Raw genomic sequence first — 114,249 nt, 5'->3', positions numbered from 1 at the left:
TTCTTCCAGTACGTTTTCGCCGATGATCCCAAGATCAACGACGCCATCCATCACCAGGCCCGGGATATCGTCATCACGCACGCGCAGAATATCAATTGGCATATTCTCAGCCAGGGCAATCAGGCGCTGAGTGTGCAGGTTGATTTTAATCCCGCAGCGAGCCAGCAATTCGCGTGAATCATCACTAAGACGGCCGGATTTTTGCATAGCTATGCGTAAACGTGAGTTATCTAACATTATTTATTCCTCGTTAACCTGTTTTAACCTGTCTGAATTCAGTCCAAAAAAAAGCCCCCGGAAGAAGATCTTCCGGGGGCTTTCTCTTGCGTTCATGCACCACTGGAAGATCCAAACGTCTTCCAGCACACATCGCCTGAAAGACTAGTCAGGATGATGGTGATGATGATGGTGTTTAAATTGAACGCGTGTCATAAATTTTCTCGATGAATGCTTATTCATTTGATGCCTTTTAACCTAAACCACTTGCACCGCAGAATGCAAGGGCTTTTTTTGATCATTAATTCATTTCATATTGATGCTATGAATTGTGTGTTCTGCGGGGCTGGCGTAGCCTTAATACAGATGTAAGAGAGTCAGGAGAAATCACATGAAAAAGGTCGCAATTGTCGGTTTAGGGTGGCTAGGGATGCCACTGGCAATGTCATTAGCAGCGAAAGGCTGGCAAGTGACCGGGAGTAAAACCACTGCAGATGGGGTCGAAGCGGCGCGGATGTGCGGTATCGATGGTATCGAACTGCGTCTGGAACCAGAGCTAGTGTGTGACGCTGACGATCTGGATGTGTTAATGGGCGTTGATGCACTGGTGATAACGCTCCCGGCAAGACGCAGCGGCCCCGGTGAATCATTCTACTTACAGGCGGTGCAGGAGATTGTTGATAGTGCGCTTGCGCACCATGTTCCGCGCATTATTTTTACCAGCTCGACATCGGTGTACGGTGATGTCGATGGCACCGTGAAAGAGAACACTGTGCGCCACCCTGTCACCGCCAGTGGCCGGGTACTGAAAGAGCTGGAAGACTGGCTGCATAATCTGCCCGGTACTCAGGTGGATATTCTGCGTCTGGCGGGGCTGGTAGGGCCCGGGCGTCACCCAGGACGTTTCTTTGCCGGAAAATCGGCTCCTGACGGGCAACATGGCGTCAATCTTGTGCATCTTGAGGATGTGATCGGCGCAATTGAGCTGTTGTTACAGGCTCCTAAGGGTGGGCACATCTATAATATATGTGCACCCTCTCATCCTTCGCGACGCACATTTTATCCGCTGATGGCGCGCCAGCTGGGCCTGGCTCCACCTGTTTTTGGAGATGCGCAGGGTGAAAGTAAAGGTAAAGTCATTGATGGCAATCGTATTTGTCATGAACTGGGATTTGAGTATCAGTATCCCGATCCGCTGGTGATGCCCATGGAATAACACCATCAGCGGGGGTGGTCGCACGCCGCGTGGGGGCGAACATGAAACCGTTGCTGGATGTTCTTATTATTCTGGATGCGCTGGAAAAAGAGGGGAGCTTCGCGGCTGCATCGGCGAAGCTCTACAAAACGCCTTCAGCGCTGAGTTACACCGTGCATAAACTGGAAAGCGATCTGAATATCCAGCTTCTTGATCGCTCCGGGCATCGTGCGCGTTTTACCCGTACCGGCCAGATGCTGCTGGAAAAGGGTCGTGAAGTCCTGCACACGGTACGTGAACTGGAAAAACAAGCCATTAAGCTTCACCAGGGCTGGGAAAATGAGCTGGTGATAGGCGTCGATGATACCTTTCCTTTTTCTCTTCTGACGCCGCTTATCGAAGCGTTTTATCAGCGCCACAGCGTGACACGGTTAATCTTTATTAATGGCGTACTGGGTGGCTCCTGGGATGCGTTAACGCAGGGGAGAGCGGATATCATTGTTGGTGCATTGCATGAACCGCCTCAACTGAGCGATTTCGGTTTTGCGCGGCTGGGTATTCTGGAACAAGTATTTGCCGTTGCGCCACATCACCCGTTAGCGCAAGAGCCTGAGCCGATTAATCGTCGTACTCTCAGAGGATTTAGGGCTATTGTGGTGGGAGACAGCTCGCACCCTGAATATATGACACCCTCGCAGCAGCTAGATTGCCAGGAAGCGATTACGGTATTCGATTTTAAAACCAAGCTTGAGCTGCAAATAAGCGGGCTCGGATGCGGTTACCTTCCTCGTTATTTGGCGCAACGATATATTGAAAGCGGCGCGCTGGTTGAGAAGCAGGTCGTCGCACAAAGTAATAATGAATCTGTGTGGGTTGGCTGGAATGAACAAACAGCCGGGCTTGCAAGCGCCTGGTGGCGAGCCGAAATTTTAGCAAATAGTGCTATCGCTGCGGTTTACACTCCGCCTGATGTTGATAAATCAACCGGTTAGTGAAAAGAAATTATTGTTGTGCTTCTCAATCTATTGCCTTTTGTGTCAGGAATAGGGCAAAATGCCGCCGCTGCAAACAAATGAATAATCGACGATATAAAAGGCGTCGGTTATTTTTTTTTGCATGTATGAAACGAAACTAAAAACCAAGAGGCCGGGCTTCGTACCGGATAGATATTTACTAAAATCCGACAGTTGTTGTCGCTGAGGAATACAGAAAATGGGGCAATTTTTCGCTTACGTGGCGGTTATCACCGTAAAGGAGATTAACCATGTCGCTTAACGCAACTCCAAAAACCTCTCGCGTGGAATTACGTAAGACACTTACGTTGATTCCGGTTGTTATGATGGGCCTTGCCTATATGCAACCAATGACGCTGTTCGATACATTCGGTATCGTATCAGGCCTTACTGACGGTCACGTTGCAACGGCGTACGCCTTTGCGCTGGTCGCCATTCTCTTTACAGCGCTGAGCTACGGTAAACTGGTTCGTCGTTTCCCGTCCGCTGGCTCTGCCTACACCTATGCTCAGAAATCCATTAGCCCGGCGGTTGGCTTTATGGTGGGCTGGTCATCCCTGCTGGACTATTTGTTCATGCCGATGATCAACATTCTGCTGGCAAAAATTTACTTTGAAGCGCTGGTGCCTTCCGTACCATCGTGGATCTTCGTTGTTGCGCTGGTGGCCTTTATGACCATCTCTAACCTGCGCAGCATCAAGACCGTGGCGAACTTCAACACCCTGATTGTTATCCTGCAAATGGGTATTGTTTCTGTCATTGTTGGCCTGATCATCTACGGTGTGTCCCACGGTGAAGGCGCAGGTACGCTGGCGAGCACGCGTCCGTTCTGGTCTGAAGGTGCGCACGTTGTGCCGATGATTACTGGTGCGACTATCCTGTGCTTCTCGTTCCTGGGCTTCGACGGTATCTCTTCTCTGTCTGAAGAGACGAAAGATGCCGAGCGTGTGATCCCTCGCGCCATCTTCCTGACTGCGCTGATTGGCGGCATCATCTTCATTGGTGCTTCTTACTTCCTGCAACTGTACTTCCCGGATATCTCTCGCTTTAAAGATCCGGATGCGTCACAGCCTGAAATCATGCTGTACGTTGCAGGCAAGACCTTCCAGTGGGGCGTGCTGATCTTCTCAAGCGTAACCGTTCTGGCATCCGGTATGGCGGCGCACGCAGGTGTTTCTCGTCTGATGTACGTGATGGGTCGTGACGGTGTGTTCCCAACCCGTTTCTTCGGCTACGTTCATCCGAAATGGCGTACTCCGGCGTGGAACGTGCTGCTGGTTGGTGCCATCGCTCTGCTGGCCATCAACTTTGACCTGGTAACCGCAACGGCGCTGATTAACTTCGGTGCGCTGGTGGCATTTACCTTCGTGAACCTCTCCGTGATCTCTCAGTTCTGGATCCGTGAGAAGCGTAACAAAACGCTGAAAGACCACTTCAACTACCTGTTCCTGCCGGTATGTGGTGCGCTGACCGTTGGCGCGCTGTGGATTAACCTGGAAGAAAGTTCAATGGTTCTGGGTCTGATCTGGGGCGGTATTGGTCTGATTTATCTGGCTTGCGTAACCAAGAGTTTCCGCAACCCGGTTCCTCAGTACGAAGACGTTGCATAACGACTTGCCAGCAAATCCTTAAGCCCACGTCAGTGGGCAAAAAAAAGCCGGAGACATCGCCTCCGGCTTTTTTATACCTGTAACTCAGACTATCTCTTGTGCGTACTGGAACAGGGCTTTTAATAGCGCCTGCTTTTCGGCATCGCCTTCGTACTGGTTATATAACGACTCAAGCTCCTGGGCGTATTGCTGAAGGTACTCTGGTGTAAAGACGTTACGGCGATGCTGGAGCCAGCGTTCTTGCTCCACCTCATCCAGCGTACCGGGATAGTTACGTGCCCGGTAATTAAACATCAGCTTCTCAATGCGCTTGTCGGCGAAGGTGATATCCAGCGCCGGTAAGTTACGCGGTTCGGTATTCAGGACGATATTCATGGCGGTGCGGTCGGCATCACTGAAAAAGCCGTTATACAGTTGCGCATCGACATTATCAGATGCCACAAACGGCTCTGCTTCAGCAAAAATGGCGACTACTTTTTCACGCACCTCTGGGTTTTCACGCAGCACTTTGAGGTTATCCAGGCAGCGCTGGCGATTGATTCCGAGGCGCTCAGCATCTTCCGGGCGCAACGTGTTGGCCTGCGCCAGTACCGGACATTTGTTGATATGCACCAGTTTGACCGGAACCGCGGGCAGGTCGCCCAGTTCATTTTTTGGGGTATACAGTCGCTCGCGCAGTGTATCGCTGTCGAGCTCCAGTAGCGGCGAAATGTCACCGGCCAGATCGACCATAATCACGGCATTGCGATTGTCAGGGTGCCAGGCCAGTGGGGCAATCCAGCTGGTATTCCCGCGCCAGGCACCAAACATCCCGGAAATATGTACCAGCGGTTTCATCTGCGGGACATCAATCAGCGTGGTGAGCTTGTGCTTGCTGCGATGGCTTAACAGATACTCAAACAGGCGCGGCTGTGCAGCCTTCACCAGTTTTGCCATGGCGATAGTGGCGTAAACATCCGCCATCGCATCGTGGGCATTACTGTGTTCTATACCATTGGCGCGGGTGAGGTGTTCCAGTCTGAAGCTCGGCAAGCCATCGTCGTTTTCCGGCCAGTTGATACCCTCCGGGCGCAGCGCATAGCAGGCGCGCATGATGTCGAGCAAATCCCAGCGTGAATTACGGTTCTGCCAGCTCCAGGCGTACGGATCGTAAAAATTACGGTAGAAGATGTTGCGCGTCACTTCATCATCAAAACGGATGTTGTTGTAACCCACCACACAGGTATTCGGGACGGTAAACAGAGCGTGGATACGGCGAGCGAAGTCAGCCTCGTTAACCCCTTTATCTCGAGCTTCCTGCGGCGTAATGCCGGTCACCATGACAGCACCTGGCTGCGGCAGGTAGTCATCAGCGGGCTTGCAGTAAAAGACTTCCGGCTCGCCAATGATATTGAAATCCTCATCGGTACGGATGGCGGCAAACTGGGATGGCCTGTCCAGCGCCGGGTGGGTACCAAAGGTTTCGTAATCGTGGAATAAAAATGTTGGGCGCGCGGCAGAGTCAGACACCAGTAATACCATCCTGTTAAAAATTGACGTCACTATGGTAAACGATCGTGATGTACAGACCGAATAAAAAGCGCCCTCAGGCGTGAAATTTGCGAGATGGCTTCAGGTAAAACATGTTGTCTGTCACATTTTTTTGCAATTAAGGCAGGTAACGACATCAGAAGTCCCGTAAAAAGGTCAACGATTTTTAATGACCTGAGGATATACCGTTGAAACGCCGTCTGTTTATTGCTGTTTCTTTACTCGCTTCGAGTATCTCATCTGCGCTGGCTGCCGAACCGCTTGATTTTTCACCGCAGCCACCCGCTATCCAGGCAGGATCCTGGGTACTGATGGATTACACCACTGGTCAAATTTTAACGGCGGGCAACGAACATCAGCAACGCAATCCGGCGAGCCTGACAAAGCTGATGACGGGATATGTTGTCGATCGTGCCATTGATGGTCACCGCATTTCCCCGGACGATATCGTCACCGTGGGTCGCGATGCGTGGGCGAAAGGGAACCCGGTGTTTGATGGTTCATCCCTGATGTTCCTGAAACCTGGCGATCGGGTGTCCGTCCGTGACCTGAGCAGAGGCCTGATTGTCGATTCCGGTAACGACGCCTGTGTGGCACTGGCAGACCATGTGGCGGGCGGCCAGCCGCAGTTCGTCAACATGATGAACGACTACGTGCAAAAGCTGAATCTGCGCGATACGCACTTCGAAACGGTTCATGGCCTGGATGCGCCGGGGCAGCACAGCTCCGCCTATGACCTGGCAGTTCTGTCCCGGGCAATCATTCACGGCGAGCCTGATTTTTACCATATGTATAGCGAAAAGAGCCTGACCTGGAATGGGATCACCCAGCAGAACCGTAACGGCCTGCTGTGGGATAAAACCATGAACGTGGACGGGCTGAAAACAGGACATACATCCGGGGCAGGCTTTAACCTGATTGCCTCTGCCGTAGACGGTCAGCGCCGCTTAATTGCGGTGGTGATGGGGGCTGATAGTCCGAAAGGCCGTGAAGATCAGGCACGTAAGTTGCTGCACTGGGGGCAACAGAATTTCGATACGGTGCAGATCCTGCATAAGGGTAAAAAAGTGGGCACAGAGCGTATCTGGTACGGTGATAAAGAGCAGGTAACGCTCGGTACGGATCAGGATTTCTGGCTGGCACTGCCAAAAGCGGAAGTACCAAACATCAAAGCGAAATATGTGCTGGATAAAAAAGAGCTGGAAGCGCCGATAGCTGCGCATCAGCGAGTAGGGGAAATTCAGCTCTATGACCGGGATAAGGTTGTGGCGCACTGGCCGCTGGTAACGCTGGAAGGTATTGATAAAGGTGGCTTATTCTCACGTCTCGGCGACTATCTGCACCACAAAATCTAACCGCGTAAGTTAACCGCTTTCAGCAGACTGGCAGGGATGCGAGTCTGCTCACATAATAAACACTCCTCATTTGTTGTTCATAGAAAATCTGATTTATAGTGTATAAATATACAGTAATAAACGGAGGCAGCATGGACTACAGCATCAGGCAGCAACAGAAACGTAAAATCGCAGGCTTTCACCTGGTCGGGCCGTGGGAAAAAACGGTAAAACAGGGCTTTGAACAACTGGTCATGTGGGTTGACGGGCGTCAGATTCAGCCGCTGGAATGGGTTGCTGTTTACTACGATAACCCGGATGTAGTACCGGCAGAAAAACTGCGCTGTGACACGGCGGTAACGGTGCCGGAAGATTTTGTCATTCCCGAGAACAGTGAAGGGGTGATGATGACCGAAATTGCTGCTGGCGACTACGCTGTCGCCACTGCCAGGGTCGAGAATTTTGATTTTGCGACGCCCTGGTATCAATTCTTCAACTCTCTTTTGCAGGACCACCACTATCAGTGTGCCCCTAAACCCTGTTTTGAACGCTACCTGAACGATGGCAATGCAGACGGCTACTGGGACATTGAAATGTACGTCGCCGTTGAGCACAAAGCGGGTTAATCCTGGTAAAAGCAGGGTTTTTCAGCCGGGTGTGATCCGCCCGGCTGAAAACACAGTACAATTGTGGTTTGCCGAGCTGCTGGAGAGCGGGTGTGCGTCCCGACAAATCATTAACGCCGTTTGAAATTCGGTTGTACCAACACTATCGCGTTGTGCATGGCTGCCGCATAGCGCTGGCCTTTGTACTGACTTTTGTACTGGTACGCTTGCTGAATGTCCCGGAAGGAACGTGGCCGCTGATCACGCTGGTGGTCATCATGGGACCAATCTCGTTCTGGGGAAATGTCGTCCCACGGGCTTTTGAGCGTATCGGTGGCACTGTTTTAGGCTCTGCACTGGGGCTCATTGCCCTGAAACTGGAACTCATCTCGTTTCCGGTCATGCTGGCGTGGTGCGCCGGCGCTATGTTCCTTTGCGGCTGGCTGGCACTTGGGAAAAAACCGTATCAGGCACTGCTGATTGGTATCACGCTTGCGGTAGTGGTGGGTGCGCCTGCAGGTGATATGACAACCGCTCTCTGGCGAAGCGGGGATGTTATTCTCGGCTCACTGCTGGCGATGCTGTTCACCGGGATTTGGCCACAGCGTGCTTTCCTTCACTGGCGTATCCAGATGGCAAACTACGTGATGGCTTTTAACCGGGTGTATCAGACCGGTTTTTCCCCTAACCTGGTTGAGCGCCCGCGCCTTGAAAAGCATCTGCAAAAAATCCTCAATGAGGTGGTCAAGATGCGGGGGCTGATTAACCCGGCCAGCAAAGAAACCCACATCCAGAAATCCGTATTCGAAGCGATTCAGACGGTCAGTCGTAATCTTGTCTGTATGCTTGAATTGCAAATCAACGCACACTGGGCTTCTCGCCCCAGCCATCTGCTGATGCTTAACGCACACACGTTGAAAGAGACGCAGCAGATGACGCAACAGACGCTGTTAACCATTGCTCACGCGCTCTATGAAGGGAATCCGCAGCCTATTCTGGCAAACAGCGAACGTCTGAATGAAATCGTTGCCGAGCTGAAGCAACTTATTCACGAACGCCAGAGCGACAATGTGGCTGAAACACCGATCCACGGCTACGTGTGGCTGAGCATGGAGCTGGCACGCCAGCTGGAACTTTTGTCGCATCTGATCTGCCGGGCACTGCGCAAATAAAAAGCAGCTATCGCCTTATGTGACGCCTGCTGCTTCGATTCAGCAGCAATTGGGGTTATGATAGCGTTAAACGATATACTCATTGTCATTCGCGACCGCTGTCAGTAAGGTTACTGTTACAACGGTTGCTTTAACGAATCCGAATCTCACATTATCAGGGGTGTAAAAATGGAAACTACCAAGCCTTCGTTCCAGGATGTTCTGGAATTCGTCCGCCTGTTCCGCCGCAAAAACAAATTACAGCGTGAAATCCAGGACGTTGAGAAGAAGATCCGTGACAACCAGAAACGTGTTCTGCTGCTGGATAACCTGAGCGACTACATCAAGCCAGGTATGAGCGTTGAAGCTATTCAGGGCATTATCGCCAGCATGAAGAGCGACTATGAAGACCGCGTTGATGACTACATCATCAAAAATGCTGAGCTGTCCAAAGAACGCCGCGACATCTCCAAAAAGCTGAAAGTGATGGGCGAAATCAAGAACGGTGAAGCTAAAAGCGAGTAATCGTGGCTGAACGTGAAAAAGGCTCTCTGGTGACAGAGAGCCTTTTTTGTTTTAAATCGCAGCGCGCGGCTGTAATTGATAAATCCACGCCGTAACGTGCTGGCCTTCAAGCGTGGTAACACTGACTTCTACCCGGTCGTAACCCTCTTCAAACTCGTCCAGCATCGCCCAGTGTGTTTCAAGGTTGTCGGAGACAAACAGATAACCGTCAACGCGCGTGCAGTGTTCATCCAGAACAATCCCCGGGAAATCGGCCGCCGCACCCCATCCGCGCGCGTAAAAGGTGCCTTTCACGTAACCCGATAGCCATTCGCCACCGATGTTTTCCAGAATATGCGCGTTTGAGTGGCCTGGTTGCAGCGTGCCGTAGACAAACAAAGGGTTCATGCTTCATCACCATTGAACAAGAGAATTGCTTAACATAAGGGGGAACATCAGGGGCTGCAATCGCTTCGATGGTGCCTGGTGCAGAAAAGCAAAAAGCCTGCTTTAAAAGCAGGCTTTTCAGAATGTGGCTCCTCTGACTGGACTCGAACCAGTGACATACGGATTAACAGTCCGCCGTTCTACCGACTGAACTACAGAGGAATCGTTGTGGAGGCTTATCTTAGCGGCGAAAAAAGTTTTGTCAAACCTGATCTTAGGTAAAAATGTTCAATTGCTGAATCTGTCGTCAGTTTGTTGTAATTCCAAACATATTTTTATGGAAAATACTTTGCAGGATGAGCATTTCTCCATCATCATTTGAAATGGAGTTTCAACTTTCTCGCTAAGGTCCATTTTGAACGTCACCGCCCCCATACGCCAGGCGATTATGCGCACGCCCTGGTACGCAAAACGTAAAAGTTATCGTGTTCTCTTCTGGCGTGAAATCACTCCTCTTGCTGTACCCATTTTTCTGGAGAATACCTGTGTCCTGCTGATGGGGGTGTTAAGCACCTTCCTGGTGAGCTGGCTTGGTAAAGAGGCAATGGCCGGCGTAGGTCTGGCAGACAGTTTTAACATGGTGGTGATGTCTTTCTTTGCCGCGATTGATCTGGGGACAACGGTTGTCGTTGCGTTCAGTCTGGGGAAACTGGATCCCAAACGCGCTCGCGAGGCAGCCAGACAGTCGCTGATGATCATGACCCTTTTCTCCGTCATTCTGGCGGCGGTGATCCACTATTTCGGCAAGGAGATCATCGATGTTGTGGCAGGAGAGGCAACGGAAGAAGTCAAAGCGCTGGCGCTGACCTATCTGGAAATGACGGTATTGAGTTATCCGGCGGCGGCGATAGCACTTATTGGTAGCGGGGCGTTACGCGGGGCTGGGAATACCAAAATTCCGCTGCTGATTAATGGCGGCATGAACATCCTGAATATCATCATCAGCAGTATTCTGATTTACGGTGTGTTCTCATGGAACGGGCTGGGTTTTGCCGGGGCAGGGCTTGGGCTGACCATTTCGCGTTATATCGGCGCGGCGGCTATTATTGGGGTACTGATGACCGGTATGACGCCGTCACTCCGCCTCTCGCTGAAAAGCTATTTCCGACCGCTCAATTTCGCCATTATCTGGGAAGTCATGGGGATTGGTATCCCGGCCAGTATCGAATCGGTGTTGTTTAACGGCGGTAAGTTGCTCACGCAGATGTTCGTGGCAGGAATGGGGACCGATGTTATCGCGGGGAATTTTATTGCCTTCTCTATCGCCTCACTCATCAACCTGCCAGGTAATGCCCTCGGCTCTGCTTCGACAATTATCACTGGCAAAAGACTTGGAAAAGGGCAGGTAGGGCAGGCTGAACGCCAGTTGCGCCACGTTTTTTGGCTCTCAACCATCGGGCTGACCGCAATTGCGTGGGGTAGCGCGCCTTTTGCCGGGCTGATGGCATCGTTCTACACCCATGAAGAAGATGTTAAAGAGGTCGTTAAGATCCTGATTTGGCTCAACGCCGCATTTATGCCGATCTGGGCTGCCTCCTGGGTGCTTCCTGCCGGGCTGAAAGGTGCGCGCGACGCCCGCTTTGCCATGTGGGTATCGATGCTGGGCATGTGGGGGTGTCGCGTGGTGGCGGGGTATACGCTGGGGATTATGCTGGGAATGGGCGTGGTCGGTGTCTGGCTGGGGATGTTCCTCGACTGGGCTGTGCGCGGAGTTCTGTTCTACTGGAGAATGGTGAGCGGGCGCTGGCTATGGAAATATCCCCGCCAAAAAACCGAAATTGTCGATACCGAATCCAAAGAATGCCTGCCAAATGCACGAAGTGGAGAATAATTCGGCAAACGATCAGAAATCTGCATTCTGCCTTTGACATCATCGGGGAGCATCGATAATATGCGCCCCGTTCACACGATTCCTCTGTAGTTCAGTCGGTAGAACGGCGGACTGTTAATCCGTATGTCACTGGTTCGAGTCCAGTCAGAGGAGCCAAATTCTGAAAAGCCTGCTTTTAAAGCAGGCTTTTTGCTTTTCTGCACCAGCGAAATGTTTTCACCCTCACTGTAACTACCGCGTTCACCCATCGACGCGATTGAATCCCCCCCAGGTACTGCAAAATCCTCGAAGATCAGAGCGTTACGGCTCCAGCATCATTCCCTACTTAAACCCAGTAGTCGTCGCGCTATCGGGTTTCCCCCTCCCGCTTACCCCTCTTATGCATTCCACTACTAAATAGTATGATTACAATCAATAAATATTAGCTATCATTAGCAGCTTATTGATCGATACAAGCTATTAATTGCATTTCGTGTGACATTCATCACAAAACAGGGTTGCTCAACGTTTATTATTCACTACATAGCAAAAGCAATAGCTCAGTTACGAAAAAATAATCTCATCGGACGGTAACGTTTTTACTTTTTCAACCTCAGGAGGTAATTGTTTTGCCATGGAAAGACCCATCAACAAATGCGTTCTTTAGCTGGATTTACATAATATTATTCGGTGCGTGGGGAGGTCTTGTTAGATATATCCTTGATGTTAAGTCTGGTCAGTCTGGACGAAGTTTATTTACGGCATTAGCACAAATTATTGTTTCAGGTTTTACCGGTGTACTTTCTGGATTGATGTCACAAAGCCTTGGTTCGGTATTTCATACTTCACTTGCGGTTAGTGGCATATCAGGTGCAATGGGCGTTGTTGCCCTTAATTATTACTGGAAAAAAATCTCTGGAGATGACAATGATGAACCATGAATTCAGTAAAACTACTGAAAAAAATCTTAAAGGCGTACATAAAGACCTTTCTGATGTAATGAGAAAAGCATTGAAATCATCACCTGTTGATTTTGGTATTTCAGAAGGGTTAAGAAACCAAAAACGGCAGCTTGAACTATTGGCAGCAGGGAAATCATTAACGTCAAATAGCAGGCATTTAACGGGGCATGCTGTTGATATATTTGCAGTTATAAATGGTACGGCCTCATGGGAGTTTAAACATTACCAAACAATTGCCACAGCAGTGTTTCAGGCTGCGAAGGAGTTGGATGTTGATATTGAATGGGGTGGTAACTGGACGGAAATAAAGGATGGTGTTCATTTTCAGCTCTCACGGAAAATGTATCCATAATAGCATCTGAAAGTTTCTCGCAGATCTTTTATACAGATAATACGGTACACCTGCATTTGCAGGATGATTAGCCACGTCGCTGTTTACACAGCTATTTTGTAAGAGGAGTATTACAATACACGTCCATTTTTAATTACTGCTGAAAGTAGTAGGTAAACTATTGCCTATACAAGCAATTACTGTACATATCTAATCAAATAATAATATATGGATATTATTATGTTCTATATGTATGGGTGTTTAATAAAAATCGTATTTTAAATCTTAAATCCAAAAGGAATAAAATCATGACAATTACTTATGTTAAAACTGAACTTGCACCGGCTGACAACCAACTTGCTGCTTATCTTTATTTTACTTCAGATACACCAGTTAGCTACTCTTACACTGTAGCAAAACGGACAACCAGTTCGACTAGCGTAGATTTCACCTATTCCTCGGAGCTGATTTATGGTGTTTCTCAAACCATAAAAATTCCTGTCATTGGTCTTTATGCACAATATGCAAACGACGTTCAGGTTGTGTTTAAGGACGAAACTGGGGCTGAAGTTTTCAATCAACCATTCTCTGTTAGCACGGTGGATCAGGTTTATGATAAATCTGTAATCTTCCATCTCGATATTGAACAAACTGATCCTGCGCTGTTTACATCTGTTTGGGGAAATAGTTGGTTGATGCAATCGACTGGCCGAGGTTACGATCAAAATGGTGACCTGCGTTTTAACTTCTTATCAGTGTATCATCTCCAGCCGCTGAGAATTCACAATGGTTACATCTATACTGGTAGCGATGAAGATATGTCGTGGTATGGTCGTCGCTTTTTCAAAATTGACATTCTCGGTAATGTTATCTTTGAATTCGACATGCGTGATTCAGATGGCAATCACTATTCAAATACTCACGATTTAGTCTGGGACTCAGCTGGCGATATTTATATGTTCGGTAACGATAGTCCTAATCGTATAACCAACACGATGGGGCAAGATTCTCTGGTTCTTAAATTTAACGATCAGACCGGGAAAATGATTTGGGCAAAAAATTACACCAGTGAGTATAGCGGTACTCAAATTTTGAATAACAGTACTCCTAATGATATTCATTTAAACTCACTTTCATGGATTGCAAGTAGCCCAAATAATGATGAAGCAGTTATTGTTCATTCCCGTTCAACGAGTACGACGTTTGGCGTATCTATCGTTGATGGTAGTATCTTGTGGGCGATCGATACCGGGAATTTCAACCCTCAATTCCCGGTGAATCCAGATACTATTCAGATTGATAATTCCGGTATTACTCACTATGAAAATGGTGCTCACACTGTGTGCATTACAAATAATAGTGCATTTGCAGAATATATCGACTCTACCGTGGGGAAATTTGTTTTATCTGTCTTTGATAATAGATCATGTCTTGATGCAGATGGAAATCCTGTTGTACGCCCGATGAATGACGATGCAACAACGGATGCCTATTCAACACCTCCTGCTCGTATTCTGTTCTATGCTGTTGACTTAGCAGCGAAAACGGCTGTGGAAATTCAAGCGCCTATCGAACTGCCAACCACACCTATCGTCCAGTGGACTGATTTTATGGGGGGAGTGTTTGACCATGATGATTACTTTGTTATTTTTACCAACCATGCCCGTTCATTCTTTATCTCTGATGTGAACGGTAACATGATTGCCACCATCTACGATGTAATTTCTCTTCCTGATGGCGCGCCGCAATTCCCAGCAGAGGGCTATCGTGCAAGATTATTTAACGAAACAGAGCTATCTGATCTAATCACTACGGCATCAATTACTGTAAACTAAAGAAACGGTTTATGTATAAAGAACAAGTGCGATTGATCATCCGTTTTAATAAATAATTGATCACATTGCATATATTAAAAGGGTTCATGTATTTGCATGAACCCTTGACGATACAGGCCAGGTGTTTAGTGCCTGTCTCAGCAAGACGATAAGATCACGGGAAAAATGCAACATGGCCTCATAATTCTCGGTTTTCATTTTCCTTCATAATCTTACAGTTGTAGTCTTGCGCCAGGGAACATAGTATTTGTGTTACGCGCCCTGCGGATAATTTAGCGCTATGGATAAAATCCGTTTGTTTATATAGCCATTGGATATAGTGCCTACTGGCTGCTAAAGAGAGTGTTTTAGCGTTATTGCTATCCCCATTCGTTAATGAGCAAACCATCTTACGGTTTTTTCCCTGTACCCAAAGCGACCACTGACTTTGCCACCAGCCATGCCGCGTTTTACCCTGAAAATGCCAGGGCATATTCGTATCACTGTCGCTTATATCCTCCTCTATATACCAAAGTTCAGCTTGTCGTTGGCGGAACAGTTTTGCCCAAACAGTAATAACTGCTCCCCGAAGAAAACATTCGTGAGAAATAAGATGTGTCTTTATCTCAGGAAAGAGGATGTTCAGTACCCGAAAATGCCCATGAGCAGCGATAACCGGACGCAGAATAGCACCTTTTGCAATGCGTTTGAGTACAGCACTTCCGTACTGAATTTCATCGAACTGACTGCGATGTAGAAATTGCATCTCGCGCATATCAACGTGTTTTACGATATCACAGTGATCCAAATCAGGCTCAATATTCCCTCGGCAGAGATAACGTAGGGCCGCCCCGGCGGAATGCTGAGTGAAATTAGTGGAAATATGAATAATATTACCTTGAATAGCATCGAAACTTAGCAGGACATACAGTTTTTGATCTGCTCTCCTCCCCTGGAACGGCACAATTAAAGATACCGTTTCAATCCGTTCTGGTGATGTTATTTCTCTTAGTAATTGCCGTTTCGGTGTCCAGACTTTTTTGCAGGTGCGGCACTGAACGCGCTGTGTTCCTTGCGGATTATAACCATAGCGAATAGTTTCTTTGCCATAACATACAGGACAAAAATAGCCACTTTCAGAAGCATAGGCACTTAAGTGAGCTGACAACCATTCATTAAATTGATGTGCTTCAAATAGAGGAGGATAACTACCACATGCCCGACAGTGCAATGCCGGATAACCCAGTCGATAGTCCGGCCAACGGTAATCTTCAGATGTCGCTAACCCTAAATTGCGACACCCAAACGTCTTGCAGCTATTAATTGTAAATAAAGTCGACATAAGCCACCAACGATTTCAAGAGGTCGGTGATTTTGAACTATAACGTCGATTTGATTGTGTGAACAGACGCACATATCAATGTCTTTCAGAACGTAAAATACCCGAAATTAATGTGAATGAAGGTAAAAATTATGAAATTAAAAGTGATTGCTACGGGTATTTTGTTGACATTACCATTCTGGGCCTGTGCCAAGGATGTCACTATTATTTATACCAATGATCTCCATGCCCATGTGGAACCTTATAAAGTGCCATGGATTGCTGACGGTAAACGTGACATCGGTGGCTGGGCAAATATCACCACGCTGGTAAAAAAGGAAAAAAGCAAAAACGAAGCTACATGGTTTTTTGATGCAGGTGACTATTTTACCGGCCCTTATATCAGCAGTTTAACGAAGGGCAAGGCGATCATTGATATTATGAATACCATGCCGTTTGATGCAGTCACAATGGGCAATCATGAATTTGATGATGGCTGGGATAATACGTTGCTCCAGCTTAGCCAGGCGAAATTCCCCATTGTACAGGGCAATATTTTTTATCAGAACAGCGATAAAGCGTTTTGGGATAAGCCATATACCATTATTGAGAAAGAGGGGGTAAAAATTGGCGTTATAGGCTTGCACGGCGTGTTTGCCTTTGATGATACCGTTTCCGCTACAACGCGCGAAGGTATTGAAGCACGGGATGAGATTAAATGGTTACAGCGTTATATCGATGAACTTAAGGACAAAGTGGATTTGACCGTATTGCTGGTCCACGAAGGCACACCTGCCCGTCAGTCCAGTATAGGAAGCACAGATGTGCGTCGTGCGCTGGATAAGGATATTCAGACGGCAAGCCAGGTGAAAGGTCTGGATATTCTGATTACCGGACATGCGCATGTCGGTACGCCGGAACCGATTAAAGTAGGTAATACGCTAATCCTCTCGACCGACAGCGGTGGTATCGATGTAGGGAAACTGGTACTGGACTACAAAGAGAAGCCACATAGCTTTACGGTGAAAAATTTCGAGCTTAAAACCATATATGCTGATGAGTGGAAGCCGGATCCGCAAACGAAGCAGGTGATTGACCGCTGGAATAAGAAACTTGATGAAGTGGTAGGACAAACGGTGGCGCAGTCGCCGGTTGAATTAACACGTGCATATGGTGAATCAGCTTCACTGGGCAATCTTGCTGCGGACGCTTTGCTGGCCGCTGCGGGTAAAACTACACAGTTGGCTTTAACCAACTCTGGCGGTATCCGCAGTGAGATCCCGTCTGGTGCGATTACGATGGGGGGGGTCATTAGTACATTCCCATTCCCTAACGAGCTGGTCACTATGGATCTTACCGGTAAACAATTACGTAGTCTGATGGAGCATGGTGCAAGTTTAAGTAACGGGGTGCTGCAGGTCTCAAAAGGCGTGGAAATGAAGTACGACAGTAGTAAGCCTGTTGGACAACGAGTTCTGGAACTTACACTTAATGGCAAAGCGATTGAGGATGCGACGGTTTATCACATTGCTACCCAAAACTTCCTTGCTGATGGTGGCGACGGCTTCACCACGTTTACCGAGGGTAAAGCACGTAATACAAACGGTGGGTATTACGTTTACAACGCAGTGATCGATTACTTTAAAGCAGGTAACACCATTACCGATGAACAACTTACCGGTATGCGCGTTGCTGATGTGAAAAAATAAGTTTTCCTGCCGCAATAGTTTCCGAGTGGTGTCATCAGTTGATGAATAATCGGCTTTATTGACTATTTCTTGCCTTTAAAGCCGATATGGAGGCGTTACTGTAAAACAATGAAAACATGCAAATATCTGCATGAGATCTTGACTGAAATATAATAATTATTCATAAAGTTGAAAGGGTTTTATTATGAAGAGAAGAACTAAGCTTAGTTTGATTGCATTGTGTTTGTCTGCAACATTAACAGCATCAGTTAGCGCAAAGGATGTGACGATCTATTACACCAACGATTTACATGCTCATGTATCTCCAGGGAAAGTTCCCGTCGTCGACAAAGAACGTTTGGTCGGTGGTTTTGCGAACATAGCAACCATCGTTAATGATGCAAAGAAAAAAAGTAAAGATGTATTTTTCTTTGATGCGGGAGATTATTTTACCGGGCCTTATATAAGCACCTTAACCAAAGGTGAAGCAATTATTGACATAATGAATGCAATGCCCTTTGATGCGGTGTCAGTGGGGAATCATGAATTTGACCATGGCGTTGATAATATGGTTAAACAGTTATCAAAAGCGGATTTCCCTATTTTACTGGGTAATGTATTTTATGCCAAAAGTGACAAGCCCGTATGGAATAACCCCTGGACGATTGTCGAAAAAGATGGCGTTAAAATTGGCGTAATTGGTATACATCAGAAATTTGCATTTTATGACACAGTTGCCGCTAAGGCTTACGCTGGCGCAGAGACCCGTGATGAAGTACCTTACATTCAAAAAGGGCTTGATGCGTTAAAAGGCAAGGTTGATATCATCGTATTGCTTATCCATGAAGGTACGCCAGCGCGCCAGTCAAGTTATGGAAATAAAGACGTAGCCAGGATGTTGCAAGCCGATATCGATACCGCAAAGAAATTTAAGGGCATTGATGTGTTAATCACCGGTCATGCTCATGTGGGTACACCTGAGCCAATAAAAGTGAATGACACGCTCATCGTTTCAACGGATGCGTATGGTACCGATATTGGTAAACTTGTATTGAATCTAAACCCGCAGACTAAAAAAATTGATGGCTATAGCGGTAAACTAATCACTATATTTGCAGACGAATATAAACCGGACCCAAAAGTTCAAGCCAGGATTGATGAGTGGAATGCTAAACTGAAAAGTATCACTGACCAAATCATTGGGTCGACAACGACAGCATTCACGCGTTCTTATGGTGAATCGTCACCTGTTGGTAATTTAGTTATTGATGCCATGATGGCCAAAGCGCCAGACGCCGTCGTGGGTTTACAAAACAGCGGAGGGTTGCGTGCTGATTTACCACAAGGGGAGTTAAGTTATGGTGATGTAATTACTACCTTCCCATTTAATAACGAACTTATTGAAATGGATCTCACCGGAAAGGATCTCGTCAATTTAATGGTCCACGCAACTAATCTTACCAATGGAGTTTTGCAAGTCTCAAAAAACGTTCATGTTGAATATGACAGTAAAAAACCGTTGGGTGAGCGAATCATTAAATTCACTATTGATAATCAAGCAGTAGATCTAACCAAAACATATCGGGTTGCTACACATTCATTTTGCGCGACGGGTGGGGATGGATTTGACGCGTTCTTAAAAGGAACGAATATTAAAACGATCAACAGTACAACTTCTGCTGAGTCAATCATGGATTATGTCAAGACTCATAATCCATTGAAACCCGATCTTGAGATGAGAGTGGTCGACGTAAGTATGGCTAAATAGACTCAATAATATACTTCCCATAAATGAATAAATTTTATTAACATACCTCTGTGGAAGGAATCTCTACTTATGCAAAAAATAACAAATATATTATCAGGTGTATTTATGCTGTTACCCACGGCAGCATTGGCAGACTCTGTAAGTAATGAATATTTATCAGACTGGTGGCATCAAAGCATTAATGTGGTTGGAAGCAACTCAACTCGCTTTGGGCCACTAAAAAGAGCAGATTTATATCCAGAGTATCGTGCCTGGGCTCATGTGGATTGGTTTGATTTCTACGGTTACGCAGACTTACCTAAGTTTTTTGGTATAGGCAATGATAATGATATCGGTATTTGGGACAATGGTTCTCCATTTTTTGCAGAGATAGAGCCGCGTTTTAGCATCGACAAGTTAACAGGACTCGATCTAAGCTTCGGTCCATTTAAAGAATGGTATTTTGCCCACAACTATATCTATGATGCAGGTTCCAACGCAGGGCAGCGACAGAGTACCTGGTATATGGGGCTAGGAACAGATATTGATACGGGGCTACCGATGACGTTATCTGCAAACATCTATGCCAAATATCAAGGGAACAATTACAATGCTGCCAACGAAAATGAGTGGGATGGATATCGCTTCAAGGTAAAGTATGTCATACCTCTTACAACAATATTTGGTGGCAAACTAAGTTATGTCGGTTTTACCAATTTTGATTTTGGTTCAGACCTAAAAGATGAATCAGGCGGAGAGCAACAATTTTACTCGCGTACAAATAGTTCGATAGTGTCCACCAACGTGCTCAGCCTGGTTTATCCTCACTGGAACTACGGTGCAACCCTTCGTTATTTCTATCATGGCGGGCAATTTGATGAAGGTAGTAAAGCATTTAACAGCGATGGAAATATCACCACTATAGATTCAACAGGGTGGGCATACTATTTAACTGTCGGTTACGCTTTTTAATATAACTGCCGGGTAAGGCGAAGCCGCCACCCGGCATCAAAACAACAGCACCCTACCGGGTAACGCGAATCGGCGCCGTCGCCTCAAACAGCCACGGCCGTGCATCGCTGTCTACCCGCGGCGATAACACATCGCGAACCTGCTGGTGGTACTCGTCCAGCCACTGTTTTTCCTGCTCGTTCAACAAATGCAGCTCAACCTGGCTCAAATCAATCGGGATCAAGGTCAGAGAGGCAAATTTACAGAAGCCCGGGCGGCTCTCGACAATTTCCACCTGGTTTTCAATACGAATACCGTGGCTGTCAGCCAGATAGTAACCAGGTTCAATGGTCATGATATTTCCTGCCACCAGCGGCCACGGGTTAACCTTCTTCGCTAAACGATGCGGGTTCTCGTGGATAAGCAGCTGATGGCCCACCCCGTGTCCGGTACCGTGATCGTAATCCAGACCCATTTCCCACAGCGGGCGACGCGCAAATGCATCCAACTGGTGCCCCTGAGTCCCGGACGGGAATTGCAGCGTAATCAGCGATAAAAAGCCTTTCAGCACGGCGGTGTAGTGCAAACGCTGCTGTGGTTCAACTTTGCCCCATGCCAGCGTGCGCGTAGCGTCCGTGGTGCCGTTGCGGTACTGACCGCCGGAGTCATTCAGGTAAAAATGGTCATGACCAATAGGCTTGTTGCTGGTTTCACTTGAGTGGTAATGGCACATCGCCGCATTGCTGGACGAAGCAGAAATAGTGGCAAAACTCTGTTCGATAAAACCTGGCTGACGCTCGCGGAACACCAACTGCTGTGCCTGAACATCCAGTTCCGTCAGCGGTTTGCCCGCGGCAACGCGTTGTGGCACTTCGCGTGACAGCCAGGCCAGGAAATTCACCCACGCCGCGCCATCCTGGTGATGGCAGTCACGGTATCCGGCAAGCTCAGTTGGGTTTTTTCCGGCCTTCATCAGAGTGATTGGGTCAGTCTGCCAGACAATTTCCCCCTGTGGCTCAATGGCAAAACGCAATGCCACAGGTGCAGAATCGGCGTCGACCAGAACGCGTTTACCCTGAGAAATCTGCTGACAACGCCCGATAAAAGCATCCTGCGGTGAAAGCGTGAAAGCCTCTTTTACCGCGTCGGGGAGTTCGCTCAGCTTATTGTCGTTAACAAACCACTCAACGGCACCGTCACGGTTGAGCAGGGCAAATGAGAGGGGAACCGGGCTGGTCGGAATATCAGAACCGCGCACGTTCAGTAGCCAGGCGATGTTGTCCGGCAGCGTAATGGCCAGATAATCCGCATTTTTCTCAGCGAGGATCTTCGCAACACGCTGGCGTTTATCGGCGCTACTCTCGCCGCTTACCGCATCCGGCATCTCGCGGATAAGCCCCGCAGGTGCCGCAGGGCGGCCTGCCCATAGCGTATCGAACGGAGAAGTCTTCAGCGGCACCAGCTCGCACGGCGTGGCTGACAGCTGCTGATAGTCTGAATTAGTCATCAACAGCGCCTCAAAACCAATGCGCGTCCCTTCCTTACTGTTTTGCGCCAGCCATTGTGCCAGCGGCTCGTTGTGCAGATGGTGGATCTCAACGTCGTCCAGATTGACCTGAACGCGCGCCTGGACCTGATAGCGGCCATCAACGAACAGTAGCGCTTTGTCTTTCAGTACCAGCGCCAGCCCGGCGGAGCCGTCAAAGCCTGTCAGCCAGGCCAGTTTTTCGTCGTACGGCGCGCAGTACTCGCTTTGCCAGGCATCGGCACGTGGGACGATCATCCCGTCGAGATGGTTTTCTTCCAGCCACTGACGCAGTGCAGCGAGCGATGATGTGGTGTGCATTGTTTTTCCTTTTTGTTATTAGCGGAACGGCGGCTCGTTGAAGGTACGCAATTTGCGGGAGTGCAGTTTATCGCCTTCCGCACGCAGTAAATCGATGGCGCGAATGCCGATTTGCAGGTGTTCGGAAATCGCGCCTTCATAGAAACGATTTGCCTGGCCGGGAAGTTTGATTTCCCCGTGTAGCGGTTTATCAGACACACACAGCAGCGTGCCGTAAGGAACGCGGAACCGGTAACCCTGTGCGGCGATGGTGGCGCTTTCCATATCGATAGCCACCGCGCGGCTTAAGTTGAAACGCAGCGCAGAGGCAGAGTAGCGCAGCTCCCAGTTGCGGTCATCGGTGGTGACAACCGTGCCGGTACGCAGGCGTTGTTTAACTTCTTCGCCCGGCATTCCGCTGACCTCTTTGGTGGCGTCGTACAGCGCGCGCTGGACTTCGGCAATGCTTGGGATCGGGATATCGGGCGGCAGTACCGCATCCAGCACGTGATCGTCACGCAGATAGGCATGAGCCAGTACGTAATCGCCAATCAACTGGCTTTCACGCAATCCCCCGCAGTGGCCAATCATCAGCCAGACGTCCGGGCGCAGCACCGCCAGATGGTCACAGATGGTTTTGGCGTTAGAGGGGCCAACGCCGATGTTGATCAGCGTGATCCCCTGGCCGTCAGCGGTGATCAGGTGCCAGGCAGGCATCTGGTGCTTTTTCCATGCCAGGTCGGAAATGGCCTGCTCGGGGGCTTCGGTTTCGGCCGTGATCCAAATTCCCCCCGCGCAGGAGAGCGCGATATACGGGCTATCCGGGTCAAGGATTTGGCTGCAACCCCAGCGGACAAACTCATCTACATAGCGGGTGTAGTTGGTAAACAGCACGAAAGGCTGGAAATGCTCCGCTGGCGTGCCGGTGTAGTGGCGCAGGCGGGCCAGTGAGAAATCCACGCGACGGGCATCAAAATGCGAAAGTGGGGAATACTCAGCCGGGTGATAAATACCATCCGCGGTTTCATCGCCAATCTGCGACAACTCTGTGGTCGGGAAGTGACGCGTCAGCCCCGCACTCATTGAACGGTCAAGAGTCAGCGCAGAGCCGTCAATCACATAGGGATACGGGATTTCATGACGAGAGGGTTCAACACTGATGTGCGCACCGTAATCCTGGAACAGCAGCGTGAGCTGTTCTTCAAGGTAAGGGTGGAACAGGGCAGGGCGGGTGACGGTAGTGGTGTAGCAGCCTGAGTGCGTAAAGCGCGCATAGGCACGGGTTTTTGGCGTGTTGGTGGCGCTTCCGTCCCAGGTGACGGAGAGTGCTGGATAAACAAAAAGGCCATTGCTTCTGGCCTTATCGTCGGGAAGTTTTCCGTTTTCAATGTACTCACTAATGGCGCTGCGCAACGCGTTAACAGACTGTTCGTACAGCGCATCGAGTTTTTCCAGTGCCTGAGCCGGGGTCAGGCTGGAGCCCTTATTATTCATCTCTGTCTCCTTGTTCCACAGGTGTGCGGCTACACCCGATAGTATGTCACAGGAGTGTGAAACAAAAGTCGGTATTCAGGGATATGACAAAAGGCTGCCGCAACAGCCCTGACACGTAAAACAGCGGCGGAAGCAACGGCTTCCGCCTGGGGATCAAGGGTGAGAGGTTTCTTTCATCAACAGGGCTGTTGCCGCCGAAACCAGGCAGCCACCCAGCAGATAAATTGCCACGCTGTGCCAGTTACCCCCGGAAAAGGTGACCAGCGCGGCAGCAATAAACGGGGTAAACCCACCGCCCACCACGCTCGCAACCTGATACCCTACGCCAGCACCGCTATAGCGATAACTCGCGCCGAACAGTTCGGTAAACATGGGCTGCTGCACGCACACCACCATGTCATGCGCGATATTTGCCAGCATGATGGCAAAAAAGACGATCCAGAAGACTGACTGCGCTTCCAGTGCCATAAAGAATGGCCAGGCGCTAAGCGTGCCAATCAGCGCGCCAGTGATATAGACGCGGCGGCGGCCAAACCGGTCGGCCAGCCAGGCAAAGCAGGGGATAGTCAGACAGCTTATGCCACCCACCAGCAGCCCGATATTCAGGAACAGCTCGCGCGGTAACCCCAGATTCTGCGTCGAATAATTAAGGGCGAAGGCGGTGACGATATACATGGTCAGCAGCTCGCACAGACGCAGGGCAATAATTTTCAGAAAAGCGCCAGGGTGCTGGGCAAGTGCTTCCATCACGGGCAGTCGTTTTTTAACCACTGGTTTTTCCTGCTGCTGCTTCTCAAATTCCGCAGATTCCTCCATGCCGTTACGCACCCACAGTGCCGCTATCACCAGAACGATGCTGAAGATAAAGGGAATACGCCATCCCCAGCTCTGGAACTGCTCGTCGGTAGTCAGTTGGCTAATCAGCGATACCAGCCCGGTTGAGAGCAGCAGGCCAACGCCATACCCCACCTGCACACCGCTGCTGTAAAACGCTTTCTTATTCTTAGGCGCACTTTCCACAGACAACAGCGCAGCACCCCCCCATTCACCGCCAACGGCGAAACCCTGAATCGCACGCAGGATGACCAGCAGAACGGGTGCCCACCAGCCAATAGAGGCAAATGACGGCAGGATACCGATAAGCGCGGTGGCACCGCCCATCATCCACACGGTGAGCATCAGCATCCGCTTGCGCCCGAGACGATCGCCAAAGTGGCCGAAGATCACGCCGCCGAGAGGGCGGAACAGAAATCCCACGCCGAACGTGGCAAACGCGGCCAGTGTGCCCATCGCAGGGCTAATCTGGGGGAAGAATTCACGGTTAAATACCAGGGCGGCAGTGATGCCATAGAGCAGAAAATCATACCAGTCGACGACGGCCCCTGCGAAGCTACCGAGAGCGGCGCGGCGGGCACGATTGAGCGAAGGTGTCTCCTCATTAGGGCGTGCGGAGGTGAGGGTGGAGTCCATAGTTGTCCTGTCTGTACTGATTTTTAATTATTGGTATAAGAAAAGGTTACTCACATTGCATCCGTCATATTGGCGGAACATATGAGACTACCGCGACAGGGGGCATGAGGAAACTGATTTTATTTCCTGATGAAGAGAAAACAGCTAACCTGCAGGGATGAGGTTCGTCGGAGGACGGGGCTCATCCCTGCCAAATAGCGTGGCAATACATTGTTTTGAGTTAACTTAGAAGATCATAAATATCTGCATAAAGTTTACCCAGAATGTAGTTTTTATATTTTGAACGATCAAACCTAAGGATTGTCTGTTCGTTTGTAAATATGATGGGTAGTATCATTTCCTTTTTCAGATCGTTATACAGTATTTTGCTGGCAGCAAATTCTATAGCTTCCTGCATAACCATGTCATAACGTTCTTCAATCATAAAAGTGTCAAGAGAGTTCCTGGTTTTTTCGCAAGGAATAACTTCTGAGGCTCTGATCTTTAAGCCAGTTATCCTGCCAAGTTCTATTCTTTTTTGAAGCAAAGTGGGGTTCGTTGTTGAGAACGAAAAACGAATGTTTTCCTGATCGAAAAGGGGATTTAAATGCGGTATTGTATTAAAATCTATGATATTTTTAAGACTGGAATTACAGGTTGAACATGAAGGGATAAGATTATTTAATGCCAGTGCCAGATGAGGATAACGGGCTTTATCATAGAAATGATCCAGCGTAGGTCGAAAACCCCTTCCTTTCGGAATAGGTTGCAAAGTAAAGGCAAAAGCCTGGTTACAATACGGACAAGTTCTGATTTGCGATTTTTTACAAAGATCATAGGCGTCCCAACTTTTTTTCTTCTTGCAGAAATCATCATAGTTAAAAAGAATTTTCAGAGGTTCAATCAACAATGGTTCTGCCAGTTTGCCTAAATTCTGCACTTCTTTATCAAATTCATTATTACAATCCAGTAAATCTTGTGCGGAGCAAGAGATGAGTTTGCTTTTAATACGCAACAAAAAATCAGATGCGGCAAAAGGAAATTTTTGGTGTGTATCCTGGTTAACAATAAAACCATGAATTAATTCCTCTAAAAAAATAGAGTGTTTTTCGCGTGCGTCATTCCAATTATTTGCGATTGATAGGATCATGATACTCTCCTTTTTGAGGCAAAAAACGTTCCATTTCTTCTCTTAAAAGTCGGTTGTCAATGTTATTAATAATATACAAATCATTCGCGTCCGCTTCCTTTTTAGTACTTATTTTAATCCACGTTTCATTGATTTTACTTGTAGCAAATTCGCCTATGGTATTTGCCAGGAAACTATCATGAATAAGCTGAGGTATAGGGGCGGCAAAGCCATTTATGACTTCATTAGATATCTTTTCATCAGACCGATGAAGGCGACATATAAATTCTTTTGGAATATCTGTTGCAAGTAATGGAGAGTGGGTTGAAATAATGAGTTGCAATACGTTAAGATGTAATCGTCGTTTTGCAGAGCCTAAGATTTTATTTAATTTGTAAATATATTTGCGTTGCCATTCGAGGTGTAAAAATGCATCTCCCTCGTCGATAAGAATAAGGATTTCTCTCCATCCTCTTTTATGTTGTTCTTCAATGGCATCCATAATTAATCCCAAATGCGCAATCATGGACATTTGCCCGCTGCTCATTTGAGAAAATTGAATTTTAAAATAATCTGAGATAATGCTATTATTCACTCGCTCCGCATTCTTGATGTTATATAAATCAATTTCAGCAGAAATATTTCGTGTCAGGTAGATGTCAGTTTCACTTTCATTAAAGAACTCATGTATTGAGTCAATATGTTCAATAAAAACTCTCATTTCTTTAGATAAAGAGTTGCGCTTAGAGTTCATAATTGTAAGACCGAAAACATGCTTAAGAATGATATCTAATTTCTCAGCGTTAAGTCTTTTATTTAATCGAGCACGATGTAAAACAATTAATACAGCAAGTATTTTATTAGTTGAGTATCTTTTGATGAGAACGGATAATAAGGTATCAGCGTATTCAGTCTTGAGTTGTAATGATTTTTTTAATGTGTTACCAGCAGATTGATAATCATTGTTGCCTGTGTTTAACGCATCCTCAGTGATATGGTAAATTTTGATATCGTCAGCGTTAAAGATTTCTTTCCAGTCATCTGTTAACCATTTCATACCTATAGTTATTATATCAATAAGCAATGGTCTTATATCAATGTTTATTTTGGCAACAAGTTTCGGCGTAATACCCAGTTCTTGTGCAATATGGTACCATTCATTCAGTTTCATCAAAGGCAGTTCTTTTGTCGATTTAGGGGATGCATCGATAATGCGTCCATTCCTGTCCGATCTGAAATGCAATCGATAAGGGACCGGGGAATAATAAATGACTCCCCAAACTCTAGTATCATGATCGCTAACGGGATGACCATGCATGTATATCTGACAAGCTCCATGGTAAACACCTACATGCGAGGATCGTAGTTCATTAATTATTTGTTCTAGAAAGCGAGTCTTGCCCGAACCATTATTTCCAATGAGTAGTGAAATGGAGTCAATATCGAAAATATTTACGGCATTTGGTTGTAATGAACGTAAGCAAATGCTTTGATAGTCATTACTTATAGAAGTGATCATTATTGTATCTTTTTCTTGCTGTTGTAATGGGTGTTGATGAGTGTAAAACAATGATGACTAAAATTAAACGCTAAAATAAAGGGGGGGGAATAAGATATTCGATCTTGTTCACCGCATGGGATGACAGTTATTTTATAAGAACCGGGGAATCTGGCATTAAGATGAATAAAAAAGACTATACTTATCTGATACGTGGAACGACTGAGGAAGGGATTATGCGTCGTGTAAGTTTGTTTGGTTGTATTGCTGCTTTAATGGTCAGTCAGAGTGCGCTGGCGTTAAGTTACCCGTTGCCCCCAGAAGGAAGCCGGCTGGTGGGGAGCACGCAGGTTATTACCGTTCCACATGGCAGTACCTTGCCGCTTGAAGCGTTTGCTGCGCAATACGATCAGGGGCTCAGCAATATGCTGGAGGCCAACCCGGGCGCGGATCCGTTTTTACCCAGAGCAGGTTCACAACTTATTATTCCCCAGCAGCTGATCCTGCCAGATACGGTACGGGAAGGAATTGTGGTGAATGTGGCGGAGATGCGTCTGTACTACTACCCGCAAGGCGGTAACACCGTTGAGGTGCTGCCTATTGGGATTGGCCAGGCCGGACGTGAAACACCGCGTAACTGGGTGACATCCGTGCAACGTAAACAGGTGGGGCCGACCTGGTCGCCGACACCGAATACGCGCCGGGCCTATGCTCAGGAAGGCAAAACCCTGCCAGCCTTTGTGCCCGCAGGCCCTGATAATCCGATGGGGCTGTATGCCATTTATATTGGCAGAATGTATGCAATACATGGCACGAATGCCAATTTTGGTATCGGGCTGCGCGTGAGCCAGGGCTGCATTCGTCTGCGCAACAATGATATCAAATACCTGTTCGACCAGGTTTCGGTCGGGACGCGCGTTCAGATAATCGATCAGCCGGTCAAAATGACCACCGAGCCGGATGGCAGTCGCTGGCTGGAAGTGCACGAGCCGTTGTCGCGTAATCGTGCGGAATTTGAATCAACAAATAAAGTGCCGCTGCCTATTTCCTCTGCCATGCGTGCAGAGCTTAACAATGAGGGGGCTGCCAGCGTGCTGGAACGTCGCTCCGGGATGCCGGTGAAGATTGGACCCTGACGTTGCGGATAGCTCCTGTAGGCCGGGAAAGGTGAAGCCGCCACCCGGCAGTTTTACAGAACGCAGAAAAGCAAAAAGCCTGCTTTAAAAGCAGGCTTTTCAAATTTGGCTCCTCTGACTGGACTCGAACCAGTGACATACGGATTAACAGTCCGCCGTTCTACCGACTGAACTACAGAGGAATCGTGTGAACGGGGCGCATATTATCGATGTCAGTTACCCTTGTCAAAGGGTGGATCACCACCTTTTGATCGTTTGCTGACAAAATCAGCAAAGTGGTGTTTTTGACAACGGATTGCACCATTACAGTGCAAACATACCCCTTATGGGGCAGATCCTAAACCGCTGTTTCGGTAATAAAACTGACACTGACGATTAGATTTCCTTATTTTCAGGCGTTTAGCAGACATATCAGACCTCTTATAAAAACTGGCATTCATATTGCAAAAACCTCTTCAACAATTAGAGCCAGTACCGGCACTGCATTATCGAACAGGGGGCAAAATGAACTTAAGACGACTGAAATACTTCGTAAAAATCGTCGATATCGGCAGCCTGACCCAGGCCGCGGAAGTGTTGCATATCGCGCAGCCTGCGCTGAGTCAGCAGGTGGCCACTCTGGAAGGTGAGATGGATCAGCAACTGTTGATCCGTACAAAGCGTGGCGTGACGCCAACCGAAGCCGGCAAGATCCTTTATACCCACGCACGTACGATTCTGCGCCAGTGTGAACAAGCACAACTGGCTGTGAATAACGTGGGCCAGACGCTTAGCGGACATGTCTCTATTGGGCTGGCGCCAGGCACTGCCGCTTCTTCTATTACCATGCCGCTGTTGCAGGCAGTACGCTCCGAATTACCTGACGTGCTGGTTTATCTGCACGAAAACAGTGGTTCGGTGCTGAATGAAAAACTTCTGGGCGGGCAGCTGGATATGGCTGTGCTGTATGACCGCTCCCCGGTTGCCGGTATCACCAGCCAGCCGCTGCTGAAAGAAGATCTGTACCTGGTGGGAACCCGTGATTGCCCGGGGCAGAGCATTGACCTGACCGCCGTCGCGGAGATGAATCTCTTCCTGCCGCGTGATTACAGCGCCGTGCGTGTCCGTGTGGATGAAGCGTTTTCTCTGCGCCGTCTGACGGCAAAAATCATCGGTGAAATCGACTCAATCTCCACGCTGACGGCTGCCATTGCCAGTGGAATGGGGGTTACCGTGTTGCCAGAATCAGCGGCTCGCTCACTGTGCAGCGCAGCGAATGGCTGGATGGCGCGGATCACGACACCATCCATGAGCTTACCGCTGTCGCTGAATATGTCCGCGCGGGGCTCTTTGTCGCCGCAGGCACAGGCAGTAAAAGAGATCCTGATGTCTCTGGTGAGCAAACCGTCGCTGGAAAACCGCGAGCTGCAACTCGTAAGCTGATATTCCATAAAAGCATAAGATGCTGGTTTTTATTATTTGTTCTGCGGGTCAGCTAACTCTAACAATAGAGCTATGTCAGATGCGCCGGAGTGAATCGTGAATTTCCAGCAACTTAAAATTATCCGTGAGGCAGCGCGGCGGGATTACAACCTGACCGAAGTTGCCAACATGCTTTATACCTCTCAGTCCGGCGTAAGCCGCCATATCCGCGAGCTGGAAGAGGAGCTTGGGATTGAGATCTTTATTCGTCGTGGTAAGCGTCTGCTTGGCATGACGGAGCCCGGTAAAGCGTTACTGACCATCGCTGAGCGTATTCTCAACGAGGCCAGTAACGTTCGCCGCCTGGCCGATCTCTTCACCAACGACGCTTCCGGTGTGCTGACCATTGCCACTACCCACACCCAGGCACGTTACAGTTTGCCGCCGGTGATTAAAGCGTTTCGCGAACTTTTCCCTGATGTGCGTCTGGAGCTTATCCAGGGTACGCCTCAGGAAATTGAGGTATTGCTGCAAAACGGCGGGGCAGATATCGGGATTGCGAGTGAGCGTCTGAGTAACGATCCGCTGCTGGTGGCCTTCCCGTGGTTCCGCTGGTATCACAGCCTGCTGCTGCCGGTTGACCATCCGCTTAATCAGGTTTCGCCGCTGACTCTCGAAGAGATCGGCAAATGGCCGCTTATTACCTATCGACAAGGGATTACCGGGCGTTCACGTATTGATGAGGCGTTTAACCGCAAAGGGCTGACGCCCGACGTGGTGCTGAGTGCGCAGGACTCCGACGTGATTAAAACCTATGTTGAGCTGGGATTGGGGATCGGTCTTGTGGCGGAGCAGTCCGGCGGCGAGCGCGAGGTGGGAAATCTTGTTCGCCTCGATACCCGGCATCTGTTCGATGCCAACACCGTCTGGCTCGGCCTGAAACGCGGGCAGCTACAGCGAAACTATGTGTGGCGGTTTATCGAGCTATGCAATGCGGGGCTGTCGGTGGATGAGATCAAACGCCAGGTGATGGAGCCAGAAGAAGTGGCGATTGATTATCAGATTTAGCCAGATTAGGGTTCACCAGGCCGGGTAAGGTGAAGCCGCCACCCGGCAGTTTTACGGAACGCAGAAAAGCAAAAAGCCTGCTTTAAAAGCAGGCTTTTCAAATTTGGCTCCTCTGACTGGACTCGAACCAGTGACATACGGATTAACAGTCCGCCGTTCTACCGACTGAACTACAGAGGAATCGTGTGAACGAGGCGCATGTTAATGGCCTCGCTAATTTGTGTCAACACTAAAATTAACATGCTGATTCAAATGATTAATTAAGCTTCAAAATGTTGTTTTAGTGTACTTGAGTGGATGAATTGCCACCATACTCGCCATTTTTACGTAAACGCTGTAACGGATCTTGCTGGTAAAAATGGCAAAAGCGCTGCCACAGGGCCGGGAAACGCGGTGCAAAAAGCTCGGGGGCGCTGAAAAAATACTCCGACAGCACGGCAAAACACTCCGCAGGATCGGTAGCTGCATAGGCATCGATGCTGGCGGTACTCTCACCAACCAGATCAATTTCATCCTGAATATTATCCATCGCCGCGTGCAGGTCGTGTTCCCATCCCGCCACTTCGCGTAAGGGGATCAGCGGTACGCCGCTAGCCCGGTCGCCGTTGCGGGTATCAAGCTTATGCGCCACTTCATGAACAATAAGGTTAAACCCGGATGCATCAAAAGAGTCCTGGATATCCAGCCAGTTGAGGATAATTGGCCCTTGCTGCCAGCTTTGCCCCGACTGCACGACACGCTGGTTATGCACCAGCCCGATATCATCCTGCCATTCGTCATCAACAACAAACGGCGCCGGGTAAATCAGCACCTCGTGGAATCCATCGAGCCACTCGATGCCGAGTTCCAGAACCGGTAAGCAGAAGAGCAGGGCGATACGCGAACTTTTCAGCGCATCCAGTTCAAATCCCTGAAGTGCAACCAGGCGTTTTTGCTGCAAGAAACGATCGGCAAGCTGAACCAGTCTTGCCTGGTCGTCCGGCGGGAGATTAGCCAGTAGAGGGATAGCCAGCGCTTCATCCCAGGGCAGCGCCGTATTTCGACCTGCTTCATTCGATTTCCAGGGCCACTTAATCATCGCTTTGCTCGCAAACTCGTTACTTGAACAAAATTGGAAGGTCAGGTCTGTTAACATGCCAAACAATCCGGCATGGTGGCAACCACCAAAACAGGGTTGCCAGAGCGTCTGAACGGATTTGTGTTGATAACCAGAGTAGAGGTTACGCTACCGGAAGGATAAATTCCCCTCTCTTTGCCAGTGTTGCTTCAAACTTATCAGCCTGATCCTGTCTCACGTTACGATGCCTTTTTTATCATGTCATCTGCTGGTTAGCACCCAATTTTATCCCTTTGAGTTCACACAATTAGCAACAAGCGAAGGTGGCCTTTTATATGAAAGCGATGGGAATAAAAAAGCCTGCGGGAGCAGGCTTTTGAATAGTGCAGTCTGTTTTACCAGGTTACGCGATGGTGCTTAACGTTGTGCACAACCCGCGCACTGTTTGTTCTGGATCTGCTGGAAGAAGTCATTACCTTTGTCATCCACCAGAATGAACGCCGGGAAGTTTTCCACTTCGATTTTCCAGATAGCTTCCATGCCCAGTTCCGGGTACGCCACGCATTCCAGGCTCTTAATGCTGTTTTGCGCCAGTACCGCTGCCGGGCCGCCGATGCTGCCGAGGTAGAAGCCACCGTGTTTGTGGCAGGCATCGGTCACCTGCTGGCTGCGGTTACCTTTTGCCAGCATGATCATGCTCGCGCCATGAGATTGCAGTAAATCCACGTACGAGTCCATACGGCCTGCGGTGGTTGGGCCTAACGAGCCGGAGGCATAGCCTTCAGGTGTTTTCGCCGGGCCAGCATAGTAGATCGGATGATCTTTTACGTATTGCGGCAGTTCTTCGCCGTTGTCGAGCAACTCTTTCAGTTTGGCGTGGGCGATATCGCGCGCCACGATGATGGTACCGTTCAAAGACAAGCGTGTAGACACTGGATGAGCAGAAAGCTGCGCCAGGATCTCGGTCATTGGCTTATCCAGGTTAATGCTGACCACGGCACCTTCACCCTGCTGGCGCAGTGCGTCAGGAATGTACTGGCCTGGGTTATGTTCCAGTTTTTCAATCCAGATACCGTCGCGGTTGATTTTCGCTTTGATGTTACGGTCTGCGGAGCAAGAGACGCCCATGCCAATTGGGCAAGAAGCACCGTGACGCGGCAGGCGGATCACGCGGATATCGTGGGCGAAGTACTTGCCGCCAAACTGCGCGCCAAGCCCCAGGTTTTGCGCTTCCTGCAACAGTTCCTGTTCGAGCTGAACATCGCGGAACGCCTGGCCGTGTTCGTTGCCTTCAGTTGGCAAACCATCGTAGTAACGGGTAGACGCCAGCTTCACGGTTTTCAGGGTGCTTTCAGCAGAGGTCCCGCCGATAACGAAGGCAATATGGTAAGGAGGACAGGCCGCTGTACCCAGGGTACGCATCTTCTCGACCAGGTAATTTTTCAGTTTCGCCGGGGTGATCAGTGCTTTGGTTTCCTGGTACAGATAGGTTTTGTTGGCTGAACCGCCGCCTTTTGCCATGCACAGGAATTTGTACTCGTCGCCATCAACGCTATAAAGATCGATCTGCGCTGGCAGGTTGGTACCGGTATTCACCTCTTTATACATATCCAGCGCAGCATTCTGTGAATAACGCAGGTTGTCTTCAATATAGGTGTTATACACGCCCTGGCTGAGTGCGCCCTCATCGCCGCCGCCGGTCCAGACTCGCTGGCCTTTTTTACCCATAATGATTGCTGTGCCGGTGTCCTGGCAGGTTGGCAATACGCCTTTGGCGGCGATCTCTGAGTTACGCAGGAATTGCAGCGCGACGTACTTATCGTTTTCGCTCGCTTGCGGATCGTTCAGGATAGCGGCTACCTGCTTCTGGTGAGACGGGCGCAGCATAAAGGCGGCATCGTGGAAGGCCTGCTGTGTGAGCAGAGTCAGGGCTTCAGGCTCAACTTTGAGGATTTCCTTTCCATCGAACTCACTAACAGAAACGTGCTCTTTGGTCAGCAGATAGTATTCGGTATCGTCGTGCGCGAGAGGGAAGGGGTTCTGGTAGTAAAAGGGTTTGTTTGACATAACTTGCTCCACAAAAATTAAACCGCCGGAGGATTGGTCCGGCGGTCAGAAATCAGAACATCATGGACATCCACGGATAACCAATCAGCAGCAGGGCTGCCAGGAAGATGGCACCGAAGATAGTGCCCAGGCGCCAGTAGTCTTTGGTTGGCAGGTAACCACTACCGTAATAAATCGGGCTTGGGCCAGTACCGTATGGGGTGATGATCCCCATGATACCCAGCGACGTCACCATCAGCAGGACAAACACTTCCATATTCATGCCCGGAATGGTGGAGGCGATGGTCAGCATCGCTGGCAACAGAGCCGTGGTGTGCGCGGTGGTGCTGGCAAACAGGTAGTGCAGCAGATAGAACGCCAGCAGCAGAACGATAGTTGCAACACCCGGAGAGATGCCGCTCATCAGCAGGCCACCTTCTTTACCCAGCCAGCTGATAAAGCCGGTTGAGGAAAGACCATCGGCCAGTGCGACCAGGGTGGCAAACCAGACGAAGGTGTTCCATGCGGCTTTGTTACCGGTGATGTCGTTCCATTCCAGTACGCCAGTCCACAGCATCAGACCCACGATTAACAGGGCAGCCATTGCCGGTTCGATCCACGCAGCAGCGAAGATCCACATCAGCAGCGCACAGCACACGAACACCAACAGCAGGATTTCATTACGGGACAGTTTGCCCAGTTTTTCCAGTTCACGGCTTGCCCACAGCGGCACTTCGTCGTTCACTTTGACTTCTGGTGGGTAGAACCAGTAGGCCAGCAGTGGCATCACCATAATCAACAGCACGCCCAGCGGCAGGAAGGCGATGAACCAGGTACCCCAGGAGATGTTAATCCCTACGGTGCTTTTCACCAGCGCCAGCGCCAGCAGGTTAGGCGCCAGAGCAGAAAGGAACATAGAACTGGTGATACAGGCCGCAGTGATCGCCACCCACATCAGGTACGAACCGATTTTACGCGCGCTTGGGTCATTAGGTTTTGAACCATACAGCGGCGGCAGGTTAGCGATGATAGGGTAGATTGTCCCGCCGCTACGTGCGGTGTTGGATGGCGTAAACGGTGCCAGCAGCAAGTCCGCGAAGGTGATGGCGTAACCGAGCGTCAGGCTGCGACGGCCCAGATACTTCACCAGAATCAGCGCCAGACGGCGACCGAAGCGGGTTTTGTCATAACCTGCTGCAAACATGAAAGCACCGAAAATCAGCCAGACGGTCGAGTTACCGAAACCGCCCACCGCCCATTTAAAGGAGGCACCCGCCAGTTTGAATTTAGGGTCGGCCAGTTGTTCAGGGCTAAAAAGCACCCACTGGCTGCACAGGGCAATAGCCACGACACCCGTCAGGCCGATAACGGCGCCTGGCAGGGGTTCGAAGATTAACCCCACGATCACGCCCACAAAGATAGCGAAGTAGTGCCATGCATAAGGAGGCAACCCTTCAGGAACGGGAACAAACAGAAGCAGCACGGCAACGATAATTGGCAGAGCCATCATCAGCAGACGTTTTGCGTTTCCGTCTGTTGCCTTACTCGCCACCGGGGGCGTTACAGCAGTTTTTGTATTCATAATTTCACGTCTTAAGTTGTCAAAAATTCGGTTTATGCAGAAATGACAAATTCGCTTTCTTTAGTTTCTTTGCTTTTTTTAGTTATTAAAGGTGCGTTTTTGTAATTTCATTAATAACGACTTAACGCATTTCTGGATGCGTTAAATTAAAAAATGATGATGTTTATATATTGCGCCTTTGGATGCCAGATCTGTTGATCGCGATCAATAAAATAGAATCACAGGAGTGTTTTTAATCTTTCACAAATAACCCTATAGAGCTATGTGGATATTATTGGTTTTATTATTTAAATTGTTTCTTTTTGATAACATTCGGGATGGGTTATTTTGGTTATTTCATTGTTTTTGCTGGGTTTTGTGTGCGTTACTCAAGTGCTGATTGGTAAGTGAAAGGTTAACGGTTTTTAAATTATTGTGAATAAAGTAATTTATATTACTAACACCAATGTGTTATTAATGTTACCGAAGGGATTAAATAGTTTTATAACTAACGTAATAGCTTTAGAAACTAAAAAAATCATTATATTAATATCATGACATCGGCATAAAAAATCGAAATAAAACTGATCCCGATAACGAATTCTTAAATTTTAAAGTTTGGAGTTTCTATTATGAGTACTAACGAACGCATCCTTAGCCCTTTCACTCTGCCAAACGGTACTGAACTTAAAAACCGCTTATTAATGGCTCCGATGACAACCTGTACTGGCTATTACGATGGTACGGTAACCAGCGAGTTGGTGGAGTACTATCGGGCACGCTCCGGCAGCATCGGTACCATCATTGTTGAATGCTGCTTTATCGACGATCTTGGGCTTGCCTTCCCGGGCGCTATCGGTATCGATAACGACGAAAAAATCGCCGGCCTGGCAAAAATCGCCGAGGCGATCAAATCCAAAGGTTCTAAAGCGCTTCTTCAGATTTACCACGGCGGCCGTATGGTCGACCCAAAACTGATCGGCGGGCGTACACCGGTTGGGCCGAGCGCAGTTGCCGCGCCGCGCGAGGGCGCCGCAACCCCGGTTGCCCTGACCACCGAAGAAGTGGAAGGCATGATCGGCAAGTTTGGTGAAGGCGTACGTCGTGCGATTCAGGCGGGTTTTGATGGCGTCGAAATCCATGGCGCAAATACCTACCTGATCCAGCAGTTTTACTCCCCGAACTCTAACCAACGCACTGACGAGTGGGGTGGCAGCCGCGATAACCGCGCGAAGTTCCCACTGGCCGTACTGGAGATAACCCATAAAATGGTACGCCAGTACGCGGATGACGCGTTCATTATTGGCTACCGTTTCTCGCCTGAAGAGATGGAAGTCCCTGGCATCCGTTTTGATGACACCATGTACCTGCTGGAAAAACTGGCGGCGCGTGGCGTGGATTATCTGCATTTCTCCGTGGGGGCAACGCTGCGCCCGTCAATTGTCGACACGCAAGACCCAACCCCACTTATCGAAAAATACTGCGCGATGCGTTCCGACACGCTGGCACAAATCCCGGTCATGGGCGTGGGCGGTGTGGTGAACGCCGCTGATGCTAATAACGCCATAGACAAGGGTTACGATCTGATTGCCGTTGGTCGTGCGACCATCGCGTATCCTGACTGGACCGACCGTATTGCTGCCGGCGAAACCCTTGAGCTGTTTATGGACAGCACTCAACGCGAAGCGCTGAGCATCCCGGAACCGCTGTGGCGCTTCTCGCTGGTGGAAGCGATGATCCGCGATATGAGCATGGGCGAATCAAAATTCAAACCGGGCATGTTCGCTGAAAAAGTGCAGGACGATGTAAACGAGTTGGTGATTAACGTCAGCCTCGAAACGGACCGTATTGCGGATATCGAACTGGCGTTCGGCCCGAGCCAGGACGTGGAGTTTGTAACCAGTTTTGAAGAGATCCGCTCCCGTATTCTGGATGCCAACACCCCGCATGTGGATGCCATCACTGGTGCCACCAGCCAGAGCGAAGCGGTGAAAAAAGCTGTTTCCAAAGCAATGCTCAAATCCAGCAAAGCACTTGCAGCGGAAGAAGGTGCCGATCCAAACGAAACCAAATCTGTTGATGTGGTGGTTATCGGCAGTGGTGGCGCAGGCCTGGCGGCGGCGATTCAGGCGCATGATGAAGGTGCGAGTGTACTGATTGTCGAAAAAATGCCAACCATCGGCGGTAACACCATTAAAGCGTCTGCCGGGATGAACGCAGCGGAAACCCGCTTCCAGCGTGTGAAAGGCATTCAGGACAGCAAAGAGCTGTTCTACCAGGAAAGCCTTAAAGGCGGCGGCAACAAGAACAACCCGGAACTGCTGCGTCGCTTTGTGGAAAACGCGCCAGAGGCGATCGAATGGCTGGCAACCCGCGGCATCATGCTCAACGACATCACCACGACCGGTGGGATGAGCATTGACCGTACTCACCGTCCGAAAGATGGCTCTGCGGTGGGCGGGTATCTGATTAGCGGCCTGGTACGTAACGTCACCAAACGCAACATCGATGTGATGCTGGATACGTCTGTCAGCGATATTATCTTCGAAAACGGCGAAGTGACCGGTGTACGCCTGACAACCGAGGATAACGAAACCGTCACCGTGGCCACCAAAAGCGTAATTGTCGCCACCGGCGGCTTCAGCGCCAACAGCCAGATGGTCGTGAAATACCGTCCGGATCTGGAAGGTTTCGTGACCACTAACCATAAAGGTGCAACAGGTGGCGGTATCGCGCTGCTGGAGCGTATCGGCGCTGGTACTGTTGATATGGGCGAAATTCAGATCCACCCGACCGTTGAGCAGAAAACCTCTTACCTGATTTCCGAATCCATCCGTGGTGGCGGTGCAATTCTGGTGAACCAGCAGGGGAACCGCTTCTTCAATGAAATGGAGACGCGCGATAAAGTCTCTGCCCAGATTATTGCCCTGCCTGAAAAATACGCTTACATCGTCTTTGATGAGCATGTCCGTGCGAAAAACAAAGCTGCTGATGAGTATATCGCCAAAGGTTTCGTCACCAGTGCCAGCTCACCAAAAGCCCTGGCTGAAACCTTAGGAATGGATTATCACGCTTTCCTGGCAACGCTCGAACGCTATAACGGCTTTGTTGAAAAACAGCACGATGATGACTTCGGCCGTACCACCGCACTGCGTGCGCCAATCAACGAAGGGCCATTCCATGCCATTCAGATTGCGCCGGGCGTACACCATACGATGGGTGGCGTAACCATCAACACCGAAACCTGTGTGCTGGACAACGACTACCAGGTTATCCCGGGGGCATTCGCCGCAGGTGAAGTGGTTGGCGGTATCCACGGTGGTAACCGTATTGGGGGGAACGCAGTGGCAGATATCATTATTTTTGGTACGCTTGCCGGACATCAGGCAGCGATGCGTTCGAAAATGTAATGGCCTCATGCCCGGTAGCACTGTGCTTACCGGGCATAAACGTACAAATGGCACCTGACCCGTAGGCCGGATACGCGTTGCGCATCCGGCATGTCAACCAAGGAGCCCTGTCCATGCCGTCTGCCAATCGTGTCTACAGTTATTCCGCCGTGCTGATGGGTTCGCCCATCCTTCTGAAACTTTTTTCCCACGACGAGGCGCTTGCCTCCCGCGTTTTCCGTTTAATCAAACAGTATGAAGATTTGCTCACCGTAAACCGCGCGCAATCTCAGGTGATGGATATCAACCATGCGGCCGGGCGTCACCCGGTTTCCGTCAGCCAGCCTGTATTTGAACTTATTCGCTGCGCAAAAGCCGCCAGCCTGTACCCGGGAAGTGCCTTTAATCTGGCGATCGGCCCGCTGGTGAAACGCTGGAAAATTGGTTTTAAGGGCGACACCGTACCGCCAGCTGACGACATTGCTTCACTGCTTTCGATTACCCGGCCCGAAGATGTCCTGCTTGATGAGGCAAACAGTAGCGTATGGCTGGCCAAAGCGGGAATGGAAATTGACCTCGGTGCCATCGCCAAAGGGTATATCGCCGACAGGGTGCGCGATTACCTGCGTAAAGAGGGCGCAGACCTGGGGCTGATTAACCTGGGCGGCAACATCCAGACGCTGGGATCGCCGGAAGGCGGCTGGAACGTGGGGCTGAAAAAACCGTTTGCCGCGGATGAACTGATTGGCTCGATGGACGTCGAGAATATGTCCGTTGTGACTTCCGGAACGTATGAGCGTTACTTTGAGCAAGACGGTAAACGTTATCACCATATTCTTGACCCGCGCACCGGTTATCCGCTGGATAATGAGCTGGACAGCGTGACGATTGTTTCAAAGAACTCTATCGACGGCGATATCTGGACTACGCTGATGTTTGGCATGGGGGTTGAGAAGGGCTGCGTGGCGTTGCGGGCGCGGCCTGACATTGAAGCCATCTTCGTCACGAAAGCGAAAGAGGTGGTTTTCTCATCAACACACCTCTTCCGCTTTACGTTGCTGGATAACGGTTATCGCGTTACTGGCAGTACTGTCTGAGCAGGCCAATCTGTTCCGGCTGGAGCCGGTAGCGATACACCGGACGCCCCGTTGCGCCGTAGTGAATGCTGGTGAACAGAATGGTGATTTGCGCCAGCCAGATGAGGTATTTGCGGCACGACACCCGCGAAATATTCACTGCGTTTGCCAGGTCGTCGGTTGAAAACTCCATATCCGGGTGGCCGTCGATCCACTGACAAATGGTGCGCAACGTCTGTGGAGTTAAACCTTTCGGCAGACGCTTGCTGTCTGCCAGCTCTGGCGCACCGCCATGCAGAAGCCTGTCGACATCCGCCTGTTCATAATACTGGTGCGATCCCATCAGGCTGTGTTTCGCCTTCCAGCCGTTCAGCGCCTCTTCAAAACGCGGGAACTGGAACGGTTTAATCAGGTAATCCACCACGCCGTAATGCATGGATGTCTGGATCGTCACCGCATCGGATGCTGAAGAGATCATGATGACGTCAATCTGGCGACCAGATGCGCGAATGACAGGCAGGAGATCCAGCCCGTTATCCTGCTGCATGTAGACGTCCAGCAGCACCAGATCGATAGGCTGAGCCGGATTATTAATATACGCCTCGGCCTGGTTGAGCGTGGAGGCGACGCCGCAGCAGCTAAATCCCTCAACGCGGTTAACATACAGACGGTTGAGGTCGGCTACCATGGCATCATCATCGACAATTAATACATTTATCACGCGATATTCCTCTCGCTATCCCAGGGGATCTGAACAAAAAATTGGGTAAAAACGCCAGGTTCCGACTCGACGGTGATGTCTCCGCCGAGGTTGTGGATCTGCTGGCGAGCAAGGAACAGCCCAACACCACGGTTTTCACCTTTCGTTGAGTAGCCTTTATTAAAAATATCTTCCAGCCGCTCGGGGTCAATTCCGGGGCCGTCATCGCTAACTTCACAGCTGAGCCAGCCATTCTGGTAGTGCAATAGCAGGCTAATTTCGCCTTCGCGCTGGCCCGTCATCGCATCCAGTGCATTTTCAATCAAATTACCGAGCACGGTAATGAGCACCGCGACCTGTTCTTCGTTGGTGCAATCCGGGAGCTGACACTCATCGGCCAGGGTCAGGGTAAAACCGGCCTCCTTGGCGCGATTAATTTTGCCCAGCAAAAAGCCCGCGATCACCGGGGACTTAATCTTGCCCTGAATTGCGCCGATGTCGGTCTGGTAATTTTGCGCGGTCTGGATAATGTACTCTTCCAGTTTGTCGTAACGCTTCATGTGCAGCAAACCCAGGATAACATGCAGCTTATTCATAAACTCGTGGGTATGGGAACGCAGGGCATCGACGTAGTTGACCATGCCGTCAATGCGTTGCATCAACTGGCTGATTTCAGTCTTATCACGGAAAGTGCTGATGGCCCCAATCACCTGATTCTGGCTCTTAACAGGCACCATGTTACAGAGCAGCAAACGGCCGTTGCAGCTGATCTCCTGATCCTGACGGGCAACCCCGGTTTTTGACACCTCTCTCAGGCTTGCCAGCAGAGGGGAGTGGGGTGGTTCACCCGCGTTTTCAGCGGATTGACCCGATGGCAGCAGCAAAATCTGCCGGGCTGCGTGGTTTATCATCGTGACCCGTCCGTGAATGTCGACGGCGACAACTCCTTCACGCAAGGACTGTAACATCGCCTGACGTTGCTCAAACAGCGCGGAGATTTCATAAGGCTCCAGACCAAACAGAATACGCTTCAGGACGCGGACCAGGCCCCAGATCCCAAGAGAGCTCATCAGGATACTGAACAGGATGGTCCAGAGGGCATTTTGCCGCCCGCGCGTGATTTGCTCTTCAACTTTATTGAGTGAAATCCCCACCACGACAACGCCAATTTGTTCGTGCTGCGCATCATAGATGGGGGTAAACACACGCAGCGCCTCTGCGAGTACGCCCCGATTGACGGAGACATTCTCTTTTCCCTCCAGCGCCGGGGTCAGGTCATCCCCGATAAAATGTAGCCCTAAGAGCGCTTCGTTCGGGTGAGAGTACCGAATCCCCCGCATGTCGGTCACGACCGTGAACAGCAGATCGTTGCGCTGCGTGATGGCCTGCGCAATGGGCTGAATGATATCGGCCTGCGGCGGTTGCATCAGCCCGCGCTTGACCTCCGGGCTGTCGGCCAGCGTTCTGGCAATCCCCAGGGCGGTATCTTTAACATCATCGCGCGTTGCCCTGGTGATTTGCACAGAATAGAGCGCGAACACGACCAGCAGGACCGATCCGATAATGGCGCAGACCATCAGGGTGACCAGCGTGTTCAGCTTCATGGGGCGCTTGCGCGTCAGGGGAAAAGGCTGCAAATCGCTCATCAACACTCCGCGATGAATAAGAAAGGGCTAATTATCGCCGATGACGGGCGTTTCTTAAAGCTATGTAAAACTTGCCTTTGCTCCTCTTTTCGTGAACCTCCTCGCATGTCATCTATATAAAACCCTTTATAGTGTGTGTGAACTCATAATAAGGAGGCTGTTTATGAGCACTATGCTTACCGGTTCAGTCAAGGAAAGACGGCATTCCAGCACGATCAACATTGATAGATTATCCACGCTGGACATGCTGCAGGTCATTCACCAGGAAGACGCAAACATCTCCTCTGCCATTACCCCATTTTTAAACACCATTGCCCGCGTGGTTGATAACGCTGCGGCAACCCTGAGCCATGGCGGCCGCCTGGTGATTGTGGGGGCGGGGCCTTCCGGGCGGATAGCAGAACAGGCGGCGAAAGAGTATGCACCAGGCAAGCATCCCGTTATTGCCCTTACGGCGGGTGACGGCGCTGGAAATTATGAACGGGGTGTGGCCGAACTCCAGGCAATCAAATTTGGCGAGCACGATATGATGTTGGCCCTGACCGTCAGCGGCAAAACGCCGTGGGTGTGGGGAGCAATGCGACACGCCTGGTCGTTGGGGTCGCCGCTGGCGGTCGTCACCAGCGATGCGCAAAGTGAAGCGGCACAGCTGGCGAGCATGGTGATCGCACCTGAGCTGGGCGCTGATGTGGTAGCGGGTTTTAGCAACACTAAAGCCGGGATCGCCCAGAAAATGATCCTTAATATGGTGACCACCGGTCTGGCGGTTCGTAGCGGGCGCGTTTACAGCAATCTGCGGGTTGATCTTGAAGCCAGCAGTACCAAATGGACAGAACGGCAAATTGCAATCGTGATGGAAGCGGGCGGCTGTACCCGGGCGGTAGCGAAAGCCGCGCTGGAAAGCTGCAATCACAACTGTAAAACCGCCGTGCTGATGGTGCTGACCGGTCTGGATGCGTGGAATGCCCATGAACTGCTTTCACAGAATAATGGATTTATTCGGGTGGCCTTGCAGGAAGCGCCTTAATCACTTAAGCGTGAGACAAAAAAGCCCGCAAGAAGCGGGCTTTGGTGTTTTTGGGGGATTAGAACTGGTAGGTCATGCCAATACCAACGATGTCATCGGTAGAAATATCGTATGCATCATACAAAGCTTCATCCTGATCCAGCATGTTGATTTTATAATCAACATAGGTGGAGAAGTTTTTGTTGAAGCTATAGGTCATGCCCAGGTCGATATAGTTAACCAAGTCCTTATTGAATCCCTTACCGTCCAGATCTTTACCTTTTGAGTAAACCCATGCCAAAGAAGGACGCAGTCCGAAGTCGAACTGGTATTGTGCGACTGCTTCAAAGTTCTGAGTCTGGTTGGCGATACCAAAGTTACCGATTGGCGTCATGTTGCTGGTTTCAGCATACATCATTGCCAGATAGATGCTGTTAGCATCGTATTTCGCACCAACGGTCCAGGCTTCTGCCTTTTCACCGCCAGCATAACCGACGCTTTCTGAGCTTTTGCCATATGCAACTTGCTCATTAGTACGGTCAGAAGAGGAGTATGCTGCACCGAGGCTCAGGCCAGACAGATCACCAGAGAAGTCATAAGACGTGGAGATACCGAAGCCGTCACCGTTCTGGAAACGTACATCGTCATGACCGTTTTTGGTGCCTTCCTGATCTTCTGTTTGATCCTGACCTTCGTTAGCGCCTTGATACTGTAACGCGAAGTTCAGGCCATCAACCAGGCCGAAGAAATCAGAGTTACGGTAAGTTGCCAGACCGTTAGCACGGCCATTCATAAAGTTGTCAGTCCAGGTGTAAGAATCGCCACCGAATACTGGAAGCATATCCGTCCAGGCTTCAACGTCATAGACAACGCCGTAATTACGACCGTAATCAAATGAACCGTATTCACCATACTTCAGGCCAGCATATGCCAGTCGGTTGAATGATTTATCACCGGCGCCCTCAGTGTCATTTGCGTAGGTCTTATATTCCCACTGACCGTAACCAACCAGATCGTTAGTGATCTGGGTTTCGCCTTTGAAACCAATCTGCACGTAGGTTTCATCACCATCGTCGCCAGGGTTATCAGAGAAGGTATGACGTGCATCGACTTTACCGTACAAATCAACTTTATTACCGTTTTTGTTGTAAATTTCAGCCGCATTTGCTGCGCCTGCGATTAACATTGCGGGTACAAGAATTGCCAGAACTTTTCTTTTCATTATATATTCCCTATAAATATAGATTCTATGAATATACGTAATCACCCTCCGTAATTACAGCGTCGATACTATTCTATGTGATGTGAAATTCGTTCAAAAATAAATGTAATTAAATGATTGTTTTTATTTCAATATATTTCTATTTATCTCTTTATTTTTCAAATCTATGAGTGCTGGAAAAGTATTTTCATGAGTTATGCTTATATTTTCATGGTGTTATGTGTTGACTGTGAGTTGCGGTTATTGATTTTATAAATGAGTCAGAACGAATTTTGGTCTTTGGTATTTGTATTTTGTATGTATTTATTCGAGGTTTTAAAACACGTCCATTAAATATCTCATTGAAATAAATGGCTATAAAAAATAGGTGATGGAAGAAAAACGTTTTCTGCTGTAATTGTATTTTACGCAAACGATTTAAATGAAGGGGAATCGGAATTAGTGCCTTCACCATGCAAAGTGGCAAGCGCGGTGTGGGAAATTTGTCTGAGATCAACTTAACGCAAACTGAGGTGCAGAAAGTGCCACCAGGGCCAGCATTCAGCGAAAAAATGTGATAAAAATCACAAAAACGAATGTGCGATGTGAAACCGGTAACGTAGAGACCGTGAAACTGGGGTTGAGAATGGAACAAAAAATCGATCGTAGCCTGGGAGGCAAACTGGCCCTGTGGGTGTTCTATGCATTTTGTGGATATTTCATGTGGGCCATGATCCGCTATGTGTGGGTTGTCAGTAAAATTCCTGCCGTGTCGTGTGCCGTTGTGGAGGGTGATTTAGGGTCAACCAACGGTAAATGGCTTGGCGCATTTCTGGGGTTTTTAGTTCTGGGCGCTGTTGGCCTGATTCTGGGTGGGATTGCCTGGTACACGCGTCCCCGTGCCGACAGGCCGTGATAGCCGTACGGAAAGTTGCTATTGTAGCCGTTTTGGCGACAGGACAAGATTATGGAACTTGCACAGTGGCAACGCCGCTTCGAAAGCTGGCTGGAGCAACATCATTCTACCGATGATACCGCACATGATATCTCGCACTTTCGCCGGGTCTGGCTGACGGCGCAAAAGATGATGGCGAACGAGGCCGTCGATCCGCTGGTGGTGCTCACCTCATGCTATTTCCATGACATTGTCAGCCTGCCAAAAAATCACCCTGAACGCAGCCAGTCTTCAGCGCTTGCGGCACGCAAGGCGCGCCAGATCCTGGCGGACGATTTCCCTGATTTTCCGCCAGAACGCTACAGCGCCGTCGAACATGCGATAGAAGCGCACAGCTTTAGCGCCGGGATCGCGCCTCGCACTCAGGAGGCGAAAATTGTCCAGGATGCTGACAGGCTTGAAGCACTTGGCGCCATTGGTCTGGCGCGTGTTTTTGCCGTATCGGGGGCATTAGGCGTGCCATTGTTTGATGCTAATGATCCCTTTGCCGATTCACGTACGTTGAATGACAAAGCCTTTGCACTGGATCATTTCCAGACCAAATTGCTGCGTCTGCCCGAAACCATGCAAACGGAAATCGGGCGCGACATGGCACGTCACAATGCCGATTACCTGATTCAGTTTATGGCGAAACTGAGCGCCGAATTACAGGGCGACTGCCTGGGTGTCGACAGCCAGGTGCAGAGCCGCTTCCGTCGCAGTTTGCAGGCCTGAACTGTGGTAATCTGTTTCCAGTCTTTATTGTCCGGTTAAAAGAATGCAGGAAAATCGATCAGTGACTGAACCCGCGCCAGCGCAGGCGGCGAAATCTACGGTAGCTGTGCAGGCATTACTGCGTCAGTTGCTGGATATCTATGATGCAAAAAGCCTGGCCAACCAGCTGGAGGCTTACGGTGAAAGCCACTGGAGCCCGGCAATACTGAAAAGACTGCTGACCAGCGAGCGGGCGGGGCATCGTCTGAGCGACGGCGAATATCGCTATTTGCAAAATTTGCTTCCGCGCCCTCCGGCTGCACACCCGAACTATGCTTTCCGTTTTATCGATCTCTTTGCCGGTATCGGCGGTATCCGGCACGGTTTTGAAGCCATTGGCGGCCAGTGCGTGTTTACCAGCGAATGGAACAAACATGCCGTGCGCACCTATAAAGCGAACTGGTATTGCGATCCTGCCAGCCACCAGTTTAATGCCGATATCCGCGAAGCGACCCTGAGCCATAAAGACGGTGTAACCGATAATGACGCTGCTGAGCATATACGCCAGACCATCCCGGAACATGATGTGCTGCTGGCGGGCTTCCCGTGCCAGCCGTTTTCGTTAGCCGGGGTGTCGAAGAAAAATGCGTTAGGACGCGCCCACGGCTTTGCCTGCGACACCCAGGGGACGCTGTTTTTTGATGTGGCCCGTATTATTGATGCCCGCCGTCCGGCCATTTTTGTGCTGGAAAACGTGAAGAATTTAAAGAGCCACGATGGCGGGAAAACCTTCCGTATCATCATGCAAACGCTCGATGACCTTGGTTACGATGTGGCGGATTCACAGGATATGGGAGCCGACGATCCGAAAATTATCGATGGCAAACATTTCCTGCCGCAACATCGTGAGCGCATTGTGCTGGTGGGATTCCGTCGCGACCTTAATCTGAAGGGGGATTTCACCCTGCGGGATATCCCGTCTTTGTATCCGGCGCGTCGTCTAACCGTTGCTGAACTGCTGGAACCTGCTGTGGACGCGAAGTTCATCCTGACGCCAGTGCTGTGGAAGTACCTCTATCGCTATGCCAAAAAGCACCAGGCCAAAGGTAATGGCTTCGGTTTCGGTATGGTTAACCCGAAAGAGCCGGGCAGTGTGACCCGTACTTTATCGGCCCGCTATTACAAAGATGGCGCAGAGATCCTCATCGACCGTGGATGGGATAAAGCGCTGGGTGAGAAGGATTTTGACGACCCGCAGAACCAGCTTCACCGGCCGCGCCGTTTAACTCCGCGCGAGTGTGCCCGGCTGATGGGTTTTGAAACACCGCAAGGGTATAACTTCCGTATTCCGGTGTCCGACACCCAGGCGTATCGTCAGTTTGGTAACTCGGTGGTGGTTCCGGCGTTTGCTGCGGTAGCAAAATTGCTGGCATCACGCATCAGACAGGCCGTTGCGCTTCGCGAGAGTGAGACCGTCAATGACGGATGTGCACAATAAGGCCACCCGCAGCAAAAATATGCGTGCTATCGGCACGCGTGATACCGCAATTGAAAAACGGCTGGCAGTGTTGCTGGCTCAGGCAGGGTTTGATTTTCGGGTTCAGGATGCCGCGCTTCCGGGGCGTCCTGATTTCGTTATCGATCTCTACCAGTGCATCATCTTCACCCACGGTTGTTTCTGGCATCACCACAACTGCTATCTGTTTAAAGTGCCTGCTACCCGCACCGATTTCTGGCTGGACAAAATTGGCAAAAATGTGGCGCGCGACACTCGCGATATCGGGATGCTTATTTCGCAAGAATGGCGGGTGCTGGTGGTGTGGGAATGCGCATTACGCGGCAAAATGAAGCTGGATGACGCAGGGCTTATCGAGCGTCTGGAAGAGTGGATCTGCGGCGGCGGTCAGGCCGCGCAGATAGACACTCAGGGCATTCACCCTTTTACAGTTTATCCGCCTCACAAGGCGTCACCACAGGTTTAGCGGGCAGCAAATACTTGCCTAATGTCACCAGCACAACCGCCATAATAATCACCCCTAACGCCAGCCATTCAACTGGCGACAGTGTCTCGCCAGCGAATCCTGTTCCCAGCAACACGGCCACTACCGGGTTGACGTAGGCATAGCTGGTTGCCACGGCTGGCGAAACATTACGGATCAGGAACATATATGCGTTGATGGCGATGATGGAGCCAAACAGAGCCAGATACCCTACGGCCAGGAAACCTGATAAATCCGGCATTGCTGTCAGTTTTTCACCTGAAATCATGGAGGCGATAAACAGCACAATACCTGCTGCGAGCATCTCAATCGCGCCAGCCATCATGCCGGACGGCAATTCGATGCGGGAGCCGTAAACGGAACCGAACGCCCAGCTCATAGAGCCAATCAGAATAAGAATTGCCCCCCACGGATTTCCGCTCAGATTGCCGCCGCTGTTAAGCAGAATAATCCCCGCAAGCCCGATACCAATTCCCATCCATTCCAGTTTACGGGTCCGGATACCGAAAAGACGACTAAAGCACAGCGTAAACAGCGGCACAGTGGCCACGACCACCGCAGCGATGCCGGATGGCACATTCTGGTGTTCTGCCACGGTTACAAAGCCATTACCCACGGCCAGCAACAGCACGCCAATCAGGGCCGCATTTAACATCGGGCGCAGAGGCGGGAGTTTATGCCCACGCAGCAATAAAAAGGCCGTCAGCAGCACGCCCGCCGAGAGAAAACGCGTACCCGCCATCATCAGGGGTGGCCAGCTTTCCACGCCGATACGAATGACAAAATAGGTGGAACCCCAGATGATATACAGTGAAAAAAGCGCTCCAAGGAGCGGTAACAGGTGCCGGAAACGCATAGTCCCTCACGACGAAATAAAAAGGTCGCTGATAGTAAACGTGAAAACTATCTCGCTGGCGAGCCCTTTAATTGTGTAGTTGATGTGAATTTTTTGTTGACTTGAGGTGCCTGTTCCAGGGTTTTGGCTTTTGCTCCATACTATTCACTTAATTACCAAAAAAAGAAGGATAGAGATTTTGGCAGGAAGTAGCTTGTTAACATTGCTGGACGATATTGCCACCTTGCTGGATGACATTTCGGTCATGGGAAAACTGGCGGCAAAAAAGACCGCCGGCGTCCTGGGGGATGATTTATCGCTGAATGCCCAGCAGGTGACCGGGGTGCGGGCAAACCGTGAATTGCCGGTTGTCTGGGGCGTGGCAAAGGGATCGTTTATTAACAAAGTGATCCTGGTGCCGCTGGCGCTGCTGATCAGTGCATTTATTCCGTGGGCCATCACGCCGCTGCTGATGGTGGGGGGCGCGTTTCTCTGCTTTGAGGGCGTGGAAAAAGTCCTGCATTCATTTGCGTCCCGAAAAGAAAATGAGACGCCACAGGCGCGCCAGCAACGTCTGGAGGCGCTTGCCGCTCAGGACCCGATGGCTTTCGAGCGCGATAAGATCAAAGGCGCCATTCGTACTGACTTTATTCTGTCGGCGGAAATCGTGGCGATTACGCTTGGGATTGTCTCTGAATCGCCGCTGCTTAATCAGGTGTTGATCCTCTCTGGTATCGCGATTCTGGTGACTGTGGGGGTGTATGGTCTGGTGGGGATTATCGTCAAACTGGACGATATGGGTTACTGGCTGGCCGAGAAGTCGAGCGTTATTGCGCAGACAGTTGGTAAAGGGTTACTGGTGCTGGCGCCGTGGCTGATGAAAGTCTTGTCGGTTGTGGGCACCCTGGCGATGTTCCTTGTGGGGGGCGGGATTGTGGTACACGGCATTGCGCCACTTCACCATGCGATTGAACATTTTGCCTCGGCTCAGGGGGCCATTGCGACGGCGGTTGTGCCAACCCTGTTAAACCTGGTACTGGGATTTATCATCGGTGGCGTAGTGGTCGCGGTGGTAAAACTGGTCGAAAAGATGCGTGGAACGTCGCACTAATTGTTACCTTCTCAGGGATGCAAAAAGGCCATTCGTCGTCTAAATTGAAACAGTTTCACCCTGATACAGGAGGCAGGTATGGTCTTTTTGGTCAGTGATGAAGTTAAGCCCAAGAATGGCGGTCCACGCATGATTGTCACCGGATATTCCAGCGGAATGGTGGAGTGTCGGTGGCATGATGGTTACGGCATCAAGCGGGAGGCTTTTCGTGAGGACGAGCTATTGCCTGGTGAAGGCCGGCAAAAGCGCGACAAGGCTTAATCACGTAACGCCCGGCCTCGCCGGGCGTTTTTACAGATAAGCAGGTTAATCGTACTGCATGTTTCTGCGCCAGGGTTGGGGCGGAGGCTGTAGGGTGGCAATCAGGGAGTGTGTGTGCAGCGCGATACCTATGTGGTGAAACGAACTTTTCTGCAATGGCTGCACAAACGCAGTAATCCCCGCTTGATTGTTAATCTCTGTTTTCTGGTGGTGTTAGTCTTTTCCACCCTCCTGACCTGGCGTGAAGTGGTGGTGCTTGAGGGGGCGTATGTCTCCAGCCAACACAACCACCTGGAAACGGTCGCCACGGCGCTGGACAGACAATTGCAGTTCAGCGTGGATAAACTGCTTTTTTTCCGCCACGGTATGCGTGATGCGCTCCAGCTCCCACTGGCTTTCGGCGTATTACATGAAGCCGTTCAGCGTTTCGAAGACCTGCGTAACATCCCTTCCTGGCAGCTCGCCGTTGATAAAGACCGCACGCTACCGATAAATGGCGTGTCGGATGCGTTTGTAGAGAAAACCACGCTCCTGAATCGCGATGACGATCTGTTGAATAACGAACTCTCTGCTGCGCTTGAAGTAGGGTATTTGCTGCGTCTTGGCTCCTCGTCGACGCGTCAGGAAGAGCGGGTTGTGTACGTTTCTCGTGCCGGGTTTTATCTCTCAACGGACACCGTCTCCCACACGGAAGATATCGTTCCTCGCTATTATCAACTGGTGACGCAGCCGTGGTTTGCTCAGCAATCTGAGCGTGCGAATCGCGCACGCGCGGTGCGTTGGTTTATCTCCCCATCGTCCTCCTGGACCGGTGGTGAGCAGGCAATTACCGCCAGCGTACCCATCTATTTCGACCATTACTGGTACGGCGTTGTGGCGATGGATTTTTCCTTCTCCGCCATGAAGCGTCTTCTGAAAGATGCGACGTCCGATCAAACGGAAGGGGAGTACCAGCTTTACGATACCCGGCTCAATCTGATTGCCACTTCAACGCCCACCGCGGGCAACATTAACCATTTTGACGAACGTGAACTGGCGCAGATAGCCTATGATATCGAAAGCGATACTGAGGGCGGGATCCGCCTGGGCAGTCGCTTTGTGAGCTGGGAACGGCTGGATCACTTTGATGGCGTTGTTTTGCGCGTTCATACGCTGCATGACGGTGTACGGGGTGATTTTGGCAGTATCAGCATTGTTCTTGCGTTGCTGTGGGCGCTCTTTACCGCCATGCTGCTGATCTCCTGGCTGGTGATCCGTCGGATGGTCAGTAACATGTATGCGCTTCAGCACACCTTGCAATGGCAGGCGTGGCATGACCCGTTGACTCGTCTGAATAATCGCGGTGCACTCTTCGAACGCGCAAAAATACTGGCGAAGAGCTGTTCTCAGCAGTCGCTGCCATTCTCGGTTATCCAGATCGATCTCGATCACTTCAAAAGCATTAATGACCGCTTCGGCCATCAGGCCGGGGACCGGGTGTTATCACATTCGGCGGGGCTGATTGCCAGTGCGCTTCGTACCAACGATGTCGCCGGGCGCGTGGGTGGAGAGGAGTTCTGTGTGGTACTGCCGGGTATTGCCCTCGAAGAGGCGGCAGAGATAGCAGAGCGCATCCGGTCACGTATCAACAGCAAAGAGATCCTGGTGAAAAAAAGCACCACTGTGCGCGTCAGCGCATCACTTGGCGTGAGCTGTGCGCAGGAAAAGGGCAACTACGACTTCGAGCAACTTCAGTCTATAGCGGATGCCCGGTTGTATCTGGCAAAACAAGGTGGGCGTAATCAGGTAGTGTGGGACGATCAGGATAAGAAGTGATCCAGCCCTTCGTGCCAGCCAGCAGGGCCGGGGAGTCTGGTGTGATACACCCGCGCGGGATTATCATCTTTAAGCTGTACACCCTGGCGGTTGATCCCTTTGACTATCACGGCGAAATCAACGCTGTCCAGAAGCGGGGCATCATTGGGACCATCACCCAGGCCCAGAGTGGTGGGTGTTATCCCTTCAAGCACGCGGTATTGTTCAATTAACCAGATTACCGCCCGATCTTTCCCTTCACGCGCATCCAGTATGTGCCAGAAGCGGGCACCCTGAACAAACTTCAGCCCCCGACGGGCGAGATCATCTTCAAAGCGTGCCATCTGTTCATCGCTGTCACGCCAGATAAGCGTAACGGAAGCTTCATGTCGGCGCGCCAGCGTTGCGCGGGCGCGGTTAAGGCCCGTCCAGTCGCTGATGACGCGCTCGTCAACGTCGTCAAAGGTGGTGAATTTGTAGCCCTCTTGCTGGCGGAGTTGTTCGATAAAGTGGCGAATGTTGCTGTGCGAAATGCCTTTTATCAGCCGGGGTGCCGCTGGGTGTGCTTCCCAGCGTACATCCAACTGTATCACCGCGCCGTTTTCAGCAATGAACGGTAATCCTTCAAGACCCAGATCCTGCTGGATAGCAATAACCTCCGCTGCCGTTTTACTGCTACAGAGAATGACCGGGATCTGATAGTCCTGGAGCCTGTCCAGCCAGGGCATCGCGGGTTGCCAGTCGTAGGTATGGATATCCAGCAGCGTACCGTCGAGGTCAGTAAAAACCAGCAGGGTGTCCTGTAGTGAAGGCATAACAACTCCTATATAGAATTAGCTATTTTTTAAGAATATTCCTAAAAAAGAGCCACGCGTCGAATGGTTTTGTTATGGAACCGATACCGTTAAACCCGCTGACGTCGCATGTTGGTACACATAACTCAAACGAACATTGTTACTAAGTAATATTTATATAGAGAATATTTGCTTGTCATACAAAATTGTTGGGGATAGTGTGGATGGCACATCAGATTTCCTGGTGTAACGAATTTTCAAGTGCTTCTTGCATAAGCAAGTTTCATCCCGGTCATCCCCATGACCGGGATTTTTTTCGCGTTAACGGTTTATTTCCGTCACGCTAAAGTCGTGAATATCAAGCTCAAAGGCTTCGGCGAGCTCGCGATAGGTATGGTAATCCCGCCCGTTTACCATGACTCGCGTAGGGTCGTCTTCCCTCCGGCGAACTTCACTCTCACTAATTTCATTAATGGCGGCGAGCAGGGCATCGACATTCACATCGATATCGCTCTTCTCATTTCCGGTCTTCATTACTTACACCTCCTTCAACCCGTCCACTCTTAAGTATAGACCGCACACAAAAACGCCATTCGCGCCAGGCGCCGATGTGAGTTTTTGAGATTTGTTCTACACTGGCTCAAAACCACAGGAGGAATGTATGAAGGTCAACGATCGGGTAACTGTCAAAACGGACGGTGGGCCGCGCCGCCCAGGCGTCGTGCTGGCAATAGAAGAGTTCAATGAAGGCATCATGTACCTGGTGTCGCTGGAAGACTACCCGCTCGGTATCTGGTTCTTTAACGAACTGGGGCACCCGGATGGGATTTTTGTGGAAACGGTGGAATAATCGCGGGTCGGGCAGCACTCTGCGTGCCCGGCATCTGGCTAAATACATGCAAAAATCTCTGGCCAGGCCAGAGATCAAAGGTAGAGTACGAAAGATAAAAAGCGGGTTAGCGCATGTTAACGAAAATCCCGTTCGTCACATTATCGGTCAGGCGGACGACGTGGTAGATCACTTGCTTATTATGCGTTTTAATTTTCCTTTTAATATTTCCTTTATGTGACGATACCGTTTTGGCTTTGATATTCATTTGGTCAGAAATCTGAATTGTCCCTTGTCCTGCCATCCACATTTTCAACATACTTGATTCAGTTCTGCTTAATGATAGGGTCGGTAAGTTAACCGCTCCTACATTCTTAACTTCTTTATTCAAGTAATCGCCCAGAATGTCATCCAGCGACTCTGGTTTAATCGACTTAGAACTGATCAATAAATTGTTACGGACTAACAAATATTCATCGAAATGGATATTTGCGATCGCCATAAAAACAATAAACAGAGTTTTAGGATGCTGATTAATGATTTGCTTTATTTGCTGACTGTTGGCTGGATCGTGAATGAAACAGTCCTCATTAATAAACACCACGCCTGGCTTGAGTTCGTCACAAGCGGCTGCAAGTTCGTCAACGGTGTGTGCATCGTTGATGTCCCTCTTTCTTACCCCTCTGCTTGCCAGGTACCCGGTTAACCCTAGCCGGGTGTAACTGCATAAATCCATAATGATCGTTGACATGGCATACCCTCACTCAATGCGTAACGATAATTCACCATCTGCCTGAGAGCTCATAAACAGCCATACGGGATGGAAAAACATAATAAACCTGTGAGCATGACAAAGACTTTCAGGCGGACTCACTATCCCGTAAAGTTACGTATAATTTGCCAGGAATCATCTTAAAGTAAAGTAAATATTAAGTATTGTGAGTTGCTTAGAAACAATTAAACCGCGTCAGATATATCCTGGAAGATGTTTTACGGGTTTTATTTTAGGAATATCCTCAGAAAGACAATGTAAACATTGCGGGTTATTATTTACGTGGCAGTTCACTGACAATATCTGCTAACAGGTTGAATATCTCGCTGAATAAATGTTCACAGAACGGAGCGATAAGTGGCATGAGTAATGACATTAATAAAAGGCCGACCATCAGCGTCACCGGGAAGCCAATGACAAATACCGATAACTGTGGTGCCATTCTGTTCAGTAAACCTAATGCAAGGTTAACGGTGAGCAGCAACGTAATGATCGGCAGCGCCAGCATCAGCCCGTTCAGGAAAATAAGCCCGGCGGCACGCGTCAGCGCCAGGAACGCATTACTGTTGACCGGCGACTCGCCAATCGGCAGCGTGTGGAAGGTATCCACCAGCATCGAGATCAACCACAGGTGTCCGTTGAACGACAGGAACAACAGCATTGCCAGCAGGTCGATGATACGGGCCAGTACCGGCATGTTCAGGTGACTACCCGGGTCAACAAAGGTCGCGAAGGATAAGCCCATTTGCAGACCGATCAGCTCGCCCGCGGTACGAATCGCCGCAAAGGCAAGCTGCATGGTAAAGCCAACGGCCACACCAATCATCACCTGCTGCATGGCAACCCACAGCGCATTTGCCGACACAATCGGGATATTCACTGGCGGCAGCGAAGGGGCCACAATGATGGTAATGATGATGCCCAGCCCAACTTTGACCCGTTTGGGGACAGACTTTTCGCTAAGAATGGGGGCAGTTGAGATAAGCGCCATGATGCGGAGCATTGGCCAGAAGTAGACTCCCAGCCACTGAACCCACTGATCGCTTGTGATGTGCAGCATCGTTATCTCAGCCGATAATGTACGGCAGATTGGTAAACAAGTTACGCATGTAGTCCAGGAGCAAGTTCAGCATCCACGGCCCGGCAATGATCATCGCCACGAAGACCGCGATAATTTTCGGAATGAACGACAGCGTCATTTCGTTAATCTGGGTAGCGGCCTGCAAAATACTGATGATAAGACCCGTCACCAGCGAAACAAGCAGCAGTGGAGCGGCAACGGCAATCGCGACTTTCATCGCCTCCGTGCCCATCATCATGACCGATTCTGGCGTCATTGCGCGTACCTTAACTGTAGAAACTCTGTGCCAGCGAGCTGACCAGCAATTGCCAGCCATCAACCAGCACAAAAAGCATGATCTTAAAGGGCAGGGCAATGGTTGCCGGCGGCACCATCATCATACCGAGCGCCATCAGCACGCTCGCGATCACCAGGTCGATAATCAGGAACGGAATAAAGATGGTAAAACCAATCTGGAAAGCGGTTTTTAGTTCGCTGGTAACATAAGCGGGCAACAGAATGCGCATCGGCACTGCTTCCGGCCCCTGCAAATCGCCGGTGTTCGCCAGGCGTGCAAATAAGGCCAGATCCGCTTCACGGGTCTGACGCAGCATAAATTCACGCAGTGGTTGCGCGCCTTTCTCAAGCGCATCCTGCATTGAAATCTTGTCTTCGCTGAAGGGCTGATAGGCGTCGGTATAAATCTTGTCGATAACCGGCGACATAATGAAAAAGGTTAAAAACAGGGCTAAGCCCAGCAGTACCTGGTTAGGTGGTGCGGATGGCGTACCCAGCGCATTTCGCAGCAGACCAAAGACGATAATGATGCGGGTAAAGCTGGTCATCATCAGCAGGATTGCCGGGATAAAAGTCAGCGAGGTAATGAACACCAACGTCTGAACGGGAAGCGACCAGCTTTGACCACCGCCAGCGAGCGGGGTGGAGACAAGACCAGGTAGTTGCGCGTAAACGGAAGGCGCAAACAGGGCGATGCCCGCAAGCGTAAGGGATAACAAACGGCGCATCAGGATCTCCCGGAACGCTTAAGCAAACTCTTCATGACGGACTGAAAATCCGCTGGGGTTTCTGCATTCGCTTCGGCCGTATCCGGCGCAGGCGGCAGTTTATGTAATACATTGATGTTTGTCGCGGTAACGCCCAGCACCAGCCGCGCGTCTTCAACATCGACAATGACCACGCGTTCGCGTGGCCCAAGCGTGGTGCTGGCGCTGACCTTAATGCCTCGCCCGGCGGCGGTTTTACCCGCCAGACCAAAGCGTTTAGCAATCCAGGCGACGATAAGAATAAAGGCAATAACACCAAACAGCGCGCCGCTCACCTGGAGCAAGGGCGAACCGGGTACGGCTGAAGGCTGCGATACTGTTGCCTCGGTTTTCATTCTTAACGGCTCAGACGACGCATACGTTCAGACGGGGTGATGATGTCAGTGATACGCACGCCGTATTTATCGGCCACCACCACAACTTCACCCTGGGCAATCAGATAGCCGTTGATCAGAATATCCAGCGGCTCACCGGCCAGACCATCCAGCGCCACAACGGAACCCTGCGTCAGGCGCAGCAGCTCTTTAATGGTCATGCGGGTGCGGCCCAGTTCAACGGTCAGCTTGACCGGGATATCCATAATCAGGTCGATATCCTGCAATGTGCCGCTGACATCACCGCCACCTAACTGCTGGAATACCGCATCCGCCGCACTTTTACTTGGGGTGGATTGTTGCTCGTTTAACGCGTCAGCCCACAGATCGTCCAGTGCTCCGCTGTTTTCATCGGACGGATTGTTCATGTCACTCATTTGGGCTGTTCCTCATTCAGCGAATTCAATATCGGGTTGATCAAGTGCTCAACGCGTAATGCATACTGGCCGTTTACCGTGCCGTACTGGCTTGTCAGCACAGGCACGCCATCGACATGGGCAATAATGCGGTCGGGTTTTTCTATCGGCAGAACGTCGCCGGGTTGTAATTTCAGGATCTGGGATAACCGCAGCGGGATATCGGCAAAACTCGCGATCAGCTCAAGCTGAGAGTGTTGAACCTGGCGCACCAGGTTTTCACGCCAGTTCTGATCTTCATTACGTGAGTTCTCAAGCGGCGGGTTCACCAGCAGCTCGCGCAGCGGTTCAATCATGCTGAACGGCAGGCAAATGTTAAATTCACCGGTCAGGTTGCCGATCTCGACATGGAACGGCGTGTTCACGACGATATCGTTCGGCGATGTGGTGATATTGGTAAATTTCACCTGCATCTCGGAACGGACGTACTCCACATCCAGCGGGTTAATCGCTTTCCACGCGTCGCTATAGGACTCCAGCGCCAGCTTCAGCATCCGGTTGATAACGCGCTGCTCGGTGTGGGTAAACTCACGCCCCTCAACTTTCGTCGGGAAACGACCATCGCCACCAAACAGGTTATCAACCGCAATGAATACCAGGCTTGGCGAGAACACAACCAACCCGGTGCCGCGCAGCGGTTTCAGATGAATAAGGTTAAGGTTGGTTGGCACCGGCAGGTTGCGGGCAAACTCATGATACGGCTGAATGCGGATCGCACCGACGGTGATATCCGGGCTACGACGCAGCAGGTTAAACAGCCCCATACGGAACTGACGCGCAAAACGTTCGTTGATGATCTCCAGCGCCTGAAGACGCTCGCGCACCACGCGACGCTGGGTATTCGGGTCATAGGGACGAATATTGTCATCGCCACTCAGACCCGGTTGCGGATCATCGCTCTTATCGCTGTCGCCGTTAAGCAACGCATCGATTTCTGCCTGAGAAAGAATACTGTCGCCCATGTCGTTACCGCAGAATGAAGGCTGTATACAGAACGTCAGTGACTTCCTGCTTGGGTTGACCATTTACCAGCGGTGTAGCCAGCGTTTGTTTAATGGCATCGACCAGCTTCTGCTTACCGTCATCGGTGGCAAGCGTGGAAGCATCCTGACGAGAGAACAGCAGAAGAAGACGGCTACGCACTTCAGGAAGGTAATCGTTCAGACGAGAACGGGTGGCTTCGTCTTTCAGGCGCAGCGTGATGCCAACATAAAGCACACGATCCGCATCACCCAGGTTAACGGTGAAGGTATCCAGTGGGAAGAATACCGGGGCCGGTGGTGGTGGTGGTTCGGCTTTGGCCGTAGCAGAGGAAGGTTCCTGCTGCATACGCCAGTAACTATAGCCCGCGGTAGCGCAGGCGGCGAGCGTGATCAACACCAGCAGCGGGATCCAGATGGAACGCTTACTTTTTTTGGTGATAGCGGAGTCAGTCATCTGATACGAGCTTCCTGTTTCGGTACAGCTTAATAAGGTGATTATCCCGTGTCCGCCTTATCTCAAAGCGTGGAAAAGACGGGGATAATCACGCTACCTCTGGCGTTTAGGCGAAGATGTCTACAGCACTGTTTCCACGCGCGGCGGATTGCAGTGTGGCAGGGGCTGGCAGTAACTCGTCGCTCTCTTCATTAAAGCCGCCTTGCTGGCCGGAACGCGAGGCCTGCTGTTGCTGCTGTGATGAAGACTGCTGCTGGCCTGAGAAGCTCTCGCTGCTGACGCTACTTTGTGAAAGCTGAATACCGTTCTCAGCAAGCGAAGTACGCAGAACCGGCAGCGCTGCTTCCAGTGCCGCACGTACGTGGCTGTGCGCTGACACCATCTGCAACTGCGCCTGGTTATCATCAATCTTAATCGAAATTTGTACCTGGCCCAGATCTTCCGGGTGCAGGCGCAGCTCAGCCGTTTGTTGCCCTTGTCGGGTGAACAGGGTGATGTGCTGGCTCAGCGTCTGCTGCCATTCGCTGGTGCCAAGCGGCTGGCTCAGTACCGGCGCGGTAGCGACCGTAGCGGCTGGCTGTGAGGTGGCCTGGCTGCTGACAATCGGCGCAAGCGTTGCCGTTGGGCTGGTTGAAGAGGACTGGCTTGCCAGGTCCTGCTTTTCAGCGGTAACGGCTACGGCGGGCGTCAGCGGGGCGTTAGCGGTTGAAGCATCAGCGGTTTGTGGCTGAGGTGCATACTGAAGCGGAGTTTGCGCTTTTTCATGTGCAGCCGGGGCCGTCGTCAGGGCCGGTTGTTGCCCGGTGCTGGCTTGCGCCAGTGAGGTGCCTGCCAGTACTTTCTCCGCCACGCCCTCAGTGCTGACGGCCTGGGTAGTCACTGGGGTTGCAGTCTGCTGGTGTGGCAGCATCGCCATCAGGGCGCTTAATCCGGCCAGCTCTTCTTCGCTCAGGTCGGTTTTGGTGTCATCTTTGGCGGCCGTTGACGTCAGGCTTTTCAGGGCATCGCTGTGGGTAGCAGGCATTAGCCCGGATACCAGACTTTGCAGCGCGGTGGTTTGCGCGGTTTCGTCTCCGGTGAGCGTGTCCTGGCGTGACAACAGATCGGCAATTTTTGCCTGAAGGGTGGTATCGCCGTCTTTATCCTGCGCGACTTTTGCCAGCTTGCTGCCGGCTGCTTTCAGGTCGGCAAGGGTCAGCGGCGCATCTTTACCCTGACCGGTCGCATCCGTCAGGGCGCCAGCCAACAGGGAGAGAAAATCTTGCGCACCGTCGGTGCCTTTCCCCGTCTGCGTGCCGCCTGACAGGTCACTGTCGGTCATCAGCAGTTGTTGCAGTGTGATCATTCAGGTTTCCTCATTGATGCGCGCTGTGCAAACTCATCCATTTTTTTCTGATCCAGGCGGTTCTCGGCGAGAGTTGTTGCAGCCACTTGCCGGTCCTGCAAGGTTTGCCATGCCTGGAGCCGCTGTTTTTTCTCGCGCCAAAAATTCAGCGCCGTATCGACTTTTTGGGTCCACTGGCTAAGCTGATGGCGATGCTGTTCAATCGCCTTTTCGAGCGTCTGGATAAACTGCTGATAGTTAATCCAGCGCTGGCTACCAATACCCTGCGTCATGTCGGTATTGAGGTTGGTGCGATATTCATGCTGATAGTCGATCAACATCTTCAACTGTTCTTCAGCCTGCTGGCACCCGCGCCGCATTGCGCCAAGCTGCAATGCGGCATCATCAACTTCTTTTTCAGCCAGATCTTTTAGCGTTGATAACGCGCTATTTTGCGCCATGACCTTCGCCCTCCACCTGTATTACACCTGCGGGAAAATCAGCTCCAGAGCCTGAATCGAATCGTCCCAGTCGGCGCGTTCAAAAATACCTTGTTGCAGGAATGCCTCCAGATGCGGCCACAGAGCAATCGCTTTGTCGAGCATCGGGTCGCTGCCTTTGGCATACGCCCCTACGCTCACCAGGTCGCGGTTACGCTGGAAGCTGGAAAGCAGCTGTTTGAAGTTACGCACGCGGGCGTAATGCTTCTCTGTAATCAGTGCCGTCATCGCACGGCTAATCGATGCTTCAATATCGATAGCCGGATAGTGCCCGGCTTCGGCCAGACGACGCGATAACACTATGTGGCCGTCAAGGATTGCACGCGCGGAGTCGGCGATTGGGTCTTGCTGGTCATCGCCTTCGGTCAGAACCGTGTAAAACGCAGTAATCGAACCGCCACCGGTGATGCCGTTACCGGCACGTTCAACCAGTGCTGGCAGCTTGGCAAACACTGAAGGTGGATAGCCTTTGGTGGCTGGCGGTTCGCCAATAGCCAGCGCGATTTCACGCTGTGCCATCGCATAACGCGTCAGGGAGTCCATGATCAGCAGCACGTGCTGCCCGCGGTCGCGGAAATCCTCGGCAATACGGGTGGCGTAGGCTGCACCCTGCATACGCAGCAGCGGGGAAACATCCGCCGGGGCGGCGATCACCACCGAGCGTGCTCGGCCTTCAGCACCCAGAATGTTTTCAATAAAGTCTTTTACTTCACGACCACGTTCACCGATAAGCCCCACGACGATGACATCGGCCTGGGTGTAGCGCGCCATCATGCCGAGCAGTACCGATTTACCCACGCCGGAACCGGCGAACAGGCCCATACGTTGCCCGCGCCCAACGGTGAGCAAGGCGTTAATCGGGCGCACACCGGTATCAAGTACATGCTCGATAGGGGTACGTTGCAACGGGTTAAATGGCTGAGTAATCAGCGCCCCGGTTTCGGTGGTGTCAGGAGAGGGGAGGCCATCGAGCGGCTTGCCGCTCCCGTCCAGCACACGGCCTAACAGCGCCGGGCCAAGCGGCAATTGTTTGCCACTTTGCAGGCCATCGCCTGAGTTGTTTTTTGCATACACGCGTGCGCCGGGCAGAATGCCTTCGACCTCTTCAAGCGGCATCAGGAACAGACGCTGGCCGTTAAAGCCAACGACTTCACTTTCCACTTCGCGGGTTTCGTTCCTGTCCTGACGTTCGATCACGCAGGTTGCGCCCAGCGGAAGCTGCAAGCCCGTGGCTTCCAGCACCAGGCCTGTCGCGCGGGTCAGACGTCCATAACGACGAACAGATGGCAGTTGCGCCATCTTCGTTTCAAAGTTATCAAGGGTGGTAAGCCAGCGAGTGAGCCGTGCGGTCATCAGACGACTCCCGGTGCCGCCAGGCGGCACAGTTCCTGCCAGCGGGTTGCGACGCTGGCATCCAGGTCGCCTTCATCCGCAGAGACTTTGCAGCCGCCGTGGTGTAAGGACGGATCGCCGCGCAGACGCCAGCCGTGCAGGCTGAGCGTGGCGCCGAGGCTTTCTTCCACACGCTGTAAATCGTCAGGATGAACGCGCAGCTGCGGTTTGCCGCTGAACAACGGCTCCTGCTGAAGCAGGCCCTGAATTTGTTTGATCAGCGCCGAGTTATCTACCGTTGGCGTCTGGCCAATTACCTGACGTGCGGCTTCAAGCGCCATCTGCATCAGACGCGAGGCAATCACGCTGTCGAGCGCATCGAGGGTGTGCTGGAATTCGCTGACCAGCTGCTGCATCCGGGCATGAAGCGGCGCCTGTTGCTGGCGCGCCTGTTCAATACCTTGCTCTAACCCTTTCGTCAGACCTTCCTGGTAACCCTGTTCCTGGCCTTTCTGCCGTCCTTCATTTAAACCCGCGTTATAACCCTGTTCGTGCGCCTGCATTTGCATCTGCGCCAGCATCTGTGCGCGTTGCTCTTCTTCGCTGAGCGCAGGGGGTTCTGTGCCAGTATCGCCCTCGTCGGGCAATATCATAGCCGGGGTAAACTCGGAAAGAGGAGGGGCCAGATCGTCAGGCGTCCAGCGCTTCCACGGCAGCTCATTAGACATACGTGTCTTCTCCGCTGCCAATCACCATCTCGCCGGTTTCTGCCAGACGACGAACAATAAGCAGGATGGCTTTCTGTTCGTTTTCCACCTGAGACAGACGCACCGGGCCACGGTTGGCAAGGTCGTCGCGCAGGATATCGGCCGCACGCTGAGACATGTTGCGCAGGAACTTCTCGCGCAGTGGCTGTTCGGCGCCTTTGAGGGCGATAAGCAGCGATTCGGAGTCCACTTCCTGAAGCAGGCGCTGGATGCTGCGATCGTCCACTTCGACCAGGTTTTCGAACAGGAACATCTCGTCGATAATTTTCTGTGCCAGCTCGCCGTCGAACTCGCGAACCGCCGTAATAACCGCTTCTTCCTGCTGAGTTTTCATCAGGTTGATGATCTCTGCCGCCGTTCTTACGCCGCCCATTTTGCTGCGCTTGAGGTTCTGGCCATCGAGCAGGTTGTTCAGCACTTCTGTCAGTTCTGCCAGTGCCGCTGGCTGGACACCACCAAAGGTGGCAATACGCAGCATAACGTCGTGGCGCAGACGCTCTTCGAACAGCGCCAGAATATCGGCCGCCTGACCACGTTTGAGGTGAACCAGGATGGTGGCGATAATCTGCGGGTGCTCGTCGCGAATAAGGTCGGCGGCGCTCTGCGGCTCCATAAAGTTGAGCGTCTCGATACCGCTGGCGGTATCGCGGGTTTCCAGAATATCTTCCAGCAGGCTGGCGGCGCGTTCTTCGCCAAGCGCCTTAACCAGCACGGAGCGCAGGTATTCGTTGGCGTTGACATTGAGCGCGGCAAACTGCTCGGCTTCCTGCTCAAACTCAGCCAACACTTCGGTCAGCTGTTTGTTAGAGATCTGACGAACGTTCGCCATTGCCGCACTGAGAATTTGCACTTCCCGCTGGGAGAGGTGTTTGAACACCTCTGCCGCGCGGTCTTCGCCAATGGTCATCAGCAGGATGACGCTTTTATCGGTACCTGTAAGCGTATTACTCATGTTCGTTACCCATCCAGCCGCGGATGACCAGCGCGACGACGCGCGGATCGTTATCTGACATTTCGCGAATACGTTGACTCATTACCTCAGCACCCATGCGCTGATTAGCACGGCGCTGCTGCATTTGTTCGTCTTTGCTCAGACGAACCTCAACGGCTTCTTCCACTTCCTGACGCGTACTCATGAGTTCCTGAGCGGCTTTGGCTTCTTCCGCGCGGCGCGTCAGCTGCGGACGAATCGCTTTACGCCACAGCAGCCACGCGACAATCAGAACCAGCAGCCAGCGACCGGCAGACATCAGCTGATCGATAAACGCCTGCTGTTGCCAGAACGGCAGTTCGCCACCTGTCTCATCAACCGAGTTGAACGGAGAGTTCACCACGTTGAGGGTATCGCCACGCTTCTCGGAGTAACCCATGGCTTCACGGGTCAGGTCTTCGATCTGCTTCATTTGCTCTGCAGTCAGTGGCAGCGGTTTGCCGTCTGGCAGCGTTTTGTAGTTTACAACCACAGCAACAGAAAGGCGTTGTACATCCCCCACGTTCAGCTTGGTGTGGCGAATGGTACGGTCGACTTCGTAGTTGGTCGTTTCATTACGGCTGCTGGTACGTGGGCCAGAAGACGTGTTTGAAGAGGTTGTTTGCTGATTCGTTTGCTGACCGTTCTGCTGGTTTGCTGGCGGGGTAGAAATTGGTGCAGCATTAGCCGGGGCAGGCTGGTTAGACAGTGCGCCTGGCACACCACCCGGGTTTGGACCACCCACTTGCTCGTTTTCATTTACCTGGCGAGAACGCATCACGGCCTGGGCAGGATCGCCATTCGGGCTGTACTGTTCTTCTGTTTGTTCTTTATTTGCGAAGTCAATCTGAGCGGTAACCTGCGCATGGACGTTGGAATTCCCCACGACCGGGCCAAGAATGGCTTCAATACGGCGTTGCAGGCGGCCTTCAACATCGGCGGCATATTTCAGCTGTGCGTCATTTAAATCGCGACCTGCGCTGTTGTTCTGCGTCAGCAAATGCCCACTCTGATCAACCAGGGTAACGTTACCTGGCGGTAAACCGGCAACGGCGCTGGAGACCAGATGTGTCACCGCGCTGATTTGCCCCTCATCCAGCGCGCGGCCAGGTGCGAGGTTAACAGTCACAGAAGCAGACGGGGATTTTTGTTCGCGAACAAACAGAGAAGGTTTTGGCATGGCGAGGTGCACGCGGGCACTTTTCACCGGGCCTAATGTTTCAATGGTGCGGGCCAGTTCACCTTCCAGCGCACGCTGGTAGTTGACCTGCTCGCTGAACTGGCTGATACCGAATTTTTCCTGGTCCAGCAGTTCAAAACCTACCGCGCCGCCTTTGGGCAGACCCTGCTGCGCGAGACGCAGACGCAGTTCGTGCACTTTATCCGCCGGAACCTCAAGCGCACCGCCGTTATCGGCGAAGCGATAAGGGATGTTCATCTGGGTAAGTTGGGTGACGATGGCACCGCCATCCTGGTCGGAAAGGTTACTATAGAGCGTGCGGTAGTCAGGGCTTTTCGCCCACAAGACCATCGCAACAATAATCGCAATTGCGGCAGCGCCTGCCACGATCAACGGGATTTTAGGATTCGCGCGAAGGCGGTTCATCCACTCTAGTGATTTAGTCTGCGGTGCTGTCGATGCTGTCGCACTCATTGCGCACCTCTTAAATCCTGGTGGGTTACGTTATTCGTGTAGAGAAACAAAACTGACTCCCGGGTCGGCAAACACGACAAAAGTTCCATACTGATGGCCCTGCCATTATTTGATGATTCGGGATTTTCTATGCGTCAAATAACCTGGTTTTTTCACGCTATTTACCGCCTTTATCTTATTGACAAGCTGTTAGTCTTGACCGCGTAAAAAACCATCCAGGGGAGAGTCATGGCTATACAGGGCATTGAAGGGGTGATCAGTCAGTTGCAGGCAACGGCGATGACGGCCCGTAATCAGAACGTGGCAGAAGAACAGCCGACCATCAGCTTTGCGGGACAACTGCACGCCGCTCTTGACCGTATCAGCGATACCCAGACCGCTGCGCGTACACAGGCGGAGAAGTTCAGTCTGGGTGAACCGGGCGTGGCGCTTAACGATGTGATGACCGATTTGCAAAAAGCGTCTGTGTCGTTGCAGATGGGGATCCAGGTAAGGAATAAGCTGGTTTCTGCGTACCAGGAAGTGATGGGAATGCAGGTTTAGTTTATCTAATAACCTAAAATAGCAATCAGAATGTCAGATTGCAGAAGAATAAAGGGCTCGGGAACTGGGACTGCACTCTAGGTCAGTAGTGGCTCAATTACCTTATCCGGAAGCTTAGAAACTGGTTTTAACAACTCTGGAAGGGTTATTAAAACAGCATTAGGAGTGCCTAACACTCCATGCAATCTTGACCTACTTACATCGGCGGATGGAGTCGGTGTGTATAACCGGAACACGCCTGATCCTGTGGGGTGTGAAGGGTGTTGGTGCAAACCAAGACCTGAAAAAATCTTTTCTCTGATGCCATATATATCAGTAGTGTTTGATGATTGAGTCACACGGATGTGATTATCATTTGATTGAAAAAGCAAAGATTCGTAGCATCAACAGACAATTCTTAATTTGGTGTTTATAAAATGCGCAACAATGCATTGGATGCAGCGAAGCTTCTTGCTTGTTTCTTTATAATAGTTGTCCACGTGGGTAATTTCCCGGAGATGCCACAGTATTTTGGTGAGCTGTTCCGAGTGTCTTCAAGGTGGGCGCTCCCCTTCTTCTTTCTGGCCTCTGGTTACCTGATGGGCTCCTCTGCGCATGATGATTTGGGTAAAAAGCTTAACAAACTTGTTAGTATTCTTTTCTGGTCATCAATATTGTATATTCCAATTTTGTATAGAATGATGCAGGGAGATGCATGGAGAACTATTGGGAAAGTTGTATCTAACGACACCCTTCATGGCGGAACATTCTTCCATTTGTGGTTTTTGAATGCGCTAATCCTTGGCGTTATATTAACAAATTACTTTATAAAAAATGTAAGCGTCAAATTATCTATATTGGTATCAACTGCCATTTTGGTCGCATGCTGGTATGGCGATCTGGTTAAGTCACTTCACTATGAGATTTATATATTTTATGCATTAAGAACCATGATAGCCTTTGCGCTTGTTTATCTCGGACATTACTTTGCCAAGAGTGGAGTTCTTAAAAAGATTCCTAATAAGATCTCATTGGCTATCATTTTGTTTGGCGTGATATTCATGGTTGGTGAGGTGTATCAGCTTGGAATTATCTATAAAGCTGATATGGTAGAAAGACAATTTCCACTATTCGCCACCCCAGTGTGTATTGCTCTGCTTAGCTGGTGTGTAAATACTAATGTTAGAGAGAATATAATATCAAATCTAGGCAGAGAGTATTCTCTTGGGGTTTATCTTTTACACCCTCTAATTCTTTACATACTTACTCACGATGTTGGACAATATATTGCTAACAACTCATTCTGTAAGCTTATAATCAGTTTTATTTCATCGATTGTGATACTAATGTTTGTTAAGGCTATTGTCCCAATAGCATACAGGAAACTTAATGGCATTGGAGTAATGTAATCGGTTTAGTAGCCCACTTTCGTGGGCTTTTTTTGTAAACATTATCGTTCTGTTTATTCGAACAGTAATATTTTATGCATATATAGTTATCATTTTTAATCTTGATGCTACGATTTACATAATTAATAAGGTACAACAATGAGATTGATAGATGGAACACTCTTTTATGTCTCTTAGTATTGTTCTGACCGTATGTGTAGGCATTGTTTTTTCTTTTGCGATGCGAAACTTTTCTGGAGAATATTTCAAGAAAGAACTAAACGGAAATGGAAGGTTTGATACTCTGGATGGATTAAGAGGGTTAGCTGCAATATTAGTCGCAATACATCACTCATTTTTCTTTTATTGGTATGCAAAGCATGGTGAATGGTCGATAAATTATATCGGCGGTGGACGTTTGCAGGTTCTTGTTGATTACCTTGGGAAAGGAAGTGTATCGATATTTTTCATGATCACTTCATTTCTTTTTTGGGGTAAAATCCTTTGTCGGGTAGACACTATCGACTGGCGAGAGTTTTATATCAAGCGATTTTTCAGGATCGTGCCTCTTTATATAGTAGTTGTGTTATTTTCGATTTTCTATGTAATGTTAACCGTAAAGACACCATTTGATATTTATCCATATATAAGAGTTTCTTTTTACTGGTTGACATTTGATTTTTTTGGCACGCCAAATATTAATGGTTTTCCACTGAGTAAAAGTATTGTGGCTGGAGTATTCTGGTCGCTGTCTTATGAATGGATGTTCTATTTCCTAATCCCTGCTTTTTCAGTGTTTGCTGTTAGTAAAAAATCATCAATGTTTATTGTATGCATGATGTTGGCTATTTTGGCATTCATCTATGGGGTCAATATAGAGATCGGATTATGGCCCCAAATTCATGTGCTTTGCTTTATCATAGGTGCAGCATGTGCACACATCTATAAGTTCTACCCTGGCTTTATAAAAAAACTTAAATCACCTGTTTTTTCAGTAATTGCTGTCGCAGCACTTGGTGTATGTATTTATTTGTTCGATACCCCATATTCACATGTCCCTACAATATTAATAGGGATTGCATTCATGATTATATCGAGTGGGAATAGTATTTTGGGTTTTCTAAAAACCAGAAGTATGAAAATACTTGGAACAATTAGTTATAGCGTGTATTTGCTTCACGGAATTATATACACAGTTTTGTTTTCTCCAATGATTAAGTCAGGTGTGTCATTTCAGGTCGCTATAGCAATCACTATTCCTGCGATACTTGCGTTAAGTACTGCGTCATATCTGTTTATCGAGAGAAAATTCATGTTAAAAGAACGACTGACTACTGAAAGGAACTTGGTCAATTCTTTGTAGCAGGAATCCGCTTTCTACATATCCTCCACAACGTTGGGTGACCAACGTTGTGGAGGGATCGATTACGTAGGTTTTTTTTCCAGGGAGTTATTATTTTCTTTAGTAGAAAGAATGGTAATAATTTTCTTCCCAATGTTTATAAACCATTTTTCTACTGTGATGTGTACTATGTAAGCAACCACTATGCAGACTGCTAAAATTGAGAAGAATGAAAGGACTCCTTTAGGGAAGTCATTGATCCCAATGTCTTTTAGATAAATGGTGTAGTACTTAAGAACCATTGCATGAGTAAGATACAGTGAATATGAAATATCTGAAAAGAATCTTGATACTTTAGACTTCAGCTTCATTCCTGTCATTTCGGAAAGCATGAGTGGTATAAATATGGCCGCAGCAACAATTCCCTTCTCAGTAATTCCATGGCTATTAAGATCAACGAAGTACATCATTGAAATGGCAATTACTGATAAGGTCAGAAATAATAATGAAACAGTGATGTTCTTACTTGTTTTGAGGGTATTGTAGAGATAGTAGCATCCCATTCCAATAATGAATTCCAACATTAAAGGAGAACCCAAAAGTGTCAAGGGAGGAGAAAATACACCCATATCTGGACTATATGATGAAAAATGACCATGTACAGATAACTCACCTTTAAACGATATTTGTATTGTACTCATGGCCATGAGTAAAAGGATTGCAGTAATAAACCCTCTGTATTTATGATTAATACACATCCCAAAATAAAATACGAAGTAGAACATTACTTCATATGCTATTGTCCATGCGGGGTATAGGATATTATATCCAAAGAATGGAGCTTTACCAGCATAGTTGTTTTGCATTAAAGTAGCCGAGTGTAGATAATCTAAATAATCATACCCAGAGTTATAAGTTAGCCAAGCAATTGTCAAGCAAATGATAAATAGCGGATATATTCTAAAAAATCGCCGTATGATAAAACTTGAGCGATAATTATCCTCTTTATTCCTGGTTGCGTAACATATGATAAACCCGCTGATCATAAAGAATATATCAACACCGATATTACCATTTCTAAAAAGGTCTCGTCCCATTCCAGGCCAGAAAGAGTAGGCTCCCATTAGAATGCCTGTGATGTGATAAGCTACAACCAAAAGAGCCGCTGGCCCCCTTAGTACTTCTATAAAATATATTTTATGCGATGTTTTGGACATTTCGTAATCACTTATAATTAATAAAAAACACCATAGTAAAGTTCTTAAAGTGTGCTGGCGTTATACTAATGCACGCTTATTTTGTATTTAAAATATTATATGGCTGAAGTTTTTTCTGATCGTTTTCCGATAATTCCATATGAAAATAAAATAGGTATGGTGTTATCAAGAAATATTAAACATGCTGCACGCATTTCATCATTCATTAGCTGATTAAATGAATTCATTTGATTGTATAGCACAATCAAAAGACTTGCTAATCCACGAAGAAATGCTATGGATTTTATTTCGCTTTTAGTATTGTTCATAATCAATAATTAAAATTTGAAATATAATTGCCATGCTGGAGTTTAAAGTCTCTACCAGAGACAATCTAGTACGACGGATTTATGACTCATCTTCTTAGATGATGAGTTTAGTATTGTATCATCTGTTAGAAGTTGAGTCAGATAATTCTTAATATTACTTACAAAAGTTGGTAGTTCATAGCGAATGAAATGTAATGGCAGAAATTATTTCCCATTTAAGAGGTTAATATTTTGTTGAGATAATTTTATTATCAGTGGTTTTTTTGTTTCATAATGCAAATTTAAGCATTATTAAATCAAGTGCAAAGAAGAAAAGAGGGGGCATAAGGACTATGACCCCATTTTTAATCAATTTAGCTTTTCTGATATATTCTTAATGAACCATGTAGACCCTGGATAAGTCAGATGTGTATTATCCCACTGCATAGGAATCACTGGTTTTTTCCCCGCCGTCACTTTACATGTAGCCTTACTACACATGATACCGATGGCAGATATATAGGCTGAGTTGGATGAGGCACTCACTATTTTTCCAATAAGCTTGTCATTACCCAGAACATTCTTGGATGAATCAAAGAGAGCAACAGGAAGTGTTCCCTGCGGAGTTAACCCATTTGCCTCAATGACTTTAGGCAGCGGATCATGCCAGTATGGGAAAGGACCGATCACGACTGTACGAATACCCGCAGAACTCAACATTTTCAGTGTGTCAGCAAGATAATCCTTAAACGGATATTGAGACCAGAATGCCGCCAGAACCACCAGTTTAGGCTTAACGCGTAACAATTCGGCAGTAATATTTTTATTGATGTCTTTACAGAAAGGGCGCTGGTTATTTTCTGCACCATACAACGGCCCGCACAGGCTGGATGTTCGTTGCGTCAAATTCTCATTTTTCATTACCGCTCTAAATCCAGGCATCAGTTGCGCTGCATGAGAATCTCCCCAGATTACAATCGACTCTGAGGTCATTTTATCCTGACACTTTGAAAATTCTGAATAATCCTGCCGTGGATTCAGGAAGCAAGTGTCAGGTCGCCACTCTTTATTATTGAACCGGTAGGTGATGACATCATTCATATCACCTTTGAATCTGAACGTTGCACCGTTGGTCTGTACCACCACAAAAGCACAGGTGGTGATGACGATGGCACTGACAAAATCGGTGCGAAGCCAGTTTCTTTTTCTGAATGGCATCTCGATAAGATAGTAAGAGATCACGGCCAGAATGAATGATACGGAAATCCCTGCACTGATGTTAATGGCATTCATCTCTACTCTGTAGTAACGCATTACCACAATCACGGGCCAATGCCAGAGATACCAGGAGTAGGAAATGGTACCGATAAACTGGGCAGCTTTGTTTTTAATGAGATAGGCGTTTTGGTTATTCGCAAGGATAACCAGCGCTGCACCTGCTACCGGAATCAACGTTGCCAGCCCCGGCCATGCCTGCGATCCCTCGGCTGTAAAGAGCGAAAACAGAATAAGCAGCAGGCCGGGAATGTTGAGCTTAGACAGGTGCCTGAAGTTCGTAAGTGCACCACGGCTGCTAATGATATACACCAAAGCACCCGCCAGCATTTCCCAAGCTCGGGTTGGCAGCAGGTAGAAAAGATCCTCTTTCGTCCCTGATAACCCGAGCGCGACATACGCCAGAGACAAACAAAATAGCGCCAGAATGGAGAGAGATACCGGAAGCCGGCTTTTCTTGATGGCTAAAACAATCAGCGGGTAGATCAAATAAAACTGCCATTCAACAGACAATGACCAGGTATGCAACAAGAAATTGAGATCTGAAGAAGGGTCGAAGTAACTTGAATGAGCAGCGTAATAATTATTCGAATAGAACAACAAGGATGCGGTGGCATTTCTGGCGAGCAGCTCAAATTCACTGGTGCTTAACCAGAAATAGCCAAATATCAGCAACGCTAATACGATTGCGACCAGCGCAGGGACAATGCGTAAAAAACGAGCAACGTAGAAATCGAAGATACCTTTATGGTCAACTTTCTCAAGTACGATACCCGTCATCAGGAAACCGGATATTACGAAAAATACATCAACTCCTGTGAATCCTCCAGAAACGTAGGGAACACCAAAGTGATATAGCACGACACTCAGGACAGCAAAAGCTCGCAGCCCATTGATATCGAGCCTGAATTTTTTGTAGCTCATTTTGTAACCATCATTCCGAAACGCCAAAACTGGCAAAAAATAAGATAAGGATGATAGACGCTTTATCCCAACCCGTCATCCAACGAATCAATGTTATTAACAGCATAGCGAGTTAGCTCACTGTAAATAACAGACTGCTTGCGATAACGTCAAACATATGATTATTAATTGAGCTGTAATTACATACAGTGCTCTGCTAGTTTTCATCAAAAAAACAATCCTGAGCATGGCTGGAAATTATCTTCCACTGGCACCCTCAACGCTTTAATGCCACAATCTTTTTTTCTTCGCACGCAGGAAAGATGATGAAAAAAATAGCAATTGCTGGCGCGCTGCTGGCGTTGACCGGGTGTGTTCAGGTGGATAACTATCAGGATGTCATCAAGCATCCGGTTCCGAAGCATCTGGCGGGGTACTGGCAGTCGAAAGGGCCGCAAAGCAAAATGGTGAGCCCGAAGGCGATTGCCACGCTGGTGGTAACGGAAGAGGGCGATACGCTGGATTGTCGTCAGTGGCAGCGTGTTTTGGCTGTGCCGGGGAAAATCATGTTGCGTTCAGACAGCTATTATAACGTGACCAGTAAACTGGATATCTATCCGCTTGAACGCGATGGTTCAACGCTGGAGTACGATGGCCTGGAACTGCAAAAGGTTGACCGTCCTACCGTGGAATGCGCAGATTACCTGAGCAAAAATCCGCTGGAGAGCAAGCTGCCTTAAGCGTTGTTGCCGGGTAGTGGCTCTGCCTTACCCGGCCTATAAATCACCGCTGATTTTTACAGAACATCCTCCATCACCCACACGCTAACGCTTCCGCCGTTGCAGGTGAAAATCCCTTCACCGTCCGCTGCCGTTGTGACGGTTTCTTCGCGATTACCCAAAAAATCACGCCAGGTTTTATTCCCGTAGTTCTCACCCAGACACAGGGTTTTCTCCCCATCATCACCGTTAGACAACACCACCACACAGCCAGGATAGTCTTCCGTCCCGCTACGGCTAAACGCAATACAGTTTGGATGATCAAAGAACAGCGTCTGAATACCGTGGGCAAAGCGCTGGCGCGCCAGAATAAGCTCGTGGAGCTGTTCGATAACCGGCATATCAATATGATAAGTCTCGCCATCACCGCCCACATCGTCATAGCTTGCGCCGAATAAATCCGGGTAGAACACGCTCGGTACGCCGTTTTCACGCAGTAATATCAGGGCGTAGGCCAGCGGTTTAAACCAGGATTCAACCGGTGCTTCCAGTGCCTGCAAGGGTTGGGTGTCGTGGTTTGCAACCAGAGTAACGGCATGGAAAGGGTCACTCTCAACCAGTGTATCGGTAAAAATCTGGCTCATGTCGTAATCACGCCCCTGGCGTGAGGCCTCGTGAAATTTCATTTGCAAAGGCGCATCAAACAGCATGGTTTTGCCGTCAACCTGGTTGATGTAGTTCTGCAATTTATCCACTTCATGAGACCAGTATTCCGCCACAATAAAGAGGGAGTGCGTGGCTACCTCCTGGACGTGCTCAATCCACTCTTTGTAAAACCAGGCCGGAATATGTTTTACCGCATCCAGACGAAATCCATCGCACTGGGTTTGCTCCATTATCCAGCGTGCCCAGTATTTTATCTCTTCGGTCACGGCATGATTACGAAAGTCGATATTCTCGCCCATCAGGTAATCAAAATTACCCATCTCATCATCGACCTGGTCATTCCAGCCTTCACCGCTGTAGTCATTAACGATTTTAAAGATGCCGTCATGGTCGGGATTTTCAATGTGGTCAACGCCACTGAAACATTTAAAATCCCAGATAAATTGCGAATATTCGCCCGCGCGGGCAGGGAAGATGTAACGGGTCCAGGCTTCGCAGTTAATGATTTCATCGTCAATTTGCGTGCGGTCCTGTTCGTTTACACGCTGAACGTGAATAAGCTCTTTCTCATCTGCACCCATTTTATGGTTCACCACCACGTCCAGCAGCACGGCGATATCGTTGCTTTTTAACGCGGCAATGGCTTCCAGCAGCTGCGCCTTGTCGCCATATTTGGTGGGAACAGATCCTTTTTGATCAAATTCACCGAGGTCAAAGAGATCATAAGAATCATATCCAACAGAAAACCCGCCCGATGCCCCTTTATAAGCCGGGGGAAGCCAGACCATATTGATGCCGATTTCGTTAAGATTGGGGGCTAAAGCTGTCACTTCTTGCCACAATTCACCGCCAGCGGGGTAATACCAGTGAAAGCATTGCAGTAAGGTTGGATTGCGCATGTACCATCTCCATGAGGTCGCGAAACTCAAGTATGGGATAGGTCATGCAGAAATGCCTGGCGAACGAAGCGAGAAATGCTCGTTCGCCAGCGGATGGCTAATTTAAATCGAGATTGCTTTGCGGGACCAGAACATGACCGCCCTGGTTGCTGTAGGTAGAAAGAACTGATTTTTGCATAGAATTTTGACCAACCAGCTTTGCCAGTTCATCCATTCTGTTTTGCAGCAGCGTTTTGACCTGGCTTTCGTTGTCCAGGATCACCCGCAGGGTAGGGCTAAGTTGTTCCTGCACTTGTGAAGAGGGTTGAATTTCTTCTGTGAGTTGAGCCAGCGAGTGCACCGCATTAACATAATCGGTTTCACAGGCGATCAGTTCATCCCATAAACCCTGACGAGCAAGGCGCAGCATCATCTGACTTTGATCCAGGAGCTGCTGATAAAGGGTGTAGAGTTGCGGTGCATTACTCATTAGACGGCGTCCTGAATCAGTTGTGGCGAACCGGCAACTTCCTTCCACCCGTCAGCGATATTGCGCAGCAAGTTTTCCACCTCTTCGATGGCACTGGCGTCGTTATTCACGTTGGCGTGCAGTAGGCGTCTTACCATATAGGCATAAAGTGCGATCAGGTTTTGTGTCAGCTCATCCCCATTATTTTCGACCAGGCCAACCTTCAGCCCATTCTCGATAATGTTGATGGCCTTCGAAAGCGCCAGTCCTTTAGCCGGGATATTGCCGTCCTGCAAGAACAGACGCGCGCGTACAAGCGCGCTGAGGGCTCCATCAAATAGCATGATAACCAGCTGATGCTGGCTGGCGCTCATCACCGCGCTTTCAACCTCTATTTTTGCGTAGGCTTGCGTGCCTTTTGCGCCGTACATGTTATCCCCCTCGGGTGTGATTAGCTTTTGCTACTGGACGATGATGTATCGAATTGCTGAGTCAGGTAGCTGCTGGTGTTATTCAGTGACGTCATCAATACGTCCAGCTGGGTAAACTGGGCCTTGTACTGTGCCACGGTGGCATCGATACGATCGCTCACGGCGTTATACTGATCGGTCAGGTTGTTCAGCGTTTTGCTGACGCCATCTTTTGCAGCCTGAATGATGCCTTTCGTTGAGAGCCAGTCAGTCAGCTTGGTCGCCATGGTGGTGGTAATGCCGGTCGTTTTACCATCACCCACAACCAGATCTTTCACTGCTGATGGGTTGTTTGTCAGGGCAGTTTCAAGTTTAGTGCTATCCAGCGTCAATTTACCCGTTGATGGATCACTGGTAATGCCAAGCTGGGTTAAAGATTTATATGCCGTTCCACCCGCAGAGTTTGTGAGCAGGCTTTTCAGCTGAGTCTGGATAGTACGCAGCGTGCTGTCGCCAAGCAGTGCGCCGTTGCTTGAATCCTGTGAGCTGGTGCCCGCATCAACGGCAGTATATTTGGTTAACGACGCAAAGCTGTCCTGAAGCGTGTTATAGGCATCTACCCAGGCTTTCAGTGCAGTTTCCGCTTTAGACGTATCTTTTGAGATAGTCAGCGTCTGGTTGCCGGTGGTGACGTCATTCAGGTTCAGGGTGATATCTTCCAGCGCATCACTGATGGTGTTGCTGCTGTTTTCGATATCAACGTTGTTCACTTTCAGTTTTGCGTTTTGCGCAGTCACACTTTCAGTCATGCCGTTGCTGGCATCGGTGCTGGTGCCGTTGTAACCCATAAAGGATTGCAGGGCGCTGTCACCGCTTACGCTGATGCTTACCGCATTATCAGAACCGGATTCGGCTGAGGTGACAGACAGACGATACTGACCATTGCCTACGTTGATAATACTGGCGGTTACGCCGGCATCAGCCTTGTTGATGGCATCACGAATGCCTGACAGCGAGGAGTTTGCCGCGCTGATATCCACCGTTACCGGGTCTTTTCCGTTACCTGCAGTAAAGGTGATCTTGCTGTCTGCTGAGGCGATAGCCGTTTTGGTATCGGTCTGTGTGCTTTTGGTTGTCAGTGTCTGGGCCTTAGCCAGCTGTGACACGCTAATGGTGTATTTACCCGTAATAGCGCTGCCGGTTGTGGTGGCGCTAAACGCGGTGGAGCTGCTCGACGTGCTGGTTGCAGTAAACAGGTCGGCTTTATTCAGCGCGGTGTTTGCCGTCTGGAATGCTGACACAGCACTACTTAAGGTGCCGTAAGCGCTCAGCTTGGCGGTATAAGACGACTGCTGATTTGAAATCGGGGTCAGCTGCGTTTTTTCTGCGGCTGTCAGGCTGTCCAGAATATCGCTTAATTGCAGACCCGAGCCCACACCCAGCGTTGAAATACTTGCCATATTTATTCCTTAATGTATCGACACGTAGAACGAATACTGGGGTTATCGGCTTCATCAGGGGAAAGTTTACGGTTAATTCTTTTTTTTTAATGGCGGGAATAACGCTAATAGAGAAGAGTATTTCCGTGGCTAAAAAAATATTCGAGATCCTGAAAAAAATTCTAAAGGTTGTTTTGGACCAGACGATAACACCTTTGACGGCGATGAAGCCGAAGGGTGGAAACCCAAATCTAACCAAACAGATTTGATGAACAACAGGAAACGAAATCATGGCACAAGTCATTAATACCAACAGCCTCTCGCTGATCACTCAGAACAACATCAACAAGAACCAGTCTGCTCTGTCTTCTTCTATCGAGCGTCTGTCTTCCGGTCTGCGTATCAACAGCGCTAAAGATGACGCTGCGGGCCAGGCGATTGCTAACCGCTTCACTTCTAACATCAAAGGTCTGACTCAGGCTGCACGTAACGCAAACGACGGTATCTCTCTGGCACAGACCACTGAAGGCGCACTGTCTGAAATCAACAACAACTTGCAGCGTGTTCGTGAGCTGACTGTTCAGGCAACTACCGGTACTAACTCCGATTCTGACCTGTCTTCAATCCAGGACGAAATCAAATCCCGTCTGTCTGAAATCGACCGCGTATCTGGTCAGACTCAGTTCAACGGCGTGAACGTACTGGCTAAAAACGGTTCTATGGCGATTCAGGTTGGCGCGAACGATGGCCAGACCATCAACATCGACCTGCAGAAAATCGACTCTTCTACTCTGGGCCTGGGCGGCTTCTCTGTTTCTCAGAACTCCCTGAAACTGAGCGATTCTATCACTACGATCGGCGATACCACTGCTGCATCGAAGAACGTGGACCTGAGCGCAGTTGCAACTAAACTGGGCGTGAATGCAAGCACCCTGAGCCTGCACGAAGTTCAGAACTCTGCTGGTAACGGTACTGGTACATTCGTAGTATCTTCTGGCTCCGACAACTACTCTGTATCTGTAGACGCGACCTCCGGTGCAGTTAACCTGAACACCACTGACGTGACCTATGATGACGCTACCAATGGTGTTACTGGCGCGACTCAGAACGGTCAGCTGATCAAAGTAACTTCTGACTCTGCTGGTGCAGCTGTTGGTTACGTAACCATCCAGGGTAAAAACTACCAGGCTGGCGCTACCGGTGTTGACGTTCTGGCGAACAGCGGCGTAGCAGCTCCAACTACTGGTGTTGCTACCGGTACTCTGCAACTGAGCGGCGCTACTGCAACTGCTGAGCTGAAAGGTACTGCAACTCAGAACCCACTGGCTCTGCTGGACAAAGCTATCGCTTCTGTTGATAAATTCCGTTCTTCTCTGGGTGCGGTACAGAACCGTCTGAGCTCTGCTGTAACCAACCTGAACAACACCACCACTAACCTGTCTGAAGCGCAGTCCCGTATTCAGGACGCCGACTATGCGACCGAAGTGTCAAATATGTCTAAAGCGCAGATCGTTCAGCAGGCTGGTAACTCCGTGCTGTCTAAAGCTAACCAGGTTCCTCAGCAGGTTCTGTCTCTGCTGCAGGGCTAATCGCCTGATTACGCACAAACCCCGCTTCGGCGGGGTTTTTTTCCGCTTGAATTCATTCGTAACCCCCAAATAACCCCTCATTTCACCCACTATTCACCCAATTAAAACCCCTGCAGAATCGGATAATCATGCCGATAACTCAATTAACGCAGGGCTGTTTATCGTGAATTCACTCTATACCGCTGATGGTGTAATGGATAAACACTCGCTGTGGCAGCGTTATGTTCCGCTGGTGCGTCACGAAGCATTGCGCCTCCAGGTGCGTTTGCCGGCGAGCGTGGAACTGGACGATCTGCTACAGGCGGGCGGTATCGGGTTATTGAATGCAGTTGACCGATACGACGCTCTGCAAGGAACGGCATTTACGACTTACGCAGTACAGCGTATTCGTGGTGCGATGCTGGACGAGCTGCGCAGCCGTGACTGGGTGCCGCGCAGTGTTCGCCGCAACGCACGCGAAGTGGCACATGCGATGGGGCAGCTGGAACAGGAACTGGGACGCAACGCGACGGAAACTGAAGTAGCGGAACGTCTTGGCATTGCTGTTGAAGAGTATCGTCAGATGTTGCTCGATACCAATAATAGCCAACTCTTCTCTTATGATGAGTGGCGTGAAGAGCATGGCGATAGCATCGAGCTGGTAACAGATGAACACCAGCAAGAAAACCCGTTACACCATTTAATGGAAGGTAATTTACGCCATCGCGTAATGGAAGCTATTGAAGCTTTACCAGAACGTGAACAACTGGTGTTGACCCTCTATTATCAGGAAGAGCTCAACCTCAAAGAGATTGGCGCTGTTCTTGAAGTGGGTGAGTCGCGGGTCAGCCAGCTGCACAGCCAGGCCATTAAGCGCTTACGTACTAAGCTGGGTAAGTTATAGGTGATTGATTCACCTGAGAAATGCCGCACAACGTATTGACAACCAGGAGTTATCATGACGGTGCAGCAATCAAAAAGACGGCCTCTAAGCCGCTACCTGAAAGACTTTAAACACAGCCAGACGCATTGCGCCCACTGTAATAAATTACTCGACCGTATCACGCTGGTTCGTCGTGGCGAAATCGTTAACAAAATTGCGATCTCTCGCCTCGACACGTTGATGGATGAATCAGCATGGTTTGAAGAGCAAAAAGAGTGGGTGGCGCTTTGCCGTTTCTGTGGCGATTTACACTGCAAAGAGCAAAGCGACTTCTTCGACATTATCGGCTTCAAACAATTCCTGTTTGAACAAACGGAGATGAGTCACGGCACTGTGCGCGAATATGTGGTTCGCCTGCGTCGCCTTGGCCAGCATCTGACCGTGCATAACATTTCTCGCGATCTGCTTAAGACCGGTTATCTGGATGAAAATCTGGAGCCGTGGTTGCCTGCAACCAGCACCAATAACTACCGCATTGCATTGCGCAAGTACGCGCAATATAAGGTACAAATGCCGGGTGTGGGGAAGCAGAAAGTCCACGCAGAGACAACTTCTGATATATATTAAAAAAGAATAAGATGTAGCGCAGCCGCCTTTGACGTTGCAGGCGAATTCACTACACTACTCAAAAATTCCACTATATCGGGGTAATTATGAAATTAGCACTTCTGGGTCGTCAGGCGCTGATGGGTGTAATGGCAGTTGCGCTGGTCGCTGGCATGAGCGTGAAAACGTTCGCGGCGGAAAATCTACTGAATAAAGTCAAAGAACGCGGCACGCTGTTGGTTGGGCTGGAAGGAACCTATCCTCCGTTCAGCTTCCAGGGCGATGACGGTAAACTGACCGGTTTCGAAGTGGAGTTTGCCGAAGAGCTGGCGAAACATCTTGGCGTGAAAGCATCGCTCAAACCGACCAAATGGGACGGGATGCTGGCATCACTGGATTCTAAACGTATCGACGTGGTGATTAACCAGGTGACCATTTCTGATGAGCGTAAGAAGAAGTATGACTTCTCTACGCCATATACCGTGTCGGGTATCCAGGCGCTGGTGAAGAAAGGTAACGAAGGCACCATCAAAACCGCTGCTGACCTGAAAGGCAAAAAAGTGGGTGTTGGTCTGGGGACGAACTACGAAGAGTGGTTGCGCCAGAACGTGCAGGGTGTTGATATCCGTACCTATGATGATGACCCAACTAAATACCAGGATCTGCGAGTTGGTCGTATCGATGCCATCCTGGTTGACCGCCTGGCGGCGCTGGATCTGGTGAAGAAAACCAACAACACCCTGGCCGTAGCGGGTGATGCGTTCTCTCGTCAGGAATCAGGTATTGCAGTGCGTAAAGGCAACGACGATCTGGTGAAAGCCATTGATGCGGCCATCGCCGACATGCAAAAGGATGGCAGCCTCAAGGCGCTCTCTGAGAAGTGGTTCGGTGCTGACGTCACGAAATAAGTCGTTGGCTGTAAAAAAAAGGCGCTTTTAAAAGCGCCTTTTTTATTTCTTACGCGTCTGCGTGCATAATAAAAAGTATCTAATAAAGACAGCGTTACCGGAGGATCCATGTCACTGCAAAATTTAACGCGCTTCCCACGCCTGGAGTTTATTGGCGCACCCACGCCGCTGGAGTATTTACCGCGATTTTCTGATTATTTAGGGCGTGATATTTTTATTAAACGTGACGATGTGACGCCAATGGCGATGGGCGGCAATAAGCTGCGCAAGCTGGAGTTTTTGGCCGCAGATGCGCTGCGCGAAGGGGCGGATACACTGGTGACCGCCGGGGCGATTCAGTCCAACCATGTACGTCAGACGGCAGCCGTGGCGGCAAAACTGGGCCTGCATTGTGTCGCTCTGCTGGAAAACCCGATTGGCACGCGCGCAGAAAATTACCTGACCAACGGCAACCGCCTGTTGCTGGACTTGTTTAATACCCAGGTCGAAATGTGTGACGCGTTGACCAACCCGACGGCACAGCTTGATGAGCTGGCCACGCGCCTGGAAGCGCAGGGCTTTCGTCCGTATGTTATTCCGGTGGGCGGCTCGAATGCGCTGGGGGCGCTGGGCTATGTGGAAAGCGCGCTGGAGATTGCTCAGCAGTGTGAAGGCGCAGTTAATTTGTCTTCGGTGGTGGTCGCCTCTGGCAGCGCAGGAACACACGCCGGGCTGGCGGTAGGTCTGGAGCAACTGATGCCTGACGCTGAGCTGATTGGTGTGACGGTTTCCCGAAGCGTTGCCGATCAAAAACCGAAAGTGGTGACCTTGCAGCAGTCGGTGGCAGAGCAGCTCGAACTTCAGGCGAAGGCCGATATTATTCTCTGGGATGACTACTTTGCCCCAGGCTACGGCACGCCAAATGAAGAAGGCATGGAAGCGGTAAAATTGCTGGCGCGCCTGGAAGGCATCCTGCTTGATCCGGTTTATACCGGCAAGGCAATGGCAGGGCTTATCGACGGTGTTGCGCAGAAACGCTTTAAGGATGAAGGCCCGATCTTATTTGTTCACACTGGCGGGGCACCCGCGTTGTTTGCCTACCATCCTCATGTCTAAACATCAGGTCGAAAAATAATAATGCAAGAAAGTATTCAACTGGTTATTGATTCGTTGCCGTTCCTGCTTAAAGGCGCGGTATTTACATTACAGCTCAGTATCGGCGGGATGTTCTTTGGCCTGGTGCTGGGGTTTTTGCTGGCATTGATGCGGATGTCGCCGGTGCTGCCGGTACGCTGGCTGGCGCGGTTTTATATCTCTGTCTTTCGCGGAACGCCGCTTATCGCCCAGCTCTTTATGATCTACTACGGTTTACCGCAGTTTGGGATTGAGCTTGATCCGATCCCTGCGGCGATGATCGGCTTGTCGCTGAATACCGCGGCATATACCTCGGAAACTCTGCGCGCGGCGATTTCCTCTATTGATAAAGGCCAATGGGAAGCAGCGGCCAGTATCGGTATGACGCCGTGGCAGACGCTGCGCAGGGCGATTCTGCCGCAGGCGGCACGCGTGGCGCTCCCGCCGCTCAGCAACAGCTTTATCAGCCTGGTGAAAGACACCTCGCTGGCGGCGACTATCCAGGTGCCTGAGCTGTTCCGCCAGGCGCAGCTTATTACCTCGCGTACGCTCGAAGTGTTCACCATGTATCTGGCGGCCTCGCTGATTTACTGGGTGATGGCGACGGTACTGTCTGCACTGCAAAACTATTTTGAAAACCAGCTTAACCGCCAGGAGCGTGATCCGAAATGAGTGCTATCGACGTCAAAAACCTGGTGAAAAAATTCCACGGACAGACGGTACTGCACGGTATCGACCTTGAAGTTGAGCAAGGGGAAGTGGTAGCGATTATCGGGCCAAGCGGCTCCGGGAAAACCACGCTGTTGCGCAGTATCAATCTGCTGGAGCAACCGGAAGGTGGAACTATTCGCGTGGGTGATATCACCATCGATACCGGGAAGTCCATCAACCAGCAGAAAGGGCTGATCCGCCGCTTGCGTCAGCATGTCGGGTTTGTCTTTCAGAGCTTTAATCTTTTCCCGCACCGGACTGTGCTGGAAAACATTATCGAAGGGCCGGTCATCGTAAAAGGTGAGCCTAAAGACGAAGCAACAGCCCGCGCTCGCGAACTGCTGGCGAAAGTGGGGCTTGCCGGGAAGGAGACCAGCTACCCGCGTCGTTTGTCGGGCGGCCAGCAGCAGCGTGTCGCCATCGCCCGCGCCTTGGCCATGCGCCCTGATGTGATCCTGTTTGATGAACCCACTTCTGCACTTGATCCTGAGCTGGTAGGGGAGGTGCTCAACACTATCCGTCAGCTGGCGAAGGAGAAACGGACAATGGTTATCGTGACGCACGAGATGAGCTTCGCCAGAGATGTGGCCGACCGGGCTATATTCATGGATCAGGGGCGAATTGTAGAGCAGGGGCCGGCAAAAAGCTTATTTGCTAACCCACAACAGCCGCGTACCCGGCAATTCCTCGAAAAATTCCTTATGCAGTAGCATTTATGCACTAATTTGCTCCAGATTTATCCCCTGGAGCAAATTATTCTCCCCCGAGCGCTTTCGTATTGTTTTTTTATTCCGCACAGTTCGGATTAACCGTATTAAAACTGAAGTTAATAGTCATATAGCCGATATTTTGTATATCTAAATAAGTTTTATGTGTTAGTTTATATTCACCATAATAATGATTATCTTTATCAGAGGCTTCATTCAGTAAGTATGAAGGATACAGACTTTTTCACATGGCGTCGGGAATGCTTCCTCCGGTTTCAGGAAATGACAACCGCCGACGAGGTTTATCTCGAACTTCAGAGACAAACTCAGGAACTGGAATTTGATTATTTCGCTCTCTGCGTCCGTCATCCAGTGCCATTTACACGCCCTAAGATTTCTGTGCATACCACATACCCCGCACAGTGGTTAGCGCAATATCAGTCAGAGAATTATTTCGCCATCGACCCGGTGCTGAAACCTGAGAATTTCGTTCAGGGGCATTTACCCTGGACTGATGAATTATTCACTGATGCTCAGGCATTATGGGATGGGGCACGCGACCACGGCTTACGCAAGGGAATAACACAATGCCTGATGCTACCCAATCATGCGCTGGGTTTCCTTTCTGTATCGCGTACTAGCCTGGTGGAGAATACCTTCGTCAGCGAAGAAATAGAGCTGCGTTTACAAATGCTGGTGCAAATGGCCTTAACGTCTTTACTTCGATTTGAACACGAGACGGTAATGCCGCCCGAGATGAAATTCAGCAAACGCGAGCGGGAAATTCTGAAGTGGACAGCGGAAGGAAAAACCTCTGCGGAAATAGCAATTATTCTCTCAATCTCAGAGAATACGGTTAACTTCCATCAGAAGAATATGCAGAAGAAATTCAACGCACCCAACAAAACGCAGATTGCCTGCTATGCGGCGGCGACGGGGCTTATCTGAAGCAAAAGACGTTCTGCGTGGCAGACGAGGACAACGGCTGAATGCAACGCATCCAGCCGTTTTTTTTACTGGCGGTAAGCTTGTTTAATTTGCTTAACCGTATTGGCAAATACCGCTGATTCAGCCTGGTCTTCCATTTGCGCGATTTGTTTTTCCATTTTAATGATCACACGACCGGCGTCAGCCTGACCCATTGCCTGTAGCATAAGCGTCAACAGCGCTTTCAGGCAGGTTACTTCCTGTGCCAGTTCTTGGTTATTCTCCGCAGTGGCGAATTCAGGTGTGCTCATTTATTTTCCTCATTATAAAACAGCGCTTGAGCGCGACGATGAAAGTTAAGGCCGCGGAGTATACCACAAGCCGCACCAAAAAATGCAGTGGTTGTTTTTTGTACTTTTCCGCTTTTTGTTTATTCGCGTAAACAACAAACGGCGGTAATCTGTACGCCAGATTATCTACAATTAATTGTTTAACGTTGGTACCGCTGCCGTTAATTATTGTTACAAAAATTTGAGTTCTGTTTTTTCTTAGGTTTTTTTAGGGTTGTTTTGTAACCTTTTGAATACAGATGCTTAAAAATAGCCTCATAAACCCTGTCAGCGCTGCGTTTCTTTCCACCCGGTGTACAGGCTAATTTCCAAAAACGAGAGCAAAATCGAATAGCGGGTTTTTTAACGTTTTAATCTTGTGAGGAAAACCGTTAATATAAACCAAATTAGCAGTCAGTTGCGTTATCCCTATTCTGGAGACATTTCCTTTGATCAACGTCCTTCTTGTTGATGACCACGAACTGGTGCGCGCAGGGATACGACGCATTCTTGAAGATATAAAAGGTATCAAAGTTGCCGGTGAAGCCTGCTGTGGTGAAGATGCTGTTAAATGGTGTCGCACTAACTCGGCGGACGTCGTGTTGATGGATATGAACATGCCCGGTATTGGTGGGCTGGAAGCCACGCGTAAAATCGCCCGTACCTTTATTGATACAAAAGTCATCATGCTGACAGTGCACACTGAAAACCCGCTGCCCGCCAAAGTGATGCAGGCGGGTGCTGCCGGGTATCTCAGCAAAGGTGCTGCCCCGCAGGAAGTCGTCAATGCTATCCGTTCAGTGTTTGCCGGTCAGCGCTATATCGCGTCGGACATCGCTCAACAAATGGCGTTGAGCCAGATTGAACCCGACAAAACAGAATCGCCATTCGCCTGTTTGTCTGAGCGCGAATTGCAGATTATGCTGATGATCACCAAAGGCCAGAAAGTGAATGAGATTTCAGAACAACTGAATCTCAGCCCGAAAACGGTGAACAGCTACCGCTATCGTATGTTCAGTAAACTGAACATTCACGGCGATGTCGAACTGACTCACCTGGCGATTCGCCATGGTCTGTGTAATGCAGAAACCTTAACCAGCCAGTGAGCGATGTGTTCGATTCAAAAGCATTTCTGAAAACCGTTACCAGCCAGCCAGGCGTTTATCGGATGTATGACGCTGGCGGTACGGTTATCTATGTAGGGAAGGCGAAAGATCTCAAAAAGCGTCTCTCCAGCTATTTTCGCAGCAATCTAGCCTCCCGTAAGACCGAAGCACTGGTCGCGCTTATCAACAGCATTGATGTCACCGTGACCCACACTGAGACAGAAGCGCTGCTGCTCGAACATAACTACATCAAGCTTTACCAGCCGCGCTACAACGTGTTGTTGCGTGATGACAAGTCATACCCTTTTATTTTTCTCAGCGGTGATACCCATCCACGCCTGGCAATGCACCGTGGCGCAAAACATGCGAAGGGTGAATATTTTGGCCCGTTCCCTAACGGGTACGCCGTGCGTGAAACCCTGGCGCTGCTGCAAAAAATCTTCCCGGTTCGTCAATGCGAGAACAGCGTTTATCGCAACCGCTCACGTCCCTGTCTGCAATACCAGATTGGGCGCTGCCTGGGACCATGCGTTGCCGGCCTGGTGACGGAAGAAGAGTATGCTCAGCAGGTGGAGTATGTGCGCCTGTTTTTAGCCGGAAAAGACGATCAGGTGCTGACGCAGCTGATTGCCCGTATGGAAAAAGCCAGCAGCGCGCTGGAGTTTGAAGAAGCTGCGCGTATTCGCGATCAGATCCAGGCCGTGCGCAGGGTGACCGAGAAGCAGTTTGTTTCTAATACAGGTGACGATCTTGATGTGATCGGCGTTGCCTTTGATGCCGGGCTGGCCTGCGTCCATGTGCTGTTTATTCGCCAGGGCAAAGTGCTCGGTAGCCGCAGCTATTTCCCGAAAGTGCCTGGTGGTACGGAGCTTGGCGAGGTTGTTGAAACCTTTGTGGGCCAGTTCTACCTCCAGGGCAGCCAGATGCGCACGCTGCCTTCTGAGATCCTGCTCGATTTCAATCTTGATGATAAAACCCTGCTGGCCGATTCACTTTCTGAGCTGGCCGGGCGGCGCGTCAATGTCCAGACCAAACCGCGCGGCGATCGTGCGCGTTATCTCAAGCTGGCGCGAACCAATGCCGCCACGGCATTGACCACCAGGCTTTCGCAGCAGTCGACAGTCAGCCAGCGTTTGACCGCCCTGGCAACGCTCCTGAAATTACCTGAAGTGAAGCGTATGGAGTGTTTTGACATCAGCCATACGATGGGTGAACAGACGGTGGCATCCTGTGTGGTGTTTGATGCCAACGGCCCGCTGCGCGCGGAGTATCGGCGCTATAACATCACCGGCATCACGCCAGGCGATGATTACGCGGCCATGAATCAGGTGCTGCGTCGTCGTTATGGCAAAGCGATAGAAGAGAGCAAGATCCCGGATGTTATCCTGATTGACGGCGGCAAAGGGCAGCTTGGTCAGGCGAAATCCGTGTTTGAATCGCTGGACGTGACCTGGGACAAAACGCACCCGTTGCTGTTAGGTGTCGCAAAAGGGGCGGATCGTAAAGCGGGGCTGGAAACATTGTTTTTCGAGCCTGAGGGTGAGGGGTTCAGTTTGCCGCCGGATTCTCCTGCGCTGCACGTGATTCAGCACATTCGTGATGAGTCCCACGATCATGCGATCGGCGGACACCGTAAAAAACGGGCAAAAGTGAAGAACACCAGTACACTTGAAACCATTGATGGCGTGGGTCCAAAACGTCGCCAGATGCTGTTGAAGTATATGGGTGGATTGCAAGGATTACTCAATGCGAGCGTTGAGGAAATTGCAAAAGTGCCGGGTATTTCGCAAGCACTGGCAGAAAAGATCTACTACTCGTTGAAACATTGAGGGCTCTGTAGCAACATAGAGCTAAATTTTACTGACAACAGACAGTTACCGTCATTATGCGATTTAATATCCCTACGTTGCTCACTCTCTTTCGCGTCGTGCTCATCCCGTTCTTTGTATTGGCGTTTTACCTGCCGGTTGTCTGGGCGCCTTTCGCGTGTGCACTGATTTTCCTTGTTGCTGCCGTAACTGACTGGTTCGATGGTTATCTGGCCCGCCGCTGGAACCAAAGCACCCGTTTTGGCGCATTCCTTGATCCGGTTGCTGATAAAGTCATGGTGGCTATCGCCATGGTGCTGGTGGCCGAACACTATCACACCTGGTGGGTGACACTGCCTGCGGCGACAATGATTGGTCGTGAGATTATTATCTCTGCGCTGCGCGAGTGGATGGCGGAGCTGGGCAAACGCAGCAGCGTGGCTGTGTCGTGGATCGGTAAAGTTAAAACAACGGCGCAAATGGCAGCGCTGGTCTGGATGCTGTGGCGTCCTAACGCCTGGGTTGAGTGGGCGGGTATTGGTTTGCTGTGGGTCGCTGCGGTTCTGACATTGTGGTCAATGTTGCAATATTTGAACGCTGCGCGCGGGGATTTGCTTGAACAGTGATCGTTTCGCCGTAAATTTCAGCAAACGATCCAGGGATGCAAAAAATAACGTTGACTCAAAACGTCATATAAGTAGAATGCAACGCATCGAACGGCGGCACAGCTAGCCGGACGATAATGAAATCAAGTGATTAGATAATTACCTGGTGACATGCGGGAATAGCTCAGTTGGTAGAGCACGACCTTGCCAAGGTCGGGGTCGCGAGTTCGAGTCTCGTTTCCCGCTCCAGATTAAACACATCGGCAATTGCGGGTGTGAGTCGAAAGACAAAAGATTTAAGGCGCGTTAGCAAAGCGGTTATGTAGCGGATTGCAAATCCGTCTAGTCCGGTTCGACTCCGGAACGCGCCTCCACTTTCTTCCCTGGCCGGATGGTGGAATCGGTAGACACAAGGGATTTAAAATCCCTCGGCGTTCGCGCTGTGTGGGTTCAAGTCCCACTCCGGCTACCATGGGAAATAAAGAATAAAATCAATGATAAGCAGTGTCGTTAAACCACCGAAAGGTGGTTTTTTTGTATCTGAAATTCATGTCATGTACGCGCCTGCTAAGGCACGGTCCCCTCGATAAGCAATCCCGCCTCTTTGAGAGCAAGCACGACATTCATTTGCTGATTGTGGTTGGCTGGCAACTGGCTACAGTCAGCTATGCTCAGTGTCCACAAAGCCTGAGGGGTATAATCTGCATCTGGTTCTGCAAGCAAAAGCTGGGCTGCCCGGATCGTATAATCCTTATTCGGCCCGGCTAATGCCCGCGTAGAAAGGTATTCTCCGGCGGGAACATCTTTCACCCAGCCAAACTGGCATAACCCAAGGAATGCTGATTTAGGGCAAGCTTTCTCTTTTCCTGCGACCGCCTGGCTCCATGCTTCGACAGGTGTGAATCGCTGCCTGATAAGTTCTACCGCATTCAGGGTAATAACGCCGTAGCTACTTTGACTGGCTTTCATTATTGATTATGCCTTGCATCGGATTGCTGGATCTAACGATGATATCATCTGATGAAAAGTGAGGGGCTTGTAAGGGTAACAAAAAAGATGACAGAACCGCAGGTAACTGGACGACGTAAAGCATTATGGGATGCCTTCTGCCACAACCAGAAAATAACAGAAAACAGCACACTTCTGTTCGATACGGACCATGAGTCTATCGTGCGCGTCCGGCAGGTAGGGAAGACGTTATCCAGAAGCATTCTCTCGCGAAGTGAATCGATGGAAGCGCGGGTGATTGCTGAAACAAATATTCTGCTGAAGGATATTGAACACAACAGTGAACAGTATGATGGTCTTATCTATATGATGTTTACACGTCAAAATGATGATGTCATCCCGCTCTATATTGGTAAAGCTGAATCCAAAGGACGCAGTAACCCTGTGTCTGCCAATATAAAGGATGTGGCTCGCGTTAAAGATAAATTCGCCCGTTGGGGGGATAACTACCAGTACCATATTGGGGATCTGAGTGCATCTGTACTACCAGGCCACGATGCAAGGTATGTCACATTAAAATATCAGCATTGGGCGGAAAGCCTGTTTGTTTCATATCCAGCGGAACGGCCACAATTAAAGCAGGATATCTGGTTCTGGTGTAAAGCATGGAACAAAAATAATACAGGTATATGGCCTGAATTTGGCCCAATAAGATTAACGTTTCTGGAATATCTGTTAATTGGCGTGGCAAGTTCGCTATTCCCTGAGACATTGCTTAACCGTGAAGGGCATAGTCGTAGCTGACTGCAATAAGACGATTCACTGCCCTGCATTTTATCACCACTGAAGAGATAGCCCATTGCATGATTTGCGAAGGGCTATTAACTCAATCCGGGTATCACCAGCAAGAAATCACCTGTTAAGGCATCGCTACGCCCCGCCCAAATAAGCCTTCCTTACCTCCTGATTCCCCAGCAGCTCCTCACCGCTGCCGCTCAGTCTGATTTGCCCGTTGACCATCACATAACCCCGGTCAGAGAGCTTCAGCGCGTGATGCGCATTTTGCTCCACCAGGAAAATGGTCATCCCGTTGCGGGCCAGTTCGCGCAGGGTCTGGAAGATCTGTTTCACCACGATAGGGGCTAACCCCAGGCTCGGTTCATCCAGCAGCAGTAGCTTGGGCCGGCTCATCAGCGCCCGGGCGATGGCCAGCATTTGTTGCTCCCCGCCGGACATGGTCATCGCGCGCTGTTTGCGGCGCTCCTTCAGACGCGGGAACAGATCAAACATGCTTTGCATATCCTGTGCGGCATACTGATTGCCGATGGGGATAGTCCCCATCAACAGATTTTCTTCCACCGTCATATCCGGGAAAATACGCCGTCCTTCCGGTGCCTGTGCAATGCCGCCGGCGGCAACGAAGTGCGTCGACTGGTGGCTGATATCATCCCCGCAAAACAGGATTTGACCCTTTCTGATGCGCGGCTGCCCGAAGATAGACATCAGCAGAGTGGATTTCCCCGCGCCGTTCGCGCCAATCAGCGCCACGGTTTCCCCCGGGTTAACCTGCAAGGAAACCTGTTTTAACGCCTGGATCACGCCGTAGAACACATCCACTTCACGAAACTCCAGCATTGCCTCGCTCATATATTGACCTCGCTCTCATCGGTGCCCAGATAAGCGGCAATCACTTTTTCATCGTGCTGGATCTGCTCGGGTTTTCCCTGAGCAATGACATCACCGTGGTCGAGCACAATAATGTCGTCCGAAATCTCCATCACCATCCCCATATCATGTTCAATCAGCAGCACCGTTATCTGGTGATGATCGCGCAGAAAACGGATGATTTTACTGAGCGTGCGGGTTTCAACCGGGTTCAACCCGGCGGCAGGTTCGTCCAGGCAAATCATCTCTGGCCCGGTGCACATGGCGCGCGCAATTTCCAGCCGACGCTGCTGCCCGTAAGACATCTCGCCCGCCAGCCGGTTGGCGCAATCCACCAGATCCACCACCTCCAGCCAGTAAAAGGCCCGGTCCAGGGCTGCACTTTCCGCCCGGCGATAGGCAGGGGTATTAAGCACACCGGCAATCAGATTACGGTTTACCTGCATGTGCTGCGCGACCAGCAGGTTTTCCACTACCGACATCTCCCGAAATAGCCGAATATTTTGAAAGGTGCGGGCAAGCCCGGCGCGGTTCACCAGATGCGTTCCACCGAACATCTTGTAAAAAAGACGCTGCCCCAACTGCGTCGGGTTTATCCAGTCGCCTGGCTGAAATTTTTGCCCCAGCACCTGAATCACATTGGTGGTTTTACTGCGGGTGTTGAACATAATGTTGCCGCCGGATGCCTTATAGAACCCGGTCAGGCAGTTAAATACCGTGGTTTTACCCGCACCGTTCGGCCCAATCAGGGCGGTTATCGAACCGCGTTGTACCTCCAGATTGACATCGTTTAACGCCTTAATACCGCCAAAATGCATCATCAGATGTTCAACGCTTAAGATCGTTCCGTTCATGGCGCGACTCCCTTACGCACGGCAAAACCGCTGCGGTTAATGCGGATCAGGCCGCGCGGTCGCCAGATCATCATGACCACCATCAACATGCCAAACAGCAGAACGCGATACTCCGCAAAGCTGCGCAACAGTTCCGGCGTGACGGTAAGCACAAAGGCGGCAAGCACCACGCCCACGGTCGAACCCATACCGCCCAGCACCACAATGGCGAGGATCAGCGCCGACTCAAAAAAGGTAAACGAGGTGGGATTCACAAAACCCTGATAAGTCGCGAAGAACACCCCGGCAATCCCGGCGGTGGACGCACCCAGAGTAAAGGCCGAGAGCTTCACCAGCACATGATTTAGCCCCATTGAACGGCAGGCAATCTCGTCCTCGCGCAGCGCTTCCCATGCCCGGCCGATCGGCATCCGTGTCAGACGATGTTTGATGTACAGCACCAGAAGCACCACCAGGAAGAGGACTGCATAGATAAAGATAAACTTCAGGTTCGGGTTATAGGTCAGGTGGAAAAACTCATGGAAGGGGACGCCTCCCTCTTTGGCGCGCCGTCCAAATTCCAGGCCAAAAAAGGTCGGCGGCGGGGCGGAGATACCATTCGGACCGCCGGTGAACGACAGCCAGTTATTGAGGATCAGGCGGATAATCTCTCCAAACCCCAGTGTCACAATCGCCAGGTAATCCCCGTGCATTCGCAGCACCGGAAAGCCCAGCAAGGCACCCGCGGCGGCGGCCATCAGTGCGGCAAGCGGCAGCATGGACCAGAAACCCAGCCCAAGATACTGATACCCCAGCGCCAGGCCGTAAGCGCCAATGGCATAAAAGGCGACATACCCCAAATCCAGCAACCCCGCCAGACCCACCACAATATTCAGCCCAAGACCGAGCAACACATAAATCAGGCCCAGAATGGCAACGGTCAACACGTATTTTGTGGCGACAAAGGGGAAGCACACGGCGAGCGCGATAACCAGCGGGATAATCCAGCGCATCCGGCTTTTATAATCTGCCGGGCGAACATAAACGCCCGCGTTATCCGTTTCAAAACGGGACAAGAAATGCATCCCGGCATGAGTACCTAAAAAGGCGCTGAGCATAAACCGCCCGACCATGACGATGGCGACAATCCACGCCAGCCGGGGCCCCGCAAAGTTAAAGCTGTAACCATCCAGAACAACACCCACAATCGGGCCGAAAATGATGAGCGCAACCATGCCTGAGAAAATCGTATCCAGGATACAGCGCTTCAGTGAGAAACCGTCAGACGACACAGCGTGTGATGTCATGTCATTCTCCCTCACACTTTAGCCACGACAGGGCGGCCAAGCAGTCCCTGTGGGCGGAAAATCAGGATAACCACCAGTAATCCAAACGAGAACACATCTTTATAATCCGAGTTCACCATCCCGGAGAACTGCGCTTCGGCGACGCCGAGGATCAACCCGCCGAGCATGGCGCCTGGTAATGAACCTATTCCCCCAAGTACCGCTGCGGTAAAAGCCTTAATACCAATGACGAACCCGGCGTAAAAATCAAACGTGCCGTAGTTCATGGTGATCAACACCCCGGCAAGGCCTGCCATCGCCGCGCCAATCACAAAGACCAGTGAAATGATCCTGTCTGTGTTGATCCCGAGGATCGAAGCCATTTTGCGATCCTGCTGAACCGCGCGGCACATGCGTCCTAAGCGGGTATTGCCGATTATCCAGGTCAGCAACAACATTCCCAGGAACGAGGCGACCAGAATAAAGACTTTGGTATAGGTTATCTGGACAAAACCATCACCCAGATGGAAACGGAGCACGCCATCAAGCATAGTGGGAACCCCTTGCTGACGCGGCCCCTGACTGATTTGCGCGTAGTTTTGCAGGATGAGTGACATCCCGATGGCGGAAATCAGCGGTGCTAAACGGGTGGAGTTGCGTAGCGGTTTATACGCAATGCGCTCTATCGTCCAGCCATACACGCCCGTCACCACAATGGTAAAGACCAGTGTGCCGAGAATGAGCAGGGGGAACGATTGCAAACCGAAGAACGACAGCAGCGCCAGGCCGATGGCGCAGAGATAGGCAGAAATCATATACACTTCGCCATGAGCGAAGTTAATCATGCCGATAATGCCATAAACCATGGTGTAACCAATGGCGATCAATCCATAGACAGAACCGAGTGTTAGGCCATTGATTAATTGTTGCAGGAAGAATGTACTCATCTTAGCGCGCTCTTTATAAAGGCCGCGTGAACTGCGCAGCCTGATGTTTATTTCGCGCCGGCAGAAGACCTGCCGGCGTTGAGCGTGACTCCATCCCGTTACTGCACTTCCTTATATTTCCCTTTGTCATCCCACTGATACACAACGTAGTCAGACACTTTCAGGTCACCTTTACTATCCCAGGCTTTTTTACCCATCACGGTTTCAACCGGGTTGGCTTTCAGCCATTCGCTGGCTTTGGCGGAATCCGTACCACCGGTTGCTTTGAATGCCGCAGCAATGGCCTGTACAGAGGCGTAGGAGTAAAGGGTGTAACCTTCCGGTTCAAATTTGCCTGCGCGGAATTTCTCGATAACGGCTTTGCCATCCGGGATCAGACGCGGATCTTTACCGAAGGTCATATAAATACCGTTGGTGTATTGCGGCCCACCTGCGGCGGTCACCATCTCTTCATTGACGATACAGTCGCCAGAGAAGAATTTGGCCTGTACACCTTGCTCACGCATCTGGCGCACCAGCGGGCCGGCTTCCGGGTGACAGCCGCCGAAGAACACCACGTCTGGTTTCTGTGCGCCAATTTTGGTGACCAGGGCGTTAAAGTCTTTCTCACCACGCGATAAGCCTTCGTACATCACGTCCTGGACACCGCGTTTCGCCAGTGCGGCTTTGGTGGCATCCGCCAGCCCCTGACCGTAGGTATCTTTATCATGAATGATGACGACCCGTTTGGCTTTCAGCTTATCGATGATGAAATCGCTGGCAACCAGACCCTGCTGGTCATCGCGTCCGCACATGCGGAACATATCGCTCATGCCGCGTTCGGTGATAAGCGGGTTGGTTGAACCAGGGGTGATGGCAATAATCCCCGCATCGCTATACACCTCTGAGGCGGGCATGGTTGAGGAGGAGCAGAAATGGCCAATAACGGCTTTGACTTTATCCTGGTCGACTAATCGGTTAGCAACCGCAACGGCCTGTTTAGGCTCGCAGGCGTCATCGCCCTGAACCAGCTTAATTTTCTCACCGTTGATCCCTCCTGCGGCGTTAATGTCTTCTGCTGCCTGTGTGGCACCATGCCAGTACTGATCGCCATACGTGGCATTAGGGCCAGTGAACGGCCCGGCGACACCAATAACAATATCCGCCTGGGCGGAGAATGCGGTCACCAGACAACCTGCCAGCACAAGAGAAAGAGGACTTCTGATAAATTTCAGCGACATTATTATGTTCCTTAGCGAAGAGGTTTTTGCACGAGGTTAAAGCCCGAACGCCCGACGGCGTTGCCAATCCAAAAACAAAAACGAGAACAAAATGCACTAAACACGACAACATACTGCTTATTACGGCGAGGGTTCCTTGCGCAAAATTCGCGCGCAAAACAACAAGCAAAATAGTTGCCAGAATTGTTAACCCATTGACCGGGCTGCGACATGTTTGAGTATAGAGTGCCGTTTTACGCCGCCTTGCGGGACGCAATGAAATTACAGCGGAGATCACATCTCGTTAACAAGAATGCCCATAAGTTGTGCAATGGTCACGGTTTGTGCTTTTTTGCACCAATAAAGACCTAAACTTCAGATAGGCATGGCGTGCGATATATGCCAGGATCTTTTCCTTTTTTTATCAGGAGTGTCAGCGATGACGGAAGGCCCATTAAATGAAGGCGAAATGGCGTGGCTGGAAGAGACATTAATCTCTTACGGGCATGAAGATGCGTCAGTTATCGACGTGTCTGAACTGGACGGTATGCTCACCGCAATCCTTTCTGGCCCTGTTGTGGTTGAACCCGATGCATGGCTGGTGGCTGTCTGGGGTGGCGAAAAATATATCCCACGCTGGAAAAACGATCGCGAAATGAACCGCTTTATCGACCTTTGCTTTAAGCATATGAACGATATTGCCGAGCGACTGAGCGAATATCCGGAACAGTTTGAACCGATGTTTGGTTTTAACGATGTGGATGGTCAGAGCTACACGGTGGTTGAAGAGTGGTGCTACGGCTACATGCGCGGTGTGGCACTGACCGACTGGTCATCATTACCGCAAGAGCTGAAAGCCGATCTGGATGTGATTGCTCTGCACGGTACCGAAGAGAACAGCGACAAGCTGGATGAACTGACCGAAGAAGAATACACCGCCAGTATTGAGGGTATCCAGCCTGCGGCGCTGCGTTTGTACAACTACTGGGTCGAGAATCCGCAGCAGCCTGTCGCACAAAAACCGGTCGTAAATGGCGCGAAAGTTGGGCGCAACGATCCGTGTCCGTGCGGTAGCGGCAAGAAGTTTAAAAGCTGCTGTCTGCACTGATAAAAAAGGGGCTACCAGGTAGCCCCTTTTTTTTAACCCACTACCGGCAGCAGCCCTGCTGCAATCAAAAACTGCACCAGAATAACCACCACACCGCAGGCGAACACAATACACAGCAGCGGTTTACCACCCGCAACCCGGTAGCCTTGTTCCGGATGCTGCTGGCGGCTTTTCCATGTCAGCAGGGAAGGCAGCAGCAGGGCAAGGACGGATAACGCCACACCGGCATAACCCAGCGCCATCACAAAACCACGCGGATAAAACAGCGCAAACGCCAGCGGTGGCAGGAAGGTGATTGCCCCTGTCTGAATACGCCCGGCAGCGGTGTTACGACGCTGGAACAGATCGGCCAGGTAGTCAAACAGGCCAAGCGCCACGCCGAGGAACGATGTTGCCAGCGCCAGGTCGGCAAACAGATGCACTGCCAGCTCAACGTGTGAAGAGGTCACCACGTCACGCACCGCCACCAGGAAACCATTCAGACCCGAATGTTCGGCCATCAGGCCAACAAAAGTTGAAGAATCAATACTGCCCAGCGTCACCAGCTGCCAGAAAATATAGGCAATCAGCGGAATTGCGCTACCAATCATAAAGATGCGGCGCAGCTTGCGGATATCACCATTCATATAGCTGACGATACTAGGCACGCTGCCGTGGAAACCAAACGAGGTGAAAATCACCGGAATAGCGGAAAGCGCCAGCCCTTTTTCCAGCGGCAGCGTCAGCAGGTTAACCTTGTGAACATGCGGTGCCAGTAAAACCAGCATTACGATCAGAAACAGAATTTTGGCGCTGAACAGAAAACGGTTGAACAGATCAACCAGCGATGTGCCCACACAAACAACGCCGCCGCCGATGAGGGCAAAGCAAATTGCCCCGGTGGCTGGTGTGATGCCGGTGCCGAACCAGTCATTGACGCTGGAGGCGATAAGCTCCCCGGCACCGCTGATGTAGGCCGCAGTCAGGGCATACATCAGGAACATCATGCTAAATCCGGTTATCCACTGGCCGTAGCGCCCCAGGTAGCGTGCCGCAAGTGACCCCAGGCCAGTATCAGCGGGAACGTGCTGATACACTTCCAGCAGTAATAACGCGGTGTAGCACATCAATGCCCACAGGCAGAACAGTAATATCAGCGTTACGCTGAATCCGACACCTGCCGCCGCCAGCGGCATGGCCAGCATTCCTGCGCCAATTGTGGTGCCAGCGACGATAAAAATACTTCCCAGGGTTCTGTTTTTCACGCTTTCCTCTACAACGAACTTACATCGCGACAAAATCTGCGGCGCAGAGTAAGGGAAAAGCGCTATCTCGTCAAATCACCGTTACAAGTGGTGTAATCATTAGTTTACGCTTTGCCCGGCGGGCTTAAACCTGGGCAACTCACTGATCCTTTTTGGGGTTTTGCCTACTTCATAAGGGCAATGTTATCGCGCGAAAATCAGGCGTATCTTAAACAGTAAAGATAAATTATCAAAAAAAGTGAGGGGTAATGGCGGGGACAAATCCATTCACGGCAGCCTGGAGTCGCGGCGGTAATTTACTCTGTCACGGACACTGGATTATCAGCTGGCAGGATAAAGCACTGACGCTGCCGGAGTCCCGGCAGGACAAAGACATGGGCACCTGGGCCATTTATTCCATTATTGACCCGGAAGATGAAACCTTTGCCCAGGGGCTAACGGAAGATGACTGGATCATCGAGAACGTCGAATGGCTGACCGATCTCTTCTTCGATGCCGGTGTACCGCTGGAAACGGCAAATTATCGTTACTTTTACCAGGCCGTTAATCCACATGACTGGCGTTGTACTAGCTGCGCGGGGTGCATGTAAACCTGCGCCAGCGCAAGGCGCATTTCTCCTGGAGCGTATAGTCTGCTTACTTCTTTTCAGAGGGGATAAAAATGTCGATCCACGGACATGAAGTGCTCAATATGATGATTGAGTCTGGCGAACAGTACACAGAGCAAAGCCTGGTTGCGGCTATTCAGGCGCGTTTTGGCGAAGCAGAACGTTTTCATACCTGTTCAGCAGAAGATATGACGGCGGGTGAGCTGGTGGCATTTCTGGCGGCGCGTGGCAAGTTTATTCCGGCTGCGGAAGGATTTTCAACACACGAAAGTAAAATTTGCCGTCATTAAAACAGTGCGGAGCTGAATATTCAGCTCCGCATGATCTTAATTTTGTGTATCGAGAGTTGAAAGCTCTTTATCGATAAAGTAAAGACCTTCACCGGATTTACCCGCCAGAGATAATTTATCCAGCACGGATTTAAACAGCTTCTCTTCTTCGTGTTGCTCGGCAACATACCATTGCAGGAAATTAAAGGTCGGATAATCCTGGCTGGTCATTGCTGCGTGCGCCAGTTCGTTAATTTTCTGGGTGATCAGTTGCTCGTGTTCGTAGGTGGCGCGGAACAGTTCATCAAGCGAAGCGTATTCCGCGAACGGTGACTCAACGGTGGCAATGCGCGGCAGGCTGCCCGTATCTGTCAGATAATCAAACAGACGCTGCATGTGCGTCATCTCTTCCTGAGCATGACGGCGCAGAAACGCAGCCGCACCTTCAAAGCTGTGATAGCTGCACCAAGCGCTCATCTGTTGATAGAGCAGGGATGAGCACAGTTCAAGGTTCATTTGAGCATTGAGCTTGTCGATCATTTCAGTTTTCAGCATGGTGCAGCTCCGGTTTATTATTTCTGGTTCACGATGAGCGCCACTATAATTTGTTATTTAATTATTTGCAAAAAGTAAAATAAATAACTTTTTATTAAAAATACGAATGGGAATAAAACGCATTGGCGCTTTTTATATTTATTAATGAGAATTGTTTTTGTTCTTAATTGAATATACTGCCAGTCAGCACTGGCAGTAAGGATTAATACCAGGGATTAGCGCTATTTGGATTAACGGCATAACCCATGCACTTGTACTGGATGGTGACGGTTTCGTTCAGGCACAGTGAACCACTGATCAGGGTACAGGTTTTAATCGGCTGGCCGTAGGCAGAGGCAGTGGCATAACCCATGCTTTGACAGGCTTTTGCCGCGGTGCCGTTAGTGACGTAGTCATCGTAATGGGCGTTCTGGAGCATTGCCTGACCGTAGTCGAGACGGACTATCCCGTTTGGTGCATCCAGGTTACTCACTTCGGCCTTCCGGGTGACAGAACAACCCGCAAGTAACAGGAGCGTAGCGGCAACGAATACTCTTTTCATATATCGCTCTGAATAGATGGAGATACGTTATCCTAACCGCAGATGCCTGGCGCAATGCCAGGAATAGCCAGACAAACTGCCCTTTCTCTTTGCAACGGAGTACAACACACCTACCACAGGCGCATGTTTCGCGCCGAATCACCTCGAATTTGTGAGCGCCATTCTGTTTTTTAAAACAAGTTTTCACTTAATTTGAAAGCGCGTTTATTTGATAGTAAGGTGATGTCTTCAGGTATCCACGGCGGGCTACCCCGCAACGCATTCAGGAGAGTAAAGATGAAAATTGCACTGATGATGGAAAACAGCCAGGCGGGTAAAAATGCCATCATCCTTAACGAGTTGAACGCTGTTGCCGATGAGAAAGGCTTCCCGGTGTATAACGTCGGGATGAGTGATGAAAACGATCATCATCTGACCTACATCCACCTGGGGATTATGGCGAGTATTCTGCTGAATTCCAAAGCCGTGGATTTCGTTGTGACCGGCTGCGGCACAGGGCAGGGCGCGCTGATGTCCCTGAACATTCACCCGGGCGTTATCTGCGGGTATTGCATTGACCCGGCTGACGCATTCCTGTTTTCACAGATCAACAACGGTAACGCGCTGGCACTGCCATTTGCCAAAGGCTTTGGCTGGGGTGCCGAACTGAACGTGCGCTTCATCTTCGAAAAAGCCTTTACTGGCCGTAAAGGTGAAGGCTACCCACCAGAGCGTAAAGAGCCACAGGTGCGTAACGCCGGGATCCTGAACCAGGTGAAAGCGGCGGTAGTGAAAGAAAATTATCTGGATACCCTGCGCGCTATCGATCCTGAGCTGGTGAAAACCGCCGTAACCGGCCAGCGTTTCCAGCAGTGCTTCTTCGAAAACTGCCAGGACAAAGAGATTGAAGCCTTTGTTCGCGGGATTGTTGGCTAATCCCGTGTCGGCCGGATGATCCGGCCGATAAACAGTGCGTATCACAGGCCCGATAAGCAATATCGGGCTTTTTTATTTCTTCACCGACACTGCGCTGCCTGCATCTTTGGTCAGGCGTAAGGTATCAAACATCCCCACCAGGCAAATAATCGCGATAACTACAAACGCCAGCCGGAAGCTGATGCCGGGTATCGCCGCCATCCCGATGGCATCACTGACCTTTTCGCCAATACGAATACCAATTGCCCCGAGCGTAATGCCCAGCCCAACGGCAAGCTGCGTGGCGGTGGAAAACAGCGTGTTGGCATAGCTCATCTGGGCCGACGGAACATCGGCAAAAGCCAGCGTGCTCACGGCCGTAAACTGAATCGAGCGGAACACCCCGCCCAGATAGAGGATCAACATAATCAGCCAGACCGGCGTGTGCGGGGTAAGAAACGCACAGGCCAGCAGCGCCAGCACGTTTAATGCGCCATTAATCAGTAACAGGCGTTTAAACCCTAAACGGCGGATGAGTGGTGTGGTTGCGGGTTTAATCGTCAGATTCCCGACAAATACTGCCAGCACCAGCAGACCGGAATGAAACGCATCCATGCCAAAGCCGACCTGGAACATCAGCGGCAACAGGAAAGGCACGGCACTTATTGATGCACGAAATAGCGAGCCACCGTACATCGTGACCCGAAAGGTCGGAACCTGCATCGCATCCAGGCGGATCATCGGCCACTGCACGCGCTGGAAATGGCGCAGGGCGAAGATCAGAGCGGCGGAGCCGATGGCTAACAGCAGCAGCGTCAGCCCCTCCTGCATATGCTGCCCGCCCATGGATTCCATCGCGTACACCAGGCTCACCATGGCCACCGTTGTGGCGACAAAACCCGGTAAATCAAAGGGCCGACGGGCATCTTCATGAAGGTCGGGAATGATCTTCAGCGCCAGAATAATAGCGGCGATACCCAACGGGACATTGATGAAAAAGATCCAGCGCCAGTCTGCATAGCTGGTAATAAAACCGCCGAGCGGCGGGCCGATAATCGGGGCGACCAGTGCGGGCCAGGTTAGCGTGGCGATAGCGGTAATAAGTTGGTGTTTTGGTGTGGTGCGTAAAACCGCCAGGCGGCCGACAGGCACCATCAGCGCGCCGCCCATCCCCTGAAGCACACGCATAGCAACGAACTGATCAACCGTCGTCGACAGGCCACAAAATACCGATGCCAGGGTGAAGATGGCCAGTGCAAGGGCGAACACCTTGCGTGCGCCGAAGCGGTCGGCAATCCAGCCGCTGGCGGGGATCAGCACGGCAAGCGTAATCAGATATGCACTGATACCAATATTAAGGTCAACCGCCTGTACGTCGAAACTTTTTGCCATGTCCGGCAGTGCCGTGGCGATAACCGTACCGTCAAGAAACTCCATAAAGAAAGCACCGGCGACCAACAGCGCCGCAGGCGACAAGCCCCGACTCTCTTTGCCGGTTATGTTTTCACTCATTTTCTTCCTGCCGTATCAAAAAAAATTATAAAAATTTACTGGAATTTATAGGTGCGTAACTTACGGATTTACCGCGATTTTTCTTAACAAACTGGTAGCACTGGTGGATTTATAATCGTGACGGAGGTCACAAAAATATTGATTTCTGTGACGGTGGTCATATTATAAGCGCATTGACAATAACACCTGCATAACAAATTACCGGAGCATCACAATGAAACTGCGCAAAATCCTGAAAAGCATGTGGGCTAACTACTGCAACACATTTAAAGACGTACCACCGGGTGCTATGTTCTGATGGAAAAACCTGCTTCGGCAGGTTTTTTTATGCCTGTAAACGACGAGAGGGAGATGAAAGGGCCCACGTTTTGCTACTATGGCTGCCTTTAAATAAGGAGAAAGCCTATGTCTCAAAACCTGAGCGCCGATCAGGAACTGGTGTCTGACGTCGTTGCATGTCAGTTGGTTATCAAACAAATCCTTGATGTGCTGGATGTGATTGCGCCGGTTGAAGTGCGCGAAAAAATGTCCAGCCAACTGAAAACCATCGATTTCACCAGCCATCCTGCTGCGGCAGACCCGGTTACGCTCCGTGCTATCCAGAAAGCCATTGCGCTAATCGAGTTACGATTCACACCGCAGGGTGAGTCTCACTAAAATAAACCGATGTTTTGAAATTAGAAACACTTTTCTGAAAAACGTCTCCGGGCGACAGAACTGTCGCCCGGAGAGGCTCTTAAAAGAACGTCTGCACCAGTAAATAACTCGCCGCACACGCACAACTCACACCAATCAGCCCCGGCAGTATAAAGCTGTGGTTAAGGATAAACCGGCCAATGCGCGTGGTTCCTGAACGGTCAAAGCCGATACAGGCCAGATCGCTTGGATAGGTGGGCAGGACAAAATAGCCGTAAGAGGCCGGGAAGAAAGCGATCAGCATTTTAGGATCGATACCTAGCATTAACCCCATCGGCGCCACCGCCGTGAGCGCGGCAGCCTGACTGTTGACCAGCTTAGAAACCAGAAACAGTACGATGGCATACGTCCAGGGATGACTTTTCACCACGCCTTCAAGCGCCATTTTTAGCTCATCAAGGTGCGCCTGGAAAAAGGTATCGCTCATCCACGCCACGCCAAATACCGAGAAAATCGCGACCATCCCGGCTTTGAATACGGCGCCGTTTGAGATGGTTGCAGCATTGACCTTACAGGCGACTAACATCACTGCCCCGGCAATGAGCATCATCATCTGGATGACCAGATTCATCGAAAGAGCTGTCATTTTGCCTTTCACGTCGAAGGCTGGCCGCAGCTCTGGCAACGCCCCCAGCAGCACGACCACGGCAATCCCGGCGAAGAAGATCCACGTGGACCAGTACGCCTGTTTCGGGAAGCGCTGATTCATTAGGGTTTCCGTGCCGCCATAAATAAACTCACGCTGTTTAGGGTCTTTTATCCTCTCCTGAAACTCCACGTCATCCGCCAAATTTTTGCCGCGCCGCAGGCTCCAGAGCGCCGCGATAGCCACGCCAAAAAGTGACGCAGGAACTGATACCGCCAGGATTTCGAGGATCCCCCAGGCGTGCCCAATTCCGTGTTGCGCACCCAGAATCGACACCAGAGAAACCACCGCCACGGACACCGGGGACGCGGTGATCGCCATTTGCGAGGCCACAGAGGCCACCGCCATGGGGCGTTCAGGGCGAATGCCTTTTTTCAGCGCGATATCGGCAATGATGGGAAACATGGTGTAAACCACATGCCCGGTCCCGCATAAAAACGTCAACATCCATGTGGTAAAGGGGGCAAGGAGGGTGATGTGCTGCGGGTGCTTACGTAACAGCCGCTCGGCGAATTGCATCATCACATTCAGGCCGCCTGCCGTCTGCAATGTAGCCGCACAGCCAATAACGGCCAGGATCGTCAACATCACGTCAACCGGGGGTTTACCCGGTTGCAGGCCGAAGACAAAACACAAAACGAACAGACCGATACCGCTTATCAGGCCAAGACCCATGCCGCCGAACCGCGTTCCCGCAAGCAGGCAGAGGATAATGACAATAAACTCGATGGTAATCATGAAGCTCCCTCGTCAAAGATAATGAAATTATGTAAATCATTACATGATGTAGGGATATTCATTGGGAGCGAGATCTGATTTGTTAAATGTCAGAAAAAGCAGAGGGTTGATAATAAAGAAGGGTGCCTGCATCGGGAAGAAGATGCAGGCTACAGGATCAGTGGTGCTGGTAATTCACAATATCGAGTAAATGGCGGTCGGTCTGTTCCTGGCACAATCCGGCACGTTTCGCATTATGGATCTCAGCCGCCAGGGTTTTCAGCAACACGCCATCCTGCTGTTGCTCTTTGCCCATATCCTGCAAAAAATGCAGCGTGGTGCTGTCTTTCTGCGCTTTGGCTTCATCTGCCAGGCTGTTTAGTGTGGTGCAACGCTGTTCGTACTCCTCCAGCGTTTTCTGGAAAAGATCTTCCAGGCAGGAGTAATCGTCTTCCATCGTATCGATGGCTTTAACGATAGGGTTAGCCCCAACATGCTTCATAAAATCAAAGACACGCATCATATGGGTGACATTACTTTGCGCCTGCGAGCGAAAGAAGGTGGCTGTACCGTTAAGGCTGTTCTCAGAACACCAGTCGCTCAAATACAAATGCAGATTAGAGGCGTAAAACTCCAGATTCATCTGGGCATTAAGTTTCTGAATCATCGCTTGGGTAGCCATACTAATATCCTTATTTACTGTGGGCACGAATGCCCGCTGCTTAACCTGGTTCGGCAGGTCGTTGACGCTTACCGCACAACGTAATCAACGCACGATAATGGAGAGCAGAATAGAGATATTCTGCATTGACTGAATGTGTTCGAATATTCACGTCCTGTGTTCGATACAAATAAGCATACCCTTGCCAGAGGAGTAAGAAAACTCTTAAGGCTGTTTATTTTACGTTACATTACAAATTTTAATATACTTTAAGTAATTAAATGGGGGTACATAGTCATTTATTTATTAACTTATTGAAATTAAACGTTTTGATTATTTATCATATAGATTGTTGCAATAACTAAATAACCGGTAGATGGATGTAATGTGTATCCGTGTAATCACAGGTAAAACAATATATCTTTCGGGTGATATATGATGTGATGGAAAAATTGCGCCAGATCATTTTTCTTCTATATGCCTGTTTCTGTGATCCGATCGTAAGTTTGCTCTCGTGCATTATGAAAAAATGAAACATCGTTTTATGTTTTATTCAATGGCGAGGTGAAAATGGCTAAGGTTGCGGTGCTGCTGGCACCAGGGTTTGAAGAAGCGGAAGCAATTATTACGATTGATATTCTGCTTCGTATGAATATTGAAGTGGAAACGCTCGCCTGTGCGGAGTCTCGTGCCGTGGTGAGCTACCACAATATCCCCATGGTGGCAGACAGCACGTTGCTGGAAAGTATCGATACGCTGTATGACGCTGTCGTGTTGCCCGGCGGACCGCAGGGGAGCGTAAATTTGGCGGCAAACCGGGATGTCCTGCGTTTTGTTGCGGCGCATGATGAAAGCGGTAAGTTTATCTGCCCAATCTGCTCTGCCGCTGCCCGGGTACTCGGCGCAAATGGCTTGCTGAAGGGGCGTCGCTATGTCTGTTCCGGTGATTTATGGCAACAGGTCAGCGACGGCGTATTTGTCGATGCGCCGGTGGTGGAGGACAAAAACCTCATCAGTGGCAAAGGGCTTGGACACGCCTTTGATTTCGCCCTGACGCTTTCTGCACGTCTGCTGGGCGACGAAATTCCCGTGCGCGATCACGCGGATCACATCTATTACACCTGGTAATTTTCCTGCCGGGCGTTATGGCGTCCGGCTTACAGGGATTTCTTAGCTGACCTTATGGATAATTCTGCTTAGCTGCCTTTCATTTGTCCGACAATATCTGCCGTTTTTATGTCATTTTCCGCTGAATTTATGTACGCAATTACTGTAATTCTGCGGTGTGATGGCGCTCTCTTATGGATGATTAATTTCCCGCTAAAACTATCACCAGCACTAACGCTTATGACGAGGTAAGCGCTAATGCCTTGTTTTAAGTCCGATTAAATAAGAAGCACGCAAATATTCCCTACAGAAAAGAATGCTAAAGCTGGAGTTTACCATGCACAAATTTACTAAAGCTCTGGCGGCCGTTGGACTGGCTGCTGTTATGTCACAATCCGCTATCGCAGAAAATTTAAAACTCGGTTTTTTGGTGAAACAACCTGAAGAACCCTGGTTCCAGACCGAATGGAAATTCGCTGATAAAGCCGGGAAAGATTTAGGTTTTGACGTGATTAAAATTGCCGTGCCGGACGGTGAAAAGACCCTGAATGCCATTGATAGCCTGGCGGCCAGCGGTGCGAAAGGATTCGTTATCTGTACGCCTGATCCAAAACTCGGTTCCGCGATTGCCGCAAAAGCACGTGGCTATGACATGAAAGTCATCGCCGTTGACGACCAGTTCGTCAATGCTAAAGGTAAACCAATGGACACCGTGCCGCTGGTCATGATGGCAGCTACCAAAATCGGTGAACGCCAGGGCCAGGAACTTTATAAAGAGATGCAAAAACGCGGCTGGGACGTGAAAGAAACCGGCGTGATGGCCATTACCGCGGATGAGCTGGATACTGCCCGCCGCCGTACCAGCGGTTCAATGGATGCCCTGAAAGCGGCCGGTTTCCCTGAAAAACAAATCTACAAAGTACCGACCAAATCCAACGACATCCCGGGTGCGTTTGACGCGGCTAACTCCATGCTGGTACAGCACCCTGAAGTGAAACACTGGCTGGTGGTCGGTATGAACGACAACACCGTGCTCGGTGGTGTGCGTGCAACAGAAGGTCAGGGCTTCAAAGCACCAGACGTTATCGGTATTGGTATCAACGGTGTTGACGCTGTGAGCGAACTCTCTAAAGCCCAGGCTACCGGTTTCTACGGCTCTCTGCTGCCAAGCCCGGACGTACACGGCTATAAATCCAGCGAGATGCTCTACAACTGGGTGACCAAAGGGGCGGAACCGCCGAAATTCACCGAAGTGACCGATGTGGTGCTGATCACCCGCGATAACTTCAAAGAGGAACTGGCGAAAAAAGGACTGGGTGGTAAGTCATAAGTAATTCGCTGTGATTGCGCCCCTCATGTCGCCGTGAGGGGCCAGACGTACACACTACAGGAATCACGGAGTCGTTATGCAACAGTCCTTACCGTATCTCTCTTTTCGCGGCATCGGTAAAACATTCCCCGGCGTAAACGCGCTGACCGATATCAGCTTCGATTGCTATGCCGGCCAGGTTCACGCCCTGATGGGGGAGAACGGCGCGGGGAAATCTACGCTGTTGAAAATCCTCAGCGGCAACTACGCGCCAACCACCGGTACGCTTGCCATTCGCGGCGAAGAGGTGGCATTTGCCGACACAACAGCCGCACTGAATGCGGGTGTGGCCATCATTTATCAGGAGCTGCATCTGATCCCTGAAATGACGGTGGCAGAAAACATCTATTTAGGCCAGCTTCCGCACAAAAGCGGCGTGGTAAATCGTTCGCTACTCAATTATGAAGCGGGGCTGCAATTAAAACACCTTGGGCTGGATGTCGATCCACAAACGCCCCTGAAGTATCTCTCTATTGGCCAGTGGCAGATGGTTGAAATTGCGAAGGCGCTGGCGCGTAACGCCAAGATTATCGCCTTTGATGAACCCACCAGTTCGCTCTCTGCGCGCGAAATTGAAAATTTATTCCGCGTGATACGCGAGCTGCGTAAAGAAGGCCGCATTATTTTGTACGTTTCGCACCGCATGGAAGAAATTTTCGCCCTCAGCGATGCCATTACCGTGTTCAAAGACGGGCGTTATGTGCGCACCTTTAGCGATATGCAGCAGGTCAATCACGATCAGCTGGTGCAGGCGATGGTCGGACGCGAACTGGGAGATATTTATCACTGGAAATCCAGAGAGTATGGCCCTGAACGCCTGCGTCTGGATAACGTCAAAGCACCTGGCGTGCGTACGCCGATTTCATTATCTGTACTCAGCGGTGAAATCGTTGGGTTGTTCGGCCTTGTCGGGGCGGGGCGCAGCGAATTAATGAAAGGGCTGTTTGGCGGGACACGTATCACCGAAGGCCAGGTCACTATCGATGGTGAGCAGGTCGATATCCGCAAACCCGCCCATGCCATCAGGGCAGGGATGATGCTTTGCCCGGAAGACCGCAAAGCCGAAGGGATCATTCCTGTGCACTCCGTGCGCGACAACATCAACATTTCAGCAAGACGTAAGTTTATCCGCGCTGGATGTCTGATTAACGATGGCTGGGAGTTGAGCAATGCCGATCATCATATCCGTTCGTTAAATATTAAAACCCCGGGGGCGGAGCAGTTAATCATGAACCTCTCCGGCGGCAACCAGCAAAAGGCGATCTTAGGGCGCTGGCTGTCGGAAGATATGAAGGTCATTTTGCTGGATGAACCCACCCGTGGTATCGACGTGGGGGCAAAACACGAAATCTATAACGTGATTTATGAACTGGCAAAACGCGGTGTGGCAGTGCTATTCGCCTCAAGCGATCTGCCTGAGGTGCTGGGGGTTGCCGACCGCATTGTGGTGATGCGTGAAGGTGAAATTGCCGGTGAATTGCTTCATGAACAGGCGAATGAACAACAGGCGTTGAGTCTCGCCATGCCTAAAGTTAGCCAGGCTGTCGCCTGAGTAAGGAGTTAATGATGTCCTCTGTTACTACATCTGGAGCACCAAAGTCGGCTTTCAGTTTTGGCCGCATCTGGGATCAGTACGGGATGCTGGTGGTTTTTGCCGCCCTGTTCATCGCCTGTTCTCTCTTTGTCCCGAACTTTGCCACCTTCATTAATATGAAGGGGCTCGGGCTGGCGATTTCCATGTCTGGCATGGTGGCCTGTGGGATGTTGTTCTGCCTGGCGTCCGGCGATTTTGATTTGTCTGTTGCCTCTGTGATTGCCTGCGCTGGCGTAACAACGGCGGTGGTCATCAATATGACCGAAAGCCTGTGGATTGGTGTGTTTGCCGGTCTGCTGCTTGGGGTGTTAAGCGGTCTGGTGAACGGTTTCGTGATTGCGCGCCTTAAGATTAACGCGCTGATCACCACCCTTGCGACGATGCAAATTGTGCGTGGTCTGGCCTATATCATCTCTGACGGTAAAGCGGTCGGGATTGAAGACGAGCGCTTCTTTACCCTGGGTTATGCTAACTGGTTAGGTCTGCCTGCGCCAATCTGGCTGACGGTGGCCTGTCTTATCCTGTTCGGTTTCCTGCTTAACAGGACCACCTTTGGCCGCAATACGCTGGCTATTGGCGGTAACGAAGAAGCGGCGCGTCTGGCGGGTGTACCGGTGGTACGCACCAAGATAATCATCTTTGTGTTGTCCGGGCTGGTGTCGGCAGCAGCGGGGATTATCCTTGCATCGCGTATGACCAGCGGCCAGCCAATGACCTCTATCGGTTATGAGCTGATTGTGATTTCAGCCTGTGTTCTGGGCGGGGTATCCCTGAAAGGCGGCATCGGAAAAATCTCATATGTGGTGGCCGGTATTCTGATTCTGGGGACGGTGGAAAACGCCATGAACCTGCTGAACATCTCTCCGTTCTCGCAGTATGTGGTTCGTGGTCTGATCCTGCTGGCAGCGGTTATCTTCGACCGTTACAAGCAAAAAGCGAAGCGCACCGTATAAGCCATTTCCTGCCTTTTAACGACCCAACTTATAACTATAGTTGACCCTCTAACCCACCGACCAGTTTCCCTGGCCGGTGGGTTCCTGAATGGCGAGCAACGTCACACTGTCTATACTTACATGGCTAATGATGAGGTAAAGGTTTTACCTCACGTAACCCTGTAAGGAGGAAGAGGGTGGCTGACCTGTTAACTGCACCGCCTGTACTGCCCGGACACTTTGCATTCTTTTTTGACCTCGACGGCACACTCGCCGAGATAAAACCTCATCCCGACCAGGTGGTCATACCCACTGCGGTTCTTCAGATGTTGTATCAGCTCTCACAGATGAATGAGGGAGCACTGGCATTGATATCAGGGCGCTCAATGGCCGAGCTGGACGCGCTCGCCAGGCCTTATCGCTTTCCGCTGGCGGGTGTCCACGGAGCGGAGCGCCGCGACATCCATGGCCAAACCCATATCGTTTCTCTCCCGGATGATTTAATTGCGCTGCTGCACACGCAGCTTACGTCTGGGCTTGCCCGGCTTCCGGGCATGGAGCTTGAAGCCAAGGGCATGGCCTTTGCGCTGCACTACCGTCAGGCACCGCAGCATGAAGCGGCGGTGCTTGCGCTGGCAAAGACGCTGGTGGATGCGCATCCTCAGCTGGCGCTTCAGCCAGGAAAATGTGTGGTCGAGATAAAACCAGCGGGGATCAACAAAGGCGCGGCCATCAACGCCTTTATGGGAACCGCACCGTTTAAAGATCGGACGCCGGTATTTGTGGGGGATGACCTGACAGATGAAGCCGGGTTCAAGGTCGTCAACCGGGCCAAAGGCATGTCGGTAAAGGTTGGGCCGGGCGAAACCAACGCCGGATGGCGTCTGGGAAATGTCAGTAGCGTCTGTCAGTGGATAACAGATGTCGCTAATCAGCAAATCGCACAACACAGCGGGAGGAGCCAGTATGGGTCGCTTAGTCGTCATCTCTAACCGGATCGCGCCGCCTGATGATAAGAAGTCTGGTGCAGGGGGGCTGGCGGTAGGGGTGTTAGGTGCCTTAAAAGCCGCCGGAGGCCTTTGGTTTGGCTGGAGCGGTGATATCAGTAATGAAGATAAACCCCTGAAGAAAGTGACGCGGGGTAACATCACCTGGGTATCCTTCGCCCTCAATGAAAAAGATTACGAAGAGTATTACTCTGAGTTCTCGAATGCCGTGTTATGGCCTGCGTTTCACTATCGACTCGATCTGGTGAATTTTCAGCGTGGATCCTTCGAAGGCTATATGCGCGTCAATGCGCTGTTGGCGGATAAACTGCTGCCATTAATTGAGCCCGACGACACTTTATGGGTGCATGATTACCACCTGTTACCTTTTGCCAGAGAGCTGCGAAAACGGGGCGTAAATAATCGGATAGGTTTTTTCCTGCATATCCCTTTCCCTACGCCCGAGATATTCAACGCGTTGCCGCCACATGAGGAATTACTGGAAGGATTATGTGACTATGACCTGCTGGGATTTCAGACCGAAAATGACCGGCTGGCATTCCTCGACAGCGTCTCAGGCAAAACCCGGCTGGTAACACAATGCGGCAAGTCGCATACCGCGTGGGGGAAACCGTTCCATACTGATGTGTACCCCATCGGCATCGAGCCTGATGAAATCGCCGGGCAGGCCGCGGGGCCATTGCCGCCGAAACTGGCGCAGCTTAAGAATGAACTCAAGCATGTTAAAAATATCTTTTCGGTTGAACGATTAGATTATTCCAAAGGCCTGCCGGAGCGTTTTCTTGCCTATGAAGCGCTGCTGGAAAAATTCCCTCAGCATCACGGTAAAATTCGCTACACCCAGATAGCGCCCACTTCACGCGGTGAGGTGCAGGCCTATCAGGACATTCGTCATCAGTTAGAAACGGAAGCGGGGCGCATTAACGGTCGCTACGGGCAATTAGGCTGGACACCGCTCTTTTATTTAAACCAGCATTTTGAACGTAAGATCCTTATGAAGGTATTCCGCTATGCCGATGTCGGTCTGGTCACACCGCTGCGCGACGGCATGAATCTGGTGGCGAAAGAGTATGTCGCCGCGCAGGATCCTGCCGATCCTGGCGTGTTGGTGTTGTCACAGTTTGCCGGGGCGGCAAACGAATTGACCTCTGCGCTTATCGTGAATCCTTACGATCGTGATGATGTTGCGAATGCGCTCGATCGTGCACTGAATATGCCGCTTACTGAGCGTATTTCACGTCATGCGGAGATGATGGAAACACTCCGTAAAAATGACATCAACCACTGGCAGGCGCATTTTATTCGCGACCTGCGCAGTATCACGCCGCGGGATACGGAACAGCGTTTGCAAAAAAAAGTCGCGACATTCCCTAAGCTGGCATGACCCCCTCCGGGGGTATTATTTACCCCCGAGAGGTACTAACAGCACGTCAACTTGGCTTGATGCAACAATCGATTTTGCAGAACAAGACGCTCTGGAAAAGAAACTGTGGTTATGATTACCGCAAATAACCAGATCAATATTCTGTTTTCGGCACATGTTAAGAATATGTTCGTTTAATTCACCTGTCGCAATGATGGTGTCATAAACAGGATATTGCGCCTTCTCAACCAGCTCCCGCAGAAATTGCTGTGTCTCTTCCTGCAATACCTCACGAATATCTTCAAGCATGGGTGCGGCCAGTTGATTGTACATCTCTGGCTCAGTAGCAAGAGTTATCAGGGTGATCCGGGCATTGGTGGGCCTGGCGATGGAGACAGCACGGGCGACAAGTTGGTGGCTTTCGGGTGAAACAGCAACAGAAACAAGAAGATGGGCGTAGCTCATCACGCACTCCTTTGGCATCTGAAATACGGTGTTTCAATCAGCATTACCGCGAAATTGCCGCTTCTGCAAGAGGTGAATACGACATTAGTGTGAACCTTATCATAATTATTCATTAATTATTCTTATAAGAGGAATATTCAAATAATGCAGCTGAATGATAAAAATTAACAACTTAACGTAAATAAAACAAACATTGTGTCGGGCTGCTAAATCGTTTTAACGGGTTATCAACACAAGCGGGATGATCACGCAAAGAAATTTGTTAAATGCAATATATATATAACTATATGTTTTTAATGGATTATGATCGAATGTCTCTATCATAGAGATATCGTCAGGGGCAAACTCGCTAATCATCAGGCCGCTAAGCAATTGTCATACCCAACTACTTCATACTTCTGCATGAGTATTCGTCCATTAAGAATATAAAATAGTGTCAACAGCTCAATAAATAATCAATTTACAAGTCATGCTGATGGATTTATCGATAACATTCGCTTAAATTATGTGATGGAGATCACATTTTTTTTAAATTTTGGGTGGGGCCGCATTGTATGTGTTAGAGCTGACGAGTAGAGTTTGCGTCGAATTAGGAAAAATCTTAGTTATTTGTAAGAAATGATAAAACGTGTAAACAACGCAGCAGTGTGTTGAATATTGCGCGTTTTGCTACATACAAACCTTAATTCAACTATGCATTTGGCCTTCTTTTTTTATACCGGGTGATTTCCCGGCGACATCACGGGGTGCGGTTTTTCCGCTTAAAAATAATAGTAGTTATTCGGGATGGGAAAAATGCATACATCCGAGTTGCTAAAACATATCTATGACATCAATTTGTCATATTTACTGCTCGCGCAGCGTTTGATTAGTCAGGACAAGGCGTCCGCGATGTTTCGTTTAGGTGTTAGCGAAGAAATGGCAACCATGCTGGGTGGGTTAACCCTTCCACAGATGGTGAAGCTGGCGGAAACGAATCAACTAGTATGTCAGTTCCGTTTTGATAATCCTCAGACTATCACGCGTTTGACTCAAGATTCTCGTGTTGACGATCTGCAACAGATCCATACCGGTATTTTACTTTCTACCCGCTTGCTCACTGAAATCAGCCAGCCTGATGACGCAGCCCGTAAGAAAAGGGCGTAAAAATGAGCGAAAAAAGCATTGTTCAGGAAGCGCGTGATATACAGCTGGCAATGGAACTGATCACGCTGGGTGCTCGTTTGCAAATGCTGGAAAGCGAAACCCAGCTCAGCCGTGGTCGCCTCATCAAACTGTACAAAGAATTACGTGGCAGCCCACCGCCAAAAGGGATGCTACCGTTCTCAACGGACTGGTTTATGACCTGGGAACAGAACATCCACGCGTCGATGTTCTGCAATGCCTGGCAATATCTGCTGAAAACAGGTCTTTGCAGCGGCGTTGATGCCGTGATCAAAGCGTA

112 protein-coding genes, 7 tRNA genes, 1 pseudogene and 1 other annotated feature (2 of these 121 cut by a window edge) are annotated in these 114,249 nt (G+C 50.2%); of the genes and pseudogenes, 63 read left to right on the top strand and 57 right to left on the bottom strand.

Annotated elements, in window-relative coordinates; genetic code table 11:
* Positions 1-237 carry the start of an ATP phosphoribosyltransferase gene (hisG, locus tag ACT9TW_RS20235; RefSeq protein WP_014070900.1) on the bottom strand. 663 nt of this gene lie to the left of the window's left edge, so the window shows 237 of its 900 coding nt (coding positions 1-237); its start codon is at positions 235-237; its stop codon lies beyond the left edge, outside the window.
* 45 nt (positions 238-282) lie between these two features.
* Positions 283-406 (bottom strand) — a sequence feature (His leader region).
* The gene (gene hisL, locus ACT9TW_RS20230; RefSeq protein WP_001364200.1) at positions 382-432 is read right to left on the bottom strand and encodes a his operon leader peptide; all 51 of its coding nucleotides are present in this window, start codon (positions 430-432) and stop codon (positions 382-384) included. (Overlaps the previous feature by 25 nt.)
* Positions 433-607: 175 nt before the next feature.
* Here hisL and ACT9TW_RS20225 point away from each other — a divergent pair, with 175 nt between their 5' ends.
* From ACT9TW_RS20225 to ACT9TW_RS20210, 4 genes are all read left to right on the top strand, one after another.
* Positions 608-1,432 (top strand): SDR family oxidoreductase, encoded by an 825-nt coding sequence (locus ACT9TW_RS20225; protein ID WP_182061652.1) that lies wholly within the window; start codon positions 608-610, stop codon positions 1,430-1,432.
* 41 nt (positions 1,433-1,473) lie between these two features.
* Positions 1,474-2,403 carry a LysR substrate-binding domain-containing protein gene (locus tag ACT9TW_RS20220; protein WP_315686118.1) on the top strand — a complete coding sequence of 310 codons (930 nt, stop codon included), beginning with the start codon at positions 1,474-1,476 and terminating at the stop codon, positions 2,401-2,403.
* Positions 2,404-2,623: 220 nt separating this feature from the next.
* Complete coding sequence (gene yoeI, locus ACT9TW_RS20215; RefSeq protein ID WP_128738933.1) at positions 2,624-2,686, top strand: membrane protein YoeI; 63 nt, start codon at positions 2,624-2,626, stop codon at positions 2,684-2,686.
* A complete protein-coding gene (locus ACT9TW_RS20210) occupies positions 2,676-4,034 on the top strand; it encodes an APC family permease (RefSeq protein ID WP_182061650.1) in 1,359 nt (452 codons plus the stop codon). The genes yoeI and ACT9TW_RS20210 overlap by 11 nt, the downstream gene beginning before the upstream one ends.
* Positions 4,035-4,118: 84 nt before the next feature.
* Here the strand turns inward: ACT9TW_RS20210 and sbcB are convergent, their stop codons facing one another.
* Positions 4,119-5,555, bottom strand: a complete 1,437-nt coding sequence (gene sbcB, locus ACT9TW_RS20205; protein ID WP_446493860.1) for an exodeoxyribonuclease I — start codon at positions 5,553-5,555, stop codon at positions 4,119-4,121.
* A gap of 197 nt (positions 5,556-5,752) precedes the next feature.
* Between sbcB and dacD the strand changes: the two genes are divergently transcribed.
* The 4 genes from dacD (at position 5,753) to ACT9TW_RS20185 (ending at position 9,179) form a co-directional block, all read left to right on the top strand.
* Positions 5,753-6,919 carry a serine-type D-Ala-D-Ala carboxypeptidase DacD gene (dacD, locus tag ACT9TW_RS20200; RefSeq protein WP_446493505.1) on the top strand — a complete coding sequence of 389 codons (1,167 nt, stop codon included), beginning with the start codon at positions 5,753-5,755 and terminating at the stop codon, positions 6,917-6,919.
* Between the two features lie 131 nt (positions 6,920-7,050).
* Complete coding sequence (sbmC, locus tag ACT9TW_RS20195; protein ID WP_395677914.1) at positions 7,051-7,524, top strand: DNA gyrase inhibitor SbmC; 474 nt, start codon at positions 7,051-7,053, stop codon at positions 7,522-7,524.
* 92 nt (positions 7,525-7,616) lie between these two features.
* Complete coding sequence (locus tag ACT9TW_RS20190; protein WP_182061644.1) at positions 7,617-8,675, top strand: FUSC family protein; 1,059 nt, start codon at positions 7,617-7,619, stop codon at positions 8,673-8,675.
* A gap of 168 nt (positions 8,676-8,843) precedes the next feature.
* Positions 8,844-9,179, top strand: coding sequence for a DUF496 family protein (locus ACT9TW_RS20185; RefSeq protein ID WP_008499467.1), 336 nt, complete (start codon positions 8,844-8,846; stop codon positions 9,177-9,179).
* Positions 9,180-9,230: 51 nt separating this feature from the next.
* Here the strand turns inward: ACT9TW_RS20185 and ACT9TW_RS20180 are convergent, their stop codons facing one another.
* Together ACT9TW_RS20180 and ACT9TW_RS20175 are read right to left on the bottom strand one after the other, a co-directional pair.
* Positions 9,231-9,566: a gamma-glutamylcyclotransferase family protein gene (locus ACT9TW_RS20180; protein ID WP_446493504.1), complete on the bottom strand. Its 336-nt coding sequence runs from the start codon at positions 9,564-9,566 to the stop codon at positions 9,231-9,233.
* 125 nt (positions 9,567-9,691) lie between these two features.
* Positions 9,692-9,767 (bottom strand) — tRNA-Asn (locus tag ACT9TW_RS20175).
* Between the two features lie 226 nt (positions 9,768-9,993).
* Here ACT9TW_RS20175 and emmdR point away from each other — a divergent pair.
* The 5 genes from emmdR to ACT9TW_RS20150 all read left to right on the top strand — a co-directional run bounded on the left by emmdR (position 9,994) and on the right by ACT9TW_RS20150 (position 14,543).
* Positions 9,994-11,436, top strand: a complete 1,443-nt coding sequence (emmdR, locus tag ACT9TW_RS20170) for a multidrug efflux MATE transporter EmmdR (protein WP_446493503.1) — start codon at positions 9,994-9,996, stop codon at positions 11,434-11,436.
* Positions 11,437-11,516: 80 nt separating this feature from the next.
* Positions 11,517-11,592 (top strand) — tRNA-Asn (locus ACT9TW_RS20165).
* Between the two features lie 452 nt (positions 11,593-12,044).
* Positions 12,045-12,356 carry a phage holin family protein gene (locus tag ACT9TW_RS20160; RefSeq protein WP_259349665.1) on the top strand — a complete coding sequence of 104 codons (312 nt, stop codon included), beginning with the start codon at positions 12,045-12,047 and terminating at the stop codon, positions 12,354-12,356.
* A complete protein-coding gene (locus ACT9TW_RS20155; RefSeq protein WP_446493502.1) occupies positions 12,343-12,729 on the top strand; it encodes a M15 family metallopeptidase in 387 nt (128 codons plus the stop codon). Before ACT9TW_RS20160 ends, ACT9TW_RS20155 begins: the two co-directional genes overlap by 14 nt.
* A gap of 287 nt (positions 12,730-13,016) precedes the next feature.
* On the top strand, positions 13,017-14,543 hold the full coding sequence (locus ACT9TW_RS20150) for an aryl-sulfate sulfotransferase (protein ID WP_182061640.1): 1,527 nt from the start codon (positions 13,017-13,019) through the stop codon (positions 14,541-14,543).
* Between the two features lie 178 nt (positions 14,544-14,721).
* Here the strand turns inward: ACT9TW_RS20150 and ACT9TW_RS20145 are convergent, their stop codons facing one another.
* Positions 14,722-15,864 carry a cytoplasmic protein gene (locus ACT9TW_RS20145; protein ID WP_446493501.1) on the bottom strand — a complete coding sequence of 381 codons (1,143 nt, stop codon included), beginning with the start codon at positions 15,862-15,864 and terminating at the stop codon, positions 14,722-14,724.
* A 131-nt stretch (positions 15,865-15,995) separates the two neighbouring features.
* On the opposite strand from ACT9TW_RS20145, the gene ACT9TW_RS20140 reads away from it, so the two are divergent.
* From ACT9TW_RS20140 to ACT9TW_RS20130, 3 genes are all read left to right on the top strand, one after another.
* Positions 15,996-17,552: a bifunctional metallophosphatase/5'-nucleotidase gene (locus ACT9TW_RS20140; protein ID WP_315686106.1), complete on the top strand. Its 1,557-nt coding sequence runs from the start codon at positions 15,996-15,998 to the stop codon at positions 17,550-17,552.
* Positions 17,553-17,736: 184 nt separating this feature from the next.
* A complete protein-coding gene (locus ACT9TW_RS20135) occupies positions 17,737-19,299 on the top strand; it encodes a bifunctional metallophosphatase/5'-nucleotidase (RefSeq protein ID WP_446493500.1) in 1,563 nt (520 codons plus the stop codon).
* A 69-nt stretch (positions 19,300-19,368) separates the two neighbouring features.
* Positions 19,369-20,250: a nucleoside-specific channel-forming protein Tsx gene (locus tag ACT9TW_RS20130; protein WP_182061636.1), complete on the top strand. Its 882-nt coding sequence runs from the start codon at positions 19,369-19,371 to the stop codon at positions 20,248-20,250.
* 52 nt (positions 20,251-20,302) lie between these two features.
* Here the strand turns inward: ACT9TW_RS20130 and ACT9TW_RS20125 are convergent, their stop codons facing one another.
* From ACT9TW_RS20125 to ACT9TW_RS20105, 5 genes are all read right to left on the bottom strand, one after another.
* Positions 20,303-22,075 (bottom strand): aminopeptidase P family protein, encoded by a 1,773-nt coding sequence (locus ACT9TW_RS20125; RefSeq protein ID WP_446493499.1) that lies wholly within the window; start codon positions 22,073-22,075, stop codon positions 20,303-20,305.
* Between the two features lie 18 nt (positions 22,076-22,093).
* Positions 22,094-23,548: an AMP nucleosidase gene (locus ACT9TW_RS20120; RefSeq protein WP_446493498.1), complete on the bottom strand. Its 1,455-nt coding sequence runs from the start codon at positions 23,546-23,548 to the stop codon at positions 22,094-22,096.
* 153 nt (positions 23,549-23,701) lie between these two features.
* A complete protein-coding gene (gene shiA, locus ACT9TW_RS20115) occupies positions 23,702-25,018 on the bottom strand; it encodes a shikimate transporter (RefSeq protein WP_446493497.1) in 1,317 nt (438 codons plus the stop codon).
* Between the two features lie 220 nt (positions 25,019-25,238).
* Positions 25,239-26,147: a hypothetical protein gene (locus ACT9TW_RS20110; protein WP_446493496.1), complete on the bottom strand. Its 909-nt coding sequence runs from the start codon at positions 26,145-26,147 to the stop codon at positions 25,239-25,241.
* The gene (locus ACT9TW_RS20105; RefSeq protein ID WP_446493495.1) at positions 26,125-27,645 is read right to left on the bottom strand and encodes an AAA family ATPase; all 1,521 of its coding nucleotides are present in this window, start codon (positions 27,643-27,645) and stop codon (positions 26,125-26,127) included. The genes ACT9TW_RS20110 and ACT9TW_RS20105 overlap by 23 nt, the downstream gene beginning before the upstream one ends.
* A 215-nt stretch (positions 27,646-27,860) precedes the next feature.
* Between ACT9TW_RS20105 and ldtA the strand changes: the two genes are divergently transcribed.
* Complete coding sequence (gene ldtA / locus ACT9TW_RS20100) at positions 27,861-28,760, top strand: L,D-transpeptidase (RefSeq protein WP_446493494.1); 900 nt, start codon at positions 27,861-27,863, stop codon at positions 28,758-28,760.
* Between the two features lie 106 nt (positions 28,761-28,866).
* Here ldtA and ACT9TW_RS20095 read toward each other — a convergent pair.
* Positions 28,867-28,942, bottom strand: a tRNA-Asn gene (locus ACT9TW_RS20095).
* A gap of 322 nt (positions 28,943-29,264) precedes the next feature.
* Between ACT9TW_RS20095 and nac the strand changes: the two genes are divergently transcribed.
* Both nac and cbl read left to right on the top strand, forming a co-directional pair.
* A complete protein-coding gene (gene nac, locus ACT9TW_RS20090) occupies positions 29,265-30,182 on the top strand; it encodes a nitrogen assimilation transcriptional regulator NAC (RefSeq protein WP_014070886.1) in 918 nt (305 codons plus the stop codon).
* A 96-nt stretch (positions 30,183-30,278) separates the two neighbouring features.
* Positions 30,279-31,229 (top strand): HTH-type transcriptional regulator Cbl, encoded by a 951-nt coding sequence (gene cbl / locus ACT9TW_RS20085; protein WP_182061631.1) that lies wholly within the window; start codon positions 30,279-30,281, stop codon positions 31,227-31,229.
* A 104-nt stretch (positions 31,230-31,333) separates the two neighbouring features.
* Here cbl and ACT9TW_RS20080 read toward each other — a convergent pair.
* From ACT9TW_RS20080 to ACT9TW_RS20065, 4 genes are all read right to left on the bottom strand, one after another.
* Positions 31,334-31,409, bottom strand: a tRNA-Asn gene (locus ACT9TW_RS20080).
* Positions 31,410-31,509: 100 nt separating this feature from the next.
* Positions 31,510-32,307, bottom strand: a complete 798-nt coding sequence (gene mtfA / locus ACT9TW_RS20075) for a DgsA anti-repressor MtfA (protein ID WP_446493859.1) — start codon at positions 32,305-32,307, stop codon at positions 31,510-31,512.
* A gap of 396 nt (positions 32,308-32,703) precedes the next feature.
* The gene (gene fumA / locus ACT9TW_RS20070; protein WP_446493493.1) at positions 32,704-34,353 is read right to left on the bottom strand and encodes a class I fumarate hydratase FumA; all 1,650 of its coding nucleotides are present in this window, start codon (positions 34,351-34,353) and stop codon (positions 32,704-32,706) included.
* Between the two features lie 52 nt (positions 34,354-34,405).
* Positions 34,406-35,914, bottom strand: a complete 1,509-nt coding sequence (locus tag ACT9TW_RS20065) for an anion permease (RefSeq protein ID WP_446493492.1) — start codon at positions 35,912-35,914, stop codon at positions 34,406-34,408.
* A 611-nt stretch (positions 35,915-36,525) separates the two neighbouring features.
* Between ACT9TW_RS20065 and ACT9TW_RS20060 the strand changes: the two genes are divergently transcribed.
* Entirely contained in the window at positions 36,526-39,303 is a 2,778-nt protein-coding gene (locus ACT9TW_RS20060; protein WP_446493491.1) for a flavocytochrome c, read from the top strand.
* Positions 39,304-39,416: 113 nt separating this feature from the next.
* A complete protein-coding gene (locus tag ACT9TW_RS20055) occupies positions 39,417-40,379 on the top strand; it encodes an FAD:protein FMN transferase (protein ID WP_446493490.1) in 963 nt (320 codons plus the stop codon).
* Here the strand turns inward: ACT9TW_RS20055 and dcuR are convergent.
* Positions 40,360-41,079, bottom strand: coding sequence for a two-component system response regulator DcuR (gene dcuR / locus ACT9TW_RS20050; RefSeq protein WP_182061597.1), 720 nt, complete (start codon positions 41,077-41,079; stop codon positions 40,360-40,362). The genes ACT9TW_RS20055 and dcuR overlap by 20 nt on opposite strands.
* Entirely contained in the window at positions 41,076-42,704 is a 1,629-nt protein-coding gene (locus ACT9TW_RS20045) for a sensor histidine kinase (RefSeq protein ID WP_446493489.1), read from the bottom strand. The genes dcuR and ACT9TW_RS20045 overlap by 4 nt, the downstream gene beginning before the upstream one ends.
* A gap of 163 nt (positions 42,705-42,867) precedes the next feature.
* Between ACT9TW_RS20045 and ACT9TW_RS20040 the strand changes: the two genes are divergently transcribed.
* Positions 42,868-43,731: an N-acetylmuramic acid 6-phosphate etherase gene (locus ACT9TW_RS20040; protein WP_446493488.1), complete on the top strand. Its 864-nt coding sequence runs from the start codon at positions 42,868-42,870 to the stop codon at positions 43,729-43,731.
* 58 nt (positions 43,732-43,789) lie between these two features.
* On the opposite strand, the gene ompC is transcribed toward ACT9TW_RS20040, so the two are convergent.
* Positions 43,790-44,932 carry a porin OmpC gene (ompC, locus tag ACT9TW_RS20035; protein WP_182061594.1) on the bottom strand — a complete coding sequence of 381 codons (1,143 nt, stop codon included), beginning with the start codon at positions 44,930-44,932 and terminating at the stop codon, positions 43,790-43,792.
* 625 nt (positions 44,933-45,557) lie between these two features.
* Here ompC and drpB point away from each other — a divergent pair.
* From drpB to ACT9TW_RS20015, 4 genes are all read left to right on the top strand, one after another.
* Entirely contained in the window at positions 45,558-45,827 is a 270-nt protein-coding gene (gene drpB / locus ACT9TW_RS20030; RefSeq protein WP_446493487.1) for a cell division protein DrpB, read from the top strand.
* A gap of 51 nt (positions 45,828-45,878) precedes the next feature.
* The gene (locus ACT9TW_RS20025; protein ID WP_446493486.1) at positions 45,879-46,580 is read left to right on the top strand and encodes a phosphohydrolase; all 702 of its coding nucleotides are present in this window, start codon (positions 45,879-45,881) and stop codon (positions 46,578-46,580) included.
* 61 nt (positions 46,581-46,641) lie between these two features.
* Positions 46,642-48,057 carry a DNA cytosine methyltransferase gene (locus ACT9TW_RS20020; protein WP_446493858.1) on the top strand — a complete coding sequence of 472 codons (1,416 nt, stop codon included), beginning with the start codon at positions 46,642-46,644 and terminating at the stop codon, positions 48,055-48,057.
* Positions 48,038-48,541 carry a very short patch repair endonuclease gene (locus tag ACT9TW_RS20015; RefSeq protein ID WP_446493485.1) on the top strand — a complete coding sequence of 168 codons (504 nt, stop codon included), beginning with the start codon at positions 48,038-48,040 and terminating at the stop codon, positions 48,539-48,541. Before ACT9TW_RS20020 ends, ACT9TW_RS20015 begins: the two co-directional genes overlap by 20 nt.
* Here ACT9TW_RS20015 and yedA read toward each other — a convergent pair.
* Positions 48,501-49,415: a drug/metabolite exporter YedA gene (gene yedA, locus ACT9TW_RS20010; protein ID WP_446493484.1), complete on the bottom strand. Its 915-nt coding sequence runs from the start codon at positions 49,413-49,415 to the stop codon at positions 48,501-48,503. The two genes, ACT9TW_RS20015 and yedA, sit on opposite strands and share 41 nt — an antisense overlap.
* Before the next feature lie 178 nt (positions 49,416-49,593).
* Here yedA and ACT9TW_RS20005 point away from each other — a divergent pair, with 178 nt between their 5' ends.
* From ACT9TW_RS20005 to dgcQ, 3 genes are all read left to right on the top strand, one after another.
* Complete coding sequence (locus tag ACT9TW_RS20005) at positions 49,594-50,505, top strand: DUF808 domain-containing protein (RefSeq protein ID WP_446493483.1); 912 nt, start codon at positions 49,594-49,596, stop codon at positions 50,503-50,505.
* 78 nt (positions 50,506-50,583) lie between these two features.
* Complete coding sequence (locus tag ACT9TW_RS20000) at positions 50,584-50,766, top strand: YodC family protein (protein ID WP_014070867.1); 183 nt, start codon at positions 50,584-50,586, stop codon at positions 50,764-50,766.
* A 114-nt stretch (positions 50,767-50,880) separates the two neighbouring features.
* Positions 50,881-52,581, top strand: coding sequence for a cellulose biosynthesis regulator diguanylate cyclase DgcQ (dgcQ, locus tag ACT9TW_RS19995; RefSeq protein WP_446493482.1), 1,701 nt, complete (start codon positions 50,881-50,883; stop codon positions 52,579-52,581).
* Here the strand turns inward: dgcQ and ACT9TW_RS19990 are convergent.
* Complete coding sequence (locus ACT9TW_RS19990) at positions 52,566-53,375, bottom strand: mannosyl-3-phosphoglycerate phosphatase-related protein (RefSeq protein WP_446493481.1); 810 nt, start codon at positions 53,373-53,375, stop codon at positions 52,566-52,568. The genes dgcQ and ACT9TW_RS19990 overlap by 16 nt on opposite strands.
* Before the next feature lie 300 nt (positions 53,376-53,675).
* A complete protein-coding gene (gene yodD / locus ACT9TW_RS19985) occupies positions 53,676-53,888 on the bottom strand; it encodes a YodD family peroxide/acid resistance protein (RefSeq protein ID WP_014070864.1) in 213 nt (70 codons plus the stop codon).
* A gap of 127 nt (positions 53,889-54,015) precedes the next feature.
* Between yodD and dsrB the strand changes: the two genes are divergently transcribed.
* Positions 54,016-54,204 carry a protein DsrB gene (gene dsrB, locus ACT9TW_RS19980; protein WP_182061586.1) on the top strand — a complete coding sequence of 63 codons (189 nt, stop codon included), beginning with the start codon at positions 54,016-54,018 and terminating at the stop codon, positions 54,202-54,204.
* A 106-nt stretch (positions 54,205-54,310) separates the two neighbouring features.
* On the opposite strand, the gene rcsA is transcribed toward dsrB, so the two are convergent.
* The 14 genes and pseudogenes from rcsA to fliF all read right to left on the bottom strand — a co-directional run bounded on the left by rcsA (position 54,311) and on the right by fliF (position 65,853).
* Positions 54,311-54,934, bottom strand: coding sequence for a transcriptional regulator RcsA (gene rcsA / locus ACT9TW_RS19975; protein WP_182061585.1), 624 nt, complete (start codon positions 54,932-54,934; stop codon positions 54,311-54,313).
* Between the two features lie 288 nt (positions 54,935-55,222).
* Positions 55,223-56,015 (bottom strand): annotated as a pseudogene (gene fliR, locus ACT9TW_RS19970) (flagellar biosynthetic protein FliR); the annotation flags it as partial.
* A 7-nt stretch (positions 56,016-56,022) separates the two neighbouring features.
* Entirely contained in the window at positions 56,023-56,292 is a 270-nt protein-coding gene (fliQ, locus tag ACT9TW_RS19965; protein ID WP_182061583.1) for a flagellar biosynthesis protein FliQ, read from the bottom strand.
* A gap of 10 nt (positions 56,293-56,302) precedes the next feature.
* Positions 56,303-57,040 (bottom strand): flagellar type III secretion system pore protein FliP, encoded by a 738-nt coding sequence (fliP, locus tag ACT9TW_RS19960; protein WP_446493480.1) that lies wholly within the window; start codon positions 57,038-57,040, stop codon positions 56,303-56,305.
* Positions 57,040-57,414, bottom strand: a complete 375-nt coding sequence (gene fliO / locus ACT9TW_RS19955) for a flagellar biosynthetic protein FliO (RefSeq protein ID WP_446493479.1) — start codon at positions 57,412-57,414, stop codon at positions 57,040-57,042. Before fliO ends, fliP begins: the two co-directional genes overlap by 1 nt.
* 2 nt (positions 57,415-57,416) lie before the next feature.
* Complete coding sequence (gene fliN / locus ACT9TW_RS19950) at positions 57,417-57,830, bottom strand: flagellar motor switch protein FliN (RefSeq protein ID WP_028019594.1); 414 nt, start codon at positions 57,828-57,830, stop codon at positions 57,417-57,419.
* Positions 57,827-58,831: a flagellar motor switch protein FliM gene (fliM, locus tag ACT9TW_RS19945; protein WP_014070856.1), complete on the bottom strand. Its 1,005-nt coding sequence runs from the start codon at positions 58,829-58,831 to the stop codon at positions 57,827-57,829. Before fliM ends, fliN begins: the two co-directional genes overlap by 4 nt.
* A 4-nt stretch (positions 58,832-58,835) precedes the next feature.
* Positions 58,836-59,306 (bottom strand): flagellar basal body-associated protein FliL, encoded by a 471-nt coding sequence (gene fliL, locus ACT9TW_RS19940; RefSeq protein ID WP_014070855.1) that lies wholly within the window; start codon positions 59,304-59,306, stop codon positions 58,836-58,838.
* Positions 59,307-59,412: 106 nt separating this feature from the next.
* Entirely contained in the window at positions 59,413-60,651 is a 1,239-nt protein-coding gene (gene fliK, locus ACT9TW_RS19935) for a flagellar hook length control protein FliK (protein ID WP_446493478.1), read from the bottom strand.
* Complete coding sequence (gene fliJ, locus ACT9TW_RS19930; protein ID WP_446493477.1) at positions 60,648-61,091, bottom strand: flagellar export protein FliJ; 444 nt, start codon at positions 61,089-61,091, stop codon at positions 60,648-60,650. The genes fliK and fliJ overlap by 4 nt, the downstream gene beginning before the upstream one ends.
* A gap of 21 nt (positions 61,092-61,112) precedes the next feature.
* On the bottom strand, positions 61,113-62,483 hold the full coding sequence (gene fliI, locus ACT9TW_RS19925) for a flagellar protein export ATPase FliI (protein WP_182061578.1): 1,371 nt from the start codon (positions 62,481-62,483) through the stop codon (positions 61,113-61,115).
* Positions 62,483-63,190, bottom strand: a complete 708-nt coding sequence (gene fliH, locus ACT9TW_RS19920; protein ID WP_446493476.1) for a flagellar assembly protein FliH — start codon at positions 63,188-63,190, stop codon at positions 62,483-62,485. The genes fliI and fliH overlap by 1 nt, the downstream gene beginning before the upstream one ends.
* Complete coding sequence (gene fliG, locus ACT9TW_RS19915; RefSeq protein WP_014070850.1) at positions 63,183-64,181, bottom strand: flagellar motor switch protein FliG; 999 nt, start codon at positions 64,179-64,181, stop codon at positions 63,183-63,185. The genes fliH and fliG overlap by 8 nt, the downstream gene beginning before the upstream one ends.
* Positions 64,174-65,853 carry a flagellar basal-body MS-ring/collar protein FliF gene (gene fliF / locus ACT9TW_RS19910; protein ID WP_446493475.1) on the bottom strand — a complete coding sequence of 560 codons (1,680 nt, stop codon included), beginning with the start codon at positions 65,851-65,853 and terminating at the stop codon, positions 64,174-64,176. Before fliF ends, fliG begins: the two co-directional genes overlap by 8 nt.
* 228 nt (positions 65,854-66,081) lie before the next feature.
* On the opposite strand from fliF, the gene fliE reads away from it, so the two are divergent.
* From fliE to ACT9TW_RS19895, 3 genes are all read left to right on the top strand, one after another.
* A complete protein-coding gene (gene fliE / locus ACT9TW_RS19905) occupies positions 66,082-66,396 on the top strand; it encodes a flagellar hook-basal body complex protein FliE (protein WP_446493474.1) in 315 nt (104 codons plus the stop codon).
* Positions 66,397-66,812: 416 nt separating this feature from the next.
* Positions 66,813-67,784: an acyltransferase gene (locus ACT9TW_RS19900; RefSeq protein WP_446493473.1), complete on the top strand. Its 972-nt coding sequence runs from the start codon at positions 66,813-66,815 to the stop codon at positions 67,782-67,784.
* Between the two features lie 166 nt (positions 67,785-67,950).
* Complete coding sequence (locus ACT9TW_RS19895; RefSeq protein WP_446493472.1) at positions 67,951-69,126, top strand: acyltransferase family protein; 1,176 nt, start codon at positions 67,951-67,953, stop codon at positions 69,124-69,126.
* Between the two features lie 62 nt (positions 69,127-69,188).
* Here ACT9TW_RS19895 and ACT9TW_RS19890 read toward each other — a convergent pair whose 3' ends face one another.
* Positions 69,189-70,322, bottom strand: coding sequence for an acyltransferase family protein (locus tag ACT9TW_RS19890; RefSeq protein WP_446493471.1), 1,134 nt, complete (start codon positions 70,320-70,322; stop codon positions 69,189-69,191).
* A gap of 656 nt (positions 70,323-70,978) precedes the next feature.
* A complete protein-coding gene (locus ACT9TW_RS19885; RefSeq protein WP_446493470.1) occupies positions 70,979-72,808 on the bottom strand; it encodes an acyltransferase family protein in 1,830 nt (609 codons plus the stop codon).
* 305 nt (positions 72,809-73,113) lie between these two features.
* On the opposite strand from ACT9TW_RS19885, the gene yedD reads away from it, so the two are divergent.
* Complete coding sequence (yedD, locus tag ACT9TW_RS19880; protein WP_182061572.1) at positions 73,114-73,527, top strand: lipoprotein YedD; 414 nt, start codon at positions 73,114-73,116, stop codon at positions 73,525-73,527.
* 56 nt (positions 73,528-73,583) lie between these two features.
* Here the strand turns inward: yedD and amyA are convergent, their stop codons facing one another.
* The 4 genes from amyA to fliD form a co-directional block, all read right to left on the bottom strand.
* Positions 73,584-75,071, bottom strand: a complete 1,488-nt coding sequence (amyA, locus tag ACT9TW_RS19875) for an alpha-amylase (RefSeq protein WP_446493469.1) — start codon at positions 75,069-75,071, stop codon at positions 73,584-73,586.
* 97 nt (positions 75,072-75,168) lie between these two features.
* A complete protein-coding gene (fliT, locus tag ACT9TW_RS19870; protein ID WP_446493468.1) occupies positions 75,169-75,540 on the bottom strand; it encodes a flagella biosynthesis regulatory protein FliT in 372 nt (123 codons plus the stop codon).
* Positions 75,540-75,950 carry a flagellar export chaperone FliS gene (gene fliS, locus ACT9TW_RS19865; RefSeq protein ID WP_182061569.1) on the bottom strand — a complete coding sequence of 137 codons (411 nt, stop codon included), beginning with the start codon at positions 75,948-75,950 and terminating at the stop codon, positions 75,540-75,542. The genes fliT and fliS overlap by 1 nt, the downstream gene beginning before the upstream one ends.
* Before the next feature lie 20 nt (positions 75,951-75,970).
* Positions 75,971-77,389 carry a flagellar filament capping protein FliD gene (fliD, locus tag ACT9TW_RS19860; protein WP_446493467.1) on the bottom strand — a complete coding sequence of 473 codons (1,419 nt, stop codon included), beginning with the start codon at positions 77,387-77,389 and terminating at the stop codon, positions 75,971-75,973.
* 269 nt (positions 77,390-77,658) lie between these two features.
* On the opposite strand from fliD, the gene ACT9TW_RS19855 reads away from it, so the two are divergent.
* The 8 genes from ACT9TW_RS19855 (at position 77,659) to sdiA (ending at position 84,812) form a co-directional block, all read left to right on the top strand.
* Complete coding sequence (locus tag ACT9TW_RS19855; protein WP_440675675.1) at positions 77,659-78,957, top strand: FliC/FljB family flagellin; 1,299 nt, start codon at positions 77,659-77,661, stop codon at positions 78,955-78,957.
* 163 nt (positions 78,958-79,120) lie between these two features.
* On the top strand, positions 79,121-79,840 hold the full coding sequence (locus ACT9TW_RS19850) for an RNA polymerase sigma factor FliA (RefSeq protein ID WP_014070758.1): 720 nt from the start codon (positions 79,121-79,123) through the stop codon (positions 79,838-79,840).
* 54 nt (positions 79,841-79,894) lie between these two features.
* On the top strand, positions 79,895-80,446 hold the full coding sequence (gene fliZ / locus ACT9TW_RS19845) for a flagella biosynthesis regulatory protein FliZ (RefSeq protein ID WP_182061566.1): 552 nt from the start codon (positions 79,895-79,897) through the stop codon (positions 80,444-80,446).
* Between the two features lie 86 nt (positions 80,447-80,532).
* Positions 80,533-81,333, top strand: a complete 801-nt coding sequence (tcyJ, locus tag ACT9TW_RS19840) for a cystine ABC transporter substrate-binding protein (protein ID WP_446493466.1) — start codon at positions 80,533-80,535, stop codon at positions 81,331-81,333.
* Between the two features lie 108 nt (positions 81,334-81,441).
* Entirely contained in the window at positions 81,442-82,428 is a 987-nt protein-coding gene (gene dcyD, locus ACT9TW_RS19835) for a D-cysteine desulfhydrase (RefSeq protein WP_446493465.1), read from the top strand.
* Positions 82,429-82,449: 21 nt separating this feature from the next.
* The gene (tcyL, locus tag ACT9TW_RS19830; protein WP_446493464.1) at positions 82,450-83,118 is read left to right on the top strand and encodes a cystine ABC transporter permease; all 669 of its coding nucleotides are present in this window, start codon (positions 82,450-82,452) and stop codon (positions 83,116-83,118) included.
* Complete coding sequence (gene tcyN, locus ACT9TW_RS19825; protein ID WP_446493463.1) at positions 83,115-83,867, top strand: L-cystine ABC transporter ATP-binding protein TcyN; 753 nt, start codon at positions 83,115-83,117, stop codon at positions 83,865-83,867. Before tcyL ends, tcyN begins: the two co-directional genes overlap by 4 nt.
* Before the next feature lie 222 nt (positions 83,868-84,089).
* On the top strand, positions 84,090-84,812 hold the full coding sequence (sdiA, locus tag ACT9TW_RS19820; RefSeq protein WP_446493462.1) for a transcriptional regulator SdiA: 723 nt from the start codon (positions 84,090-84,092) through the stop codon (positions 84,810-84,812).
* A gap of 65 nt (positions 84,813-84,877) precedes the next feature.
* Here sdiA and ACT9TW_RS19815 read toward each other — a convergent pair whose 3' ends face one another.
* Together ACT9TW_RS19815 and ACT9TW_RS19810 are read right to left on the bottom strand one after the other, a co-directional pair.
* Complete coding sequence (locus ACT9TW_RS19815) at positions 84,878-85,102, bottom strand: DUF2594 family protein (protein WP_182061560.1); 225 nt, start codon at positions 85,100-85,102, stop codon at positions 84,878-84,880.
* Entirely contained in the window at positions 85,089-85,169 is an 81-nt protein-coding gene (locus ACT9TW_RS19810; protein WP_420712946.1) for a hypothetical protein, read from the bottom strand. Before ACT9TW_RS19810 ends, ACT9TW_RS19815 begins: the two co-directional genes overlap by 14 nt.
* A gap of 400 nt (positions 85,170-85,569) precedes the next feature.
* Here ACT9TW_RS19810 and uvrY point away from each other — a divergent pair, with 400 nt between their 5' ends.
* The 6 genes from uvrY to ACT9TW_RS19780 all read left to right on the top strand — a co-directional run bounded on the left by uvrY (position 85,570) and on the right by ACT9TW_RS19780 (position 89,111).
* Complete coding sequence (gene uvrY / locus ACT9TW_RS19805; RefSeq protein WP_182061559.1) at positions 85,570-86,226, top strand: UvrY/SirA/GacA family response regulator transcription factor; 657 nt, start codon at positions 85,570-85,572, stop codon at positions 86,224-86,226.
* Entirely contained in the window at positions 86,223-88,055 is a 1,833-nt protein-coding gene (gene uvrC, locus ACT9TW_RS19800) for an excinuclease ABC subunit UvrC (protein ID WP_446493461.1), read from the top strand. The genes uvrY and uvrC overlap by 4 nt, the downstream gene beginning before the upstream one ends.
* Positions 88,056-88,111: 56 nt before the next feature.
* The gene (pgsA, locus tag ACT9TW_RS19795) at positions 88,112-88,660 is read left to right on the top strand and encodes a CDP-diacylglycerol--glycerol-3-phosphate 3-phosphatidyltransferase (RefSeq protein WP_006176115.1); all 549 of its coding nucleotides are present in this window, start codon (positions 88,112-88,114) and stop codon (positions 88,658-88,660) included.
* A gap of 152 nt (positions 88,661-88,812) precedes the next feature.
* A tRNA-Gly gene (locus ACT9TW_RS19790) sits at positions 88,813-88,888 on the top strand.
* A 51-nt stretch (positions 88,889-88,939) separates the two neighbouring features.
* Positions 88,940-89,013 (top strand) — tRNA-Cys (locus ACT9TW_RS19785).
* Between the two features lie 11 nt (positions 89,014-89,024).
* Positions 89,025-89,111, top strand: a tRNA-Leu gene (locus ACT9TW_RS19780).
* A 95-nt stretch (positions 89,112-89,206) separates the two neighbouring features.
* On the opposite strand, the gene ACT9TW_RS19775 is transcribed toward ACT9TW_RS19780, so the two are convergent.
* Positions 89,207-89,608 (bottom strand): DUF6979 family protein, encoded by a 402-nt coding sequence (locus ACT9TW_RS19775; RefSeq protein WP_182061557.1) that lies wholly within the window; start codon positions 89,606-89,608, stop codon positions 89,207-89,209.
* A gap of 87 nt (positions 89,609-89,695) precedes the next feature.
* On the opposite strand from ACT9TW_RS19775, the gene ACT9TW_RS19770 reads away from it, so the two are divergent.
* Positions 89,696-90,391, top strand: a complete 696-nt coding sequence (locus tag ACT9TW_RS19770) for a hypothetical protein (protein ID WP_182061556.1) — start codon at positions 89,696-89,698, stop codon at positions 90,389-90,391.
* A gap of 126 nt (positions 90,392-90,517) precedes the next feature.
* On the opposite strand, the gene ACT9TW_RS19765 is transcribed toward ACT9TW_RS19770, so the two are convergent.
* The 5 genes from ACT9TW_RS19765 to ACT9TW_RS19745 all read right to left on the bottom strand — a co-directional run bounded on the left by ACT9TW_RS19765 (position 90,518) and on the right by ACT9TW_RS19745 (position 95,538).
* Positions 90,518-91,234: an ABC transporter ATP-binding protein gene (locus ACT9TW_RS19765; protein ID WP_182061555.1), complete on the bottom strand. Its 717-nt coding sequence runs from the start codon at positions 91,232-91,234 to the stop codon at positions 90,518-90,520.
* A complete protein-coding gene (locus ACT9TW_RS19760; protein WP_182061554.1) occupies positions 91,231-92,106 on the bottom strand; it encodes an ATP-binding cassette domain-containing protein in 876 nt (291 codons plus the stop codon). Before ACT9TW_RS19760 ends, ACT9TW_RS19765 begins: the two co-directional genes overlap by 4 nt.
* Positions 92,103-93,392, bottom strand: a complete 1,290-nt coding sequence (gene livM, locus ACT9TW_RS19755) for a high-affinity branched-chain amino acid ABC transporter permease LivM (protein WP_446493460.1) — start codon at positions 93,390-93,392, stop codon at positions 92,103-92,105. The genes ACT9TW_RS19760 and livM overlap by 4 nt, the downstream gene beginning before the upstream one ends.
* Positions 93,393-93,403: 11 nt before the next feature.
* Complete coding sequence (locus ACT9TW_RS19750) at positions 93,404-94,318, bottom strand: ABC transporter permease subunit (RefSeq protein WP_182061552.1); 915 nt, start codon at positions 94,316-94,318, stop codon at positions 93,404-93,406.
* Between the two features lie 98 nt (positions 94,319-94,416).
* Positions 94,417-95,538 carry a branched-chain amino acid ABC transporter substrate-binding protein gene (locus ACT9TW_RS19745; RefSeq protein ID WP_182061551.1) on the bottom strand — a complete coding sequence of 374 codons (1,122 nt, stop codon included), beginning with the start codon at positions 95,536-95,538 and terminating at the stop codon, positions 94,417-94,419.
* Between the two features lie 418 nt (positions 95,539-95,956).
* Between ACT9TW_RS19745 and ACT9TW_RS19740 the strand changes: the two genes are divergently transcribed.
* Positions 95,957-96,625 carry a YecA/YgfB family protein gene (locus ACT9TW_RS19740; RefSeq protein ID WP_446493459.1) on the top strand — a complete coding sequence of 223 codons (669 nt, stop codon included), beginning with the start codon at positions 95,957-95,959 and terminating at the stop codon, positions 96,623-96,625.
* Between the two features lie 32 nt (positions 96,626-96,657).
* Here ACT9TW_RS19740 and tyrP read toward each other — a convergent pair whose 3' ends face one another.
* Positions 96,658-97,869 (bottom strand): tyrosine transporter TyrP, encoded by a 1,212-nt coding sequence (gene tyrP / locus ACT9TW_RS19735; protein ID WP_446493458.1) that lies wholly within the window; start codon positions 97,867-97,869, stop codon positions 96,658-96,660.
* Positions 97,870-98,117: 248 nt separating this feature from the next.
* On the opposite strand from tyrP, the gene ACT9TW_RS19730 reads away from it, so the two are divergent.
* Both ACT9TW_RS19730 and ACT9TW_RS19725 read left to right on the top strand, forming a co-directional pair.
* Positions 98,118-98,459, top strand: a complete 342-nt coding sequence (locus tag ACT9TW_RS19730) for a hypothetical protein (RefSeq protein ID WP_182061548.1) — start codon at positions 98,118-98,120, stop codon at positions 98,457-98,459.
* Positions 98,460-98,530: 71 nt separating this feature from the next.
* Complete coding sequence (locus ACT9TW_RS19725) at positions 98,531-98,767, top strand: YecH family metal-binding protein (protein ID WP_446493457.1); 237 nt, start codon at positions 98,531-98,533, stop codon at positions 98,765-98,767.
* Between the two features lie 36 nt (positions 98,768-98,803).
* On the opposite strand, the gene ftnA is transcribed toward ACT9TW_RS19725, so the two are convergent.
* Both ftnA and yecR read right to left on the bottom strand, forming a co-directional pair.
* Positions 98,804-99,301 carry a non-heme ferritin gene (gene ftnA, locus ACT9TW_RS19720; RefSeq protein ID WP_182061546.1) on the bottom strand — a complete coding sequence of 166 codons (498 nt, stop codon included), beginning with the start codon at positions 99,299-99,301 and terminating at the stop codon, positions 98,804-98,806.
* Between the two features lie 202 nt (positions 99,302-99,503).
* Positions 99,504-99,842, bottom strand: coding sequence for a YecR family lipoprotein (yecR, locus tag ACT9TW_RS19715; protein WP_166715907.1), 339 nt, complete (start codon positions 99,840-99,842; stop codon positions 99,504-99,506).
* 276 nt (positions 99,843-100,118) lie between these two features.
* Here yecR and ACT9TW_RS19710 point away from each other — a divergent pair, with 276 nt between their 5' ends.
* Positions 100,119-100,757 (top strand): RpiB/LacA/LacB family sugar-phosphate isomerase, encoded by a 639-nt coding sequence (locus ACT9TW_RS19710; RefSeq protein WP_446493456.1) that lies wholly within the window; start codon positions 100,119-100,121, stop codon positions 100,755-100,757.
* A 72-nt stretch (positions 100,758-100,829) separates the two neighbouring features.
* On the opposite strand, the gene ACT9TW_RS19705 is transcribed toward ACT9TW_RS19710, so the two are convergent.
* Positions 100,830-102,248 carry an MFS transporter gene (locus ACT9TW_RS19705; RefSeq protein ID WP_446493455.1) on the bottom strand — a complete coding sequence of 473 codons (1,419 nt, stop codon included), beginning with the start codon at positions 102,246-102,248 and terminating at the stop codon, positions 100,830-100,832.
* 214 nt (positions 102,249-102,462) lie between these two features.
* On the opposite strand from ACT9TW_RS19705, the gene azuC reads away from it, so the two are divergent.
* Both azuC and ACT9TW_RS19695 read left to right on the top strand, forming a co-directional pair.
* Positions 102,463-102,546 carry a stress response protein AzuC gene (gene azuC, locus ACT9TW_RS19700; RefSeq protein WP_014832437.1) on the top strand — a complete coding sequence of 28 codons (84 nt, stop codon included), beginning with the start codon at positions 102,463-102,465 and terminating at the stop codon, positions 102,544-102,546.
* Positions 102,547-102,653: 107 nt separating this feature from the next.
* Positions 102,654-102,905 carry a DUF2766 family protein gene (locus ACT9TW_RS19695; protein ID WP_014070732.1) on the top strand — a complete coding sequence of 84 codons (252 nt, stop codon included), beginning with the start codon at positions 102,654-102,656 and terminating at the stop codon, positions 102,903-102,905.
* Between the two features lie 79 nt (positions 102,906-102,984).
* Here the strand turns inward: ACT9TW_RS19695 and ACT9TW_RS19690 are convergent, their stop codons facing one another.
* Together ACT9TW_RS19690 and ACT9TW_RS19685 are read right to left on the bottom strand one after the other, a co-directional pair.
* Positions 102,985-104,328: an anaerobic C4-dicarboxylate transporter gene (locus tag ACT9TW_RS19690; RefSeq protein WP_446493454.1), complete on the bottom strand. Its 1,344-nt coding sequence runs from the start codon at positions 104,326-104,328 to the stop codon at positions 102,985-102,987.
* 157 nt (positions 104,329-104,485) lie between these two features.
* Positions 104,486-104,989: a non-heme ferritin-like protein gene (locus tag ACT9TW_RS19685; protein ID WP_446493453.1), complete on the bottom strand. Its 504-nt coding sequence runs from the start codon at positions 104,987-104,989 to the stop codon at positions 104,486-104,488.
* Positions 104,990-105,538: 549 nt separating this feature from the next.
* Between ACT9TW_RS19685 and ACT9TW_RS19680 the strand changes: the two genes are divergently transcribed.
* From ACT9TW_RS19680 to otsA, 6 genes are all read left to right on the top strand, one after another.
* Complete coding sequence (locus ACT9TW_RS19680; RefSeq protein WP_446493452.1) at positions 105,539-106,096, top strand: DJ-1/PfpI family protein; 558 nt, start codon at positions 105,539-105,541, stop codon at positions 106,094-106,096.
* A gap of 316 nt (positions 106,097-106,412) precedes the next feature.
* Positions 106,413-107,405, top strand: a complete 993-nt coding sequence (gene araF, locus ACT9TW_RS19675; RefSeq protein ID WP_182061539.1) for an arabinose ABC transporter substrate-binding protein AraF — start codon at positions 106,413-106,415, stop codon at positions 107,403-107,405.
* A gap of 76 nt (positions 107,406-107,481) precedes the next feature.
* Entirely contained in the window at positions 107,482-108,996 is a 1,515-nt protein-coding gene (gene araG, locus ACT9TW_RS19670) for an L-arabinose ABC transporter ATP-binding protein AraG (RefSeq protein ID WP_446493451.1), read from the top strand.
* 14 nt (positions 108,997-109,010) lie between these two features.
* On the top strand, positions 109,011-109,991 hold the full coding sequence (gene araH, locus ACT9TW_RS19665; protein ID WP_446493450.1) for an arabinose ABC transporter permease AraH: 981 nt from the start codon (positions 109,011-109,013) through the stop codon (positions 109,989-109,991).
* A gap of 176 nt (positions 109,992-110,167) precedes the next feature.
* Positions 110,168-110,962: a trehalose-phosphatase gene (gene otsB, locus ACT9TW_RS19660; RefSeq protein WP_446493449.1), complete on the top strand. Its 795-nt coding sequence runs from the start codon at positions 110,168-110,170 to the stop codon at positions 110,960-110,962.
* The gene (otsA, locus tag ACT9TW_RS19655; protein ID WP_446493448.1) at positions 110,937-112,361 is read left to right on the top strand and encodes an alpha,alpha-trehalose-phosphate synthase; all 1,425 of its coding nucleotides are present in this window, start codon (positions 110,937-110,939) and stop codon (positions 112,359-112,361) included. The genes otsB and otsA overlap by 26 nt, the downstream gene beginning before the upstream one ends.
* Before the next feature lie 15 nt (positions 112,362-112,376).
* Here the strand turns inward: otsA and uspC are convergent, their stop codons facing one another.
* On the bottom strand, positions 112,377-112,805 hold the full coding sequence (uspC, locus tag ACT9TW_RS19650; protein ID WP_446493447.1) for a universal stress protein UspC: 429 nt from the start codon (positions 112,803-112,805) through the stop codon (positions 112,377-112,379).
* A 795-nt stretch (positions 112,806-113,600) separates the two neighbouring features.
* On the opposite strand from uspC, the gene flhD reads away from it, so the two are divergent.
* Positions 113,601-113,951, top strand: coding sequence for a flagellar transcriptional regulator FlhD (flhD, locus tag ACT9TW_RS19645; protein WP_446493446.1), 351 nt, complete (start codon positions 113,601-113,603; stop codon positions 113,949-113,951).
* A gap of 2 nt (positions 113,952-113,953) precedes the next feature.
* Positions 113,954-114,249, top strand: the 5' portion of a protein-coding gene (gene flhC / locus ACT9TW_RS19640; protein WP_014070721.1) for a flagellar transcriptional regulator FlhC. It continues 286 nt past the right edge of the window; the window shows 296 of its 582 coding nt (coding positions 1-296); its start codon is at positions 113,954-113,956; its stop codon lies beyond the right edge, outside the window.

The sequence above is a fragment of the Enterobacter sp. C4G1 genome, from assembly GCF_052886895.1.
The sequence above is the reverse complement of the archived record's forward strand: the minus strand, read 5'-3'. Positions and strand labels throughout refer to the sequence as shown.

Bases quoted from the DNA above. Each gene is read 5' to 3' on its own strand.
- ACT9TW_RS20145 (WP_446493501.1), bottom strand. From the start codon at position 15,864: ATGTCGACTTTATTTACAATTAATAGCTGCAAGACGTTTGGGTGTCGC.
- pgsA (WP_006176115.1), top strand. From the start codon at position 88,112: ATGCGATTTAATATCCCTACGTTGCTCACTCTCTTTCGCGTCGTGCTC.
- fliO (WP_446493479.1), bottom strand. From the start codon at position 57,414: ATGAAAACCGAGGCAACAGTATCGCAGCCTTCAGCCGTACCCGGTTCG.
- ACT9TW_RS20140 (WP_315686106.1), top strand. From the start codon at position 15,996: ATGAAATTAAAAGTGATTGCTACGGGTATTTTGTTGACATTACCATTC.
- fliQ (WP_182061583.1), bottom strand. From the start codon at position 56,292: ATGACGCCAGAATCGGTCATGATGATGGGCACGGAGGCGATGAAAGTC.
- ACT9TW_RS20040 (WP_446493488.1), top strand. From the start codon at position 42,868: ATGAGCACTATGCTTACCGGTTCAGTCAAGGAAAGACGGCATTCCAGC.
- tcyJ (WP_446493466.1), top strand. From the start codon at position 80,533: ATGAAATTAGCACTTCTGGGTCGTCAGGCGCTGATGGGTGTAATGGCA.
- ACT9TW_RS20185 (WP_008499467.1), top strand. From the start codon at position 8,844: ATGGAAACTACCAAGCCTTCGTTCCAGGATGTTCTGGAATTCGTCCGC.
- fliJ (WP_446493477.1), bottom strand. From the start codon at position 61,091: ATGGCGCAAAATAGCGCGTTATCAACGCTAAAAGATCTGGCTGAAAAA.
- fliN (WP_028019594.1), bottom strand. From the start codon at position 57,830: ATGAGTGACATGAACAATCCGTCCGATGAAAACAGCGGAGCACTGGAC.
- ACT9TW_RS20110 (WP_446493496.1), bottom strand. From the start codon at position 26,147: ATGATCCTATCAATCGCAAATAATTGGAATGACGCACGCGAAAAACAC.
- fliH (WP_446493476.1), bottom strand. From the start codon at position 63,190: ATGTCTAATGAGCTGCCGTGGAAGCGCTGGACGCCTGACGATCTGGCC.
- ACT9TW_RS19685 (WP_446493453.1), bottom strand. From the start codon at position 104,989: ATGGCTACCCAAGCGATGATTCAGAAACTTAATGCCCAGATGAATCTG.
- ACT9TW_RS19885 (WP_446493470.1), bottom strand. From the start codon at position 72,808: ATGAGCTACAAAAAATTCAGGCTCGATATCAATGGGCTGCGAGCTTTT.
- ACT9TW_RS20150 (WP_182061640.1), top strand. From the start codon at position 13,017: ATGACAATTACTTATGTTAAAACTGAACTTGCACCGGCTGACAACCAA.
- sdiA (WP_446493462.1), top strand. From the start codon at position 84,090: ATGAAGGATACAGACTTTTTCACATGGCGTCGGGAATGCTTCCTCCGG.
- azuC (WP_014832437.1), top strand. From the start codon at position 102,463: ATGAAACTGCGCAAAATCCTGAAAAGCATGTGGGCTAACTACTGCAAC.
- ldtA (WP_446493494.1), top strand. From the start codon at position 27,861: ATGCGTCGTGTAAGTTTGTTTGGTTGTATTGCTGCTTTAATGGTCAGT.
- fliK (WP_446493478.1), bottom strand. From the start codon at position 60,651: ATGATCACACTGCAACAACTGCTGATGACCGACAGTGACCTGTCAGGC.
- fliS (WP_182061569.1), bottom strand. From the start codon at position 75,950: ATGTACGGCGCAAAAGGCACGCAAGCCTACGCAAAAATAGAGGTTGAA.
- ACT9TW_RS19990 (WP_446493481.1), bottom strand. From the start codon at position 53,375: ATGCCTTCACTACAGGACACCCTGCTGGTTTTTACTGACCTCGACGGT.
- ACT9TW_RS19740 (WP_446493459.1), top strand. From the start codon at position 95,957: ATGACGGAAGGCCCATTAAATGAAGGCGAAATGGCGTGGCTGGAAGAG.
- ACT9TW_RS20155 (WP_446493502.1), top strand. From the start codon at position 12,343: ATGATGAACCATGAATTCAGTAAAACTACTGAAAAAAATCTTAAAGGC.
- ACT9TW_RS20105 (WP_446493495.1), bottom strand. From the start codon at position 27,645: ATGATCACTTCTATAAGTAATGACTATCAAAGCATTTGCTTACGTTCA.
- ACT9TW_RS19900 (WP_446493473.1), top strand. From the start codon at position 66,813: ATGCGCAACAATGCATTGGATGCAGCGAAGCTTCTTGCTTGTTTCTTT.
- ACT9TW_RS19760 (WP_182061554.1), bottom strand. From the start codon at position 92,106: ATGAACGGAACGATCTTAAGCGTTGAACATCTGATGATGCATTTTGGC.
- ACT9TW_RS20055 (WP_446493490.1), top strand. From the start codon at position 39,417: ATGCCGTCTGCCAATCGTGTCTACAGTTATTCCGCCGTGCTGATGGGT.
- ACT9TW_RS20000 (WP_014070867.1), top strand. From the start codon at position 50,584: ATGGTCTTTTTGGTCAGTGATGAAGTTAAGCCCAAGAATGGCGGTCCA.
- ACT9TW_RS19775 (WP_182061557.1), bottom strand. From the start codon at position 89,608: ATGAAAGCCAGTCAAAGTAGCTACGGCGTTATTACCCTGAATGCGGTA.
- ACT9TW_RS20225 (WP_182061652.1), top strand. From the start codon at position 608: ATGAAAAAGGTCGCAATTGTCGGTTTAGGGTGGCTAGGGATGCCACTG.
- yedA (WP_446493484.1), bottom strand. From the start codon at position 49,415: ATGCGTTTCCGGCACCTGTTACCGCTCCTTGGAGCGCTTTTTTCACTG.
- fliT (WP_446493468.1), bottom strand. From the start codon at position 75,540: ATGAGTAATGCACCGCAACTCTACACCCTTTATCAGCAGCTCCTGGAT.
- ACT9TW_RS20210 (WP_182061650.1), top strand. From the start codon at position 2,676: ATGTCGCTTAACGCAACTCCAAAAACCTCTCGCGTGGAATTACGTAAG.
- uspC (WP_446493447.1), bottom strand. From the start codon at position 112,805: ATGAGCTACGCCCATCTTCTTGTTTCTGTTGCTGTTTCACCCGAAAGC.
- araG (WP_446493451.1), top strand. From the start codon at position 107,482: ATGCAACAGTCCTTACCGTATCTCTCTTTTCGCGGCATCGGTAAAACA.
- fliD (WP_446493467.1), bottom strand. From the start codon at position 77,389: ATGGCAAGTATTTCAACGCTGGGTGTGGGCTCGGGTCTGCAATTAAGC.
- fliZ (WP_182061566.1), top strand. From the start codon at position 79,895: ATGACGGTGCAGCAATCAAAAAGACGGCCTCTAAGCCGCTACCTGAAA.
- ACT9TW_RS20180 (WP_446493504.1), bottom strand. From the start codon at position 9,566: ATGAACCCTTTGTTTGTCTACGGCACGCTGCAACCAGGCCACTCAAAC.
- ACT9TW_RS19680 (WP_446493452.1), top strand. From the start codon at position 105,539: ATGGCTAAGGTTGCGGTGCTGCTGGCACCAGGGTTTGAAGAAGCGGAA.
- sbmC (WP_395677914.1), top strand. From the start codon at position 7,051: ATGGACTACAGCATCAGGCAGCAACAGAAACGTAAAATCGCAGGCTTT.
- ACT9TW_RS19690 (WP_446493454.1), bottom strand. From the start codon at position 104,328: ATGATTACCATCGAGTTTATTGTCATTATCCTCTGCCTGCTTGCGGGA.
- ACT9TW_RS20135 (WP_446493500.1), top strand. From the start codon at position 17,737: ATGAAGAGAAGAACTAAGCTTAGTTTGATTGCATTGTGTTTGTCTGCA.
- amyA (WP_446493469.1), bottom strand. From the start codon at position 75,071: ATGCGCAATCCAACCTTACTGCAATGCTTTCACTGGTATTACCCCGCT.
- yodD (WP_014070864.1), bottom strand. From the start codon at position 53,888: ATGAAGACCGGAAATGAGAAGAGCGATATCGATGTGAATGTCGATGCC.
- ACT9TW_RS19725 (WP_446493457.1), top strand. From the start codon at position 98,531: ATGTCGATCCACGGACATGAAGTGCTCAATATGATGATTGAGTCTGGC.
- nac (WP_014070886.1), top strand. From the start codon at position 29,265: ATGAACTTAAGACGACTGAAATACTTCGTAAAAATCGTCGATATCGGC.
- fliP (WP_446493480.1), bottom strand. From the start codon at position 57,040: ATGCGCCGTTTGTTATCCCTTACGCTTGCGGGCATCGCCCTGTTTGCG.
- fliI (WP_182061578.1), bottom strand. From the start codon at position 62,483: ATGACCGCACGGCTCACTCGCTGGCTTACCACCCTTGATAACTTTGAA.
- yedD (WP_182061572.1), top strand. From the start codon at position 73,114: ATGAAAAAAATAGCAATTGCTGGCGCGCTGCTGGCGTTGACCGGGTGT.
- araF (WP_182061539.1), top strand. From the start codon at position 106,413: ATGCACAAATTTACTAAAGCTCTGGCGGCCGTTGGACTGGCTGCTGTT.
- flhD (WP_446493446.1), top strand. From the start codon at position 113,601: ATGCATACATCCGAGTTGCTAAAACATATCTATGACATCAATTTGTCA.
- ACT9TW_RS19730 (WP_182061548.1), top strand. From the start codon at position 98,118: ATGGCGGGGACAAATCCATTCACGGCAGCCTGGAGTCGCGGCGGTAAT.
- araH (WP_446493450.1), top strand. From the start codon at position 109,011: ATGTCCTCTGTTACTACATCTGGAGCACCAAAGTCGGCTTTCAGTTTT.
- ACT9TW_RS19745 (WP_182061551.1), bottom strand. From the start codon at position 95,538: ATGTCGCTGAAATTTATCAGAAGTCCTCTTTCTCTTGTGCTGGCAGGT.
- ACT9TW_RS20125 (WP_446493499.1), bottom strand. From the start codon at position 22,075: ATGCACACCACATCATCGCTCGCTGCACTGCGTCAGTGGCTGGAAGAA.
- ACT9TW_RS20025 (WP_446493486.1), top strand. From the start codon at position 45,879: ATGGAACTTGCACAGTGGCAACGCCGCTTCGAAAGCTGGCTGGAGCAA.
- ompC (WP_182061594.1), bottom strand. From the start codon at position 44,932: ATGAAAAGAAAAGTTCTGGCAATTCTTGTACCCGCAATGTTAATCGCA.
- tcyN (WP_446493463.1), top strand. From the start codon at position 83,115: ATGAGTGCTATCGACGTCAAAAACCTGGTGAAAAAATTCCACGGACAG.
- ACT9TW_RS20045 (WP_446493489.1), bottom strand. From the start codon at position 42,704: ATGAGCGATTTGCAGCCTTTTCCCCTGACGCGCAAGCGCCCCATGAAG.
- mtfA (WP_446493859.1), bottom strand. From the start codon at position 32,307: ATGATTAAGTGGCCCTGGAAATCGAATGAAGCAGGTCGAAATACGGCG.
- yecR (WP_166715907.1), bottom strand. From the start codon at position 99,842: ATGAAAAGAGTATTCGTTGCCGCTACGCTCCTGTTACTTGCGGGTTGT.
- otsA (WP_446493448.1), top strand. From the start codon at position 110,937: ATGGGTCGCTTAGTCGTCATCTCTAACCGGATCGCGCCGCCTGATGAT.
- ftnA (WP_182061546.1), bottom strand. From the start codon at position 99,301: ATGCTGAAAACTGAAATGATCGACAAGCTCAATGCTCAAATGAACCTT.
- rcsA (WP_182061585.1), bottom strand. From the start codon at position 54,934: ATGTCAACGATCATTATGGATTTATGCAGTTACACCCGGCTAGGGTTA.
- ACT9TW_RS20065 (WP_446493492.1), bottom strand. From the start codon at position 35,914: ATGAATACAAAAACTGCTGTAACGCCCCCGGTGGCGAGTAAGGCAACA.
- dsrB (WP_182061586.1), top strand. From the start codon at position 54,016: ATGAAGGTCAACGATCGGGTAACTGTCAAAACGGACGGTGGGCCGCGC.
- fliG (WP_014070850.1), bottom strand. From the start codon at position 64,181: ATGAGTAATACGCTTACAGGTACCGATAAAAGCGTCATCCTGCTGATG.
- ACT9TW_RS19750 (WP_182061552.1), bottom strand. From the start codon at position 94,318: ATGAGTACATTCTTCCTGCAACAATTAATCAATGGCCTAACACTCGGT.
- fliF (WP_446493475.1), bottom strand. From the start codon at position 65,853: ATGAGTGCGACAGCATCGACAGCACCGCAGACTAAATCACTAGAGTGG.
- ACT9TW_RS19770 (WP_182061556.1), top strand. From the start codon at position 89,696: ATGACAGAACCGCAGGTAACTGGACGACGTAAAGCATTATGGGATGCC.
- ACT9TW_RS19890 (WP_446493471.1), bottom strand. From the start codon at position 70,322: ATGTCCAAAACATCGCATAAAATATATTTTATAGAAGTACTAAGGGGG.
- ACT9TW_RS20060 (WP_446493491.1), top strand. From the start codon at position 36,526: ATGAGTACTAACGAACGCATCCTTAGCCCTTTCACTCTGCCAAACGGT.
- livM (WP_446493460.1), bottom strand. From the start codon at position 93,392: ATGACATCACACGCTGTGTCGTCTGACGGTTTCTCACTGAAGCGCTGT.
- sbcB (WP_446493860.1), bottom strand. From the start codon at position 5,555: ATGGTATTACTGGTGTCTGACTCTGCCGCGCGCCCAACATTTTTATTC.
- ACT9TW_RS19710 (WP_446493456.1), top strand. From the start codon at position 100,119: ATGAAAATTGCACTGATGATGGAAAACAGCCAGGCGGGTAAAAATGCC.
- ACT9TW_RS20220 (WP_315686118.1), top strand. From the start codon at position 1,474: ATGAAACCGTTGCTGGATGTTCTTATTATTCTGGATGCGCTGGAAAAA.
- ACT9TW_RS20130 (WP_182061636.1), top strand. From the start codon at position 19,369: ATGCAAAAAATAACAAATATATTATCAGGTGTATTTATGCTGTTACCC.
- ACT9TW_RS19695 (WP_014070732.1), top strand. From the start codon at position 102,654: ATGTCTCAAAACCTGAGCGCCGATCAGGAACTGGTGTCTGACGTCGTT.
- tcyL (WP_446493464.1), top strand. From the start codon at position 82,450: ATGCAAGAAAGTATTCAACTGGTTATTGATTCGTTGCCGTTCCTGCTT.
- drpB (WP_446493487.1), top strand. From the start codon at position 45,558: ATGGAACAAAAAATCGATCGTAGCCTGGGAGGCAAACTGGCCCTGTGG.
- dcyD (WP_446493465.1), top strand. From the start codon at position 81,442: ATGTCACTGCAAAATTTAACGCGCTTCCCACGCCTGGAGTTTATTGGC.
- emmdR (WP_446493503.1), top strand. From the start codon at position 9,994: ATGCGCACGCCCTGGTACGCAAAACGTAAAAGTTATCGTGTTCTCTTC.
- fliL (WP_014070855.1), bottom strand. From the start codon at position 59,306: ATGACTGACTCCGCTATCACCAAAAAAAGTAAGCGTTCCATCTGGATC.
- shiA (WP_446493497.1), bottom strand. From the start codon at position 25,018: ATGGACTCCACCCTCACCTCCGCACGCCCTAATGAGGAGACACCTTCG.
- fliE (WP_446493474.1), top strand. From the start codon at position 66,082: ATGGCTATACAGGGCATTGAAGGGGTGATCAGTCAGTTGCAGGCAACG.
- ACT9TW_RS19815 (WP_182061560.1), bottom strand. From the start codon at position 85,102: ATGAGCACACCTGAATTCGCCACTGCGGAGAATAACCAAGAACTGGCA.
- ACT9TW_RS19705 (WP_446493455.1), bottom strand. From the start codon at position 102,248: ATGAGTGAAAACATAACCGGCAAAGAGAGTCGGGGCTTGTCGCCTGCG.
- fliM (WP_014070856.1), bottom strand. From the start codon at position 58,831: ATGGGCGACAGTATTCTTTCTCAGGCAGAAATCGATGCGTTGCTTAAC.
- ACT9TW_RS20120 (WP_446493498.1), bottom strand. From the start codon at position 23,548: ATGAATAATAAGGGCTCCAGCCTGACCCCGGCTCAGGCACTGGAAAAA.
- ACT9TW_RS19895 (WP_446493472.1), top strand. From the start codon at position 67,951: ATGTCTCTTAGTATTGTTCTGACCGTATGTGTAGGCATTGTTTTTTCT.
- fumA (WP_446493493.1), bottom strand. From the start codon at position 34,353: ATGTCAAACAAACCCTTTTACTACCAGAACCCCTTCCCTCTCGCGCAC.
- ACT9TW_RS20015 (WP_446493485.1), top strand. From the start codon at position 48,038: ATGACGGATGTGCACAATAAGGCCACCCGCAGCAAAAATATGCGTGCT.
- ACT9TW_RS19765 (WP_182061555.1), bottom strand. From the start codon at position 91,234: ATGAGCGAGGCAATGCTGGAGTTTCGTGAAGTGGATGTGTTCTACGGC.
- ACT9TW_RS19855 (WP_440675675.1), top strand. From the start codon at position 77,659: ATGGCACAAGTCATTAATACCAACAGCCTCTCGCTGATCACTCAGAAC.